Below are 114208 nucleotides of genomic sequence, written 5' to 3' on the forward strand. Positions count from 1 at the left end.
CCGTCAAGCTCGTCGACACCCTGATCGTCGGGGTGGCGATCAATCAGGAGAAGAGCCCGCTTTTCACCCTCGAAGAGCGCGTCGCGATGATCAAAGCGTCACTGGAGGGAATGGACCTTTCCATCCGAGGACAGATCGTTGTCGAGCCCTTCGACGACCTGTTGATGACCTACGCCGAAAAGCGAAAAGTCGATGTCATCATCCGTGGGTTGAGGGCTGTGTCCGACTTTGAGTATGAATTCCAGATGGTCGGGATGAACAGCTTCCTGAACGAGGATATCGAGACCGTCTTCCTGATGGCCGATGCGCGCTATCAGGCCATCGCGTCGCGACTGGTGAAGGAGATTGCTCAGCTCGGGGGCGACATCAATGCCTTCGTGCCGGCGACCGTGGTGCCGCAACTGCTCGCCAAGGTCGGGCGCCGATGACGGCGGTGCTGATGGGGCGGCCGCGCTCCATCAATGTCCGCAAGGCGCTCTGGGCACTGGATGAGGTGGGGGCGGATTATCGCCACGAACCCTGGGGCGAGGCGGGGCTCTCCCTCAATAGCGATGCATTCGTGGCCCTCAATCCCAATCGCCTCGTGCCGGTCTATCGGGAGGGAGAGATCGTCCTTTGGGAATCCAACAGCATCTGCCGCTTTGTGGCGCGCAAAGCCGCTCGGGAGGATCTCTTGCCCCAGGATTTTGTGGCGGCCGCGGCGGTCGAGATGTGGATGGATTGGAGCGCCACGACCCTCGCTGCGGCCTGGCGCTATGCCTTCATGGCGCTGATGAGAGACAAGCCTGGCTATGATGACCCCGGCGCCATCGCGCGGAGCGTGACGGAATGGAATGGGCGCCTTGCCTTGCTCGATGCGCATCTTGCGGCGGGCGGGCCCTATGCCTGCGGCGATCATTTCACCCTCGCCGATATTTGCCTCGGCCTTAATGTGCATCGTTGGCGCGCCACGCCCATCGATCATGCGGCGCTGCCGGCTCTACTGGCCTATGATGCCCGGTTGCGGGACAGGCAGGCCTATCGGCACTGGGCCGAGCCGGATCTGGCCTAGAGCCGGTGCGGGTCAACCCAAGTCGTAAAACGTCTCCAGCTCTTTGGTTTTGTCGCCTTTTTTCCTGCGCCCCGATGCTCACGTCGCTTGAAAATGCTCCGGCGCGCAGGATCGCCCTGACTGTCCAAGGGGGGCCACCTCACCTTGCCCATGGGCAGGTCGTGCCTCTCCGAGGATTAAGGGGGGCGGCCTTTCGGTTTCGGGCGGCATCGGGTATCGGTCCCCTTCTAGCTTTTTCGGTCAGGTAACGGATGACGATCTTTTCACCTTCGATCCTTGGCGGGGCCCTCGCCGCGGTGGGGTTGGCGATGGCGGCCCCCGCAGCCGCCGCGACGATGGCTGTGCAGTCAGCCGCCGAGCGGCTTTTGGAGAACGCGCCGGAGGAGGCGTGGAAGGCCGTGTCGCCTCAGAACCTTCTCGTGATGGAATTGCCCTCCGGGCCGATGATCATCGAAATGCGTCCGGACCTCGCGCCCAATCATGTCGCGCGCATCCAAACGCTGGCCCGTCGCCGCTTTTATGATGGAGCGCCTTTCCACCGAGTCATCGAAGGGTTCATGGCCCAGGGGGGCGACCCCACCGGGACCGGCGAAGGCGGGTCCTCCCTGCCGGATCTGCAGGGAGAATTTGCCCAACCCATCGAGGCGGTTGCCGACAAGGCCATTATCGGACGCGACAGTCGCGCCGCCCAAATCGGGTTTGTCGGGTCGGTTCCCGTGGGCACTCAACCGCCGACGCTCCCCAGCCTCCTTGTCGACGATACCGTCGCGCTGTGGGGCCTGCATTGTCAGGGGGTGATGTCGATGGCCCGAACCAACGATCCCAATAGCGCCAATAGCCAGTTTTTCGTGATGTTCGGTGACAATCGCGACAGCCTCGACCAGCGCTATACCGTTTGGGGAAGGGTCGTCGACGGCTATATCAATGCGCGCCGGATCAATCGCGGGGAGCCACCGACCAGGCCAACGCCAATCGTTCGTGCTCGGTTGATGAGCGATTTGCCCACCGATCAACGAAAGACGATCGAGGTCCTGGATCCCAGCACGGCCGTCTTCAAAGATTATCTCAGGGCGCGGGGCATTCTGTCGGCTGACGGATTTGTCGAGAATGCCTGCAATGTGTCCGTTCCCGTCCGTATCAATGGAGAAATTACCTCGTGACGAAACTGAAATTGGAACTGGAAACTGGGGATGTCGTCATCGAAACTTTCGAGGACAAAGCCCCCAAGCATGTTGAGCAAATCACCAGTCTGGCCGAGGATGGCTTCTATGACGGACTGACCTTTCACCGGGTCATCGAGGGGTTCATGGCCCAGGGCGGTTGTCCCGAGGGGACGGGAACCGGCGGGGCTGAGGAAAATATCCCTGCCGAATTCAACGACGTGAACCATATCGAAGGGGTCTGTTCCATGGCGCGGGCGAACGATCCGAACTCCGCGTCGAGCCAGTTCTTCATCTGTCTTGACGACGCATCTTTCCTCGATGGTCAATACACGGCCTGGGGACGGGTGGTCGAAGGCATGGAGGCGGTGCATGCGATCAATAAGGGGGAGCCGCCGCGCAATCCCACCAAGATCAAGTCCTTCCGCAAGGCATAGGGTCGGCGTCTACCGAGGGGCTTGGGGACGGCCGCGCTTTGGTCAGTCCTCGGCCTACCCGATCGGTGGCGGCGCTGGGTGCGCCGCCCCGGCAGCGGCGAGCCTCGCTGCTCTTTGTGTCAGGGCACGGGATGCGAAGGTCAGGGTGATGAGGCCAATACCGCAATATCCGCCAAGCGCGATCAATTGCGCGGGCAACCCAATGCCGAAATCGATCAAGGTGCCGGTCAGTCCCGGTCCGATGGCGGTCGCCACCACCATGAACGGCACGAGCGCGGACCTGATGGCGCCCAAATGCGCGGTGCCGTAGATTTCGGGCCAAAGACTGCCGAACAGGGTCGAGGAAAAGCCGTAGGAGACCCCCAGAAGCATCATGAAAAGATACAGGCTCCATGGCGCGCTCATCACGCCGGCGATGACGCAGGAACAGCCGAGGGGCGCCAAGAAGTAGGGCAGGATCCGGCAGGCGCCGAACCGATCGATCAGAGCGCCGCTGATCAGGGCGAACACCACGGTCGTCAGCGCCATCACGGTAAAACTACTGGCGAAGAGGGCCGGAGGCCACTCTCTGAGGGTGGTAAGGGTGTCCTGATGAAAGAACAGGGTGGTGCCCACCAGGGGGGGCGCCAGGACCCCAATCAGCAGCGCCCAGAAGAGGGGGTCCGCCATTACCTCCTGCCGCGTCCAGCTCGGCCCGCCCTGCATCACGTCCGCCTGTCCTTTGGGCTGTCGCTTTGTCGAGAAAGCCCAGACGCCCACGGGCAGGGCAAACAGCATCAAGCTCACCGCCCCGGCGATCCAGCCGCTTTGCCACCCAAAGCTCAACGCAAAAGCCGTGAAGGTGAGCGGTAGCAGGGCCTCTCCCGTTTGATGGCCAAGCACCACCAGGGAAATGGCGCGCCCCCGCTGTGCCGCATAGAACCGGCCAATAGTCGTCAGCGCGATATGGGTCATCATTCCTTGGCCGAACAGGCGAAGCAGATAGAGCGCAATGGCAAGGGCGGCCACGCTCGGCGCCCCGGCCGCCAACAGGGTCGCGAGGGCGAGGGTCGGGATGGTCAGGGCGATGACCCGAGGGATCGGCCATATATCCACGAGGCGCCCGACAAATGGCAGGCTGACCGCACTCGCCAAGGTCGCCACCATGTAAAGTTGACCGAAGCCCCCAGTAGAGAGACCCAACGATGCCTGCCACTCATTGGCCGATGCGGAGATAAAGAAGGTCTGACCGAAACTCGAAAAGAGGGTCAGGACAAAGCCCCCGCCGATCCAGCGAGCATTGCGTTTGAGAAAGTCGAGCATGGGGAGGCTTTGTCGCAAGCTCCCCCCTCTGACAAGCGTCGCGGCTTAGGGCAGCATGGAGAACCGATCCCGGACCGCGTTGATGAGGCGATCCTGAATAGGCATCGATTCAACAGAACCAACCACCCCCACCAGCAGGCTGGTCGTGTCCTCAGCCTTCTGATCCAGTCTCACGATCACCGGCATGGTCTGTCCGGGCGGCAGATAAGTGATTGTCGAGGCATACAACCGAAAGTCAGTGTCGACCACCACCCCCCCGGTCCCAGTCATCACCGACAGCACGGTGTCCCGCACGATGGGCTCGGGATAGGGAAAGCTCGATCCCTCCCACAGGCTCACATCGGCTACCTCAATATCGGTCGGCACTTTAGCCGAGCCGAAGGGAAAACCAAGGGCGATCAGACTAAGCAGCAAGAGCATGCGTACCGAACCCTCCTTTGATGCCGCCAAAGAGCATCACGGTTCGGTGGACCTTGTCCAGCGAAGGGTAAATGAGCGACTAATCCCTAGGGGCTGATTTAAATATTTTGTCTTTTTTAACGTAAAACGCGTCTCTTACCGTCGGAACCCGGACGGCAGGACCTCCATGCGCGGAATAAGAAGAACAATTCTCTTCAGCGTAGCCATGTCGGCGACGGTGAGTTATGCCCAAGCTGATGATCTTGAAGGGATGAGCCTTGAGGAGCTGCTCTCCGCTGAGGTCACCTCAGTTGCGAAAAAGCCCCAAAAAATCAACGAGACAGCCGCCGCCATCTTCGTGATCGACGAAGAGGATATCCGTACCAGTGGCGCGGACAGCATCCCTGAATTGCTGCGTCTGGTGCCCGGTGTTTTCGTCTCGGAGGTCAATGACTCCATCACCGGGGTCTCGGCACGGGGATACACCTGGCGGTATTCGAGCAAGATGTTGATTCTCGTCGATGGCCGCGAGGTCTACTTGCCGGTCATTTCAGGCGTGCTGTGGGATGCGCAATTGTTACCGGTTGAGGATATCGATCGGATCGAAGTCATCAGGGGCCCCGGCGCGACACTCTACGGGGCGAACGCCCTCAATGGGGTGATCAATATCGTCAGTAAGCACGCTGCCGGTACCCTCAATACCTACGCAACGGCGCGCGCGGGCGTCACGACGGAAAGCGGTAGCGAGTTTGGCCGCCTCTATGCTCGGCGCGGGTTACGCTTGGGCGAAAACGCGACGGCGCGGGTGTGGACGACCTGGCGGCGGGTTTCCTCCCAAGTCAGCGATGAGGGGGAGACCTTCCATGCGCCCTCCGATCGATTACAGATCGGGTTCAGAGGGGATTGGGAACCCAATGATGCCGATGCCTTCACGGTCCAAGGCAGTTATGTCCATAATAAGTTTGATACGACCTTCTTCAATCGGTTCGAACAACCGATCACTCAGGAATTCGTGACGATTCCTGATAATAAGCACAATGAGTATAATATTCTTTCCCGCTGGACCCGGACATTCGAGCAGGGAAATTCAATGACCCTGCAGAGTTATTTCACGTCGATCGAACGCGAGGATAATGGATCCTTGCTGATGAGCGACATTCTCGACATCGACTTTTCCCACGCCCTGACACTGAGCGATCGCGCAGAAGCCATGTGGGGCGTGAAATATCGCCATACCCGCGATGGCATCGAGGCAAAGGACCCTGACACCTTCGTTCGGTTGACATTGCCCAATGAAAATCGCGACCTGTTCGCCGGGTTCGTTCAGGGGGATGTGTTCGCCCTGGACCGCCGGCTGCGTGTTTCTGCGGGGACGAAACTGGAAAACAATGAATTTACTGGCACCGAAGTCCAGCCCAGTCTTCGCGCCATCTACTCACTGGATAAGGCCAGTTTCTGGGGAGCAGTATCGCGGGCTGTCCGCACGCCCTCGGCCATTGAGACCAATGGCAATATCGGCATCACCGTCGGGGCTGGCCTTCTCGAGCCGCCAAACCCTCTGCCGATCGAGCTCCTTATTTCGGGCACAACCAATGAAGGGGTGGCCGAGAAGTTGATCGCCTATGAGCTGGGCTGGCGCCAGCAATTTGGAAATCAGCTGACCCTCGATATGACGGCATATTACAATGCGTATGACGATATCGGCGGGATGTACGAGACGGGCGGGGGCTTTGTGCTCTTGCCGTTCGGCCCCGGGGGCTCACCCGTGCCGGTTCCGATCAGCGCCGAATATGGCTTTACCTATGATGAGGATGATGAGGGCAAAGGGATTGAGGTCCATGCCCTGTGGGAACCCCATCGCGACCTCCGTCTTAATTTCATCGGCAATGTCTATGAGCGTAATCTCGAATTCCGTGAAGGCGTGTTCGAGACGCCGACCTATTCCTTTGATCGAGGTCGCGACCCGGCTCTGCAATTATCGGTGAAGGCGGACTATCATTTCTCTGATCGTACCGATGCGTCGATTTGGTCCCGCTATGTCGGGCAGCTCGAAGACGATGTCGTGCCTGCTTATCAGGATCTTGATATCCGTTTGAGCCACAGATTGACCCCAAGCTTGAATTTAACGCTTCTTGGCGAGAATCTCCTTGAGCCCAGTCGGGCCGAAGGGACCCCGATCCTCTACCCAACGGCCGCCGGTGAGGTCGAGCGGAGGGTTTCCATTTCTGTCGCGGTAAAGAATTAGGTGCGGTCATGATCAGGCGATGGTTCTTCGGAACGTTCGCACTGTCCGCGGTGATAATCACACTGGCGGCGGGCGCCCCCGCCTGGGCAAGCGTTCAGCCATCGCGCCAACTCGAATACGAGGCGGCGATATTGGTCAATATACTCCGTTTCGCGACTCTGCCGGCTTCGGCTTTTACCTCCCCCGGACAGCCGTTTTCCATCTGTGTGCCGTTAGACGCCCCGATCGGTCTTGCGCTCGCCCCTTATGAGAGCAAAACGATCAGTGAGCGTTCGATCGAGATCAGGCGGTATGGCGTAGGGGAAATGCCGTCTTCCTGTCACGCCCTTCTCCTCGAAGAGACAGTTCAGACCGAGACGCTGCCGCCTCACTATTTCCCAATTGCGATGACTAGCGAGGTCGAGCCCGGCCTTGCCTGTGTTCAGTTGGTCAGAGTGGGGCGCCAGGTCCGGTTCAGCGTCGATCTGGGGGTCGCGCAACGCCACGACGTCAGTCTAAGCTCGCGCCTTCTAAACTTGGCCCTCCACGTTCGATAGGAGCAGCCTGCATCAATCTTTGCCGGCGCTGTTAGTCGTTTTCTTGGTCGCTTTTTTAGCGGCTTTTTTTGTCGTTTTTTTCTTGGCGGGTTTCTTGGCCGATTTCTTTTTCGCGGTCTTTTTCTTCTTCGTCGGCTTCTTCGCTTCGCGCGCCGAGATCAGTTCCAGCGCCTGCTCGAGGGTGATCTCCGCCGGATCAACGCCTTGCGGGATCGTCGCATTGGTTTTTTGATGTTTTACATAAGGGCCGTATCGACCGTCATAGACAGCCACTAATTCATCTGTATCGGGATGATTTCCAAGCTCCCTTTGAGGTTTCGCGGCACTTCGGCCGCGACCTCGCGGATTGGCTTTCTTATCCTCAAGGACGGCGACCGCGCGATTGATCCCGATGTCGAACACGTCGTCGATCGACTCAAGGTTAGCATAGAGCTTACCATGCTTCACATAAGGCCCGTAGCGGCCCAGGGACGCTTCGATCATCTCACCGTCTTCTGGATGGGGCCCGACATCGCGGGGAAGGGCGAGGAGTTTCATCGCCTTGTCGAAATCGAGGCTGGCGGCGTCCCAGCTCTTGGGAATCGAGGAGCGTTTCGGCTTTTCTTTCGTGTCCGGATCCGGCTCACCAAGTTGGACATAGGGCCCGAACCGGCCTGATTTTAGCCACACAGCCTGGGACGTATCGGGGTCAACGCCCAATTGACGATCTTCCGCCGGCGCGTTTCCCTGCTCTGACTGTCCGAGGGGGCGGGTATGCTTGCATTCAGGGTAGCGGGAGCAGCCGATAAAGGCGCCGTAGCGACCCACCTTCAAGGACAGCTCGCCTTCGCCACAGGTCGGACATTCCCTGGGAGGACGCCCGTCCTCTCGCTGAGGGAAAATATGGGGCCCGAGGGCTTCGTTCAACGCGTCGAGGACTTCGGAGATACGAAGGTCCGACATATCCTCTACTCGGGCGTGAAATTCGTCCCAGAACCGTCGGAGAAACGCTTTCCAGGCCATCTCGCCATTGGAAATGTCGTCGAGCGTCTCCTCCAGCTTGGCGGTGAAGTCGTACTCGACATATCGCCCAAAGAAATTCTCTAAAAACGCCGTGACGATCCGGCCCTTGTCATCGGGGATGAACCGGTTCTTGTCCATCGTGACATAGGACCTGTCCTGTAGTGTACTGATGATCGATGCATAGGTCGAGGGGCGGCCGATCCCGAGCTCTTCCAGTCGCTTGACAAGGCTTGCTTCGGTGAACCGGGGAGGCGGTTGGGTGAAATGTTGCTCCGGCGTCGGATCGGTGACCTGCGCATCGGAGCCTTCGGACACTTTGGGAAGGCTGCGATCCTTCTCGTCCTCAGTGTCGTCCCGCCCTTCGGCATAGAGCTTCAAAAAGCCATCGAACACCACAACCGAGCCTGTCGCCCTAAGACCGGTCTTTCCATCCCGGCTTTCAATGTCGATGGTCGTCTGTTCCAGCCGCGCCGTTTCCATCTGGCACGCCATGGCCCGTTTCCAGATCAGGTCATAGAGCCGGTACTGGTCCTGATCCAATTGCTTTAGCGCATCGGGATGTCGAGCGAAATTGGTCGGCCGAATACATTCATGCGCCTCCTGAGCATTTTTTTGCTTGGATTTGTACATTCGGGGAGAGGAGGGAAGGTAGTCGGCGCCGAAGGTCGATTTGATCTCGTCGCGCACGGCCATCACAGCCTCGGGGGCCATGTCGATCCCGTCGGTCCGCATATAGGTGATAAGCCCGGTGGTCTCGCCTCCAATCGTGATCCCCTCATACAGACGCTGAGCGGTCTGCATGGTCCGACGGGCATTGAAGCCGAGCTTGCGGGACGCTTCTTGCTGTAGGGTCGAGGTCGTGAATGGCGCGGCGGGATTTCGCCGAGTGGGTTTCGCCTCGACACTCTTTATAAGGAATTGTGCGTCTTCTACCGCTTTTTTCGCCCTGGAACCGTCCTCCTCGGTAGTCAGTGTAAACTTCTCAACTTTGGTGCCGTCGAGCTTGACAAGACGCGCTGCAAACTGAGGAGAGTCGTCGGCGGAAACATTCGCTTCGAGAGTCCAGAACTCCTCCGCGATAAATTTTTCTATTTCGAGTTCGCGTTCGCAAATCAGTCTGAGGGCAACCGACTGCACCCTGCCCGCAGATCGGGCGCCGGGTAATTTTCGCCACAGAACAGGGGAGAGCGTGAAGCCAACAAGATAGTCGAGAGCCCGTCGGGCCAAGTAGGCATCGACAAGATCTTGATCAATCGTACGCGGATTGGCAATCGCTTCCTCTACCGCCCTCTTTGTGATAGCGTTGAACGCAACACGTTGAATGGATTTATCTTTAAGGGCTTTTTTCTTATCGAGGACTTCAAGCAAGTGCCAACTAATGGCCTCGCCCTCGCGATCAGGGTCGGTTGCCAAGATGACGCCATCGGCGGCTTTCACGGCATCGACAATGTCCGATACGTGTTTTTTGGAGCGGGCGTCACTCTCCCAGATCATGGAGAAATCCGCCTCCGGATCAACTGAGCCATTCTTTGACGGGAGGTCACGGATATGACCGTAAGATGCAAGGACCTTATAGTCAGAACCAAGATATTTGTTGATCGTCTTCGCCTTGGACGGCGACTCAACTATAACGACCTGCATCGATGGTTTACCCTTAGCGGAAATCTAGGGGGAAACTGTCGATGCCCCGGTAAGCTGTCAATGCTCACACAGAAAGCGTTTGTGAATTAGGGAAAAATCCCTTCGTTGACGATGCAACCAAAGGTCGCAAAAAATTGACAACAACTAAATTTGGGGGGCAAGCGTGGCCAGCACTACCATGCGAGGAACGAAAACGAACCATACAGAGATTGCTGACGACCACATTCGATATTTCGTGCCTCGGCTCGTCTCGCTCGAGGCGTGTGCGCGCATTCACGGCCTTCATGAGGTTGCCACCCATCTGGACAGGGCGCTGATCTGTTTTGAGCAGGCGAAGATCAGAACGGAGGCCGGCGACGGCCCTTGATCGATGGACCCCGTGATGAATTGGGCCCACGATCAAGGGGCGATGGTCAATTGGCGATGGTCAAGGGGAGATGGTCACAAGGCCGCTGTCCGTCTCATGGGGCGCTCGCGGCACGCTGACCCCAGACCTCCTCAACCCGCTGATCTCTTCCGCACCGGGTTCGATAGAATTTATAGCGCAGAGGATTTTGGTCGGCATAGTCCTGGTGATAGCCTTCGGCCTCGACGACAAAGGAAATGGGCTCCACCGGGGTGACGATCTCGCGGCTGAGCGCCTTTTCGGCCGCCGCGATCGCCGCCTCTGCCGCGCGGCGCTCGGCGTCGGTGCGATAATGAATCGCCGTGGTATAGCTGTATCCCCGGTCGCAGAACTGCCCGCCATCATCCAGGGGATCGATGGTGCGAAGGAAGATATGGACCAATTCGGCATACGTCGTTTCGCGGGGGTCGTAGTAGATCTCAACGACTTCTCGGTGCCCTTCATGGTCACGATAGGTCGCCTCTCGTTTTTCCCCGCCGCCATAGCCGGAGACGGCCTCGTAAACACCTGGCACGGCCTCCATGTCATGTTCCACGCACCAAAAGCAGCCCCCCGCGACGACCAGGCTCTCGGCGGTTCCGGGAATGGTCTCAGCCGACGGCCCTCCGGTGGATGTGCTCGGGGCGTCGGTATTGGAACATGCCCCTAAGAGGAAAAGGGAGGACACAAGAAGGGGGCGAAAAGACAGAATAGACATAGCGGGTCTCCGGACGTCGAGGCGAGGGCAGGGCAGGTTCGCTGCCTGATCGTTCTTCGATTGGGGGGGCGAAAAGGTTTCAGGCATCCCCATTCTTCGCCCCATCCCCCATGGGCATTGGCTGTGACGCCAAAGGAAGAAAGGGCCGGGAGCGCTGCTTGACGGGAGACTGCCTGCCGACGCCCATAATGGGGCCTGCGCTGGTCGTCTTCGCCCTCTTGGGCATTTTCTGAACCCCAATTGCTCAATATCGCAATATCTTGGGGATAAAAGGGCTCTTTCCCCTGCGCATACTCTACATATAGAGAAGAGGCGGGGCGAATCGGCTCAAGCTAGGCCTCATGATCCGCCGGTGCTGTGCGGTATCCGTGCCGGTGTGTCTTTTCGAGAGAAGGTAATGAGACAAATGTTCGACGATATCCCTGCCGCCCCCGGTCTTCTCACTGCCTCGAAGGCGTATAAGCCGTTTCGTTATCCTTGGGCCTATGACTATTGGAAAAAGCAGCAACAGGTTCACTGGATGCCTGAAGAAGTCCCCCTTGGGGAGGACTGTAAGGACTGGGCTAATAAGCTGACCGACAAGGAGCGGAACCTGCTGACGCAGATTTTCCGCTTCTTCACCCAGTCGGATGTCGAGGTCGGCGCCAATTATATGGAAAACTACATGCCGCTCTTCAAACCGGTTGAGGTGCGGATGATGTTGGCCGCCTTCTCCAACATGGAGACAATCCATATCGCGGCCTATGCCCTCTTGCTTGAGACGATCGGGATGCCGGAAGTCGAATTCTCCGCCTTTATGGATTATGAGGCGATGGCGGCGAAACACGATTATCTTGGCCGCTTCGGCGTCGAGAATGAGCGGGATATCCTGACCTCAATGGCGGTTTTCGGGGGCTTTACCGAGGGGCTTCAGCTCTTTGCGTCCTTCGCCATGCTGATGAACTTTCCGCGGTTCAACAAAATGAAGGGGATGGGGCAGATCGTCACCTGGTCGATTCGCGATGAGAGCTTGCATTGCGAGGGGATGGTGCGGCTGTTCCACGAATTCGCCCGCGAAACCGGTGCGCTGACCCCAGCGGTGGCCGACGATATCGTTGATTGCTGCAAGACTGTGGTCGACCTCGAGGACAAATTCATCGAGCTCGCCTTCGAGGCTGGAGAGGTCGAGGGCATGACGCCGGACGATATCAAAGCCTATATCCGGCACATTGCCGACTGGCGGTTGAGCCAGCTTGGCTTGCCGCCGGTCTTTGCGGCGGACAACCATCCTTTGCCCTGGTTGCGCGAAATTCTGAATGGGGTGGAGCACGCCAATTTCTTCGAAGCCCGCGCGACGGAATATTCCAAAGGCGCGACCCGCGGGGAATGGCATGGGGCGGAGGGGGTGTGGTCCCAATTCGACCAATGGCGCGCTCGGCGTATCGGTTGAGATTTTCCGCTTCCGGGAGCCGGGAGCCGGGAGCCGAGCCGGGGGCGGGGGGGGGGGAACGAGCGGCGCCATGTCGCTCAACCTGCCTTGGCCTCTGGTGTCGTGGGGTTGTGGGCTCGCGGCCAAGGAAGTATCTGTTCGGGTAGAACGGCACGGAACTGACCAGCCGAGTGATGCGCCACTGGCAGAGTGAGCGTGGCCTCGCCTCGCCTACATTCAGCCCGGCAAGCCAACTCAGAACGCCCTTACTCGTCGATCGGTGGCCTCACTCCATCAACCGCGCGCCGTGCGAGTCATTGTTGACGACCAACGATCAATGGGCTGATCTGGTTTGGCGCCTAGCGCGACGCTTTTTCCCTTACCTCGCGGCTAACGCACTGCGCCGTTTGCGGCTGCACCACGGCGGCTGCAATGCGTTGCGGGGTTGTGAGATCACCTGCCAGCGCGTCCTCAATCGATCGGTACTCCGCTACAGCATTGGGCGTCTGATTGATATTGTCGAACGCCTTCCACTTGTACCAAAGAAATGCACGTTCTGTGTCGCTGAGATTGGCCGCTGATTTCTTGGCCTCACCACAGCATGTCTTCACGACCTCACGTTTTGTCCGCTCAGGCAAGCCCCCAAGGTTTGAAACGCCAATGTCGAGTGCCAGCATTTCTCGACACACCTCTTGCACATCCGCTGCCGATTTGGCGGTGTATGAGACGCCGTCTTCCGTTTTCGGCCCACCGCATGCTGGGATCAAAACCAACACAGACAACAACGCAAATCCGAACGAGAATTTCTTCATGAGTTCCTGAACCCCCCGATCACCAACCATGTCGCCAATAGCTATTATGGATACAAATCTATAAGGCAAGTCTGAGATGAGCCTGTCGTGATGGGCGCCCCCGGTCGTCTTGAAAGCCCTGCTGCTCATGGTCAACACGCCGCATAGCCCCACCTGGCAGCGGAGTTTTGCGGGTCAATAAGGGGAGCGGGCTGGTTTCGCCGCTCTCCCATCGGCAGGCCCCGGGGCGTGCCGTTTACTCGGTGATGTGCAAGGCGATACATTCCTCGCCGGCGGCTTTGAGACGCTCACAGCTTTCCTGCGCCTCGTCCTCGGTCAGACGCGTAAAGCGAGCGCGGTAAACGGATCGGACGCCCTGATCGGCGATATTCACTTCTCGCCCAATATGGGAACTGACGGAGCGGATCAGGTCCTGCGTTTCGATGATCTGGCGCACGGCCAGGGGTTGGCTATTGAAGGCCCCGACCTGAATGGCCCAATCCCGCGCATAGGCATAGTCGATATCGCCTTCTCCCTCCGGCGCGGCATCTAAGGGCAGGGCATTGAGGGCGGCTTCCAGTTCAGCCAGCTCCCCATCGTCGTCGAGCATAGAGAGAAGAACCGGCCCGCCTTCCGAGGGGGGCAAACGGCGGTCAGGCCGAAGGTCCGGCACGGGTTTGACGTGCAAAATCGATTTGACGAGGGAGGGCCGAGCGGAAATATCGGCATAGGCTTTGTTCATGATCTCGATCATATGGGCATTTCGCGTCCGCCCGCTGCGTCCGCCAAGCACGATGCCGATCAGCCGATGGTCACCGCGACGAACGGTGGTGGCGAGATTATAGCCCGATGCCCGGGTGTAGCCGGTTTTAAGACCGTCGGCCCCCTTCAGATCTTGAGTCACTTTGTTGTGAGATTTGTAGGTGCGACCGCCCCACTGAAATGAGTCATCGTCGAAATAGTGGAAAAAATCCGGGAAGTCCTGCACCAGGCGCTGGGAAAGAATGGCCATATCCCGCGCGGTCGTCACCTGGCGGTCGTCGGGCAACCCCGATGCATTCCGAAAGACCGTTTGACGCATCCCGAGGTCGCGCGCCTTCTGGGTCATCAGGCGCGCAAATTTGGCTTCGCTTCCGGCCAGATGTTCGGCGGTCACAGTGGCCACATCATTCGCGGATTTGATCACAAGAGCGCGGATGGCGGTGTCGACGTCGATGGTCGTCCCGCTCTTCACCCCCAGTTTCGAGGCCGGTTGCAGGGACGCGCGCTTGGAGACCTTCATATCCGTCGTGCGCGATACCCGGCCTTCTTCGATCGCCTCGAACAGAAGGTAGAGGGTCATCATTTTAGTGAGGGAGGCAGGGTAGCGCGGTTCCGTTGAATATCGGTCAAACAGGACATCGCCGGTGTCCGCATGAATGATATAGGCAGCATATTTCGGGTTGGCGTGCGCCGCCAGCGGGCTAAGGACCGTCGCAAATATAATCGTGATCAGCAGTGACTTTACCGACTTCACCCTGGTTCCCATGCGCCTCTTACACCAATCCCATTAGGCTAAAGTGTTTGTTACGAAATATCACCTTCAAATTCGGTCACAGTAAATACTGATACACCACCATCATACTCATCTTATTAAGATTCCGTTCATCGGACAGCTGCGAAGGTCATTCCGCCTTGGCCGCGGGATAAAAAAGAAAAGAAGATGTATTGTGCATCGCACAATCGCCTTGACGGAGGGGGTGGCGATCTTTATGTTGCGGCGCAACAACGATAAGCCGGTCGCGTTTGGTGGCGTTGCGTGAACATCCAAATCCCAAAAATGGCGTGCATCGCTTATCGGCGCCAATAATTAGGAGAAGCAGAGATTATGAGTACGACCCGCAAAACCAGCACGAAATCGGCGGACTCGGTGAACGAAGCTGCGTCGACCGCCCAAAACTTCATGAATGACGGACTTGAGCGGATGACCCAAGGCATGTCGAATGTCGGCGCATTCGGTCAGGAAAATGTCGAGGCGATGATCGAAAGCGCGACCACCATGGCGAAGGGTTTCGAGAAGATCGCGAACGAAAACGTCGAATATGCGAAAAAGCAGATGGAAACCGGTTCCGACCGTTTTCAGTCGCTGACAAAGGCACGGACTCCGCAAGAGTTTTTCGAAGCCCAGTCCGAACTGCTGCGGAATTCGATGGAAACCCAAATCGGTCAGGTCAACAAAATGTCCGACATGATGATCGCCACCGCCCGTGACGCGGCGCAACCGCTTTCCAAGCGGTACACAGCTTTCATCGAGATGGTTCAGCAATCTCGCTAAGCTTTTTGCTCTCCGCGTGAGGGCGACGTCTTTGAGATGAATGACTGGAATGCTGACCCCCGGGGACCTCAGGTGCCTGGGGGTTTTCGATTCTTTGAGCGGGGAGGGACGGTTAAGGGGCGGCCCGCCATCCGTTGTCCATCCCTCCGGTGCCTCCGCAGCGCAGCGTCAATGAGGACGCGGCGTCGATGACATGCCGGTCTCGCCTGCAGGCATCGCTCCATGGGGGTCTCCCTGGAGGGAAGGAGGGAAAAGGAGGGAAGGAGGAGGCATCTGCCATGATCCGACGACATATAAGGCGTAAGGCGGGAGAGCTGTGCGCGTCTTCCCCGCGCGCGCCCTGGAGAATGATGGCTTGCGGGTACCCGGAAAAATCCCAAATACTACGAATGGCGACGATGCGAATTTTCAAAGGCCCATGCGATCCATCAATATGAGTGAAGACGGTGACGAAAAACCGGGCGGCAATGTTGCCACCATCGTCAAAGAGAAACCGAAGGCCAAGCGTCCCTCGCTCTATAAGGTCTTATTGCTGAACGACGATTACACGCCCCAAGAATTCGTGGTCTGGTTGCTCGAAGCAGTCTTCCACAAAGGACACGATGAAGCGCTGCGCATCATGCTCCACGTCCACAACCATGGCGTCGGTATTTGCGGTGTGTACACCTATGAGGTGGCAGAAACGAAAGTTGCGCAGGTGCTGGAGCTTGCACGACGCAACGAACATCCCCTTCAATGTACGATGGAGCGTGAATAATGGCGACATTTTCTGATAATCTCGAACAATCGATCCATCGTGCAATCGGTCTTGCCACCCGCCACAAGCAGGAATTGGCAACCCTTGAGCACCTCCTTTACGCCCTGACAGAAGACGAGGATGCCCGGGCGGTAATGCTCGCCTGCGATGTCGATCTCGATGAGCTGCGCGAGCATCTTATGGATTACATCGAGGATGATCTCGATAAATTGCGCGTTGAGGACGCTGACGAAGCAAAGCCAACGGCTGGCTTTCATCGCGTTGTACAGCGGGCCCTGATCCATGTGGAAACCTCGGGCCGATCGGAGGTCACCGGGGCCAATATCCTCGTGGCGATCTTTGCCGAGCGGGAAAGCCATGCGAGCTATTTCCTCAATGCCCAGGGCATGACCCGCTATGATGCGGTCAATTACATCTCCCACGGATTGTCGAAGACGGGCCAATCGCCGACGGAGCCGCGGACCCCTTCAGGGGCGCAGGAGGAGGAGGAAGAGACCCAGGCAAAACAGGGGGCCCAAGCCCTCGAGGCCTATACCACCAACCTCAACGAAAAAGCACGGCGCGGCAAAATCGATATCCTGATTGGTCGGGAAAAAGAGGTGGAGCGCGCGATCCAGGTCCTATGTCGTCGACGCAAGAACAATCCTCTTCTTGTCGGTGACCCCGGTGTCGGGAAAACCGCCATTGCCGAGGGATTGGCCCGCCGTATCGTTGATGAGCAGGTGCCGGAGGTGCTGGCCGAAGCGACGATCTTCTCCCTAGACATGGGGGCGCTGCTCGCGGGTACCCGTTATCGTGGCGATTTCGAAGAACGTCTGAAGGCGGTTCTCAAGGAGCTTGAGGCCACCCCTGGCGCGGTTCTCTTTATCGATGAGATCCATACGATCATCGGCGCCGGCGCGACGAGCGGCGGGGCGATGGATGCGTCCAACCTGCTCAAACCCGCCTTGCAGAACGGCAGCCTCAAATGCATGGGCTCGACCACTTTTAAGGAATACAAGCAACATTTCGAGAAGGACAGGGCGCTGTCCCGACGCTTTCAAAAAATCGACGTGGCGGAACCCTCGATCGCGGATACCATTGAAATTCTCCGTGGTCTGAAACCAGCTTTCGAGGAACATCACGGGCTGAACTATAATGACGAAGCGATCGTCAGCGCGGTGGAATTGGCCTCCAAATATATGACCGATCGTCGCTTGCCCGATAAAGCGATCGACGTCATCGACGAGGCTGGGGCGCGGCAGATGCTGTTTCCCGCCGCCGATCGCGTCACGGAAATCGGGGTGCCCCAGGTTGAGGAAGTCGTGGCGCAAATGGCGCGGATTCCCCCCAAGACTGTGTCGAAATCCGATACGGAGCGCCTCCGCAATATGGGCGGCGATCTCAAACGCGTGGTCTACGGACAGGATAAGGCGATTGATGCGCTGACGGCGGCAATCAAGCTGGCCCGCGCGGGCCTGCGTGAGCCTGATAAGCCGATCGGGTCCTATCTCTTTGCGGGCCCGACGGGGGTTGGGAAGACCGAAGTCGCCAAGCAGCTTGCGAAGATGATGGGCGTCGAACTGCTACGGTTCGACATGTCAGAATATATGGAGCGCCATACCGTCAGCCGTCTGATCGGGGCGCCGCCGGGCTATGTTGGGTTCGACCAGGGCGGCGGTTTACTGACCGATCAGGTCGACCAAAACCCGCATGCGGTCGTATTGCTCGACGAAATCGAAAAAGCGCATCCGGAGATCTTCAATATCCTGCTGCAAGTCATGGATAATGGTCAGTTGACCGACAGCCATGGGAAGAAGATCGATTTCCGCAATGTCATCATTATCATGACGACCAATGCGGGGGCGGCGGACGCCTCGAAAAATGAGATCGGCTTCGGTCGCGGTCGTGCCACCGATCAGCAACAGCAGGCGATTGAGAAATTGTTCACGCCGGAATTCCGCAATCGGCTCGACGCGATCATTTCCTTCGCGGGCCTTTCGAAGCCGATCGTCGACCGGATTGTGGCGAAATTCGTCCTCCAGCTCGAAGCGCAGCTGGCCGACCGGAATGTCACCTTCGAAGTTACCGAGGCGGCGACCCGCTGGCTCACGGAACGTGGGTTTGATGAGGATATGGGCGCGCGTCCATTGGCCAGGACGATTCAGGAACATATCAAAAAGCCGATTGCGGACGAAATCCTCTTCGGCTCCCTCAAGGAAGGCGGGATCGTCCGGGTCACGGTGAAGAAGACAGCGGACGATACTGAGGGGCTGAGCTTTGAGTTCCTGGCCGAAGGGCCGCGAAGGGAACCCGGCGCCGGGGGCCCCGGCGATGGCGAACGGGCCGAAGAGGAGCGCGTTCGCTAGTGGCCGTGCCGTGCGACGCCTAGGTTGCGTCGCATACGGAAAAGACGGGCGAGGCTTTCAGCCTCGTCCGCCGAACCAATCCGGCGTCACCCTCAGGGCCTCTCTCGTTTTCTCCGAGCGAAGGATTTGTCGAGCGGTCTCGAGGCGATCGCGAAATTCCTTGTGCCAAAATGCCGGGGGCGAGGACATCACCTCTTCGTGGAGATAGTGCAGGCGGCGCTCGACGGCGTCTCGGCGATGACCGGGAGGCAGGGCGTCGGCCGTTTCGGTCAGGATATCGATGGCATGGAGTGCGACATTTCGATCCTTAGCGACATAGGGACGGGTACGGTCGAAGGAGCGGCCGAGAAATTGCTCAAAGCTGATCGGGTGAGTGACTACCCGCCCATCTTCGAATTGATCCTTTGACGTCTCCTTTATCGCCAATCGCTGAGTCGCCTGACGCAGCCAGTGATAGCACTCGATGGCGGTATAGGGATCATTGACCCCAGGCGAGAGGGCACGGATTGCAATATCGGCGAGCTGGTCCACGAGGTAGAATAGACTTTGTTCCGGGCTTCGTTGACGACCCAAGGCATATTGCCCGGCCAGATCGTGCAGGAGGGCCTCATCCATGCGGCCTTTCGCCGACCAGACATCCAACAGGATGTCACCCTCGCAGACGAACTCGCCTGGCCGATATTGTAACCGGAGCCATAAATCATGCGTACACGCCTGATGATGAAGCGCCGCAAGGTCTATGGCCCGGATAAACCCCGCGTCGGGGGAGCGAACGAAATGGGGCTGAAGGCCGCCGACATCGCCGCGCCAGACGGCGGGAGCGTCCTTCTCCTCTTGAAAATCCTGTAGCCGGTCAGGATAGAGATGATCGAGATGCTTATCGATCGACATCCCGACGCGCGCCGCCAAATTTCCCACATTCAACGTGTCGGGGACGTGGTGAATGAAATAGATCAATACGCCGATAGAGGTCGCTGTCAGGCCTAGGGCCACGAGGACCGAGAAGGCGGGGATGAAGCTGTCGGTGGAGAGGCTGTCACCGTCGGGTCCGTCCCTCACCGAGCCGAGGATGAGGAGGCAATAGACGAAGGTCGCGATGAAGACGCCGAGCGTCGCCTGGTTGCCGCGGTCACGCATCAGACTTCCCACCAACCGGGGGCCGTAATTGCTGCTGGCGAAGGAAACGGCGACGATGGTCATCGAAAAGGTCACCCCGGCCACGCCCATCATCGACCCCGCGATTGTCGAAAGTAACGATCGTGCGCCCTCAACACCGGTCACCGACAAGAGCCCCCAACCGGCCAGGGCCTTGAGAGAGAGGTGGCTATCGAGCTTTAGGGTGACATAGGCCAGCAGCACCGCCGCCAGGGCCATGAGGCTGGGCAAAAACCAATAGCTGGCTCTCAGATCCTGCAGATATTTCGATAACGCGCTTCGCATTCGGTCTCCGTCCCCTTGGGTTTAGAGGATGTGGCGCCTCGCGCGCAGTCGTCACCTCGACAAAGGGGGCTCGGACCTGCGCGTGTCGCTAGACGTTGGGATCGGCACCCCATAGCCTGACGGGCGGAACCAGAGGGAGAAACCCTATGACATCGTTTGTTCGCCGCATGATCGCTGCCGGAATGGCGCTCGGCCTTGCCCTGGGCATGGCCGTCGCGTTCGAGGCGGCCCCGCAATCCCGCACGGTGCGGGAAGCGCCAACCGCGACGGTGAAGCCGATGACGGCACAGATCAGCCCCTCCATGATGAAGAAAGCCGAGCCCGTCTATAAAATCTTCGAGGCGGGCCCCAGTCAGCCCGTCGTCGCTGGAACCCAATTAATGCCGCGTCCGACGACACCGCCGAAATATACTTGCACCTCCACAAGCTGTAGCTGCGCGGGCTCCTATGATTGCGTGAAAATGATCGCCGCTGACGAGAAATGCGACGAATCGACGGTGGGGTGTAACGATAGCGGGTGCACCTGCTCCCCCGCCAATTAGCGCCTTTGCGCCTTAACGCCTTTGCGCCAAGGGCGGCTGGTCCAAGGGCGCCTGATCCAAAGTCCTATGGGCGACGGGTCGGTTCACCGGCCAGGGGAACGCGTCGGTGCCAACCGGAGGAGAGGGGGCCTTATCACGGCCCCCCTCTGCCGATATATGCCCTTGATGATAAAGACACCGCTCACTGACCTCACTGCCAGCCAGCTCGATCTGGGCCTGCCGAAAGGGGCCCGGATTGTGGTGGCGATGTCAGGGGGGGTCGACAGTTCCGTCACCGCGGCGCTGGTCCATCGGGCCGGCTATGACGTCGTGGGGATAACCCTTCAACTCTACGATCACGGTGTGGCGATCGCCAAGAAGGGGGCCTGCTGCGCGGGACAGGACATCGCCGATGCGCGGGCAGTGGCCGACCGGTTGGGGATCCCGCACTATGTCCTCGATTATGAGGACCGGTTTGGGGACAGCGTCATGCAGGATTTCGCTGATACCTATTTGGCCGGCGCCACGCCGATCCCATGCGTGCGGTGCAATCAGCGGGTGAAATTTCGCGATCTTCTCCACACCGCCCGGGACCTCGGCGCGGCGGCCATGGCCACCGGCCATTATATTCGCCGCACCGACGATGATCGGGGCCTGGCCCTGCGCCGTGCCGAAGATGCAGGGAAGGATCAAAGCTATTTCTTGTTCGCGACAACCCGTGAGCAGCTGTCGTTTTTGCGCTTCCCCTTGGGCGACTTGCCGAAGGAGACGACCCGACAAATTGCGGCCGAGCTTGGGCTTGGGGTCGCGGACAAGCCGGACAGCCAGGACATTTGTTTTGTTCCCGAGGGGCGCTATGCCAGTGTCGTAGAACGCTTGCGGCCCGGGGCGGCGACGCCGGGCGCGATCGTCGATCTGAATGGACAGGTCCTCGGTCAGCATCAAGGGATCATCCACTACACCGTTGGTCAACGCCGGGGGCTGGCTCTTGGGGGCCTGGTCGAGCCGCTATACGTGATCCGTCTCGATGCGGATCGGGCGGAGGTGGTTGTCGGGCCCAAGGCGGCGCTCGGCGTCAGGGCGATCCGGCTGGACGAGATGAACTGGCTCGGCACCGAGGAGGCCGCGACCCACCGGGTCGCAGTGAAGGTCCGGTCGACCAAACCGCCGGTTCTGGCCGTTCTGAAGCGCTCGGGCGCTGAGGCGGAGGTCATGTTCGACGAGCCGCAGGAAGGGGTCGCGCCGGGCCAGGCCGGCGTCTTCTATGCGCTTAAGGATGATCAGGTGCTCGGGGGCGGCTGGATAAGAAGCACAGTGCCGGTGGATGTGTCGGTCGTCACCGATATCCGCGAAGAAGGGGCGCCCAATGAAGAGGGCCGCCTCCTTCACAGGACGCGGCCCTTTTAGGCGATTGGTTGAAGGAAAGGGCCATTCGGGCCGGTCTCCCTCAAGAGACGGTCATAGGGCGCGTTAGGCCTTAGGACTTGGAGGCAGCGGGGCTGTCCGATGTCGATGATTTGGTCGCGCCGGTGCGGGGGGCGCTCCGGGGAGAGCTAGCCGCATTGCCGCTGCTGCGCGCCGCCGTCCGGCTTTCCGCCGCGTCCTGAAGATCGCTCTTAGGCGTATCGGTTTTGGCGGCGGCTTCCTCGAGTTTCTTGCTCGCGGCACTATCGATGGCGGCAGCGGTTTCCTGGCCCTCCGCGATAGCGGTATTGGCAGCCGATGTGGCCTGTTCCACGACCGCCGTTGCGGCGACGCGGCTCGTATTCACCAAGCTTTCGGCTTTCTGGGTCGCATCGACCGCTCGCTCGATATTTTCGAGATTTGCCTTGGTCATCGCGTCGACCATGCTGAGGGAGAGGACGCAGCTGGACTCGATCATCCGGCCAAGCATTTCCAGTCCATTCTCATACATCACAAACGGCATACGTGGTTGATCAGTGGACTGGTTTTTTGAGTCGGCCATCATTTTCCTCCATAAAATATATGCAACCCACTTGGGCATTGTGCGGGGTCTCGCTCCTGAACGCGAGCGGAAATATCAACTTAACTGCAATGATCGTGGAGAGGTTTTCAACAGGCGCTTGCCGCTGGACGCCACGACCGATCTCCGTCATGACGAGATGCGGCCGATAGGGAAAGGACCTTGAAGATGAACATTCATGAATATCAGGCAAAGGACCTTTTAAAGAGCTATGGGGCACCGGTTGCGGCGGGCGCCATCGTCCTCGATGCCGACGATGCCGCGACAGCCGCCCAAGGGCTGCCCGGACCTCTTTATGTGGTCAAAGCGCAGATCCATGCGGGTGGTCGGGGCAAGGGCCATTTCAAGGAGGCCGAGGCCGGTGAAAAGGGCGGCGTGCGCCTTGCCAAAACCGTTGATGATGCCGCCGCGCAGGTCAAAGCGATGTTGGGGCATACGCTGGTCACCAAGCAGACCGGCGATGAGGGCAAGGTCGTCGGGCGGGTCTACATCGAAGATGGCGCCGATATCGATCGCGAACTCTATCTTTCCCTGCTTGTCGACCGCGGCACCGGCAAGGTCGCGTTCATCGCCTCCACCGAGGGCGGGATGGATATCGAAGAAGTCGCCGCCAGCACGCCGGAGAAGATCCTGACGCTGCCCATCGACCCCGCCGGTATGACGGCGGAGGATGCGATCAAGCTTGTCGAGGCGCTGAAGCTTGAGGGCGCGGCGCGGGAGGATGGCCTGAAGCTGATGCCGATCCTCTACACAGCCTTTGTCGAGAAAGACATGTCGATGCTGGAGATCAACCCGCTGATCGTGATGACGGACGGTCACTTGCGGGTGCTGGACGCAAAAGTCGGCTTTGATCCCAACGCCTCGTTCCGTCACCCTGATATCGAGCAATTGCGGGACGAAAGCGAAGAAGACCCGCTGGAGCGTCGGGCGAGTGAGTTCGACCTGTCCTATATCAAACTCGACGGCAATATCGGCTGCATGGTCAACGGGGCGGGTCTCGCCATGGCCACCATGGATATCGTCAAGCACTATGGCGCTGAACCCGCGAACTTCCTCGATGTCGGCGGCGGCGCGACCAAGGAAAAAGTGACCGAAGCCTTCAAGATCATCACCTCGGATCCGGGGGTTGAGGGCATTCTTGTGAATATCTTCGGGGGCATCATGAAATGTGACGTCATCGCCGAAGGCGTAATTGCCGCGGTCAAGGAGACGGGCCTGAAAGTCCCGCTCGTGGTTCGCCTCGAAGGCACCAATGTCGATGCGGGCAAGAAGATCATCAATGAGAGTGGGCTTGACGTCATCGCCGCTGACGATTTGGACGACGCCGCGAAAAAGATCGTCGCCGCCGTCTCTAAATAGCCGTCTCGAAATAAGAGACCTCGCCTTAGCGGTTGCCGCCTTCCCGTCTTCGGGTCTATAGGCGCGCCCTCACTCACAGCTGCCCTCGTCGGACCATCAGGTCGTGCCGAGACGGAGGTTTTATGTTTTTGATTTCGTCTGCTGCCGCCCAAACCGCTGCGGCCGAGCCGCCTTCGCCGCTCCTCCAATTGATCCCCTTCGTGGTGATCCTGGTGATCTTCTATTTCCTCCTGATCCGTCCCCAACAACAGGCACGGAAGAAGCATGAGGAGATGGTCAACGCCGTCCGCCGCGGCGACGAAGTGGTGACCGCCGGCGGGCTCGTTGGGAAAGTGACCAAGGTGCCGGGCGGGGATGAGATCACTGTGCAGGTGGGCGACGGGGTCGAGGTCACGGTTGTCAAGGCCACCCTCAGTGCGGTGCGGTCACGGACCGAGCCCGATGAGAAGAAAAAGTAAGCCCAGCCAATGCTGCAATTCAACCGCTGGCAAATTGGCTCGGTCATCGCCCTCATCGTGCTGGGGGTCTATTTCTCCCTTCCCAATTTTTTTGCAGAGGACGAGCGTCCCGGTTTCCTGCCCGAGACCACGGTAACCCTCGGTCTCGATCTTCAAGGGGGGACCTATCTTCTCCTCGGGGTCGATACCGACGGCGTGCTTGTCGACCGGATTACCTCGATACAGTCAGATGTCGCCGGTCGCCTCCGCAATGCCCCGGGGGGGCGTATTCGGTTTGGCCGCATCAGCGTGGACCGCGAAAATCTCAGCCTGTCGGTTCCGATTACCGATCCGGCGGACGTGGATCGCGCAATGGACAGCTTACGCCGCCTCTCGGGCACGCTCGGCGGTGGGGTCGCGGGGATTGCCGGTGCCGGGCGCGAATTGCGGATCAGCCGGGGGGAGGGGACGGTGATCCTCGTCGCGCTGACCGACGAGGCCCAGTCTTTTTACGCCGACGAAGCCGTTTCCGACTCGATTGAGGTGATCCGGCGGCGGATCGACAGCTTGGGGACGACGGAACCGTCGATTCAGCGCCAGGGCGCTGACCGCTTGGTGGTTCAGGTGCCGGGCAATTCCGACAGCGAGGGTATTCGTCGCGTGCTCGATGCCCAAGGACAGCTCTCTTTCCATATGGTGGACGGGACCGCCGATCCCACGGCCCCGACGCCGCCCCGTCGGTTAACCCTGCCCCTGGCGGAGTTCCCGGGACAAAGCATTGTCATCTTCGAAAACCCCGATGTCACCGGCGATATGGTGACCAGTGCCAGCGCGTCGCCGAATGCCGATGGCCCGGGCTTCCAGGTCAATTTCGGTTTCGATAATCGCGGGGCCCGGCGCTTTGGCAATGTCACCCGAGAGAATATCGGCCGCCAATTCGCCATTGTGCTCGATGATACGGTGATTTCTGCGCCTCGGATCCAGTCGGCGATTACCGGGGGCTCGGGACGGATTACAGGAAGTTTCTCACCTGAAGAAGCGCAAGAGCTGGCGGTGCTGATCCGATCCGGCGCCCTCCCTGCCGAACTCACCACGATCGAGCAGCGAACCGTCGGGGCCGACCTCGGGGCGGATTCGGTTCGGGCGGGGACGATCGCCCTCATCCTGGGCTTCATAGGCGTCGTGATCTTCATCGTGCTCGTCTATTTGCGGATGGGAATCTACGCCGACATTGCATTGTTCGCGAACGTCCTTTTGATGGCCGGGGCGTTGTCCCTTCTGGGGGCGACCCTCACCTTGCCGGGCATTGCCGGGATCGTTCTGACCATCGGCATGGCGGTTGACGCGAATGTGCTGATCTTTGAGCGGATCAAAGAAGAAATCAGCAGTGGTAAGGGGGCTGTGGCCGCCGTTGAGGCGGGGTATCGTAATGCCTGGTCCGCGATCTTTGATGCGAATTTGACGACCCTCATCGCTGCCTTTTTGATGTTCATGCTGGGGGCGGGGCCGGTGCGGGGCTTTGCCGTCACGCTTGGGATCGGGGTGGTGACGTCCGTGTTCACGGCCTTTGTCCTGACACGCCTCTTCATCGGCGCCCATGTGCTCGGCCAGCGTCGCCGCAAAGGAAAGGCGAGCTCGACCAGATTTGGCGGCGGGCTGAAACTGATCCCCGACGATACCCACATCCATTTCGCCAGCATGAGGAACATCGCCGCGATTCTGTCGGCCGTCGCCATTGTCGTCTCGATCGGCGCTGTCATGACCAAGGGTCTCAATTTCGGTGTCGATTTCCGCGGCGGCGTGACGGTGGAGGTGGGGCCAGCGGAAGGGCAGACTTTTGCCAATGAGGATCTGACGCAGGTCAGGGCCGCCGTGGGGACCCTGGATCTTGGGGACGTGCAAGCCAAGACCATTGGCGGCGTCGCCGGGGCCCCCGACGGCATTGCCGTTACAGTGCCCCTGCAGGATGCCGAGACGGGGGGGGAGATCGATCCTGAGGCCGAAGCCAGACAGGTCGAGGTCGCCAACCAGCTTCGTCAAACCTTGACCGAGGTCTTAGGCGCGGAGATCAGTTTCCGCCGAACCGACATTGTCGGCCCGACCGTGTCGGGAGAATTGATCCAGCGAGGGGCGGGGGCGCTGCTGCTCGCGATCGGTCTGATGCTCGTCTATATTTGGTTCAGGTTCGAATGGCAGTTCTCCCTCGGTGCTATTATCGCCCTCGTTCATGACGTGATCCTGACCATCGGTATTTTCTCGATCACGCAGTTCGACTTCACCCTGTCGGTGATCGCGGCCTTGTTGACGATTATCGGCTATTCCATGAACGATACCGTCGTGGTGTTCGACCGGATCCGCGAAAATCTGCGCAAATTCAAATCGAAACCGCTGACGGAGGTGGTCGATCTGTCGATCAATCAAACCCTTTCGCGGACGATCATGACATCGGTCACGACATTGGTCGCCTTAGTCTCGCTCTTTCTTTTCGGCGGCGAGGTGCTGCGCGGGTTCAGCTTTGCGTTGATCTGGGGGATTCTTGTCGGCACCTATTCGTCGGTCTTCATCGCCTCGCCCACCTTGTTGCGGACAGGGGTCAAGCGTGACTGGTCCGCCAACGCGGCGGCGGAGGCCCCGTCCGCGCCGCCCGCCACGACCTAAAGGCGCTTAATGGCGATCGGATCCCGCCCAGCGTCGCCTGCCGGGGGACCGGGGGGGAGCGCGCTCTATGGCGATTATCGCCTTGCGCTCCCCTATTGGCCCGAGGCACGACGCGCCCAAGCGGCGGCATTCATCGATTTGGCCGAAGAGCTGTCGCTGATCCCGGTCAAGGCCAGTGATCCCATGGTGGCGCGCATCAGGCTGCAATGGTGGGTCGAGACGATCGAGGGGATGCACCACGGCACCCAACGGCCTGGCCAGCCGGTGCTCGACGCCCTGACCGCCAGTGCGGCCCCGTTATCGCCGCTGGTCAGCTTGGTGGACGAGGCGGTACGCCTGATGGAGGAAGACAGCCGTGCCGACCGTTGCCCCCTTTCTCTGAGTGCGGCATTGATCGAGGCGTTGATCGCCCTCACGCCGCAAGGACAGGCGGCGATCGGCGAACGCCGACAGGCCATGACGACCCTGGCGCGCCGCTATGATGCCTCAAGGCTCGCCGCTCCTCCCGCGGCGCCGGTCTTATCGGGACCTCACGCCTCATCCCCGCAGGAGGCATCGGCGTCGCTGGAGTCGGTCTCGACACGGGCACTCTGGTCCTGTTTGACTCCCGTGCCTCAGGATCTCGCGCCGGTGCTGGCACCTCTGGCGCTGACCGGACGCTATGGTCCGGGTGGACCGCCCTCGCTTTTTGTCCGGCGCACGCGACTTTTTTGGGTGATCCTGCGTGGCCGATAGGCGCAATCGCTCGTGAACAGGTTGACCTGCCGAGCGGAGGACCCTAATCCGCTCGACCTGGTCGGGCCCTTAGCTCAGTTGGTTAGAGCAACTGACTTTTAATCAGTAGGTCCTGAGTTCGAATCTCAGAGGGCTCACCATTTCCTCCCGCCTTTTTCCCTGTGGGAGGGGGAAGACGATCCTGGCGGGCGCTTGTCCACGGCGCCGGTGTCGGGCACATCAACTGGATGCAAGACCTTACCCCCACAGGTTCGGCGTCGGATCTTGGATTTGATCCCGATCGCCTCGACGCCATCCCCGCTTTTTTCGACGCCTATCTCTCGTCGGGACGGTTACCCAATCTGTCCTTGCTGATCGCACGGCACGGCGAAATTGCCCATTTCTCGGCCCAGGGCCACCAGGCCATGACGGACGGGTCTCCGCCGATCGACCAACGGACGATCTATCGCATCTATTCGATGACGAAGCCGGTGACCTCGGTGGCTGTGATGATGCTGGCGGAGGAGGGGCGGCTCCATCTGGGGGATCCGTTGTTCAAATATCTGCCGGCCTTCAAGAAGATGACGGTTTGGGACGAACAGGGCGATCACCAGCCGGCGAAGCGGCCCATCACGCTGCGCGATCTGATGACCCACCAGGCCGGCTTCACCTATTCCTTCCTGATGCAACATCGATTGGATGCGCTTTATCGAGAGCGGGATCTCGACCCGATTGCGGGACCGCTAGACCTTGAGACCTTTTGCGACCGGCTGGCGGAGTTGCCACTATTATTCTCGCCGGGGGAGAGATGGAATTATTCCGTCGCGACAGATGTTCTCGGCCGGGTCGTGGAGGTCGTCAGTGGACAGAGCCTTCCAAGCTTCTTTTCCGAGCGCATTTTCGGCCCTCTTGGGATGGTGGACACGGGCTTTCACGTGGCCGACTCCGAGCTCTCGCGGTTATCGGCGCTGTATCAACGGGACCCGGTCACAAAGGACATCTCGCTCTATGATGGGGGTGGGGCTGCCTCCGCCACAGCGGCGAAAGCGCCCAGCCTGCCTTCGGGCGGCGGGGGGCTTTATTCAACCATGGCGGATTATTACCGGTTCTGTCGGTTCCTGCTGGGCAAGGGATCCCTCGGCGGCATACGATTGCTCAGCCCCAAGACGATGGATTTCATGAGCCTCAATCATCTTCCCGGCGGGAAGACCATGGGGCAGATGGGCGACAAAACCTTCTCAGAAGCGCGGATGGAAGGGTCGGGCTTTGGCCTCGGATTCGCCGTCGTCACCGATATGGCCGCTCAGCAACAGCCGAGCAGCCTGGGGACGTTTTCCTGGGGGGGGCTCGCCTCGACATATTTTTGGATCGACCCGACCGAGGAGTTGATCGGTTTGATGATGACCCAATTGATCCCATCTTCCGCCTATCCGATCAGACCCCAGCTTCAGGCCCTGACCTATGCCGCGATAACCGGTCCTTGAGGTGACGGAGATCCGGACGATATATCAACCAAGGATCCTTGCCCTATGACCTATGTCGACTTTGCCACCCTCGACCGTTCGAAAAAGCGCGGAAACAGTTATCTCATCGCGCCCGAGGACATGCCCCTCGGCGCAACGAAGGACGCCGTCGCGCCGAAATTTCGGGGGACGGCCGAGGCGTTGTTTCACAACCTTGTCGCGCTGCTCAACTCCGATGACCAATTCGTCGAGGTGAAGGAGGACCCCGTTCATTCGCGGGTCTACGCCGTGGCGCAAACTAAATTGCTGAAATTCAAGGACGATATCGACATTCAGATCATCCCCACCGAAGCGGGGGGCTCGACCCTCGCCATTTACTCCCGCTCGCGCCTCGGGAAATCTGATTTCGGTGTGAACAAAAAGCGAATTGAAGCGCTATTATCAAAGCTCCACAAAGAAGATGTCGTCGCCGAAGGCGAAGGGGGGCTCACAATGAAGGCGCCGGGTCACAGCGCAGTCTAGGACTTCCTTAGAGGGCCGCGCGGCGGGGCGCCGAGGTCGGGCCTTGAACGGGGAACGGTTCTGGGCCTGTCGGCATGGTTCTTGCGTCTCATGCGTCGGGAGAAAACTATGAGCCGGTTTCACTATATTGGCTGCGGGGTTCTGACCCTCTTGGCAGCCTGTGCCACCGATCAGGGGTCGGCCACGCCGGCCGTCACAGAGGTGCGAGCGCCCAAGGCAATGGAGCCAGGCGAAGGGCAGCAGGATTCCCCTGCGGCAGAGGCAAAGGCGCCGACCGATAAGTCTCAGCCCACGGCAGCGGTCACCGGTCTTGCCCCAGACGACGGACACACTGACGATACCCAGACTGACGATACGCAGATTGACGATGCACAGACTGGCGACGAAGAGAGTGTCGTCTCGCCAGAGCGGGCAGCGGCCAACGCGGCCATTGCGGAGGTCAACCAATTGCGGGCGGCAACCGGCGCGCAGCCCCTGGTCTATGATCCTGATCTGACGGCCGTCGCTCGCCGCCATGTCGCCGATATGGCGGACCGGGAAGTTGTCACGACGGAGGATGCCGAGGGACGGGGCCTCGACGGCCGCCTGACCGCAGCGGATGCACCGCGCGCCTATTCGGCGAGCCTCGTCGCCGGGGGCTATACGACCATTACGGCCGCCCTGAAGGCGTGGCAAGACAATCCGGCCCAGATCACACGGCTGCTCGATCCGAAATTCGATCAAATCGGCTTTGCGGTGATCGAAGATCGGCAGTCACGTTATGGATTTTATATCGAAGCCATCGTCGCGTCGTCGGACTGAGCTTACGCGTCCAGCGCCGCCGCTCTGAACGCCGCCCCGCGCGCGACATAGTCTGCATAGGGCGGCTCCGACGCGGCCGACGGGGAAAACAGGATTGTGGCGCCCTTGGGCGCGCTGCTCGTGACCCAGGCAAGGGCGCTCTCAAAGGTCCCCAAGGGCGTGAAGGCGACCCCTGCCGCGCGAAGACGAGGGGCCAGACGGTCTGCGATGCCCCCAAATATCCCTGTCGTGACACAATCATAATCCGCGAGGCTTGTCGCCAAGGGCGCAAAATCCTGTCCCCGATCCTGTCCCCCGACCAACAGGACGACCCGCCCCAGCACAGCGAACCGATCGATCGCATGGACCGTCGCCTCGGGGATCGTGGCAAGGGCATCGTTGACCCATATCCGTCCATCGTGACTGGCGACGATTTCCTGCCGGGCCGGCAACCCGCGATAGCGGCGAACGGTGTCGATGAGAGCGTCGGTGAGGGGACGATCGGGCCATCGGCGTCGCGCCCATGCCGCCGCCGCCCTTAAGGCAAGGCGCAAGGGGTGGCTGGTAAAGGCCGAATTAATCTGTTGAGGGATCAAAAGCGCTTCTCCCCGCACGCTGAGCCCCTCTCCTTCCAGGGCGGCGTAGTGCTCAAAGGCGCCGACCGATAAGGGCAGGGCCGCTTCTTCGATAACAGCCTTTGGGGCCAGTCCTGGAATCGGCGGCCGGAGGCCGAAGGGGCGGAGCTTTGCTGCACGATAGGCGGCCTCGCTTCCGTGCCAGGGGGTGTGATCGCGAAACAGGGAGGTCACCATGTGAGTGTAGGGCCCCGCCGGGACATCGTGCAGCATATAGGAGCTGACCTCCACCACGGGATAATCGAGGGCGATGGCGGTCTCGCTCAGAACCGGGGTCCCAATATTGCCGAAGGCGCCAGCCTTTTCCCCCAAGGCGGTGAGGAGATCCGTCAAAAGGGCGGTGGTCGTACTTTTCCCTTTCGTCCCGGTGATCGTCACCGTGCCCTCGGGGGCTTCGCTTGCAAGCCAATAGCCGGTCGGCGTCGTGATCAATCGGTCCGCCGCCAAGCCGCGCTCCACCAGGGGATGGGTCGGGGGGACGCCCGGCGATCTGAGAATGAGGTCGGCCTTCTCCAGCCATTTGGCGGCCTCGCTCTCCCCGACCCAGTGGGCCTTGGGGGAATGGGCGATCTCGGCGGGTGGCGGGGTGCCCGGCGCGCGCTGGTCGACGACAACAATTTCACGCCCTTGACCAAGAAAGTGCCGCGCCGCCGCCTTCCCCTCGACGCCAAGCCCAATCAGCAGGACCGGACCGCTCACAACGCGCCTCCTTCGGCGGTGGGGCGATAGGTCCGCGGCAGGGTCGGGCTCGCAACGGGCCGAAGACACGCGTCGACCAGGGCGTCGAGCTCGGCGGGGTCTTGAAGACCGGTAAGGCGCGGCGCGAAGTGCTGCACCGCCATCGTCCGCGAGAGATCCTCCCGTCGCGCGGCCAGACCAAGGGCAGCACGACATTCGGCGATGGTCCCCACACATTCCCAAGGTTTATGGTCGCTCAGCCCAAGGAGCTGGGCGTAGAACGGCTGGAGGGCGTCAAGGTCGAGAAACTGGCGTCCAAAGGCGATCCGGTTTTCCGTTTCGGACAGAAAGGGGGCGAGAATGAGCGAGGTGAAGGCGCATTTCGGGCACGCTCCACACCAGCGCTGGGTGGCGTCCCCCGCCATGCGAAAATTGCGATTGCAACTTGTGAAGCGGGGAAACGCCTCGGTCTCGGCGGCAAAAGCGCGCCCGATCCAAAGCTCCGAATAGGGACGGAGGATCGAGAAGACCGCCGGCGCTGCGGCCCCGGCCTCCGCGATGGCTTCTTGCAAGATGAGTTCGAAGGCGGAGGATTTGGAATATTGGTGATTGGCGGTGATCCCGTCCTCAAGCACCATGGTTGGCTCATCCGCCGAGCGTTCATTGGCAAAGATGACTTCACGATTGCCGTCAAGCACGGCCTGGAGGGCAAGACAGAGGGCATTGATCGCGGTGATCGGAATATGCCCGTTAAACCCTAGGGGGGTTCGTGCCGAGAGACGCGGATCGAGCCGCCGCCAGATGAAGATGGGGGCCGTGGGGGCCGTGGCGATTAACACATCGCGTACCGCCGGGGACAGCACCACCGAGGCCAGTCGGCAGGGCACTCCATGCTTGGCCATCAGCCGCCGGGCAACATAGGAATCTTTTCCGCCACCAAAGGCGACCAGGGCGCTCGACCTTGCGCGCTGGTCTTTCGACGGGGCCGCTATCTGGGGAGGGCGGGGCCCTGTGTCCTCAACCAAGGTGAGGTCGTCGGGGAAGGGAAGCCCTGCCCTGACGCGGAACTCCGCCAATCCTTCACCATATAGCGCGGCGGCGAGGCGGGACGCCGCGGGGCCGCCGGGCGGGAGGCTCAATTGAGGACTGGCCGCGAGCTTATAATAGCTCGCCCCAAGGGCGATGGTGAGCAGGGTCAGGAGGGCAGGGGCCTCCGCCGCTGCGGCGGCGACAGGGCGGGTCGCTTCGGGAAACCGTACGCCCTCGGTAAAGTGTCCATGCCGGTCGCAATAAAAATCCGCCAGCACTTGTCGGTCGTCAGTGGGGTCGAGCCGCCACCCAAGGATATCAAATCGGGCGCCGCGCAGCGGGGATGAGGTCATGCCGCCGCTTAGCCCGAACTGTGCCGATGACAAACGGTCGGAGAGGATGGCTGTGCGCTCAGCCATTGGCGGCAAGGTTTAACTGGGGCGGCAGGGTTTAACTGGGATCAGACGCAAAGCGACGATCAGGCGTTCGGTGCCGCTGCCATATTGATAGGCATTGCCGCTAGGATCGCGCAGCTCTTGCCGAAGTTCGACAGCGCCGGGCCTGGATGAGCGGCAAGGGCGGGGACATCCCGTGACAATGACCCGATGCCATCAGTCGCGGTCGCCGTTGAACCAACGGACAGCATCAGCGTAATCGAACGCCAGCGAGAGGCTATTGGTCGCCGCAAGGACCCAAAGATATACGCCATAGGTCGTCGAAAGGTCCGGCGTCATCCACAGGATCAAAACCACCAATGGGGTCCAAAATGGCAAATGCGGTAGGGCCATTGTGCGACTGATCCGCCGCTCATACGCCATGACTGGCAGATTGAGCAGCATGGCAATGTTTGCGAGCAGAGCGACCCAAAGCCCATTTTCCTCCTGCCAAAACAGCAGGCTGGCTGCATTGATCGGGACCAGCCAGAACACCATCCAAAGCTGCACCCAAAGCGGGATGTTGCGAAATGAGGTCCAGACCTCAACGAACAGGTTTTTTTGAGCGGTGTCGTCCATCGGCTTTTCGCTCCGAGTCCGTACGATAGCCATGTGTCAGCCCGAACTTCCAGCTCGTGTCGTGGCTCTGATAGGGTACCTGACAATGGAACGGCCCTTTCATCCATGCAAGGGATTAAGCGCTCCATCTGGGGTCACTTTGGGGCCATTGGCGCTACTCGCCGTGGTCGGGAAAGGCAAAACACGGATCGGAGTGCCGCAAGGTCGACCAAGGAATGAGGCCGCGACTTGATCCTTCAATGATAAAGTCCCCTTGTGCCTAGCACGAAGGGTAGGTCTTCACGCCGAGCAGCGGCGATGTTCATGATGCGCATGCAGCAGGATTTACGCCGTTTGCGCCTGCAGCGAGTAGGTTGGCTTCGCAGAATGGGCTCTCCACGGACTTTCGTGGCGCTGTTCGAATGGCTGCTCCTCGTTTAGCGTGGAATTTCATACCCTCCGGCAAACGACCCCAGGGTGACGCTCATCAGGAGCGCCCCCAGGATGATGTCGTCTTTCATCGGGCGAGGGTGCAGCGTGAGCCCCTCAGGCCCGCTCACGACCAGCAGGTCCTCGCTTCTCCTCTCGTCCTCGGACCCCTTCTGCTTATCGGGATCGAGCGGGGGCGCCGGATCAATGACGAAGATATGCCGACCGGGGGGGACGATGCCGAGCGGCGCCTCCATGCCGATGAGGGCGACAAGGCCATCGGCCTCGCTTGAGACCGGCAGGAATTCGATGGGGTCAAATGTCGCCTCGAGATTGACGAGGCTCTGAAGGCCCGCCAGCGGCCGGGCATTATAGATGGGGACATGCCGTAAGGGGCGACGGAGATACGATGCCATCGGATGGTCGACCGAAACGCTGCCGCCCTCATCGCCGCCGGCGAGCCAGCCGACGGTAACCTCCAGGCGATCGGCAAGCTTGCCGAGCATGAAGGGGCGCGGCTGATGTATGTCCGCCTCCCAATTGGCGACGGTGGGCTGGCTGACCCCTAATTCCCGACCGAGATTTTCCTGGTTCAGCCGACATCTCTTTCGCGCCGCCTTGATCCGTTGGCCGATCGTGTCGATCGGCTCGTCGTCGAGGGGGGCGGCGAAGGGGAAGGAAGAGGCCATGAGGATCCGCGCGTTATAAGGTGATATTATATCATCTCAGGTGCAGTGAAGAGGAAGGGCTGGAAAGGGCGCATTCTGCGGCAATTTTCTTTCGGGTTTTTTAATATTTCAAAAGTCTATCCTATAGACAACTTCTAGGCGCAATGCTTAGCTCGACCCGCCACACGGAGGGTCTCATGTCTGATTTCTGTTCCAATGATGGTGCGTCCCGGCTTCAAGCGCTGATCCAGGATTACTGGCGGAAGAAGGGATATGACGTGCATGTCGAGCTCGTGCATCAGGGCTTCGTGTCGACGATGCGCTCCTCACGGTTCGATATTCGGAGCGACATGGTCAACGGTATGCCAAACCGGATCGACGGCGACAAACCCGCCGCCCCGTAGGCCCGCCGCCCCGTAGGCCCGCCGCCCCGTAAGTCGATTGCCCTAGGCCTCGCCCCTTACGAACGGGAAGGCGGCGAGAACGGCGGGCAGCGTGTCGAAATGATCGAAGGCGTCCTCCCTCGGCGTCTCAAGGGGAGGATCGGCTTCTCCGTATCCGAACAGGGCGAAGGCGAGATAGTGGTCGGCGCGACGGGCGGCCTCGCGGTCCGTCTCCGTATCACCGACCATGATGGCTCTTCGACATCCCATTTCAGCCTGGAGTGACAGCAGCGGCAGCGCGGAGGGCTTTGGTTCGGCATAGGTTTCGCGCGCGGCAATCCGGACAAAAAAGTCGGTGAGTCCGAAGGCCTCGATCACGCGTCCGGCAAAAGCCTCCGGCTTATTGGTGCAAACGGCCAATCGGGCGCCCTCGGCCTGCAACCGGGTCAGGCATGATGTGACACCCTCAAAGGGCTTTGATTGATCGGCGTAATGGCCATCGTAATAGGCGAGAAATCGCTGCTGGCGTTCAGCAATCTCAGCCTCATCCTCAAGAGGTCGGCCCCGCTCAGTGAAGCCGCGCTTTAACAGCGCCCGGGCGCCTTGCCCCACAAGGGAGCGGACCGATTGGGGATCGACCGGCGCCAACCCATCGGCCTTCAGGGTATGATTGAGGGCGGCCGCGAGATCGGGGGCGCTGTCCACGAGGGTGCCATCTAAATCGAATATGATCAGCGTATCGTCGAACTGTGCGGCCACCGGAAGCTCCTCTTCCGTTCCGTATCGGCCCGCTCTTTACGAATGACAACAAATCGTGTGTTTCCTCGACCGGCGGATCGGCAACAATGGTCCCATCGAGGAGGTCGGTATGGGCGCGCTTGCCTGCATTATTTTGGCCGCGGGCCACGGAACGCGGATGAAATCCGCCCGACCGAAGGTGCTGCATACTATCGGCCACCGGCCCATGCTTCACCATGTCATGGCCCTGGGGCAGGCCTTGGGGGCGGATCGCCAGACCGTTGTCGTCGGCAGTGGCGCCGAGGCCGTGGCCGATGCGGCACGGGCATTCGATAGTGAGGCCGCCATCGCCGTTCAGGATCCGCCGCAAGGCACCGGGCATGCCGTACAGATGGCCTTGCCGAGTCTTGAAGGCTTTGAGGGGACGGTGCTCGTGCTTTATGCGGATACCCCCCTTTTGACCCCTCAAACCCTGTCGAGGCTGATTGCCGAGATCGAGGGGGGGGCGGCGGTCAGTGTACTGGGGTTCGAGCCCGCCGATCCGGGCGCTTATGGCCGGTTGATCCGGCGACCCAATGGGGATCTCGACCGGATTGTCGAGTATAAGGACGCCACTGAGACGGAGCGGGCGAGCCGCCTCTGCAATGCCGGTCTGATGGCCGTGAACGCTGTAAGCCTCAGGCACCATCTCCCCTCGCTGTCGAACGATAATGCGCAGAAGGAGTATTATCTGACGGACCTTCCCCAGATGGCCGTGGCTGCGGGAGGGCGGGCCGCCATCGTGCTTGCCGCATCCGAGGAAACCCAAGGGGTGAATAACCGGGCGGAGCTTGCCGCCGCCGAGGCCACGTTTCAGCGGCGCCTTCGGCTGGAGATGATGCTGGCGGGCGTGACCCTTGAAGACCCGGACAGTACCTATTTCGCCTTCGACACGCAGATTGCCGAAGACGTCACGGTGGCGCCGCATGTTGTCTTCGGTCCCGGGGTGCGCATCGCCGCGAATGTACGGATCGAAGCGTTCAGCCATATCGAAGGGGCGGTGATCGAGGAGGGGGCGGTGGTCGGTCCCTTTGCGCGGTTGCGTCCGGGCACCTCGGTCGGCGCCGCAGCGCGGGTCGGCAATTTCGTCGAGACCAAGAACACAAGCCTCGGGCGCGGGGCCAAAGCAAGCCACCTGACCTATCTCGGCGATGCGGAGATTGGGGCGGGAAGCAATATCGGTGCGGGGACGATTACCTGTAATTACGATGGCTACGAAAAGCATCGTACTCTGATCGGCGAGAATTGCTTTGTGGGATCGAATTCTTCTTTGGTCGCGCCGGTGACGATTGGGGCGGGGGCCTATATCGGTTCCGGCTCCGTCATTACAAAGACGGTCGAGCCGGACAGTCTTGCCGTGGCGAGGGGGCGCCAGCTGAGCAAGGCAGGGTGGGCGGCCTCCTACAAAGGGCGCATGGAAACGAAAAAGCGAGAAAGCTGAGGCGATATGTGCGGGATTGTCGGCGTCATTGGGCTCGAAGATGCAGCAGGGGCCTTGCTTGAAGGATTGGCGCGTCTTGAATATCGCGGCTACGACTCGGCGGGGGTTGCTGTCCTCAATGACGACGGGATCATCCATCGGCGGCGCGCGACCGGCAAGCTTGCCGCCCTGCGGGAAAAGATGGCCGCAGGGCCATTGGAGGGCGATCGTGGGATCGGCCATACCCGATGGGCAACCCATGGACGCCCCTCAGAGGAGAATGCCCACCCCCATTTCGGCCAGGGCGTAGCAGTGGTGCATAATGGCATCATCGAGAATTTCGCGACTTTACGTCGTGAGCTGATCGAGAAGGGGGAGACATTCCAGTCCGATACCGACACCGAAGTGATCGCCAAATGGATTGGTCATGATATTGCCGCGGGAAAGGACCCCAAGACGAGCTTTGCCGATGCCGTCAGTCGTCTCCAGGGCGCCTATGCCCTGGCCGTGATGGTCGAGGCCGACCCCGACCACCTCTATTTTGCCCGGCGCGGCTCCCCCCTCGCCATAGGACGCACCGAAGAGGCGATGTTTATCGGCTCTGACTCGCAGGCATTGGCGCCGTTTACCCGCTATGTCACGTATCTCGCCGATGGTGATTGGGGATGGATCGACCGGGGACGGATGACCGTGTTCGGTGCCGATGGCGCTCCGGTTCAGCGGGAGGAGAAGATCTCCTCCGCAAGTGCCGCGATCGTCGAAAAGGGCGAATATCGGCATTTCATGGCGAAGGAGATCCATCAGCAGCCGGAAGTCGTCGGTCGGGCCCTTACAGGCTATATCGACGCCGTTGAAGGGCGGACGGTACCGATCGAAGACGAAATCGATTTTGCCGCCATCGACCGTCTCCTGATCTCTGCCTGCGGCACCGCCTATTATGCCGGCTTAGTGGCAAAATATTGGTTTGAGACCTATGCGCGCCTTCCGGTCGAGACCGACATCGCCTCGGAATTGCGCTATCGCGATGTGGTCTATCCTGAGAAGGGCGCCGCGCTGTTCATTTCCCAGTCGGGGGAAACGGCCGATACCCTCGCCGCCTTACGCGAAGCGAAAGCCAAAGGCTGCCATATCGGCGGGGTCGTCAATGTCCCGGAAAGCACCATCGCGCGGGAAGCCGATTGTCTTTATCCAATTCAGGCCGGGCCCGAGATTGGCGTTGCCTCCACCAAGGCCTTTACCTGCCAATTGGCCAGCCTCGCATCGATTGTCGTCCGGGCCGGGGTGGCACGCGGGGTGATCGCCCCTGACGAAGAGGTGCGCCTGTGCCGGGTGCTGCTCGAAGCGCCGCGTCAGCTCGCCGCGATTTTGACGCAAGAGGCGTCGATTGCGGCGGTGGCCGATCACGTCGCGGGGGCGCGGGATGTCCTCTATCTTGGCCGTGGCACCTCCTATCCCATCGCCTTGGAAGGAGCGTTAAAGTTGAAGGAAATCAGCTACATTCACGCGGAAGGCTATGCCGCGGGTGAGCTGAAACACGGTCCGATCGCGCTGATTGACGAGCGGGTGCCGGTGATCGTCATTGCGCCGGAGGATCGGCATTTCGAGAAGACCCTGTCCAATATGCAGGAGGTGTTGGCCCGGGGCGGGCGGTGCATCCTGTTATCGACGGCGGCGGGGGTCGCAAGGGCCCAGGAAGGGGGAGATCTGACCGCAGCCATCACCTTGCCGGCGATCGATCCACTGATCGCCCCGATCCTTTACGCCGTCCCCATTCAGCTCATGGCCTATCACGCCGCCGTGATCAAAGGCACCGATGTTGACCAACCCCGCAATCTCGCAAAGTCCGTTACTGTAGAATAGATCAATAATTTCAATAACATATAGCGTGGTTACAGGCCGTAACATAGCGTTATTTCAAGGTCTGGCGAGTCATCCCCATAACAATATCAAGATGGTTGTCGGCGATGGGCTTCGGCCTTTTCGCGCGAATTGTTTTGGCGGTGATGGCCGTTGGAAATCAGTGCCTGTGTCAAGGCACCCCTGCGGGGACGGGAGGCAGTGATGGCCAAGAATGGCGATTTTATCGGGATGGCGAGAACCCTGAAAGGGCGTCTCGTGCTCACTGGCATCGGGCTTCATTCCGGGCAGTCGGTGACCATGACCCTGTGGCCGGCCCCCCTCGCCACGGGGCTGCTGTTTCGCCGTCGTGATTTGATGGAAGGCGTCAGCGCCGAAAGCCAGGCGGCGACCCTCGACCGTGTCACGATCAAAGCGCATCCTGCATCGGTCAGTGCGACGACCCTTGGGACTGTGATTTCCAATCGCTTTGGGGTCAGTGTCTCAACGGTGGAGCATATTCTCGCAGCCCTTTCCGGTGCTGGCATCGATCACGCGCTCATCGATGTCGATGGCCCCGAAGTGCCGATCATGGATGGCAGCGCGGCGCCCTTTTCCCAGGCGATCGCCCAGACCGGGACGCGGTCTCTCGGCGCCGCTCGGGATTATTGGCGGCTCAATCGCCCCTTGATGGTCAAAAAGGGCGGTAGCCTGATTGCGGCGATGCCTCTCGATCCCGAAGAGACACCTCGCCTCGCGCTCGATGTGACGGTCGACTATGCCGATGCCGCGATCGGACGGCAGAGCCTCTCCCTCGATCCAGCTCACGGCTTGTTCAACGATGAACTCGCCAATGCACGGACCTTTTGTCATTTCAAGGATGTCGAAGCGATGCGCGCTCAGGGGTTGGCCCTTGGCGGCTCCCTCGATAATGCCATCGTGGTCGACAATGGCTCGATCCTGAATGAGGGGGGGGTGCGACGGGATCGGGAGTTCGTTCGCCATAAGGCGCTCGACCTCATCGGCGACTTGCACCTTCTCGGCGCGCCGCTGGCGGCGCGCTTGGTGGCGATGAAGCCGGGGCATGACATCAATACGCAATTCGCCAAGCAGGTGCTCGATGAGGGCGCTGTGACCTTGGCACAGGCCCACGACACCGCCGCGGTTTCGGCACGGGCGGTGGGCGCTTGAGGTCAGGGCAAAGCCTGCCGAATTGTAGGGTTCTTGACCCTCAAGGGATTTGACCGCCGGCTCGACCCTCACCTAAACACAGCGTCGGTCGAGAAAGGTTTCCGCATGTCCGGCAAAATTGCCCTTACCGCTCTGGGGTCCGTCCTATTGGCCCTTGGCGGCTGTTCGAATTTTGGCAATGCCCCGGATGACCGCCTCGCCTATGTCGAGGAGCCGGTGGAGATCCTCTATCGCAAGGCGGCGGATGCCCTCGAGCGGCGGCGCTATGAAGAAGCTGTCCTTCTGTTCGAAGAAGTGGAGCGTCAGCACCCCTATTCCAGTTGGGCTCGTCGCGCGATGTTGATGGTGGCGTATTCGGAATATCTCCAAAATAATTATGACGCCTCGATCGCCAGTATCGACCGCTTTCTCGCTGTCCATCCGGGCAACAAGGATGCGGCCTATGCCTATTATCTGCGGGCGATCAATTATTATGAGCGGATACGGGATGTGGGGCGGGATCAAGATATCACCGCCCAGGCGCTCTCGGCGCTTGAGGATGTCATTCGTCGATATCCGGATTCCGATTACGCCCGGGACGCTTCGTTAAAGCTTGACCTGACCCGCGATCACCTGGCGGGGAAAGAGATGGATATCGGGCGCTGGTATCTCAAGCGTAACGAACACATTGCGGCGATCAATCGCTTCAACGAAGTGCTGACGACCTATGAAACCACCAGCCATGTGCCGGAGGCGCTTCATCGATTGGTGGAGGCCTATCTGGAGATGGGGGTCGCTTTTGAGGCGCAGCGTCATGCCGCGATCCTGGCCCATAATTATCCGGACTCAAATTGGTATCGGGATTCCTATCGGATGCTGGATCGCCGGGGACTGACCGATACCACGGCGCTCAATAGCTGGGTTGCCCCAACGGCGGCTGAGCCCGCCCTGACGGCCACAGCTTCGAGTGCCTCCCCCCCCGACGGGCGACTCGGCGCCAGAACTGCGGCCAGCGAAGCGTTGCTCGGGGCGATTACCGAAGCTGATCAGTAGACGGCGCAAGCCGTAACCGACGAAGCACGCGATAGAGCCCTGCCTGCCACGGTCGGGGGCGATAGACTGTATCCCTTTGTCCAAGCAACGAGCGAAACGCCCGCGCATCGGCGGCGTCTTTGAGGGCCGGGGTCATCCAGGGCAATTCCAGCCGAAAGGTCGGTCCAGCGCCGTGTTTGGCCTTGAAGGCGGTTCCGGCGGGGAGGAAAACCCCACCATTGGCGGTGAGATCGAGGCTCACCTCTCCGTCCTCGCCCCTCACCAGACAATGGGCATCGCCCCGCAATTGGAGCAATAGCCGATGGGTAGGAAGCGGGTCGGCCGCTTCTTCCGTTGCCGGCCCAAACCCAGTGATCGTAACCTCGCCGAACTCGGCCGACCGACCAAGTCCACCGAGGAGAGGGCCGAGCATAGAGGTGAGCCCCCCGGTAATGGCGCAAAAGCGCGGCACATTCTCCAATTTCCGAAAGGTGATGGCGGATTGCGCCCCGGTGGCGAGGGATTGGACGGCGATCGCGCCGGGCAGCTTTTCGTCATCGGCGCCCACCACGGCATTTGCCGGTAATTCGCAGGCCAGAATCTGCAAACTCGCGGCGGACAAATCCGGATGACCACCGAGCCGATGGCTCAGTAGACAGACCTTGTCAGGATAGGCGCCGGCGAAGCCAGCGAGAGAGGCAAGATCGATCAACGGTGCGCCCTCCGGTCTAGTCAGGGATGAGGTCGATTCGATATCTCTCCATGACGGGATTCGCGAGGAGTTTCTCGCACATCGCCTCGGCCTGGTGACGGGCCTCTTCCTCGCTCTCGACGGCGAGGGACAGCTCGATCACCTTGCCCTGCCGTATCTCTGTGACCGCATCGAAGCCAAGCGCCCCCAATGCCCGCCCGACCGCCTTGGCTTCTGGATCGAGAACACCGGCCTTATAGAAAACTTCGATTCTCGCCTTCACGTCGTCGGCTCTCCGTTGGAGGCCACAAGAACCGGCCCACTTGTGTCCGATCGTTCAGTGTCATCGCGGATGATCCCGAGGCGCCGGGCCACTTCGCGGTATCCTTCGACGACCCCGCCAAGATCCTTACGGAAACGATCCTTGTCCATGGATTCCTTTGTCTGCACATCCCACAGCCGGCAGCTATCGGGACTGATCTCGTCGGCCAGGATGACACGCATCATGTCCCCTTCATATTGGCGGCCGAACTCAAGCTTGAAGTCGATCAGCCGGATGCCGACGGCGGCGAACAAGCCGGAGAGGAAATCGTTCACCCGCAGGGCATAGGCCATCATGTCGTCGATTTCCTGGGGTGAGGCCCAGTTGAAGGCGGTGATATGATCCTCCGCGACCAGAGGATCCCCCAGCGCATCGTCCTTGTAGTAGAACTCGACGATGGAGCGGGGGAGGGCATCCCCCTCACTGATGCCGAGGCGCTTGGCAATCGAGCCGGCGGCCACGTTTCGGACAACGACTTCCAGAGGAATGATCTCGACATGCCGAATCAATTGCTCGCGCATATTGAGACGCCGAATGAAATGCGTGGGAACGCCCACGCGCTCCAATTCCTGCATGACGAATTCGGAGATACGGTTATTGAGAACGCCTTTCCCCTCAAGGACGGCGTGCTTTTGATTATTGAAGGCGGTCGCATCATCCTTGAAAAACTGGATGAGCGTTCCGGGTTCCGGGCCCTCATAGAGGATCTTCGCTTTGCCTTCGTAGATAGGTTTTCCGCGAGCCATGAGTGTCCTTCGCGTGTAAGAGACGGTCCCGCCCTATCGCCCCTCGAAATGATCGAAACGCAAATCCTGTGGCGGGAGTTGGGGGTAGCACGCTGCACCCCGCGCGCAAAGACGTTTGCGTCGAGGCGTAAGCGGCCTAGAAGCGGCGGGAGTTGCCCATTCCGAGGAGATCCAAGACATGACCGGTTTCAATGATCGCGAGAAACGCTTTGAGTCCGAATTCGCTCACAATCAGGAACTGAAATTCAAGATCGAAGCCCGCCGCGACAAGCTTGTGGGCAAATGGGCTGCGGATCTGTTGGGGCTGTCGGGGGAAGATGCCGAAGCCTACGCCAAAGCCGTTGTGCGGGCGGATTTAGAGGAACCCGGCGACGATGACGTTTTTCGGAAATTGCGTGCCGACCTCGACGGCGCCAGCAAAAAGATCAGTGACGAAGAGATTCGGACCAAGATGGCCGAGTGCCTGGAAGCGGCAATCAATGAACTGAAATAGGGGCAGTGAACTGAACTAGGGGCAAGAAATTGAAGTTGGGGGGTCTTGGGGCGCCTCAAGCCTCAAGCCTCAAGCCTCAAGGGAAGCCAGAGGGCGGTGAGGGCGCAAACAATTTTTTACCACAACCTTAAATGAAACTTTTCCGATTACGCGAGTATCAAGAGTGCGTTCATCTCTGTTGCCCTCGCGTATAAGGAAGTCTGTCATGTTCAAGGATCGCGCCCGCCGTTTCGAAGCGGAGTACTCCTACCGGGAAGCGCTCAAATTTCGGATCGAGGCGATCCGAGATCGGCAATTCGGTCATTGGGCGGCGGCGCAGCTGGGCCTCACCAACCAGGCAGCCGATGCCTATGCCCAGACGATTATCCGTCACAATCTGGAATTTCCTCGCGCCGAAGCCGGATTGCGGAAAGTCATCCGTGATTTCGCCGCCGCAGGTCAAACGATGACAGAGGACGAGATTCGCGCAAAGATGATTGCCTATCACGAACAGGCAATTCATGACCTCTCAAAATCAGCCGCGGCTTGACGGCAAACGTGCACTCATCACCGGCGGGGCCCAGGGCCTTGGTTACGCCCTCGCAGAACGCTTTCTGAAAGAAGGGGCGCGGGTCGTCATCACCGATGTCCAAGGGGACAAGGTGTCAAAAGCGAGCCAGGATTTGGGCGCGGATGCGGGGCTTACCCACGATGTGTCCGATCCCGAGGCCTGGAAATCCGTTGTGGCGCGGGCCAATGCCACAATGAACGGGATCAACGTTCTCGTGCATAATGCCGGGGTCGCGTCCTTCGGCGACATCGAGCGAGAGAGCTTCGATACCTATCGTCGGGTCATGGCGATTGACTGTGACAGCATCTTTCTGGGGACCCAGGCGGCTCTCCCTTATCTGCGTGATAACGGGCCGTCATCCATCATCGTGATGTCGTCGGTGGCGGCGATGAAGGCCGACCGAAATCTCCTCGCCTATAATACCGCGAAGGCTGCCGCGACGATGATGACCAAATCCATCGCCCTCCATTGCGCAAAGTCAGGCTATGACATCACCTGCAATTCGGTGCATCCCGTCTTCATCAGAACACCAATCATCGAACCGATGATTGCGATGAAAGGGAATAGAGAAGAGGGGGAGAAGGCTCTCACTCGACAAATCCCGATGAAGCGTCTCGGTGAGCCCGATGAGGTGGCCTCGATGCTGGTCTATCTGGCGTCCGATGAAAGCCGATTTGTCACCGGCTCGGCATTCACTATCGACGGGGGGATCACCGCCACCTAAGACCCGTCCCGGGAAGAGGGGGCTTTTGCGATGTTTATCGGCCATTACGCCGTCGCGTTCGCGGCGAAAACAACGACACGATCCGTGCCGCTTTGGCATTTGATCGTGGCGACGCAGCTTGTCGATTTTGTGTGGTCAGTGCTTATCCTCGCGGGGATCGAGAAGGCGTCGATCGAGCCGGGGTTCATGGCCGCGTCGGACCTCAACCTTTATCACATGCCGTACACCCACGGATTGCTGGCGACGGTTCTCTGGACGGTGATTTCCGGCCTTCTCTACGGCCTCTTGATTGCACGATCCCATAAGATCGCGGCGGGCCTTCTCATCGGCGCCGCCGTCGGCTCCCATTGGGTGCTCGATTTGATCGTTCACGGCCCTGACCTGCCGCTGATTTCTGGCCCCCCGAAATTCGGCCTCGGCCTGTGGGACTATCTTTGGCCGTCCCAATTGCTTGAAACGGGCCTGTTGGTCGTCGCTGTGATCGCCTATTGGCGGGCGACGGCACCGCGCGGCAGGGTCGGGCGGGTCGCGCCCTTGGCGATGTTGAGCGTTCTTTTGGCGTCCCAGCTTGCCAACCTATTGCCGATGGTCCAGCCCGACCGAATAGAGCTCTTTGCCCTCATGGCGCTCGCCATCTACACCCTGCATGCCGCGGCCGCGGCAGTCGTCGATCGGGTGAGAACGGTGCGAGATGCAGACCACCGGGCGGGAGAGGGGGCGTCTGCCTCCGCCTGAAGGGTCGGGTACAGACGATCCGATCAATGCCGACCGAACACCCGGTCGAAAATCGTGTCGACATGCTTTGTGTGATAGCTGATATCGAACAGGGGCTCGAGAGCGTCACGGGACAGCGCCGCAGTCACCTGTGGATCCGTGCAAAGACAATCCAGAAGAGTGCCGCCGTCCTTCCAGACCTTCATGGCGTTACGCTGCACCATCTCATAGGCATCTTCGCGGCTGATTCCCGCCTGGGTAAGGGCGAGAAGGACGCGCTGCGAATGAACAAGCCCGCCAAGGCGCGCCAGATTGGCCGCCATGGCGTCGTCATAGACCACGAGGTTTTCAACGACGCCGGCGAGCCGATGCAACGCAAAATCAAGGTGAATGGTGGTATCGGGGGCAATCCCTCTCTCGACTGAGGAATGGCTGATATCCCGTTCATGCCAGAGTGCGACGTTTTCGAGAGCGGGGATCACCGCCATCCGAACCAATCGGGCCAGCCCCGTCAAATTTTCGGTCAGAACGGGGTTGCGTTTATGCGGCATCGCCGAGGAGCCTTTTTGACCGGCCGAGAAGAACTCCTCCGCCTCCCGCACCTCCGTCCGCTGAAGATGGCGAATCTCGGTGGCCAAGCGCTCGACCGAAGAGGCGATCACCGCAAGGGTGGCGAAATAGGCGGCATGACGATCGCGCGGAATGATCTGGGTCGAGACGGGTTCCGGTGCCAATCCCAGTTGCTCGGCGACATAGGCTTCGACCGAGGGGTCGACATTGGCAAAGGTCCCGACGGCACCGGACAGGGCGCAGACCGCAATTTCTTCCCTCGCCGCGGCAAGACGGTCTTTGGCGCGGCGAAACTCTGCAAAATAGCCGGCGAGTTTGATGCCAAAGGTCAGCGGCTCGGCGTGGATCCCGTGGCTACGCCCCACGGTTGGGGTCATTTTGTGCTCAAAGGCCCGCGCCTCGAGCGCGGTCAAGACCCGGTCGAGCCCTTTATCGAGGAGGTCCGTCGCCCGCACCAATTGGACGGATAAGGTCGTATCGAGAATATCGGAGGAGGTGAGTCCCTGATGGACAAATCGGGCTTCAGGGCCGATCAGCTCCGCCAGATGCGTCAGAAAGGCGATGACATCGTGCTTGGTGGTTCGCTCGATTTCGTCGATTCGGCGGGCGTCGAAGATGGCCCGGTCCCCTTCCTGCCGGATGGTCTTTGCCGCGTCTTCGGGCACGATTCCAAGCTTTGCCATGGCGGTGGCGGCGTGGGCTTCGATATCGAACCAGATTCTATACTTGGTATCCTGGCTCCAAATTTCCGCCATCTCGGCGCGGGCATATCGCGGGATCATACTATCTCTTGCCTTGCAAGTCTCACCGGACGCGGGCAAGACCGACCTTTCCTAGAAATCGAGAGGCCATGGCGGAAAAGACGAAGCCCCGCAAGCGCTATAATTGCCTTAAATGTCCGGCGTATTGCTGCTCCTACCAACACATCCCCGTCACCGACGACGATATTTCCCGCCTGGCAGAGCATTATAGTCTGACCTTTGAAGCGGCGCGGCGCAAATTCTCCAAACGTGGGGATGAGGACAGCCCAAGGGTGCTTCGTCACAAAGAGGATGAGCATTTCGGGTCGATCTGTCGGCTGATCGATACGGAAACCCGGAATTGTACGGTCTATGAGGCACGGCCCGCGATCTGTCGGGATTTCCCAAGTCAGAATCGTTGCGGCTATTATGATTTCTTGACCTTCGAGCGAGAAGTCCAGGAAGATGAGGAGTGGGTCGCGACCACCGGCAATTGGTGATCCGCCTCCGGATTAGCGCGTCGCCTTCCTCATCTGCGCCATTTCCGCCAGTCGTCGATACGCGCCCCGATCACATAGATGGCGGCAAGGACCGCAAGGATTCCGGCGGCGATGACGATCGCGTCGGTCAGATCGCTCTCGGTCACCGTATCGCTGAAGCTTGTCGTCGTTGTCTCTTCGGTGGCTTCCGTGGTGGCGTCCGCCGGGGGGGAGGCTGCCGGTGGGGGGCTCCCTTCGACATCTTCCCCGGCGGCGGTGCCGGTATCGTCGGACTGACCGGCCTCTTCTGCGGCGGGAGGGGCATCCTCGCCCCCCTGGTCAGCGGGCGCTGAGGCGGAACTGGCCTCATTGTCGTCCATTGGGTCGTCCATTGGCGCCGACGGCGTAGCGTCTTCGCTTTCGGTGGATGGCGGGGCAGGCGGCGTGGCCTCGTCGACGGGTTTTGTCGTGACGCCGTCGCCGGATGCCTTTTCCCGATCTTCGAGCAGCACTGTGCCTGCACCGGCGGCGCCGGCCGTGCCCGCGGCGGCGGCCCCCGCCGTCGTGCGGGTCGTGATGGGGTTGGAGCGCCGCGGGCTATTTTCCTCTATGGCTTCCTTGCCCGCAGAGCTTGTTACAGCACCGCCATCGAGCAATTCGTCGACATCGCGCAGATAAAGCGCCGCTTCGGCGCTGCGGCGGCGGACAAGGCCCGTGAGGACCTGGCCCCCCGCCTTGTTCCACCAGGTAATGGCCTCGGCGGCGCCTTCGAAATCGCGTTTATTGTGGCGCTTGACGGCGGTCGATTTCGAAAAGGCGCTGACGCCGATATTGAAGGCCAGGGAAACCAGGGCATCGAACATCGACTGGGTGGGGGTCACTTTGAGCGCCCGGTCGACCCCCGCGACGAAGACCTGAAGATCCTCCCGCAGCAGATCTTCGGCATAGGCCTCACTGATCGAAAAGGGACCAAGGTCGTCATAGGCCGCCGCGACACTGGAATAGCGTTTTCCGTCAACCTCGATCGCGCCGGTGTGCCCATAGCCGATCGTCCAGATTCCGACCCCATCGTCATAGACATCGAGGCGCAACCCCTCGAAGGCCTTGATGAGCTCAATGCCCTCGCCGCTGATGTGCATATGACCGTCCCCCGCCATTCCTTAACGATATACCACGAAAATGCGCTTGGGGAACCAATTCACCGCCCGCTCGCCGCGCTTGAGCATTAACAAGCGCAACTGGGACCCGGTTCGCGTGAAGACAATTCGATAAAACAAGCGCCTAGAGATGTTTCACGGCGCCGATACCCCTGAAACGGCCCTCACGGCGACAGGTCTTCGACACCCCCCGTTCACCTTGTCTTAAACGTCCCTTGTCCCCATCGCCGCACCCGGCTAGAGGCGGGGCGCAAGGGGGATGGGCGCTAGGCTCGGGGCTTCCGGACTGACGCGCCATTCGTTGGGAGATCGCGATGGAACAGGCGCTGGACGCTTATCGCCCGACTGATAACGAGCCGTTCATGAATGAGCGGCAGCAGGAATATTTTCGACAGAAATTGCTCGATTGGAAGGCGGAAATCCTCAATCAGAGCAAGGGAACGATCCAGCAGATGCAGACAGACAGTCTGCAGATGGCGGATCCCGCCGATCGTGCGTCAAGCGAGACGGACCATTCGCTGGAATTGCGGGCACGCGATCGGCAGCGAAAGTTGATTTCGAAAATCGATTCCGCGCTGCGTCGCCTCGACGATGGGTCCTACGGCTATTGTGAAGTGACGGGGGAGCCGATCTCTCTCAAGCGGCTTGAGGCGCGCCCCACCGCCACGATGAGCCTTGAGGCGCAGGAGATGCATGAGCGGCGCGAGAAAGTGCATCGCGACGACTGACACGGGGGCACGGGGGGAGGGCGATGGGCCGTCCCTTGAAGCGGGCTGCCCTCTCACAGTCCTTCGACCTATCCCACACTGTCCGCCGCCATTTTGGGCTGGCGATGCGACCATGCTGTGGCCACCCGCCGGTCCCTCTGGGCGGCGTGATCGAGATCGAGAAGATCCGTTGGGGTGGCGCCGAGCTTTTGGACTTCCATCAAAAAGTAGGTCAGCGTTTTGAGGAGGTTCCGTACCTCTTCTGGCGTGGCTGCATAATGGGTGGCGCCGGGAACCAGAGTGGAGAGGTGGAGAGTCGGCGTCAAAAGGCGATCTCCACCGGCCAGAAGCATGCGCGCCAAGCGCAGCATCGTGGCGATGTCATTGCCTTCAGGCGTGAGGCGCACCGGCGTGGTGATCGTGCGCGACAGGGCGGAGAAGGGGGCCTGACCGCCGCTGAAGATCTTGGGCAAGGGGACAGAGAGCTTGGGGAGCACCCGCGCGCCGGAAACGGGAATGACCCACTGGGTGTCTCTGCCGACACGGCGAAAGCGGGGTCCCGTGGGGAAATGGGCGTAATTCGGCCCCCCATCCCCGCGAAAATCGAACCCCGCCGAGGGGGAGAAATCGAGATAGATCCCCCGATCCATCAATTGGTCGAGAACCCAAGGGGCACAGCCATAACGGCCCGCACGATGGGCGATCGGTGGTTCGCCAAAGCGGAACTCAAAGGCTTCGATCAGCCGGTCCAGCTTGGCGCGGTGCTGATGGGGCGTCAGATTATGCTGATAGCTATGGAAATCGTCCGTAGGCCCCTGACCTGGCGGCGTCGCCCAACTGTGGAAGTGAATGCCGCAATAGGCACGACCTTCATGATGGAGACCGGCGAGGTAATGCCCGATGGCGTCATCCTCAAGCAGTGGGAATGTCACAAAGTAGAGCGGCTTGACCCCCGCCGTTTCGGCCGCCGCCTGAATAGCTTCCACCGCACTCACCGGCGGAAGGGTCCAGCTGCCGTAATCGCCATCCCAACTGAAACATTCCTCGGTATCGATGGTCAGGACGCATCTCGCTTTGCCGTCGACGAAGAGGGGGGAGGGAAGACCCCATCCCCCATGGCGGACCGCTCCCCTGGCTTCTTGCCACACCGTTTCGACGCGGCGCGCAACGCTGCGCCAGTCAAACCCCTCGGCGTAAAGGCGGGTTTCGCTCCTCGCGGGGCCCGAAGCCAGAACATCCGCGATGGCGTCGGCAAAGGCGTCGGGCGTCCGCTCCTTGACGATACGACCCGCGGCGGCACTGGCGATGACTTCGGCATTCCCCCCGACATCGCTCGCCACACAAGGGGCCCCACACGCCATCGCCTCGAGGAGAACATTCGGCCACCCCTCCCGGGTAGAGGCCAGAATCAACACATCCGCGCCGCGATAGAAAAGGGGGAGACGGCTGTGGGGCTGTTGCCCGCGGAAGAAAACACGGTGGGCCACCCCAAGACGGGCGGCGAGGTCCTTGAGGGCTTTTTCTTCGGGCCCAGTCCCGACGATCACGAGCACCGCTTGGGGCAGACGGGCGAGGGCCCCGATGGCGATGTCATGCCCTTTACGCGGGATGAGGTGACCAACGGAGAGGAGGACCGGCGCGGTCGTCCGATCTATCATTAAACCATCGGGTGAAAATCGCTCCAGGTCGACGCCGTTGCGGATCGGGTGAATGCTGGCGGGGGCCGCTCCGAGCCGTGTCAAATCCGTCCGCAAGGCTTCTGAGACGGTGATCGTCGCTGCCGCTTTGGTCGAGGCGTCGAGAATGGCGCGGCGCACTTTTTTATAGCGCGGCAACAAGGTCACATCGGAACCGCGGGCCGTGATAACGACGGGGATGTCCACTTTCTCCGCGGCGGCGGCGGCGGCCACCCCATCGGGAAAATAGTAATGCGCATCGATCAGGTCCGGCAGGAAACCGTCCGCAATCTGGTCGGCGATCGCCCGGCTGAACGCCATTTCGAGGGTCTTCGCCGCGAGGGTCATCCCGACCTTTGGCAGGATCAAATAGCGAGGATGGTGAATATCGATGCCAAAACGGCTTTCCCGGTCGGGGGCATCGGCATAGCGCGCCCAATCCCCAAACCCTCTCCAACGTGAAGGAAACCAAGGAATAGGGGCAATGACCCGAATATTATGGCCAAGAGCAGCAAGGGCCTTGATCCGATTTTCCACGAATACGCCATGATTGGGGCGCCCTGGATAAGGATAAAGGGTCGTGAGAACGAGAACGCGCATGGGCGGCGACTTAACACAACAGACTTAATAGCTAATGGCGAAGACGCGGATCAGAAAAAGTCAGTTCTTCCGATAGCCTTCGGGCATTTTTCTTGCGTATGTTCGACTATGATTGGGGACATCTTCAAGATGTGGCCCTTAATCGCGGCGCATTTCCCGTCTGTCGTTGCGGCGTTGGCGGTGCCGAGGGGGCCTTGGCGGCACGGGATGCCACAAAGAAGCGACTTTGTAACTTTGATCGGCTAAGGGGCCCAAGTCGCAAAGACAGTGGTTGGTGGGTGTGTGAGTAAAACGGGGACAAATCTGGGAGGCGCGCCGGATCTGGGCGGGCAAAGCTGTGCTACGGCCTGTCTACACACCGGAAGCGCCGATTCCATAGAACAGATGGGCACTGGCCTGAGCGGGGAATGGGCCAAGCGTGCCCTTGATCTCGCATGTAGTGCCGTTCTCATGGTCTTTACGCTGCCGCTTTGGGTGGCGGTCGCTGTGGCGATCAAATCAGGGGATGGCGGCCCTATCTTCTATCGTCAGACACGGCTTGGGCGCTACAGGCAGCCTTTCACGGTGCTCAAATTCCGCACCATGGTCGTCGATGCGGAGCGCGAGGGGGCGCAATTCGCCCAAACCGACGATCCTCGGATCACCGCGGTGGGGCGTTTCTTGCGGAAAACCCGGCTCGATGAATTGCCGCAGCTCATCCTGGTGCTGAGGGGAGAGATGAGCTTGGTCGGTCCGCGGCCTGAACGTCCCGAATTCGTTCCCAGTCTGGAGGCCGTTTTGACGACCTATGGGGAGCGGTTCGCCGTGAAGCCGGGCATTACGGGACTTGCGCAGATCAGCTGTCGGTATGCCGCCGAAATCGAAGAGCACCGAGAAAAGTTGAAATGGGACCTCGATTACATTGCGCATCGCAGCCTCGCTCTTGATATCATTATCCTCTTGAAAACATTTCGCATCGCGTTTTTCTCGGACCTTGCGCGCTGACGAATAAAGCGAAAGCGAGCGGCATGCGTTTTCTCTGGATCTTTCTTGTGGTTGGCCTTTCGGCGCCGACCCCAAGCCTTGCGGATATATCGGCCCCGCAGACGCGGCCTGCCGTCGAAACGCCGCGCGAGACCATGTTACGCTGGGAATTGACGGTTCGGGCCGAGCCGGACAATACCGATGCCCGGATCGAGCTGGCACGGGCCCATCTCGCCCTTGGTGATGCCGACCGGGCCGAAAAAATGGCGGCGGCGGTATTGCTGCGGGAGGATCGCCCGGCGGCGCGGTTGATACTCGCAGAAGCGCAATTTCGCCAAGGACGCAGCGAAGAAGCCCTGACAACGCTCGACGGTGGCCAACGCCTCTCCGGCGGATCGGCGGATCTTGCTCAGCCCTCCCTACGCACCGTGATCGAGGCGGAGAAGGCCGTCACGGACGGCAAGCCGCAATTGGCTTTGGAAAAGCTGGAAGCTCTTCCGCAGAAGGGCGCTTACGCCTCCATGGGCAAGATGATTGCCGCGCGGGCGCATTATGCCCTCGGTGATCTGTTGGCGGCCCGTAGCGCGATCGACACGATTATTGGCGGCGACGGGGAGAGCATGACCGCCCTTCTTTTCAAGGCCCAAATTGCGCTGAGATCGGGTGATTACGGGGCCGCGCTGCGCCTGGCGCGGGGGATCGACGCGATCGATCCCGGCAATGTCACGGCGGGGGTCATCGCCGTCGAAGCCCTCTTGCGGATTGGTGATGAGGCCACAGCCCAAACAACCATTACCGATCTTGCCGCAGCGAACCCGGACGATCCGCGTCCGACCTATCTCAAGGCTCTGCTGCTGGCGGAGCAGGGCCAAATGAAACAGGCCGCCGACACCGTATCGAGCATCGAGCCCTGGCTTGAGCGGAGAGAAGGGGGGGCGGTCTTTCTCGCGCGGCTGAAATTGGCGGAGCAACGTCCCGCCCAGGCCGAGCAATTGCTGCGGGCCCGCCTGCGGGAGCAGGCCACCGATATCGCGGCTCGCCAATTGCTTGTGTCTATACTGGATGAGCGCGGCGAAGAGGCAGAGGCGGCGCGCGTCCTGGAACGCGGTTTGGCCTTTGCCCCCCGACACCCTGTGCTCCTCCGCCTCAAAGCCGACCGGCTGATCGACGCCGGAGAGATCGATGCGGCCGCGGCGGTGCTTGCGCCGCTCGGGGGGGCGGCTAACCAATGGCTGGCGCTACTCGACCGGGACGGCGACCCCGACCTCTTCACTCAGGTGCTGACCGCTATCAGGGCGGGCGAGGACGAGGAAGTCCTTCGTCTGGCTGCTGAAAATACGGCGCAGATTCCGACAGATCCCGTGACCGGCAATCTGCTCGCGGGCGCATTGGCGCAGACCGGCGAGGTCGAGGCGGCCCGTCAGTTGCTCGATCGGATTATCGCCGCCCATCCGGACGAGCTGGTGCTGATCGCCAATCGGGCGCAGCTCGACCCTGACGCCGACGCCCTCGTGACAGCGCTGGAAAGGGCCGTTGAGGCGGGGGCGCGGGACCCCGATATTTATGAGGCTCTTGGCCGTGAGCGATACGTTCTCGGTGAGATCGACCAGGCGCTTGAAGCGGCGCAGCGTGCCGCCGAGGCCAAAGAGGCGCGATTGGCGCAGCGCACGCTGCCCGGTCGGCTTTTATTGGCGGCCGGTCGCGCGGACGCGGCGCAAAAGGCGTTGCGCGCCGTCGATCTGCGGGAGACGGATTCAGCGGCCGAGCGGGCAAGCCTTGCCAAGCTCCTCCTCGCCGACGCCCCCGATTCGGCCGCCATTGCCGCCGCGGACCTTGACGGGCCGGGGGCTGTCATCCTCCGGGCCCAGATCGAGAAGGCGCGAGGCAGGTCCGACAGCGCCCGTACGCTATTGGTCCAGGGGATGGCCACCTATCCCCTGGACGCCCCTCTTGCCGAAGCCGCGCTGATCGACCTTGCGACAACCGATCTCAGCGCTGCGATGACGGCTTTGGAGGAGACGCGCGCGATCCCCACATCCCTGAAAGAAAGCTTGGCGCTCAAATTGTTCTGGGAGGCGAAGGACCGCGTTGCCTTTGCCGAAGCTCTGGCGAGCGCGACCCCTAGCCTGCCGCTTTTCACCGTCCGCGCGCGCCTGGCCGAGGCGAATGATCGTCTCTCGCTCTTGGGCGATCTTGAGGCCTATGTCTTGGCCACCCCCAATGATCGCGGCGCGCGGCTTCTCCTGGGCGCCCTCGCATTGGAGATGGATCGGGACGGATTGGCGGAAAAGGCCCTGACCACCGCCCTTGCTGATACGCCGGGGGACCCCTTGCTCCTCAACAATCTCGCCCTCGCCCGTGCGGACCGGGCGCCTCAAGATGCGCTAAGGCTCGCAAAAGAAGCGTATATGGCAGCGCCGACATCGGCGGATATTGCCAGTACCTATGCACAAATGCTGACGGCGACCGGCGATGCGGCGCGGGCGGGCCGGGTCGCGCGGCGGGCGCTCATCCTGCATCCAGAGCGTCGCGACCTCGATGCGTATGCTGCACGGATTGGTGCCCCAGGGTCTGAGGCTATTGGGGCTGAGGAGGGCGATCAGCCATGATTTCATCATTCTTGCACCTGATTGTCCGAAGATACGGGCAGGTGGGCAAAAGGGAGACAAAGGCCATGACCGTTCGGACCGTCTGGTGCGGGTGCCGGTGGATGATACTGGGCGCTCTGTTTGCGCTTTCCGCTTGTGCCGGCACATCGCCCCAACCCCTGGGCGGGACCGGGACAGGGGCTGAGGACTTTGCCGCGACCCCGCAATATCTCATCGGCCCCTATGATGAGCTTGAGGTCTTTGTCTGGCGGGCGGAGGAATTGTCCACCGAAGTGACTGTCCGTCCCGATGGACGGATTTCGACCCCATTGGTCTCAGACATGCTCGCGGCGGGCAAAACCCCCAGCCAATTGTCGGACGATATTGCCAAGGTGCTGTCGAAATATGTGAAAACCCCCGAGGTGACGGTTATCGTGGCGCGGTTTTCCTCGACCTTCGATCAACAGATTAGGGTGATCGGTGAAGCCCAGACCCCTCGGGCCCTGCCCTATCAGGCGGGGATGACCGTGCTTGACGTGATGCTGAGTGTCGGGGGATTGACTGAATTTGCCGCCGGAAACCGCGCAAAACTGATCCGCGGCCGGGCTGAGCAGCAAAAGGCCTATCAAGTGCGACTCGATGATCTCCTTCGCCAGGGCGATGTCTCCGCGAATGTCCCGGTCCTGCCGGGGGACGTCCTTCTCATTCCCGTCTCGCGGTTCTGATCATGCCGGGCGCCGATCTCCTCTCCAGTCTGCCGCGGCCGATCATCACTATCGTGATTGGCCTGTGGCGTCGGCGGTGGCTCATTGCCGGGATTGCGTGGCTTGCGGCCCTTCTGGGCTGGTCGGCGGTCGCGTTGCTCCCCGATCTTTATGAGAGCCGTGCGCAGGTCTACATCAATACGGACACGGCCCTCGACGCCACGATCAGCGATGTGGCGGTGAGGCCGAACCGCGAAAAGGGCGTTCAGGTCATCAGGACCCAGCTTCTGTCGAGCGACAATCTCGAAAAGGTGATCTATGCCACCGGCCTCGATGCCGAGGTGGAAGGGCCCGTGGACCTCCAGCGAAAGGTGGCAAGCCTTGCTGAAGCGATCCGGATCGAACAAACCCAAGAGAACTATTTCACCTTCAAATATGCGGACAAAGATCCGCAGACCGCACAACGGGTCGTGGCAACGCTCGTGGATCTGTTCATCGAACAGAATTTGAGCAACGCGACCACCGATGTGGGCCGGGCTGTCCAGAATCTTGACCGCGAATTGGCGCTGAAAGAGAGTGAGCTCAAGGCCCTGGACGATGAGATCGCGGTCTTCAAAAGTGTGAATGCTGACATTCTGGCAGCTGAAGAACGCAAGGTACGCCGGCGGGACAGTCGTGAGGGCGAATTGGCCCGCGTTTCGGACCTTCTCTCCTTGGCCCGCGCACGGGAGAGCCGTCTGGCCACAGCCCTGCGCGAAACCCCCCGCTATGCCCCCGGGGATGACCTCGACGCCCTAAAATTGCGCCTTGCGACCCTACAAAGCCAGTTTACCGATAATTATCCCGACATCGTGCGGCTCAAGGCGCAGATTGCCGAGCTGGAGCGCAATTCCTCCGCGCTGCCGGAGAACCCTGTTTATGCCGAAACGGCGAGAAGTCTGGCGGCGATCCGGGACGAGATCGCCGGGTTGATGGCGCAACGTGACCGGATCGAGGAGGAAATCGTCCATCTGGGCCGACAAGCGGCTGAAACCCCCGAAGCGGAGGCGGAATTGCAGGCCCTGGTTCGGCGGCGGGAGCAATTGGCCCGAACCGTCGACAACCTCGCCGAACAGCAGTCGCGGATCAGGATTTCATCGAATGTCAGCCGCGGTGGCGGGGCGATCAATTATCAGCGTTTTGAGGCGCCGAAGGTCGCGGCGGAGCCGACCTGGCCGCCGCGCGGTCTTTTCGTTCTCGCGGTGTTTGTCCTGGCGTTGGGGGCGGGGGGCGCTGCTGCGTTTCTTCTGACCCAGATCGACCGCACCTACACCCATGTCGGGCAGATCGAGAAAGCCTTTGGGTTGCCGGTTCTCGGTGCGGTCAGCCCATCAATCCCGGACGGCAGCCGCACCAAGCGTCTCATTCTGCTGCGCCATACCGGGCTTGCCGGCGCTTTTGGCGCGCTGCTTATCGCCTGCGGCAGCCTCTTTTGGTGGTACGAAATCTATGCGCCAGCGGCGCCGGATCCCACCGCCTTGGCGACCAATGCCGAGCCAGGGAGACTGCGATAATGGCTTCCGCAACCGTTTATGAAATGCCCAATGATCCGGATAAGGATAACAATTCTTCCGGCGGGACGCTGACACCTGGCCAAGGTCGCATCGCGCTCGACTTTGATCGTCTGCGTCGTGAGGGATTTTATGCTCCTTCGGCGAGTGCGACCCGCCTTTCCCTCGAATTGCGGGCGATCAAGCGCCGCCTTTTGCGGCGGATCGGCTATCGGAAACGATCGACCGGCAAACTGGATGTCGAGCGTTGCCGCAATGTGATCCTGATGACCTCGACCCGCCCCGCTGAGGGAAAGACGTTCACCTCGGTCAATCTTGCCCTCAGCCTGGCAAACGAAGACGGGATCAAAACCCTCCTCATTGACGGCGATATTCCCCGACCAAGGGCTCTCGCATCGTTGGGCGTCTCCTACGATCGGCCCGGCTTTTCCGATTTGATCGCTGATTATCCCCGCCACCGAGCGGAGGAGATGATGATGGCTGTTGAGGGGCTGCCCCTGACCCTTATGGGCCAGGGAGGTTGGTCCGAGCGATCCGACTCCCTCTTTGCCGCGGAGGAAACCGAGGCGGTCATCCGTGATCTCTCGCGCCAATTCCCCGAGCATTTGATCATTATCGACGCGCCGCCCGTGCTGGCGATGCCCGATGCCGTCCTGCTCGCGCGGGCCTGTGACGAAGTCCTCTTCGTGATCGAAGCGAACGCGACCCCGGAAACCGCCGTCGCCTCCGCCCTCGAAGAGGTGCTGGAAGTGAACGAAAATGTCTCCGTCGTTCTCAATCGCTGCCTGCTGGCCGAGCGAACGATCGAATATGGCTCCTATGACGAATATTATCGCCGCAGCGACCGGAGGAAGGGCTGATGGGGGGGAGGGGCTCACTCATCGGGATCGGCTGCGCCGTCGCGGCCTTAGGGCTTGCTTTCGCCCAGACAGCGCCCGTTCCGGCCACGCCGCCGCAGTCCATTACAGCATACGATATGACGGCCGGTCTGACCTGGTCTGACAATTATCGTCGCTTGCCGGAAAGGCGGTTGCGGACCGATATCGACCCCACCGTGCCCAGCGTGGCCCAAGTCACGGCAGATATCGATCCACCGAGCAATACGATCGCGACGGTGACGCTTTCGGGGACAACACTGGTCCGCCGTCCGGGTATTGAGGGGTATCTTGGCGGTGATCTGCTGATTGGCGGATATCTTGAAGGAACGGATCTCGAAGCGGATCTCGTGGGAACATCTTCCCCGGCGGCGCCCTTTGGTGCCACCCCCGATGCCCAAGGGCGGGTGTCGAGCTTTGGCTTCGGCGATCCGGACGAGGTTTTTATCGAGCCCAATCTGGCCGGCGCGGCCACGCTACGGCTCAAGGATAATCGCCTCTACGTAGACGGATCGGTCCTTGCCACCCAACAGAGCCTTAATCAGAGCTCCCTTCTGGCCCAGGAGAGCATTGGCGGCACGGGGGATGAGGTCACGCTTCTCGGCGCGTCGATCAGCCCTTACCTCGTATGGCGCGGCGATCAGGATATTCGCGGTGAGTTTAGGGTGACCGGATCGAGCGTTGTCACCCTGGACGATCAACTCACCAGCGCTGAATTCGAGGGGGTCGATAAGTATACAAACGATAGCCATGCCATTGTCGTGACCAGCGCTATTGATAGTGGCAATCGCTTTGGCAAGCTCCGGGTCGGGGCGCAATCACGCTATCGGGCGATTGACGAGCAGGGGAGCGATGTCCTTGCCGAGGTCGAAACCCGGGAGTTCAGTACCGAGCTGAATTGGGCGATCCAATTCAGCCAAAAGGTCGAAGCGATCTTTGCGGTCGGGTACGATGACATCACTCTGACGGCTTCCGACACCGCGGGCGCGGCGGACCAAGCTGTCTTTGCGGATGAGGAGGATCGGCTGACCGGCGGCTTTTACCGGGCCGGATTTGCCTATCGTCCCAGCGAGCGTACGCGGGTTTCCTTTGCCATTGGGGAGCGATTTGGCGAAACCGATATCCGCAGCGAGTGGGAATGGCGCCCGACGGCGCGGATGACGCTGAGCGGGCGCGCCTCGCGGCAATTCGATACCGGCGCCCAGAATTCCGTTGGGGCGTTGAGCGGGATTGGGCTCACCAATGAAGCCACCCTCGCGCAAATCCGCAGCCTGCGGTCTGCCTTTGCGTCGAGCTTGATCGATCAGGCTATCGTGATCGGAGAGGCGGTCTCCTCCCTGTCCGATCGTTTCGCGACGGGCCCGTTTACGATTGACGAGGTTGTCTTCAATCTCAGCGGAGATTTTCGCCGTACCGACCTGCTCTTCGGCATGAGTTTTATTCGCCGCACCTTTGGAGAGGATGTGGAACAGGCGCTCAGTGCGCGATTTGAGGCCGAACGGGCCTTGTCCCGAAAGCTGACAATGTCGGCGGAGGCTGCTGTGACGCGGACAGAGGGCGGGGAGGTGGTGGTTCTTTCCGATCCGTTGACGGTGGCGGCACGAGAAGATGAATTGGCCCAATATTATCGTCTCGGGGTCAATTCCCGCTTGGGCCGATCCTTATCTGCTCAACTCGATGTCGCCCATACGGTGAACGATGTCGAAGGGGCACCTGTGACTGGCACATCTTTTGATTACCAAGAAACAGCCATCACTGCCGCGATGCGTTGGTCATTCTAAGCAAGACTGGAATTCGCGGACGATAGGAGGAAGCGTCGATGTCGTCGTTGCTGTTTTCTGGTCAACCGGGCGAAGTCGGTTTCATTCAAACCGAACCGCACCGCCGGGCCGTCGCGCATGTCCTACAAGGGATCCACCAGGGGGCGGGGGCCGTCCTGCTGACCGGTGAAAAACAGGTCGGGAAAAGCGCTGTCTTTGTCTCCGCCATGGCCCAGGCCCAGGCGGCCAATCCCTCAATCATTGCCATCATTCTGAGCGCCTATGACATTGAGCGGAAGGGCGTGATGCCGGTCGTTCGCACAGCGCTCGAAGGCCGAGGGGTGTCGATGTCCGATGGCCTTGAGGGCGCCCTTGCGTCGCTGCGCGCCTCCGGACGCCTCCTCCGGCTTCTCATCGATAATGCCGATGCGCTCAGCGAAGGGTCGCTCGAAGATCTCTACGACATGATGAAGGCGGAAGAGGGGGCCGTTGGCGCGGCCCTGCAAGTGACTTTCGCCGGATCGGCTTCCTTGCGCCGCTTGCTCTACAAGAATGAGTTCGAGCCGATGCGGCGGGTGATCTCGTCCTCCTTCCATATGTCACCGCTTACGGAAAAAGAGATGCTTCTCTGGCTGCAGGACAGCCTGGGCGAAGCGGGCCTCGGCACGATTGCGATCGAGCAAGAGGGGCTTGAGCGCTTGATGGCAACGACCCACGGCTTTCCCGGCGCTGCTATTCCGGCTTTCCGCCTGGCGGTCGCCAAGGTCAGGCGCGAAGACCGCTCGGTGATCATGGCCGACGATATGCCCGACCCCTTAGCGGAGGAGAGCGGCGCGGTTGTGACGGCGCAAGAGACCGCGGCTGAGCCCGAGGCTGAAATACAGGCCTTTGATTCGGCGGTGCCGGACGATACGCCCGCTGAAACGGTCGCCCCGGCGGCCCCTGATGCCGCGTTCCCCTCAGAGGGGGAAACCACCGAAGATGATGAGGAAACGACTTTTATGAGTCTCAATTCCCGCCTCGAACAGCTTTCCCAGCCGGGTGAAGAGGCGCAGCAGGCGGGGACCGATGAGGAGGCGACCGAGACGGAGACCCCTCTCGAAAAGGCGCAAGCGGCGAGCCCGGCGGTAGAGACCGCCGAACCGGCCGCGCTGGAGACGGAAGATACCACGCCCCTGCCTCTGCCTGAGACCGGTGCGCAGGAAACATCCATGCCTGAAACGGCCGCCCCCGTTCGTGATCGTGCCGCAGATATGGCCGCCATCGACGCCTATGTCACAGATGCGGTCGAGCGGATTGCCGCCCTTAAGACGTCCTTGACCCAATTGCGCGACAAAGCAGAACAACTCGAGGAGAAGCATTTTGCATCCCGCGAACGGTTCACGGCGCGGTTGAGGGGCCTTCATGACAAGATCGAGCAGGTCGCCAGCGGAGATTGATCGCCGTCCTCTCCACGCTCTCTCCGTGGATGTCGAAGATTGGTTCCAGGTCTGGGCGTTGAGCGGCGCTATTGACCGGGACACTTGGGACGAAAGAGACCTGCGGGTCGACGCCAATATCGACCGAATTCTGGCGCTGTTCGACCGCCACCAGGTCAAGGCCACCTTCTTTGTCCTGGGATGGATCGCTGAGCGCTGCCCCGACATGATAAGGCGCCTGGCCACCGAAGGGCACGAAGTGGCCAGCCATGGCTGGGATCACCAAAAGGTTTTCGATCAGACCGAAACGGCCTTCTACGAAGATATCCTCAAAACACGGATCGTTTTACAGGAGTTGAGCGGGCAATCCGTTGACGGTTTTCGGGCCGCCGGGTTTTCCATCGATCGCCGGACGCCTTTCGCCTATGACGCACTTGCCAAGGCGGGGTATGGGTATTCTTCTTCCTCCCATCCGATTGCGCACGATCATTATGGGGATCCGTCTGCGCCCATGGAGCCTTATCACGTTTCGTCGGGGCTGGTCGAAATACCTGTTGCGGTGACGACGTTACTGGGCCGTCGGCAGACCTGCGCCGGAGGGGGATGGTTCCGCGCTATGCCTTATCTGTTGACCCGGCGATTGTGGCGCGGTCTTGAGGACAAGGGGCGCAGCGGTGTTTTCTATTTTCATCCGTGGGAGGTCGACCCAGACCAGCCAAGCGTCCCGGGCCTCCCCCTGAAAGCCCGCTTGCGGCATCGGTTGAACCTCCATTCTACCGAGAAAAAGCTTGATCGCCTGTTGGGGGAGTTTAACTGGACACGGATCGATAAAGTCTTTGCGTCTTCCCTCGCCGACAATACTCAATCAGCCGCATGACGAATGGGCTGACTATTCGCCGGGCTGGGCCAGAGGATGCGCAGCGATGGGATGACTATGTCGCGACCTCGGGCAGTTTCTTTCACCGCTGGGGATGGGGGGCGGCGGCGCAGTCAGTCTATGGCCATGAAGCTGTTTATCTCCTCGCCGAGCGGGGCGGACGGATTGTGGGCGGCCTGCCTCTGATCGACAGGCGCTCCTGCCTCCTCGGACGGGCGCTGATTTCGGTGGGCTTTACCACCGGGGGCGGCGTCCTTGCGGAACGGCAGTCAGATGGCCTTGCGCTTCTCGAGGCGGCGGAGGGGGAGGCGCGGGATCGCGGCGCAGGCTATATCGAATTGCGATCCCCCTTCGGGACCGCCGATCTGTGGGCGGAGAAAACCGATATCTATGAGGGATTTGAGACGGCCATCATCAGCGACGAAGCCGATCGCCTCAAATCCATTCCCCGAAAAAAGCGCGCCGACATTCGCAAGGCGATCGCGGCCGCAAAGAATGGCGATCTGACGCTCTCTCACAATGAGGATCTAGGCCTGTTCTGGCAGCATTTTGCCATAGCGCAGCGCGATCTTGGGACCCCTGTGTTCCCCGCCAGGTGGCTGACAAGCTTGAAAGCCGCGTTCGGCGAAGACATGTCGTGTACGATTATTCGGTCCAATGACGCGCCGCTGGCGGGGGTTGTGACCTATCGACATCGGCGGACCTATCATCTCTATCACGCTTTTGTTTCCCCCGCGGCAAGGCGTACCCATGCGGGGGATTATCTTTATTGGTCCATGATGGGGAAGGCCGCGTCGGAGGGAATTGAGACATTTGACTTGGGCCGGTCGAAACGGGGGACAGGGTCCCATGCTTACAAGACCTATTGGGGGTTTGTCCCGCAGCCCCTGATTTATCAGTACAGGATGATGAACGGCGGCCCCCTGCCTAACGTCAATCCACATAATCCGAAATTTGCGTTGTTTGCGGCAGGCTGGAAGCATCTGCCTCTGCCCGTTGCCCGGCATTTGGGACCGGTTCTCGCCGGCCATCTGGCGTGACCGCCATGTCCGAGAAGCCGCGCCTCCTCTATTTAACGCCGCGTCTGCCCTTCCCCCCGGATAAGGGGGACAAGATCCGGTCGTTCCATGTATTGCGCCATCTGTGCACGAAATATCGCGTCAGCCTTGGGGCCTTTGTCGACGATAAGGAAGATTATCCGCTGTGCTCTCAGATCGCCGGCATGTGCGAGCGGTCGTTCTTTCGCCGCCGTCCCAAGGGGATACCCCCGCTCCAGGCGCTCAAGGGGGCGGCACGCGGTCAGGCCTTGTCTATCGCTTGGTACGAAGATCGGCAGATGCGGCGCTGGGTGGCCGCTCAGCGGGGGGAGGGCCTGGCGGCGGAGGTGATCTTTTCGAGTGCCCTTGTGCCCTATGCCGAGGGGGCCCGCGCCCCGGTGCTGATCGATCTCGTTGACGCCGATAGCGCCAAATGGGCGGCCTATGGCCGGGAGGGGGCGTGGTGGCGGCGGCCGATCTATTGGCACGAAGCGCACCGGGTCGCCGCCATGGAAGCGCGCTCTCTCTCCCTTGCGGCAAAGGTCTTCGCCATTTCCCCGAACGAAGCCGCGGTCATCACAGCGGGGGCGGGGCGACCGGAGGGGAGCGCTGATTGGTTCGGGAACGGGATAGATCCTGATGAATGGTCGGTCGAAGCCCTCGGCGCCGCGCCCTCGGCGCCCGCCGTCGAGTTGATCTTCACCGGGCGGATGAACTACCCCCCTAATGTCGAGGCCGTGACGCAGTTCGCGACCAAAGTCTGGCCCGATCTACGGCGGGCGCATCCTAATCTCACCTGGGGGATCGTCGGGGCGGATCCGGCCCCGGCCGTCACGGCCCTCGCAAGGATGCCGGGCATCACCGTGACGGGGCGCGTGGCCGATATGCGCCCCTATTTGGCCGCAGCAACGATCGCGATAGCGCCTCTCGCTATTGCGCGAGGGGTACAAAATAAGGTGCTGGAGGCGATGGCGATGGAGCGACCGGTCGTGGCAAGCTCTGGGGCTGCTGCGGGATTACCGGTGAGGGCAGGGCGGGACCTCTTGCTCGCCGACAGCCCCGATGAATGGGGGTCGGTGCTGTCGCGTCTCCTCCGCCATCCGGAAGAGCGCGCGAGTCTTGCGCAATCGGGACGGCGTTTCGTGGAGACGTCGGCAGGGTGGCCCGACCAACTGGCGCGGCTCGACCGGCGGCTGGAAGAGGTCATCAAATAGGCACAGCGCTTTCCTCTGCAGTGCAAAAAGTTTATGGTTAAAGGTGAGGGCATAGCGAGGGCTTTATCATGATCCGCATTCTTCTGGCGTTGGCGATTGCCGCGACCGCCTATCTTGGGCCTTGGGTCTGGGACCGTTCCGGGGCGCTTTTTGAGGGCGGGTTCTCTCAAGAAGCAGCTGTGTCCGGGGCGGTCTTCATTGCGGATACGGTGGAATGCGCTCGGCAAGGCACGTTCAGTGTCGCCGGGGCCTGTGCGCCCGAGCAGGAGATCTTCGGCAAACTGATCGTCGGGACGATTGCCCTGGCTCTTCTTTCGGCGGTGATCAGCCTTTTGGGTCTGCTGCCATTAGTGGGGCGGCTGACCAGTATCATCACCATATTCTCAGGACTGGTCGCGCTGATCACATTCGCCTTTTTCGGCAAAGAACTGATCGTCGCCGAGACGGCCTCGCTCGCCTATTTTGGGTGGGGTGCCTATGCCACCGCCGTTTTTGGATTTCTCACAATCCTTGCGGGCATTGCCGGTCTTGGCGGGGATGGGGACTGACCCCTCCCGCCTTCCGCCCCCTGGGGTATTGCCTCACGGCCACGCTGTCAGGGGCGGCAAGCTCGACAATATCGATTCCACATTGCCGCCGGTCTTCAATCCGAAGGTCGTCCCCCGGTCGTAGAGCAAGTTGAATTCGGCATAGCGTCCGCGCTGACGCAGCTGTAATTGTCGGTCTTCTTCGGACCAAGGGGTCTCCAGCCGCCGGTGGACAAGCGCGGGATAGCTGTCGAGAAAAGCCAGACCGACATCCTTGGTGAAGGCGAAATCATCCTCCCAATCCCCTGAATTGTGGTGATCGTAGAAGATCCCCCCTACGCCGCGCGGCTCCCCCCGATGGGGCAGGAAGAAATACGTGTCGCACGCTTCTTTGAACCGGGCGAAGTAATGTGGATCGCGACGGTCGCAGGCGCCTCGCATGGCGTCGAGGAAGAACCGCGCGTCCTCATGGTCCTCATCGCGATAGGCCGGATGCATGGGGTTCAGATCGCCGCCCCCCCCGAACCAGCATTTCGTGGTCACGATCATGCGGGTGTTCATGTGGGCCGCTGGGACATGGGGGTTGAGGGGATGGGCGATCAAGCTGATGCCCGACGCCCAGAACCGCGGATCCTCTTCGGCGCCGGGGATCTGACTGCGGAACTCAGGGGAAAATTCTCCGAAAACGGTCGATACATGGATGCCCGCTTTCTCAAAGACCCGACCATGCAGCATGCCCATGACACCGCCGCCTTGATCCTCCGTCCCGTCACCGCGGCGCCAAGGGGTAAGGGTGAAACGACCCGCCGGCTGATCGCCGTATAAGGCCTCGCTCCCTTTATCTTCGATGGCCTCGAAGGCAGCGACGATTTTATCGCGGAGGGTTTCGAACCAGGCTTTCGCCTTGGCTTGCCGTGGGGGCAGGTCGGGGTCGCTCATCGTTATTCCTTTGGGCCGGACGTAAGGTCCCTTTTAACGACACGTCTCTAAGGTGCGCAGAGGGGAAATTCATTGCGCACTATCAAGGTCCTCATTCTGGCGTCCATGGCCACTCTGTTCGCCGCCGCCGGCGACAATGCGGAGGCGCAATCGGCTGTGGCTGTCGTGCCCTCGGCCGCCGACGATCACCCAACGCCCCTTCCTGGGGTGCGCCGTCATCGGGGCCAGACCCGCGCCATGGTCGATTTCCAAGAGGGGCTGACGGATGATGCGGTGAATTTACTGACCGCCTATCAACGGGGAGGGCTGAGGCCGAACCGTCTCTATGTCGGCGGCTATTTGCGGGGCGGACTTTATAGCGAGCGCACGAACACCGCGGGCAAGTTTCCCATCCTTTCTCGTTTTCCCACGCAACATGATGCGGATAAGGACAACACGGACGCCATCACCCAGAATGCCGTCCTGACGGCGACAGCGAATTGGCAGCGTTGGCTGAGCGCATATGGCCAGGTTGAGTATTCGGAAGTCTTTTTCAATCCTGATCGAGACGACATTCAGCTTCGTGAAGCCTATGTCGTCGTTGGGGATCTCAACCGCTTTCCGGTCTATGCGGCGGTGGGGCGGAAGACGATCGATTTCGGCGAGTTCGATACGTTCACCCCTTTCACGCACTCAGTAAACCAACATTATTTCTGGGCGCTATCCGAGACCCCCGTTCTTGAACTCGGCTATGTTCACCGCGGCTTCCGAGCTTCTGCGTCCGTGTTTTCCGGTGAACGGCAGATCCGTGTGGCCTATGCCGCCGACGGCGATGATTTCGGGGACAATTTCGCGCTGAAAGCGTCTCAAATTCTCAGCCTTGAGCGGTTGAGGGGCACGGTCCAGCTCTCTGCGAGTTACCTTCACGATTCGATTTATAACAATAATTTCACGGCCCATACGCGTCAGGCCATTGCCCGCGGCGGGCCGCCCAATGCGCCCCTGTTCCCGACGATTTTCGAGCAGGAGCGCCTCGGCCTGGCGAGCCTTTCTTCAGTGTTCCGGGGGGAAATAATCGATTTCGGCGTGGAGTGGACCCGGGCGATGGGTACCTGGCCGGCAACCTCCTTCGATGCCCGCACCGGCGAGCAATATGAGGATGTCCCCCCCCTCCAGGCCATCACTGTCCAGAGCCGGGTTCGCTTCCCCCTTGCCGGTCGTGAAGCGCGCCTGGCGACTGTATTCAGCCAAGGCATCTTTGGCCCTGAAGAAACCGCGTTCGACCATGCCGAACAGCATTCCGCTGCCGCGGAATGGCAGGTGACGCCCTGGGCGCGCATGGGGGTCGAATATATCTACAATAATGGGTTTCAACCCTTTGTCGGCATTCAGGATGTCTCGGACACGAGCGTAGAAAGCCACACCGTGATCCTGGGCGGGAACGCAGTTTTCTAGCATTTCGGGGTCGCAAGGCCTGACACCGGGGGCGGCTTAAGGCTAAAAGCCTCGCATGACCCTTTCTTCGATGTCGACGAGCGGCGCGGCGCGGCTCAAATTTCTCGATGGTGATTTCGAGATCGTGGTGCCCGGCGCCTTCGTCCTTTGCGCCGTTACCCAAAAGCAGATCCCTCTCGATGATTTGAGATACTGGAGTGTCGATCGGCAGGAGGCCTATTTCGATGCCGCCGCTGCGAACCAAGCTTATCTTGAGGCTTTGGCAAAAGGAGAGCCGTTTTGATGCGTGTCGCCCTCGCTTTGTTCTTAACGCCCGTCGCCTGTGCCGCATCGTCGGCGCCCCCGGTGCCCAATCTGTCGCCGGAGAGGCGGGCAACGACCGACGAGGTGTCCGTCCCCACCGCCCTTGCGGCGCTGGCGGCGCCGACACAAACCGCCGATAGTTCCCCCCGCCCGACCTCTCTTCAACGCGATCAGAGTGAGACGGTCCTTGAGGGCAATCTCGTCCAGGGGGGGGTGATTTTCGGCCGTACACCGCAGGGCAGCCAGATCATTCTCGATGATCGCCCCATACCCGTTGATGAGAACGGCAATTTCGTCTTCGGGTTCGGCCGCGATCATGGCGACACGGCCGAATTGGTCCTGGTTCGGCCGGATGGGACTAAGGAGCCGCCGCGCACCCTTGAGATCGCTCCTCAACAATGGCTCGAAAGTTCGATTCAGGTCGCGGAGAATAAGGCCAATCCCTTCACTCAAGAAGATCTCAGCAAGATTGCGGCGGATCGCAGCCTTAAGGATGAGGCGCGCGCCCGCCTGGGGGAGACGGTCCATTGGACGTCTGGGTTCGTCTGGCCGGCCGAGGGGTGCATCTCAAGCCCGTTCGGCTATCGCCGGATCGTGAACGGGACGCCTCGGCGGTATCATTCGGGAACGGATGTGGCGGCCCCGGATGGGATGAGCCCCCTTGATTATGTGGGAGCGGAAATCATCGCGCCGGCGGATGGAACCGTCACTCTCGCTTCTGACGATATGTTTTTCGAAGGGGGCCTGGTTTTCATCGACCACGGACAAAAGCTGGAATCGGCGCTGATGCATATGTCGGAAGTCTTGGTTGAGACGGGTGATTTCGTGCGCCAGGGGGATATCATCGGTCGCGTGGGAAGCACGGGGCGGGTCACCGGACCCCATTTGCACTGGTCGCTCAAATGGCAGGAGCGGCTTCTCGATCCGGAACTCCTGGTCGAGGATCGTCCTCGCTGTACGCCGGGGTTGTGACGATGGCGCGCTTCGATCTTGTCCTCCGTGGAGGAACAATCGTCAATCATGATGGGCGTGCTGTCGGCGATGTGGGGATATCGGGGGGCAAAATCGCCCATATCGGCGAGGTCTCATCCGTCGAGGCGGCTGAGACCATAGATTGCCGCGGCCTCCATATCCTTCCGGGGGTGATCGATACGCAGGTTCATTTTCGGGAACCCGGTGCCACGCATAAGGAAGATTTGGCGGCGGGGTCGAAGGGGGCGGTTCTTGGTGGGGTGACGGCGGTCTTTGAGATGCCCAACACCAAGCCCCTGACGGTTACCAAAGCGGCGATCCAGGACAAATTGGACCGTGCCAAAGGCCGAATGTGGTGCGATCACGCCTTTTATGTCGGCGCGACGGCGGACAATGCCGAAGACTTGCCGACCCTCGAACGCCTGCCCGGTGTCTGCGGCGTCAAGATTTTCATGGGTGCCTCCACCGGCGATCTACTCGTGCCCGATGATGACGGCGTGAGGCGGGTCCTTCAGCACGGCATGCGACGGGTCGCGATCCATTCAGAAGACGAAGAGTTACTCCGGGCCAATAAGGATAAGGCGCGGGAAGGGGACTGGACATCCCATCCCGATGCGCGCAGCGCCGCCGCCGCCCTGCGGTGTACCGAGCGGTTGCTGAGAATCGCGCGGGAGACGGGCCGCCGCATCCACGTCTTGCATATTTCCACGGCCGAGGAGGTCCCGCTTCTCGCCGCTAACAAAGATATTGCGACGGCGGAGGTAACGCCGCAGCATTTAACGCTGGAGGCGCCTGGCGCCTACGAGACCTTACGGGGACGGGCGCAGATGAATCCGCCGATCCGTGATGCCCATCACCGTCGTGGGTTGTGGGCAGGCCTCGCCCAGGGTGTGTTCGATGTGGTGGGGTCGGACCATGCGCCCCATACCCTTGAAGAAAAAGCCAAGCCCTATCCGGCTTCCCCCTCGGGCATGCCGGGGGTCCAGACCCTATTGCCCATCATGCTCACCCATGTGGCCGAGGGGCGGCTGAGCCTTGAGCGGCTTGTCGATTTGACCTCCGCCGGCGCCAACCGGGTGTTCGGCATTGCGGGAAAGGGGCGGCTCGCCCTCGGCTACGATGCCGATGTGACCGTCATTGACCTCGGCGCAACCCGCACCCTCACCGATGACGAGATGGCCAATCTCTCAGGCTGGACCCCCTTTGCCGGGATGACGGTCAAAGGGGTGCCCGTCGGCACGATCATCCGGGGTCAGAAGGTCATGTGGGATGGCACGGTCTTGGGAACGCCGGTGGGGGAACCGGTACGGTTTCAGGAAACGCTGCCCAGGGCGCTCTCTTGAGCTGTGCCTTACTCCTGCCGCTGCCGCTGGAAAGGCCGGGCGAGACGGTCGACCACTGACAGGCTCTCCCGCGCCTCGCTTTCATAGGCGGCGGCGGCTTCGGCGCTACAGGAAAGATAGACCCGGCTCATATTGCGATAGCCGGTGTTGAATGCCTCCACCATATCGAGGCGGGTGGCCCCCATGGGCACCTCTAGGGGGACGATTTCTCGCATCCGCTTGCGGAATCGGTCGTCTTCGTAGCCTCTGCCGCAAAGCTGATCGAGGCGGTGGAGGGCGCCGAAATGCCCCGCCAGACGAACCAGCAGGTCCTGCCGCTCCATAAAAGCCTCCCGCGCTTCGATCTGCGCTGCCGCGGGGGGGGCGAGCCCACCGATAAGCCCGGCGGCGAGGAGCCAGAGAATCCCCGTCCGTCTCATGACATCTGCCGCCGAAAGGGAAGGGCGCCTTGAATGGCGAGGCGGGTCTTATCCCAGGAGAGCCGCGAAAGCGCCTCGTTCAAGGGGACAAACTCGGCGTCGGCGGCATCGTCGGCCGCCCGCACCGTCCCGCCAATGTAGCGGCAGGCATAATCGACCAGCAGAAAATGCCGGTCGCTCGCCTCTTCGGGAAGGGCCTCAAAGACATTGATGAGACCCAAGACCTGCACATCGACCCCAGTTTCCTCGGCGATTTCCCGTTTGAGGGCCGTCTCCATTGCTTCGCCATAGGCAATTTTGCCGCCGGGAATACTCCAATGGCCGACAAAGGGGGGCCGCGCCCGCTGGATCAGCAGGATATCATCGCCCTTGAAAACGACACCGCCCACCGCGGCAATGGGCCCTTGCTCCCTCGTCACGCGTCTTCACCCCTTCAGATTTCGGCTCCAATAGGCCCATTTCTGGCCCCTGGATATGGCAAGACCGTGACCGCCCCTCGCTTATTGCGCCTTGAGGATTGTTTCGCCGTCCAGGAAATCCCCGTGCAGATCCACGGTACTTCGCTTGCCGATAGCCTCTCCATGGGTATCGATCCAGGCGTCGGCCTCTTCGATCCCGCGTTGCTTGAGGTCGGTGAGGAAGGACCAAGCGGTATCGTATTTCGAGGCGAGGCTCATGTCGCGGAAGGTGGTCTCCGCCCGGATTGAATGCACGTGGATGTTCGACAATCGATCCTTGAAGTCATCTTTGAGCCAGTCATCCCGGAGCAGTTTCTGGACGAAGGCGATGGCCCGTAATTCCTTGAGGAGCGAGGAATTAAAGGAGATCTCATTCATACGGTTCGCGATCTCACCGCTCAGCTTCGGAATGTCTTTTCTGACGATTGGATTGAGATGAACGATCAATAGGTCCTGGACCTCGGTCTGATAGAACAGCGGCCAAAGGCTCGGATTGCCCATATAGCCACCGTCCCAATAGGCTTCGCCGTCGATTTCGACCGCTTGGTAGAGATTGGGCAGAGCCGCCGAGGCCATGATGTGCTCCGCACAGATTTCCTCGGTCCGAAAGACCCTGGCCGTCCCGCTGCGCACATTGGTGGCCGTGATGAACAGTTTTGTGGCCTCGCATTTCTTCAACTCTTCGAAATCGACCACATCGGTAAGAACATCCTTCAACGGATTATAATCGAAGGGATTGACCTGATAGGGTGACAGGCTGTGCTGGAGGGTTTGGAGAAAGAAATAGTTGAGGGTTTGAGAGGCTCGGCGAAAGCCGGGGATGGCCTCAAGCAAATTCGCCGGGGTCCAACCGAAATCGGCCCGCACTTCGCTGACCTTTTTCCAGAACTCCTCAAGCTTTTCCCGAGCCGCCTCATGGCCGCCCAGGTGAAGACCATAGGCGAGGACCGCCGCGTTCATCGCCCCCGCCGAGGTGGCGGTGACGGCGTTAATGGTGACCTCGTCCTTGGCTAAGAGGCGGTCGAGGACCCCCCACGCAAAGGCGCCATGGCTACCCCCGCCCTGGAGGGCGAGGTTTATCGGTTTGGGGTGCGCTTTCGCCATGGGTTATTTCGCGGTCCAGCCACCGTCGATTTGATACGCCGTGCCCGTACATCCCCCCCCGACATCGGAGCAGAGATAGGCGAGGAGTCCGTTTAACTGCTCATAGGTCACGAATTCTTTCGTCGGCTGCGCTTCGAGCATGACCTTCTTCTTGACTTCCTCCTCGGTCATGCCGCGCGCCTTGGCGGTATCGGCGATTTGATCCTCGACGAGGGGAGTTTTCACATAGCCCGGACAAATCGCATTGCAGGTGATGCCGTTCTCCGCGACCTCAAGGGCAACGGTCTTGGTGAGTCCCATAATGCCGTGCTTGGCGGCGACATAGGCCGCCTTGAAAGGACTGGCGACAAGGGCATGGGCGGACGCGGTGTTGACGATCCGGCCGAAATTCTGCGCCTTCATGATTGGGACGGTGTGCTTGATCGTGTGAAAGGCTGAGGACAGATTGATCGCGATGATCTGGTCCCATTTTTCATCCGGGAAATCTTCAATGGGGGAGACCTTTTGCACCCCGGCATTGTTGATCAGAATATCGATCCGTCCGAAGGCGTCCTTTGCCTCGGCGATCAACCCGGCGATTTCCTTGGGCTTGGTCATGTCCGCCCCATTATAGAGGCTCGTGACGCCATAGGTGTCGGCAATGTCCTTTCGGGTCTCTTCGATTTTCGCCTCGTCGCCGAAACCGTTGAGCATGACATTGACCCCCAGCGCGGCCAGCCCTTGGGCGTAGTGCAGGCCAATGCCGGAGGTGGAGCCAGTGATGACCGCATTGCGGCCCTTGAGATCGTCGAACATGATCGCCTCTTCGAAGTAGAATAGGATAATGATCAGATAAGCCGTGTTGGCCGAAAGACAGAGGGGCAGGTGCAGTATTGCCCCTTTCTAAGGTTGATTGAGGCCTATCGATAGGATTCGGGGAACGACCAATACCGGCCGAGGGCCGCATCCAGTTCGTCCCAGAGCGAGGACCGCGGGGCACGCCGACCGGTCTGCATCAGGTCGCTCATGTCGCGCAAGACGACAATGTCGCCGCCGTAATAATCATGCTCATCAAGGGGCAGGAATCCCCGATTGGGCAGATTGGAAACGTCGATCGTATCAAGGGCCGGTTCGGTCATGACGATGGGCCCCTGATCGGGGATATCCCCTGCCCGCGGCGGGCACCGATCGCCGTTTTCAAGGCGACAAAGCTGCCTCGCGATCTCCATCGAGACATCCCGGGAGGAGGCGTAGAGCGTGAGGCCCGTCCCGAGCCCATCGATCTGCTCGACAAGGTCGATAAACCGATCCCGGTCGACATCGGGGGCGGCGAAGACGATTTCACCGAAGGTCGGCGGCGCCTCGCTGCCCATCTCTTCCTCGATTTCCGCCCTGATGGCCGCCAGAACCTCCATCATCATGTAATTGCCCATGGAATGGGCCACGATATGAATTTTGCGCGCATCCGTTTCGGCACGGATCAAGTCCAGGAACTGGCGAAAATGCGGTCGCGCCGCCGCTGCCGCCTGGCGTGACTGGCGGTAGGGTTCCTGAGGGAAGGGGCCGGTCGTGTGCTGGGTGGGCCAGGAATAGATGATCGCCCGGCCATTGAATTTGCCGTCGACCTTTAACTGGGCGGCCCGCATGGCCGCGCTTTTGAAGGCGACGTTGAACCCGTGAATGAACACAAAGGCGGTGTCGTCATCGGCCAAGGCGGACGCAAACCCGTCCTCCGTCAGGGGTTGATAGTCGACAAAGACGAAATGCTTCTCAGGGTCGAGACGAAAGCCGATCCTCCGCCCCATGACTTCGCGGGGTCGGGTGATCGCCCCCGCCGCCCGCTGCTGGGGGACGGTCACGGTCAATTCGCCCAGCCAGAGATGGCCGGCATCCGTGGGTTTGAAGGGGGTTTGGGGCGTCGTGCCAAATCGGTTGAAGCTCTCGGTCGGCTTGTTCCAGGCCACATCACGATTGGTGCCGAAAAGGACATCGACGGCCACGCATGTCCCCGTGCTGAGACAGCCTTCTACAGCGGCCGCCGTCTCCGCGAAGGGCTCATCCGCCATGTCCATCATGTCCATGTCCATCATGTCCATGTCCGGCTCGGCCGGCATCTCGGCTTCGGGCATGGACAAGGCTTCTGTCCCCGTTCCTTCGGTGTCGTCGCCGGCGAAGAGGTCAGGAAAATCCGCCGCCCCAGTCGCCGCCCCAGTCCCCGCCTCCGCGTCATCCTCGGTCAATTCGGAGGGGGATTCCAAGACGTACTCATATTCGCTTGAGCGACGCTCCATTTGATACCCGTAGGGCGCGAGCTCTCCCAAGGCGTCATCTGAGGGGACACTATCCGGGAGGGGGGCTGTCGGCACCGACGGGGGCGGCGGTGGGGGAAGGGGCATCGTGCCTGTGGGCGCCACGATCACCGGCGCCGGGGCGGGGGCCGCCGCCTCTTCAACGGTCGCGCAGGCAGCGAGAACGCCTGAAAAGACGATAAGACCCGACACCGTCAAAGAGGACCGCATTCTGCGTGATCGCCCTCTGCGTGGCAGCATCAAGCGTGATCGTTTCATGGTGAGCTCCCCTCTCGGGAGAGAAAGTACCAGTCTGTCCAGGTTTGTCACGGCGGAAAAGCGGCTCTCAGTCCGCCCTTTCTTCCGGCGGCCGGTCTCTCTAAACGGCGGGAATGTCAAAGAAGCAAAAAGTCTTTCGGCCCAAGGCGCGAAAGCCGAAGGGGTTTCGGGATCGCGCCGGTCGCGAGCTCCTGTCGGAAACCAGGATGTTGGCGCGAATCTGCGAGGTCTATGCCGCCTACGGGTTCACGCCCCTTGAAACGCCGGCATTCGAATATACCGATGCCTTGGGCAAATTCCTGCCGGACACGGATCGCCCCAATCAGGGTGTCTTCAGCATCGAGGACGATGACAAACAATGGATGAGCCTGCGGTATGATCTCACCGCGCCGTTGGCTCGGCATGTCGCAGAATATTACGACCAATCGCCAAAACCGTTTCGCCGCTATCAGGTCGGGACAGTCTGGCGGAACGAAAAGCCCGGGCCCGGACGGTTTCGGGAGTTCACCCAATGCGATGCCGATACGGTGGGGGCGTCGGGACCGCATGCCGATGCCGAGGCGATCATGATGCTCACCGACGCGGTGTTGGCGGCTGGTATCGACGCGAAAGACTTCGTGGTGCGGGTCTCCTCTCGTCAGATCATGTCAGGGCTGTTGCGTCATATCGGCATTGATCCAGACGATGCCGAGCGGGCTGCGGGGGTTCTCCGGGCGATGGACAAATATGATCGTTTGGGGGCGGAGGGCGTGGCGCTCCTGCTCGGACCGGGGCGCAAGGACGCCAGCGGCGACTTTACCGAAGGGGCGCAGCTCGCCGGCGATCAAATCGAGGCGGTTCTGGCCTTCATGGCGTGCGGCCAGGTCGATACCCAAGCGACGCTCAAAGCAATGGCAAGCCTGATCGGGGATGACGAGACCGGGCGGGAAGGCTTGGCGGACCTCACCTCCATTGCCGACACATTGGCGGCATTGGGCTATGCGCCGCATGTTCGTATCGACCCTTCAGTGGTCAGAGGGCTCGATTATTACACCGGGCCTGTGTTCGAAGCCGAACTCACCTTTCCGGTGAAGAATGACAAAGGAGAGGTCGTACAGTTCGGCTCCGTCGGGTCGGGAGGGCGGTATGACGGCCTGGTCGAGCGGTTCAAAGGGGTCCGTGTGCCGGCGGTGGGATGCTCGATCGGCGTCTCACGGCTCCTCGCGGCCTTGACCGACCGGGGCGGGGAAGAGGACGAGGCCCCATTGGTCGTGGTGCTCGCCCTCGAGCCGACACAGATGATCGACTATCACCTGATGGCGCGGGAAATCAGGGCGCAGGGCATGCGGGCTGAGGTTTATCTCGGCGGGTCGGGCATGCGGGCCCAATTGAAATATGCCGATAAACGCGGTGCCGCCGCCGTGGTCATCCAGGGCGACGATGAGCGATCCGCCGGTCAGGTGACGGTGAAGGACCTCATTCTCGGCGCAAAACTCTCCGAAGAGATCGAGAGCAACGCAGAATGGCGGGCGGGACAGCCTGCCCAGGTCACCGTTCCCCGAACGGATCTCGTGACGGCTGTTCGCGGCACCTTGGCCTTTCGATCGTTGGTGTGAACTCCCTCGCAGATTAGGCGTTATGCCTCGATAGGAGGAAGCTTGCCGTGCGAACCGTTCTTGGATTGACCGTTATTCTGGCTCTTGCCATCGCCGTTTACGTGCTTGTGCGCGAGGCGCCGACCGCGACCGATATCGAAGGCGAGGCCTCCTCATCGGTGCGCATCGCTGAGCGCCACGAAGAAGCCATGGCGGCCTTGGAAACGGCTTTGGATCAAGCCCGCAGCCATGCGGCGCGCGCCGACAAATTGGAGGCGCAGCTGAACCAGGCGATCTCTTCGGTTCGGGTGAGTGCCGATAATCTTGCCGATCTTGCGCCGAATAACCAGGCGGCTTTAGCCTCGGCTGACGCGGCGATCGTGACGGTGGAGGAGGCGCAGCAGGCGGCCGATGCCCTCCGCCGCTATGCCGATACGGCGGCTCAGCAACTTCAGGCCATTGAAAAAGTCGCCGACGATGCAAACGACGTCGCCGCCGCCGTCACGGAGGTCGAGCGGAGCGAGGCCCGCGCCCAGGAGGCCCTTGCAGAGGCCGAGAATGCGCAAAGCGAATTATCCTCGATCCGGGAGTCGGTGGGCACGCCCACCACGACGACCAATCGTCCGTCCCCCCCTACAAGCACGGGCTCTGTAACCACGGGGTCTGTAACCACGAGAGGGGAGATGGGGCCTCAAGCCGTCAGTAAAGAGACGACCGCTCCAGTCGAGGGCGTCACCATTATCACGACGGACTGAGAAGGCAGGAGGAGAGGGGGGAGGGCGCTGCCCCTCACCCCGCCGATTTTGCGTGCCGTTTGCGCTCGTGAGGGTCAAGATAGCGCTTCCGCAGGCGAACGGATTGCGGCGTCACCTCCACCAGCTCGTCGTCCATAATATAGGAAATCGCCTGTTCGAGGCTCATTTTCCGGGGGGGCGTCAAGCGGACGGCGTCATCTTTCCCCGCCGCTCGGACATTGGTGAGCTGTTTGCCCTTGAGAGGATTGACTTCAAGGTCCTGCGGCTTGGCGTTCTCGCCGATGATCATCCCCTCATAAACCTTCGTTCCCGGATCGATGAACAAGGTCCCTCGATCTTCGAGGTTCCACAGGGCATAGGCCACCGCGTCACCGGACCCATTGGCGATCAGGGTGCCGGTCCGACGGCTCTCCAGCGCCCCGCGATGGGGACCATGTTCGAGATAGGACCGGTTGATGACCCCGGTTCCCCGTGTGTCCGTCAGGAATTGACCGTGATAGCCGATCAGGGCCCGGGCGGGACCGTGGAGAACCAGACGGGTTTTCCCCCCACCGGCGGGCTTCATTTCTCGAAGCTCACATTTCCGCTGGGTCAGCGTGTCGATGACCGCGCCTGAATATTCCTCATCCACATCGATGACGATCTCTTCGATCGGCTCCAGGACCTGGCCATCCTCCTCCCGCAACAGGACCCGAGGACGGGAAACGGAGAGCTCAAAGCCCTCCCGGCGCATGTTTTCGATCAGGACACCAAGTTGAAGCTCTCCGCGTCCGGCGACTTCGAAGGCATCCTTGTCGGCGGTCTCGGTAACGCGGATGGCGACATCGCCTTCGGCTTGGCGGAACAGGCGTTCACGGATGACCCTCGACTGGACCTTGTCCCCCTCCCGGCCGGCAAGGGGGGAGTCATTCGGCGCAAGGGTCACCGACAGCGTTGGGGGATCGATTGGTCGGGCGGGCAGGGGGGTCGAAATCTCCGGGGCACAGAGCGTATTTGACACCGATGCCTTTGAGAATCCGGCAATCGAAACGATGTCCCCCGGTTCGGCGGTATCGACGGGTTGGCGCTTGAGACCGCGAAAGGCCAGGACCTTGGAGATGCGGGCCTGCTCCACCAGGGTGCCCTCGATGTCGAGGGCCTTCATTTGCTGTCCGACCTCGGGGCGACCGCTGACGATCCGCCCCGTGAGGATGCGCCCCAGGAACGGGTCGGCTTCAAGGGTCGTGGCCAACATCCGGAATGGTTGGGTCGCGGCATCCTCGTCGAGGGCGGGGGCCGGCACCCGGTCGAGGATCGTTTCGAACAAGGCGGAGAGATCCTTTTTCGGTCCGTCGAGGGATAGATCGGCCCATCCCTCCTTACCCGATGCATAGAGGCTCGGAAAATCCAACTGCTCCTCATCGGCGCCGAGGGCAGCGAACAGATCAAAGGCCTCGTCAAGGACCCGGTCGGGATCCGCCGTCGGTCGATCCACCTTGTTGAGAACCACAATCGGCTGGAGCCCGAGCCCGAGCGCCTTGGACAGAACGAATTTGGTTTGCGGCATTGGGCCTTCATCGGCGTCCACCAACAGCACGCATCCATCGACCATGGATAGAATGCGTTCGACCTCGCCGCCGAAATCGGCGTGTCCCGGCGTATCGACAATATTGATACGCGTCTCGCCCCTTTTGGGGGAGGTCCACTCCACACTCGTCGCTTTGGCGAGAATCGTGATGCCGCGCTCCCGCTCGATATCGTTCGAATCCATGGCCCGTTCGGCCATTTCCGCATTGTCGCGGACGGCCCCCGATTGGCGCAGAAGAGCGTCGACGAGGGTGGTTTTCCCGTGGTCGACATGGGCGATGATGGCAATATTGCGAAGAACACTCATGCCGCGGCCCCTAGGGCCTTTGCGGCCCGGCGGATAGAGGGAAGTTGGTGTGCCCCGCGACCGGAGGCGACCGCTCCCCCTTTTCGGCCTCTCCTTGCCGCCAGCGGCCTATGGTCAGCCTTGTCTGGCAAAATGTTCCTGTTATGTTCGCATTGTCTGATGTTCACGACATCTGGTCGATGTGGGAGGCGATTTGGCGATGACGGGATCCTATCGGCCCGCCGACGGGCTGCGATATCTCTATATCGATTTCAATGCGTTCTTTGCGGCGGCGGCCCAGCATGATGAGCCGGCATTGGCGGGGCGTCCCGTCGTCATCACCCCGCACCGGTCGGAATATTCAAGCGCGATCGCCGTCAGTTACGAGGCGCGACCCTTTGGGATCCGCCGGGGGACGAAAATTCGGGAGGCGCGGCATCTCTGCCCGGCGGTGGCGGTGAGGCCTGCCCGACACGATCGGTATATTCGCCTCCACAAGGAATTAATCGGCGCCATTGAGACGGTCTTGCCGCTGGGAAAGGTCTATTCCATCGACGAGGCGACGTTCCGCCTCGATCGGACCCAAGCCTCCCCCGATCGCGCGCGGATTCAGGCGGAGGCGGTCAAATCGGTCATTGCCGACCGTATAGGTCCGTCGTTTCGGAATTCGATTGGCATTGCGCAAACGCCGCTCCTGGCAAAACTCGCCGCGGGACTGCAAAAACCTGACGGTCTTACAGTGCTGATGATGGAGGATCTTCCAGGGCGGTTGTCTTCATTGGCTTTAAGCGACCTTCCGGGGATCGGCCCTAATATGGCGCAGCGTCTTGAGCGCAGTGGCGTGACCAATATCGACGCTCTTTGGGCCCTGGCGCCAAAACAGGCGCGAGCGATTTGGCGATCCGTTCAGGGGGAGCGATTTTGGTATGCGTTTCACGGCTATGAGGTGCCTGAGCCTGCCACCAAGAAGGGCATGGTGGGCCATTCGCGCGTTCTGACCTCGGGCTTGAGGACGGCCAAGGGCGCCCGTCCGGTTGCCCGGGCCTTGCTTCTTAAAGCGGCGGCGCGGCTCAGAGCGATGGATCGGCTGGCGACGCGGTTGACCTTGACCTTGAAGGATGAGCAGGGCCGCAAAATCGCTTTCGAGGAGCGCTTTGATCTCAGTACCGACAGCACGACCTTCTTGCGGGCCCTCGACCGGCTGTGGGAGCGGGCCCTTGAACAGGTTCCTGAGCTGCGGCGGGGCGCGCGCTTGGGGAGTGTCAGCATTTTTCTGCACGGGCTGGTGGGGGAAGGGGATGCCGAAGCGCGCCAGGGGTCGCTGTTCGATGGGCCGATCGAAGCCGACCCCGAGGAGGCCGACCCCAAGAGGGCCCGCCTATGGGCAGCGATCGACCGCCTCAATGCCGATGAGGAAGGGCGCCTTGCGCGATGGGCTTTGCCGGACCGGCAACCGGACCGACCCGGCCAAACGCGTCCCCGGCATGTGATGTTGGCCGATCAACGCGACCTCGATCTTGACTATCTGGGGACGAAAATTGCGTTCTCCCGGGTGCCCGAGGAGCGAGAGTTTCACTATTGATATCAAGGGAATTAGAAGACGCGACCACCCGCCGCGCGGCGATTGCCGAGGAATGCGGCTTTGCGGCTGGACCTGAGCGGCGACGGGTGGCACATGGCTTTGATACATTCGTCCTGCGGTGAGCGGGACCTTTCAACGGAAGAGTTGATGAGTTCGACAGACAATACCGCCGAAGTAAGCGATACCCCCGATGAGGGGCGCCGCGATTTCATTCACCTGCTTGCCAGCGGGACAGCGGCGGCGGCCGTGGTGGGCATCGCCATCCCCGTCGTCCATCAGATGAACCCTGCCGCCGATGTGCGGGCCCTTGCGACGAAGGAAGTGTCCCTTGCCGGGGTCGAGATCGGCCAGGCCATCAAAGTGATGTGGCAGGGCAAGCCTGTCTTCATTCGCCGCCTGACCGACGCTGAGATTGCCCGCGCCGAAGCGCTGAGCGGCCAGCTCAAGGACGATGCAAGCCGGAACGACAATGTGCCGGATATGCCGGCCGATGCCGCCGGTCGCCTGGTCGGCCCCGATGGGCAGGCGCAGGATTTTGTGATGGTTCTTGGGGTCTGCACCCATTTGGGTTGCGTGCCCTTGGGGACCGAGCCGGGGGAGAATAAAGGCGATTATGGCGGCTGGTTCTGCCCGTGCCATGGCAGCCATTACGATCCCTTCGGCCGTATTATCAAAGGCCCCGCGCCGGAGAATTTGGCCGTGCCACCGCTGCAATTTGTGACCGAGACGACCGTCAGACTGGGATAACACCATCATGGCCCACGAAAGTACCTACGACCCCAAAACCGGCATCGAAAAGTGGATCGACAAGCGTCTTCCGGTGGTCCGGATGGGCTACGATTCCTTTGTCGATTTCCCGACACCGAAGAACTTGAATTATTGGTACACGTTTGGCGGTATCCTGGCTGTGTGCCTGATGGTGCAGATCGTCACCGGTGTCGTTCTTGCCATGCACTACACCGCCCATGTCGATTACGCCTTTGAATCCGTTGAGCATATTATGCGCGACGTGAATTACGGGTGGCTCTTGCGGTATGCGCACGCCAACGGCGCGTCGATGTTCTTCATCGCGGTCTATTTGCACATTGCCCGGGGGCTCTATTACGGCTCCTACAAGGAACCGCGCGAGATCCTCTGGGGCCTCGGCGTTGCCATCTTCCTGTTGATGATGGGCACGGCTTTCATGGGATATGTGCTGCCCTGGGGGCAAATGTCCTATTGGGGCGCAACGGTGATTACGTCTCTGGCGTCGGCGGTGCCGATTATCGGGGATCCGATCAAGACGCTGCTTTGGGGGGGATTCTCCGTCGATAATCCGACGCTCAATCGGTTCTATGCCCTCCATTACTTGATGCCGTTTTTGATTGCGGGGCTCGTGATCCTGCATATCTGGGCATTGCATGTTCCGGGGAACAATAACCCATCGGGAATTGATATTAAGGACGTCAAGAAAGACGCCGTGCCTTTCCATCCCTATTATACGGTGAAGGATGGCTTCGCGATCATTGTCTTCCTTATTCTCTTCGCCTCCTTTGTCTATTTTATGCCAAATAGTTTGGGGCACCCTGACAATTATATCGAGGCCAATCCCCTTGTGACTCCGGCGCATATTGTGCCTGAGTGGTACTTCCTCCCCTTCTACGCCATGTTGCGCGCGATCACCTTCGACGTCTTTTTCATTACGTCGAAACTGGGCGGGGTGTTGGTGATGTTGGGGTCAATCTTGATCCTCTTCGTCCTGCCCTGGCTTGATCGGTCGAAGGTTCGGTCGATGCGGTATCGGCCGATCGCCCGGTTGTGGTTCTTCATTTTCGTTTTGGATGTGTGCTTTCTGGGGTGGCTCGGCGCACAAGTGGCGGAGCAGCCCTTTATCCTGTTGAGCCAATTGGGGACGGCTTATTACTTCGCGTATTTCCTCATTATTCTGCCGGTCTTGTCGGTGACGGAAACGCCGAAGGAGATGCCCAAATCGATTGCGGAGGCGGTGATCAAGGACAAAAAGAAAAGTCCTGATATCGTTCCTGGCCCCACCGACATCCCCAACCCAGCGCCGGCGGAGTGATATTATGCGGTTCGGTTTCTTGAAATCTTCCTTTGTGGGTCTGATGGGAGCGCTGTCGCTTGGGGCCAACGCCATGGCGGCCGAAGGGGCGGTGAAGGAATATCTCCATCCCCATTGGCATTCCGATGGGATCTTCGGCTCCTATGACCAAGCGCAGCTCCAGCGCGGCTTTCAGGTCTATCAGCAAGTGTGCTCAAGCTGCCATTCAATGCGCCTCGTGGCGTTCCGGCATTTGGCGGAGAGGGGCGCACCTTATTATCTCGATCGCTGCCCGGAGGGGTTGGGGATCCCTGAGACCACCGATTGCTCTCTTCCGACCCAGAACCCTGTCGTGAAATCGTTGGCGGCGTCGTTCCAGGTGACGGATGGGCCGGACGATGCCGGGGACATGTTCCAACGAGCGGGGCTGGTGGCGGATTATCTGCCCTCGCCCTACGCCAATCGCCAGCAGGCGATGGCCGCCAATGGCGGTGCCTATCCGCCGGATATGAGCCTTCTGGTCAAAGCCCGGCACCATGGCGCCAGTTATATCTACAGCTTGTTGCAGGGATATGCGGAGCCGCCCGCGGCGATCGATGTGCCGGCAGGTCAGTATTACAATGTCTATTATGCGGGCGATACGACGGCATTGGTGCGGGATGAATATATCGATGATGAAGGGCATATCCTCAAGGATCGTCTGAAAGCTGACGTCGATGAATATTACCTCAGTGAAGATGGGGTGATTTATGGCGGCGTGTTCAAGATGGCCGCGCCGCTCTCCGAGGGGGTCGTGACCTATGAGGATGGCTCTCCCGAGACCGTTGAGCAGTATGCGAAGGATATTACGGCGTTTCTTACCTGGGCCTCGGAACCTAAGCTCGAACAGCGCAAGGCGCAGGGGCGCTTCGTGATCCTTTATTTGGTGATTTTCGCCACCATCGTTTATCTGAGTTATCGCCAAATTTGGCGTAACGTACACTGATGACGGCAAGCCACGGGGTCACTCTGGCCATTATCGGCGGCAGTGGCCTCTATCAAATTGATGGTTTTGAAGCGGTTTCAAGCCACAGGATCGAGACCCCTTGGGGGCGGCCCTCCGACGACATCGTTGAAGGGCAGCTCGAAGGGATTAAGGTGCTCTTCCTGCCGCGCCATGGGCGAGGGCACCACATCGCGCCTTCGGACATTAATTACCGCGCGAATATTGCCGCGCTCAAGATGCTCGGGGCGACCGACCTGGTTTCTCTTTCCGCGTGCGGATCTTTCCGGGAAGAGATGGCGCCTGGGCATTTCGTTCTTGTGGATCAATTTATTGATCGGACAAAGTCGCGGCCTTCGTCGTTTTTCGGCTCAGGTCTCGTGGCCCATGTCTCGATGGCCCATCCAGTTTGTGCCGGCCTTACGGGACGTGTTCGAGACGCCGCTGAGGAGGATGGCCTCACCGTTCATGCCCGCGGAACCTATCTGGCGATTGAGGGACCGCAATTCAGCTCCCTCGCGGAAAGCCAGCTCTATAGGTCTTGGGGCTGCGATGTGATCGGGATGACGGCGATGCCGGAGGCGCGACTCGCGCGGGAGGCGGAGCTCCCTTATGCGTTAGTGGGCATGGTCACTGACTATGATTGTTGGCATGCGGAAGAAGAGGCGGTGTCGGTGACGAACGTCCTTGAGGTCCTGTCCGGCAACGCCGAAAAGGCCCGTCATCTCGTTAAAACATTGGCGACGCGTCTTGCCGGGCCTCGCCATCCGTCTCCAGACGGTATCGAGACAGTGCTTGATTACGCCCTGGTGACGGCCGACGACAAGCGTGACCCGGCGATGGTCGAAAAATGCCGTGTGATTGCCCGTCGGGTGCTTGGCTGACGGGGCGGTTCCCCCATGGCTGGTGAGGTCAAACCGCGCAGGGCCCTTGAACGCTTCAGAAACTGTTGTCGCTTGATTGGAACCTTCCCTCTTAGCAGTCGTTGATTGGCTGAATTATGGGAGTTCTACAAATGGGTAAAGTTATTGCCGGCATTGTTGTGTTGGTCATCATTATTTTCGGTGGTCTCTATCTCTTCGACGTGGATCAAGAAGAAGAGGGAAGCCTGCCATCCGTTGAGGTCGACGTCGAAGGGGATGCGGGAAGCCTGCCTGAATACGAAGTGCGTGGGCCTGAGGTTGAAACGCGTGAAGTGACCGTTGAGGTCCCCGTGGTCGATGCCCCCGAAGATGACGCCGATGGCGAAGAGACCGAACTCGTCGATGACGAGGGGATCAATGCGGATGTAGATGCCGAGGTTGATGTCGACGAAAACAATAACCGCTAAACGCAGCTGATATTGCTTATTGGATGTGGCGCATGGCCATCATGTGCCACATCTTTCTCATATGTGCGAATTGTTCCTCGTCCGCCCAAGGCTGAGATCGATCTCACCCCGTAAGGGCGAATTTCGTCATGCGTTTGAGAGCAGTTTCTCGATCCGAAGGTTTGAGGGCGGCGCGGAGGATTAGATCCATGGCCCTCGCCTCCGAAATATCCCGCGCAATGCCGTTTAGCAATTCAAATCCATAGCCGAGTGTGTGGGTTCGCTTGACCCGCAAAGTCAGCCCGCCAATGGTCACAATCGATGTGGGGCTCAATACCGCCGGCATAGAGACGCCAAGTCCGCTGCGCGACACATCCGTCAACTGACCGGTGACCTCGTCCCCATTTTTTAGAAGAACCGTGACCTCTTTCGGTTCGATGCGCACCCGGTTCTCCACCGGTTCGTCACCGATGCGGTTGGCTACCCGTGGCGGCGCTGTCCCCTCATACAGGTCCATGCATTCGATCGCACGCGCCCGCTGTTGATCAGAGATGCTCAGTGTGGCGAAGTATTTTGCCGCTTGTCGAAGAATGCCGACAAATCGTTCGTTTGCGTTGAGATAGAGGACAGCTCGGGTGCCTTCATCTGGTTGACCTTGCACCCCCTGAATCAAGAACCCCTTTGCCGAGATCCGACGAACACGGCATTCCCATTCCTCGTCGGCGCCGATCAGGACCGTCGCGTGAAGATTGGTGTGAACGCTCTTGAAATCAATCATGCTTCTGTCCGGCTTACGCAGACCAAGCTCTCACTTTAATCTATCAAAGTGGATAAAATCTTGCGCGGATCGCGAACGCCTGTTCGGCGGAAAAAGGCGCTTGAACATACGCGTTCTAATCGGTATTGGACCTCTCCCCGGTGAAGAGATGGGCGTATAGCTCAGCGGTAGAGCACTACGTTGACATCGTAGGGGTCCCAAGTTCGAACCTTGGTACGCCCACCATCTCTCTTCAGGGATCGATCAATTTTCCTGCATAATCATAGCATTGGCCCGATTGATCGGGGCGGAGTCCATCCAGAACCTCAAGCAAATGGGCGGCGGAATAGCGGGGCGAGAAAAGCTTCTTCTCGGGCACTCTCGTTTGGAAAGGGGCCGAAAGTTCGGTGTCAACGGTCCCCGGATGCAAGCCCACCACGACCGCTTCGTCGTTACGACGCTGGGTCTCGATGGACATGGTTCTTAAGCCCATATTCAGCGCCGCCTTGGAGATCCGATAGCTATACCATCCGCCAAGGCGATTATCGCTAATGCTGCCAACACGGGCGGAGAGGGCACCGAACAGGGTTCGACCGTGCCGGGGCATCAGCGGTGCAACGGCTTGCCCGATCAGCATCGGCAGCAGCGTATTGGTGCGCATCACCCGCAGAAACCAAGCGTCGTCGATATCCTTAAGGGCTTTTTCCGGGCCGTTCTCCCCCTCATGGAGCACGCCGACGGTCACCACGCACAGACGCAGATTGTCGAAGGCGACCGCTTTGAGTTGGTCGGGTAGCGACCCTTGGGGATCATAGGCGTGGGTCTCGACGCCCTCAACGGGATGGGCGCTGCGCGAGAAGCCATGCACTTTCGAGATCATCGGGTCGGCCGCTAGTTCGGTCGCCATGGCGCGCCCGATGCCCCCCATGCCAAAGATCGCCGCCTCAATGGGCGCATGGTCGTGAAAACTGTCCATTGTCATGGCAGAAAGGTGGGTCATCCGGACCGAAGGGCGAGGGCGCTGCCGGTTATCGCGCCGATCGGTCGCGCTTTGCCGCATCGGCGCGGCATCGCGCGGAGCAATAAAGCACGTTTGACCAATCGCGCTCCCATTTCTTCCGCCAAGAGAAGGGCCGAGCACATTGCGCACAGATCTTGGTGGGCAAATCCCCCTTGGCGACGGTTTTCCCCTTTTGCTTCATCCCCATCCCTTAGAAAGCGCGGCCGATCCCGCCAAGCGGCTTGCTGTGTATCTTTGGCGTTGTTATGCGCCGCAGGCTTTTCCACTGAATTGAAGGAGTTCATCATGGCGCTCGAAAGAACGTTTTCGATTATTAAACCCGACGCGACCCGGCGGAATTTGACCGGCCAAATCATTGCCAAGCTCGAAGATGGCGGTCTGCGCGTGGTGGCGCAAAAGCGCATTCGCCTGTCCGAAGATCAGGCGAAGAGCTTCTATGCGGTCCACAAAGAGCGCCCCTTCTACAGCGACCTTGTCTCGTTCATGACGTCGGGCCCGGTGGTCGTTCAGGTTCTCGAAGGGGAAAACGCGATCAGCCGAAATCGTGAGATTATGGGCGCCACCAATCCTTCAGAGGCGGCACCGGGAACGATCCGGGCGGAATTCGCTGAGAATATCGAAGCCAATTCCGTCCACGGATCGGATGGCCCTGATACGGCGGCCGAGGAGATCAAATTCTTCTTCACGGATGATGAGATCGTCGGCTGATGTCGGCTCTCCATCGGGGTGCTGAGGCGCCGGATGGAACGGATGAAGAACACAAAAAGGCGCCATAAAGGGCGCCTTTTTCACGACAAGACCACATTCGGCCTAAGGGCGGCCACACAATGGGCGCAGGCGCCGCTCAGGGGAGGGGGGAAGCCAAAAGGAGCGTCCCCATGCACCCTCTTATCTCCGCCGGGCTTGCCGGTGTCTGCTTGTTGATCGGGGCGGCAACGACAGCGGCTCCATTGCGCAGCGGGTCCTTCGATGATCAAGCGAGGGAGGTGCCGATTTCATTGCCGGCGATCGCCGAGGAGGCACAAGGGCTGTTCCAGCGCATCGACCAGGATGGGTCGGGCATTCTCGATCGGGACGAGTTTGCCAGCCACTATCTGGTGATGTCGGAACTCATCCGACTTCGCGGAGAAGTCGATCTCCCCCTTATCGTCCCAATCACCGTCGCCCTCCCGCAAGGACCGCTTCCGCCCCTCTCAATCGCCGAGCGTGGGGCGATCGATCTCTCGGCACGGGAGGTGTTTTCGATTTTCGCCGAAGACAATGCGATGCGTCCCCAAGAGTTCGCCGCCTATCGCATCTCCGTCTATCGCTCGGCCGACAGCAATTTAGACGGCACTTTGAGCGAGGGGGAGTTGAGGCAATTAGGGGTGCGATTGGCGGGAGAGGCCGCCCTTGGCAGCTAAGGGGCCAATCGGATCATCCCTCCCGTCCGAGATGGTAGAGGGAGATCGCGGCGGCGGTCGCCACATTGAGGCTTTCAATCTGTGGATCGATAGGGATCGCCACAAGCTGATCGCAAACGGCGCGGACGCCTGGGCGCAGCCCCTTACCCTCTGCGCCGAGGACAAGGGCACAAGTCCGCGTTGGGGCGGTGTCCCGCAGAGACAGTGCGCCTTCGCCGGCAAGTCCGAATATGGGGATATGCTTTTCCCTGATCGCCTCCAGGGCACGACTGATATTCACGACCGGGATGAACGGCACACACTCCACCGCGCCCGTCGCGGCTTTTGCCAGGGGGCCGCCAAGGGGGGGTGTTCGGCGGTCCTGCGCGATCACCGCCTTGGCGCTAAAGGCGGCGGCCAAACGAAACAGCGCGCCGATATTTTGCGGGTCGGTGATCTGGTCAAGGACGAGAAGGGGACCGGTCTCACCGTTCTCCAGGATCTCCGCCAATGAGGGGGAGGGCAAGGGATTGGCCAGCATGGCCAGCCCCTGATGGACCGCCCCCGGCGGCAGGGCCTTGTCGATATCCTTCGGCGTCACGGGGTCGATGGTAATCGTCCGGCCCCGCTCTTTCAGCCACCCCAAGGCATTCCGTGTGGCGAGCAATTTCACCTGATGACGCTGGGGGTTGCCGAGGGCGGCCTCCACGGTATGGCGACCGTAAAGCCAAAGCGGCTCGATGGGGGGGGCACGGCGTTGGCTCACATCATCCTCCGTAAAGCTGGGTCGGCAGCCAGGTGGCAAGACCCGGGACCATCGCCAAAATCAGGAGTAACACCGCCTGGATGGCAATAAAGGGCAGGACCCCTCGGTAAATGTCGGCGGTCTTAAGGCTCGGCGGTGCCACGCCGCGAAGATAGAACAGGGCAAAGCCGAAGGGGGGCGTCAGGAAACTGGTCTGCAAATTGACCGCCAGCATCACCCCAAGCCAGATGGGATCAAGGCCCATGGTTAACAGAACCGGCGCCACCAGGGGAATGGCGACCAGGGTAATCTCGATAAAATCAAGGAAAAAGCCGAGAACGAACAAGACGATCATGACGGCGATCATGGCGCCAACGACACCGCCGGGGATCGCCCCGAGGGCATTGGCAATGGTTTCGTCACCGCCAAGCCCCTTGAAGACCAGACTGAACAGGGCCGCGCCGATCAGGATCATGAACACCATGCCGTTGGTGGTGGCTGTCGCGCGCAAAATCGGCCGCATCAGACCTGCGCGGCTGATGCCCCACAGCGCGGCGAGGAGGCCGGCGGCAAGGGCGAGGCAAGCGATCAGCGCAAGACCGATCCCCGTCATCTCAAAGGGAGAGATCGCCGCACGGCCCAGCCGAAGGTCGAGCGCTCCATCGAGCAAGAGTAAGCCAACGATTGCAATAACGCCGCCTGTGCTCAGCCGCCGACTGACAATGGTCCCCATATCTGGCCGTCCCCCGGCGATGAGCAATGCCCCGATGGCGCCGAGGGAGGCGGCCTCGGTGGCCGTGGCCTTGCCGGAGAGGATCGAGCCCAGGACGGCGCCGATCAACAAAAGCGGGGGGAGGAGGGCGTTGCCGATCCGGCTCAGGCTCGCCCGGCTGGCCTGCCGATCCGCCAGCGGCACGGCGGGCATGGCCTCCGCCCGAAACAGCGCGACAGCGCCGAGATAGAGCCCATAGAGAGAGACGAGGAGGAGGCTTGGCAGCAGCGCCCCGGCAAAGAGATCGCCGACCGAGACCGCCCGCGGGGCAAAGAGCCCCTGGGCCAGTTGGCTCTCTTGGTACGCATTCGAGATCACTTCGCCGAGTAGAATGAGAACAATCGACGGCGGGATGATCTGACCCAGCGTGCCTGAGGCCGCGATCGTTCCGGCGGCGAGGGAGGGGGAATAGCCTCTGCGCAACATGGTCGGCAGGCTGAGAAGACCCATTGTCACGACCGTGGCGCCGACGATGCCGGTACTGGCGGCCAGCACCGCGCCTACGGCGAGGACCGACAGACCAAGTCCGCCCCTCGCCCCGCCGAACAGGGCCGCCATGGTCTCAAGAAGGTCTTCGGCAATCTTGGCCCGCTCAAGGATGACCCCCATCAGGACGAACATCGGCACGGCGAGAAGGACGTTGTTATTGACGATCCCGAAAATGCGGATCGGGAATGGCGCGGCGATGAAACTGGCATCGAAGGCACCGATCATCAGGCCAAAGGCGCCAAAGGCAAGGGCCGTCCCCGCCAGGGTGAGGGCGGCGGGAAAGCCCAGCAGCAGGGCCGCGCACAACGTCACGACCATCGCGATGTCGAGCCAGGTCGCGCAGGCGCAGAGGCAGAGCACGATTTGATCGATCATATCGTCTCCCGCGCGGCGGTTGACCGCCCCTTCCCGGTCAGGAGGTCATGACTTCTGACCCCAACCGCCAGGGCGAGCAGGACGCCAAAGGTCGGCACGAGGGTCTTGAGCAGGAAGACGGCGGGAAGACCGCTTGGCTCTGGTGACCCCTCAAGCACTTGCCACGCTTTCAGCGCGTAGGGGGTGCCGCTGCTCACGATCAAGAGCGCCACCGGCAGAACGAAGAGGTGGAGTCCAACAAGGTCGATGATCCGTTTACGGCGCTCAGACCAATCGGTGTAGAAAATATCCACTCGCACATGACTATTGGCGACGATCATGGCCGCCGGTGCCAAGAGCACCATCAGCCCAAAGAAATAGACGGCACTTTCCTGCAGCCAGATGAAATTGATCCCGAATATGTTGCGGGTCACAACGGCGCCGAGTTGCGCCATGGCGATGAAGAGCGCCGCAGCGGCCGCAAGACCGAATCCGATCTTCAAGAGCCACCGGGAAAGGGTCATGGCCGTAGCGAGCCCAGGCAGGCGCAGTGAGACAAGAAGGGTCAGTGGGGCCAGGGCGACAAGGCCGAGGATCGCCGCAAGGGCAAATGTCATTCCATCGCCCCCAGAAGAAAGGGGAGGAGGATCGCCACGGTATTGTTGCCGGCGTGAAGAGCGCTTGTCACGCCGATTGCCGCGCCAAGACCTTTGGATCGCCAAGTAAGGAAGCACACGGAGAAGATAAAGAACGCCCAGGCGACGGTAAGTCCCCATCCGGCGATCGCGAGGGAATGAAGTCCCACCCAAAAGAGAACTTGGCCGAGGATCAGTCCGCGCTGTCCGGCGCCGAGACGGCCGAGGCCCCAAAAGACCATAGCCATGATCAGGGTTTCGACAATCGGGGCAATCACGATATAGGTCAGAAGGCTGAGGGAATAGACCCCCCAGCCCTGGTCGGGATCGAGCGCCCCGCTGATCGCTGACTGATCGGGAAGGCTCCCCCCCAAGAGCGGGATCAATAGGAAAAAAAGCCGCGCGATGATGAGCCCGGGGATCACAACCAAGGGCAAGACCTTCGCCAGATATAGGATCGCCCCCTGATCGGTGCGCGTGAGTGTTCGCCAGACCCAGTCCATCAGTCGCCCAATAATTCACGCCGAACGGCCAGATAGGCCGCGTCGGAAATCGCATTCCACCGCAAAGACTGGGTCAGGCTCTCGCGGAAACTGTCATAGATCCGGCGCTCCAACGGCCCCGCCGCAGCGATTTCCTCAAGCACATCGCGGGTGGCGGCGGCTAGCGCGGCGAGAACATCGTCCGGCATACGTCGGAGTTGGACGCCATGCTCTTTGACCAGGATGTCGAGAGCCTTGGCGTTGAGGGCCTGGAATTTACCGATGGAGAGGTTGTTCGCCGCCCGGGCAGCGTTCTGGATCAGGAGCTTTTCAGCGGCGGTCATATCCTCCCACACCTCAAGATTGAGCCCGATCGAGAGCTGCGCGCCGGGTTCGTGGAAACCGGGCCAGTAGTAATATTTCGCCTCCCGATAAAAGCCCGAGGCGAGGTCGTTCCAGGGGCCGACCCATTCGGCGGCATCGATCGCCCCGGATTGCAGGGATTGATAAAGTTCGCCGCCAGGGATCGTGACCGCCGTCGCCCCCGCTCGTCGCATCACTTCGCCGCCGATCCCCGGCATCCGGATCTTCAAGCCGATCAGATCGTCCAGCGTATTGACCTCGCGACGGAACCAGCCCCCCATTTGGTGGCCGGTATTGCCCGCGGGAAAGGGCTTGATCCCGAACCCTGCGGCAAGTTCGTCCCATAAATCTTGGCCGTCGGCCCCTTCGATCCAGGCCAGTTGCTCGGTGGCCGTCATCCCGAACGGAACGGCTGTGAAGAAAGGATAGGCGCGAGACTTCGCCGTCCAGTAATAATCAGCCCCGTGATAAAGATCGGCGCTTCCGCTCGATACCGCGTCGAAACTATCAAAAGCGCCGACCAATTCGCCGGCGGCATAGACATCGACGGTGATCGCGCCGCCCGACATCATCGAAATAAAAGAGGCGGTATCCTTTGCCGCTTGGCCAAGGCCGGGGAAATCCTTCGGCCAGGTGGTCACCATCTTCAACGCGCGAGAGCGGATACGCTCCTCGCCGCCGGGGATCGTCCCCGGGGCGGCGCATCGATCGGCGCAATCACAGCCGGCCAGGGCCGCAGTGCTGCCGAGGGCTCCAGTCGTCAAAAAGCGTCGACGGCTCCACATGCCGGTTTCCTCATTGGTTTCCCGGTCTCTCCGCCGGATTGGGATCTGCCTTTTGGCGACATTGGCGGTGGCGGTCTAGGTCGTGAGGGGCAGGTCCCGTGGGCTAGGAGCGGGGCGGCTTCGCGGACCGTCTGGGCCCCGCTTTTTTGGGGCGGCGCCTGATCTTGGGGCCGTTGTTCTCGGCATGATCGCCCGGGGAAGGGGCCTTGCCGGGCGATGGGGGACCGGCCGCTGGTTTTGTGGACTTGGTTGCTTTTCGGGGGGGGGTCGCTGGCGCTCTCTTGGCCGATGAGGCAGGCTTGTCCTGCGCGGCGGATTTGGGGGGACGGTCTTCGGCCCCCCGTTTTCCCCGTTTGGCCCCTCGCGGCTTTTGGCCGGGACGCCCCCGCGCGCCATCTGTTGCTCCCCGTTTTTTGGCGGCTTTCTCAGCTGACGAGGCGGCGGGCGCCGTCTCGACCGCTTCGGGCGAGGAGAGCATTTCGAAACGGAGCCCCCCCTGGAGCGGCGTGACCTCAAGTAAGCGGACCTCGACCCGCTGGCCGAGATGATAATGCCCCCCGCTCCGTTGCCCAATCAGCGCGTTTCGTTCCTCATCATGCTGATAATAGTCGGTGTGGAGGCTCCGCATCGGGATGAAGCCATCGGCGCCCGTTTCATCCAGCGTAACGAAAAGGCCGGCCCTGGTGACCCCAGAGATCCGTCCGTGGAAATCGTTCCCCTCCCGATCTTCGAGGAAGGAGGCGAGATAGCGGTCCTGGGTCGCCCGTTCGGCCGCCACCGCGCGCCGTTCGGTGACGGAGATATGCTCCGCGACATCGGCCAAATGGGCCTCATCCTCAGCTCTCATCCCGCCCGGACCGAGGCGCCGTGCCGAGACGAGGGCCCGGTGAATCGTCAAATCGGCATAGCGCCGGATCGGCGAGGTGAAATGCGCGTACCGACGCAGGCTCAAGCCGAAATGGCCAAGATTTTCCGTCGAGTAGATGGCTTGCATTTGGGTACGGAGGACAGCCAGGGCGACCAGATCGGTCTCGTCTTTGTCTCTTGCCGCGCGAAGGATGTGGTTGAACTTAGCGGGCTTCAGGACCTGCCCCTTGGGAAGGGAATAGCCCATCGAGGAGAGATAGACCCGCAAGCCGTCGATCCGTTCCTCGTCGGGGACATCGTGCACGCGATAAATCAAAGCGCGATTGGCGGATTCGAGGGTCTCCGCCGCACAGACATTGGCGGTGACCATATAGGCCTCGATCAGACGATGGGCATCGAGCCGCTGTTTACGGACGATCCGGTCGACGGCGCCGTCCTCCGCCAACAGAATTTGCCGTTCGGGCATATCGAGATCGAGGGAGGGCGATTTTCGTCGCGCGGTCTCAAGCGCCTGCCACGCGGCCCAGAGGGGATCGATGACGCTGTCCTTGAGATCACGGGTTCGGTCGGTCAGGCGTCCGTCGGCGGCGGCCTGGGCTTCTTCATAGGCGAGGCCGCGATGGCAATTGATCAAGGCCCGGAAAAACCGGTGACGTTTCCTGCCGCCATTGGGGCCGATAATCAGCTCGCAGCACAGGGCGGTGCGATCCTCCCCCGCCTTGAGGGAGCAAAGACCGTTGGAGAGGGCCTCGGGGAGCATCGGGACGACCCGATCGATCAGGTAGACGGAATTTCCCCGCCTCTTCGCCTCCTGGTCGAGGGGCGAGCCGGGGCGGACATATTGCGCCACATCGGCGATGGCCACCACGATGCGGAACCCCTCGTCGATGGGTTCGGCGAATACCGCATCGTCGTGGTCCTTCGCCTCCTTGGGGTCGATGGTGATGAGGGGGAGGGCCCGCAGATCCTCATAGGGGCTGAGGTCGCTCGGCAGCGTCAGCGCCTCTGCCGCCTCGACAACCTCCGGCGGGAAATGGATCGGAATATCCTGCTCGGCGAGGGCAATGAGCGACCAATTGGTCCGGTCGTCGACATGTCCCTCAATCGACACGATGCGCCCCTTGCGGGGGCCATAGCCGCGGGCATTCAACGGTTCGGCCCAGACCAGGTCGCCTTCTTCGGCATTGTTCGCATCGCGGCTGTCGATGTCGAGACTTTGCGCTTTTCGGCTCACGGGATCGACATGCCCGCCGCGTCGATGGGGACGATAGACCCCGAGCGTCCGGGTCGCGCCGCGACCGATCCGCTTGATCGGGGCCGCATGATAGTGAAAATCCTCAAGGGCGGTGAGACGACCTAGAAAGCGGTCGCCGGTCCCGATGGGCGGCTTGACCTTCCCCGCCTGTGTGGACGGCAAGACGACGCTGGTGCCGGCCGGCGCTTCGGCGCTGATCACCTCACAAATAAGGTCACCGTCGGAATCGGTGTCGATCACATCGAGCACGACGACAGGCGGGAGAGGCCCCCCCTTTAGCAAGATGCGGCGGTTCTCAACGGCGATACGCCCTTCATCGCGCAAATCGGCGAGAGTCGCGCGAAACTGGCGCCGCCCGGCATTCTTCACGGAGAAGACATCGGCAAGATCGCGCTGGGTGGGGGCTTCCTCTCCCTGTTCCTCCCGCTTTCGCAGATAGGAGAGGATATCGGAGTCGGAGGGATATTGAGTCATGTCTTGCTCTCTCACCACCAATTGCTTTTTTTGTCATGCGTGGTGATCCAGAATTCTCGAATTAGGACAATCTTAAGAGCAGCAGCGGATTCTTAATCAAAGTTGATCGACGCCGGAGAGTTCCATGCGCAACACATTGCTATCCCATACGGCCCTTGGCCTTGTCGTGACGGCCGCGGCGGTGATGCTGGGGGAGGCCCGGGCACAGATGGTCCCCGTGAAATATGGAACCGATCCCACATTGATGCCGAGCGCTGTCATGGGCACTCCAGCCGACGAAAATCTGAACCGGACCGTTCAGTACCGTCAGCCGGTCACAACACAATCGCCGATGCCGCAGCTCCAGCAAGTGTCGACGCAACAGCCATCGCCGCAAATGCAGCCCGTCGCGGCGCCGGTGCCGCAGCCTGTGCGTTATGCTCCTGTCCAATCGCAAATGCCGTCTGCCGCCGGGGGAACCGTCAGCGTGTCGGCGGGCGACACCGTTTACGCGCTTGCCCGTCGCTATAATGTGGCGCCGGGAGAGATCATCGCAGCCAATAATCTGACGCCGCCTTATCGTCTCGATATCGGCCAGCAATTAAGAGTGCCGGGCGCGCCGGTGCAGATGGCGCCCCCGCCCCAGCAGATGCAGGCAGCCGTCAGCGCGCCGCAGCCGCAGGCACCACAGGCGCCGCGCTATGTCACTGTCTCGGCGCCGACCGCGACGATGGCGCCTCAGGCGCTGCAATATGGCCAGCCCTCCTATCAATCCGCGCCCGTCGTCGAGCGTCTCGACACCGCCTATCGCGTACAGCAGGGCGATACGCTCTATAGTCTTTCGCAACGGTTTTCCGTTCCCGTCCAAACTTTGGCCAATGCGAACGGGTTGATGCCGCCATATCCGTTGTCGATCGATCAGCGATTGGTCATCCCCGGCACGGGGCCCATGCCGCAATCGCAAATGTCGGCGGCGCCGAGCTACGCGCCGCAAGCAGGGTATTCCGCCTCTTCGGATGCGCGCCTTGCCGCCAGAGAATTGGGGGTTCAGGCGGCGCCGACCCCCCTGCCAAGTCGCCAAGGGCAACAAATTCTCGTGAGCAAGACCGCCGAGTCCCGCTTTGCCTGGCCCCTGCAGGGCTCGGTCATCAAGACTTTTGGGACGAGTGCGGACGGTCTTCGGAATGACGGGATCAATATTGCCGCTCCGGTTGGTGCACCGATCCGTGCCGCCGCCGATGGTGAGGTGATCTATACCGGCTCAGAGCTGGAGGGCTATGGCAATCTGTTGTTGATCAGGCACGCCGATGGGTGGGTTTCGGCCTATGCCCATGCCGATTCGATCCTGGTCCAAAAGGGTGAGCAGGTCCGCCAGGGCGAAATCGTCGCGAAGGTCGGCAAGAGCGGCAGCGTCGGGCAACCCCAGCTGCATTTCGAGCTGCGGCACGAACTCCAGCCCCGCGATCCCCTTGCCGCCCTCGATGGTCGCGACATGAAGGCCGCTGCCCTGGTGCAATAGCATTTGCCGCACAAGGGATGGCGCATTGTCTTGCGCTGACGTTGCCTTATTGCAGGGTGCCGAGATTGATGGTTTTGCCGTCCGGCGACGTAATGGTGGGGTTCTCGCCTTCCAGCCAGGCTGTAAAGATCCCCTGCTTGCCTTTGATCATCACGGGGACATAGGCAAAGGTCGGTGTTCTGAACGGATCGGGCACATCGGCCAGATAGACCCATAGATCGCCATTGACGTCACCAAGATCCTTTTCCCGGTATCCGGCGATTTTCTCTTGATGGAGGCGGCACTTATAGGCTGATCCATTATAGAGATTATTGCCTCGGCGATTGAGGTTTTCCGTCCCCTCGTCCCGCATTTCGAGGGTAAAGAGGCGCCGACCATCGAACACGTCGATCTCCCGGTCGCATGGGGATTTCCCTTCCGGCACCGCGGTGAAACTGAGGCCGATAAGCGCCGACATTGGATCGACCGCGTCCGCTGCCTGTCCCTCTGAGACGGGCTCCCGGAAGGAATAGGTTGGACTTGTCCAAAGATGCATCCGCCGTTGACCATAGGGGCGATAGATCTCGACATATTGCTGGTCGTCTTCCGCCTCGTAATCGTGATTGAAGTAATAATGCTCGGTAATGCGATTTTGGTCGCCGAAATGGCCGCGGGCCCGGCTGGTCGCTTCGGCATCGGAGAACCAGCGCGCAATTCCATTCTGCCGCATCCGATAATCGACGGCGTAGCGCTCCGGCGAGGTCTCGATATCGAGATAGATCCGGCCAATATCGAAACCGGCGATTTCGCCCTTGAACTCAGCGGTGTAGCGAGTGGCCTCGGTTTTTTCCGGGGCGGGGGGCGCAAAGGCGAGGGCCTCGGGGGAGGGGTCGACCGCGAATAAATGGCGCCAGGCCGATGTCCCCTCCGGCGGGTAATCGCGATCCTCAACGGCATAGCCCGTCGCCATGATGAGGACAGCTATCGCGCTGAGCGATGCGGTCACCTTTTTACTCTTCACAGGGCACTCCTCCATCAAACGCCTATTTCTAACGTTATTCATCCCCAATGGCTCCTTACCGTCCCGCGAAGAAGGAAAATCCGGGCGATCTCCCACCGAGTGGGGGCGTTCGGCCTTGACGGAAAGAGCGGGGAGGTATAGCCGATCGCGCTTAAACAAGTTTGTCCGACTTCGTGTCAAACCGTTCATGCTCCGATATTGAGGCCTTATCATGTCGCGCGTCTGCGAATTTACAGGAAAACGTCCAATCACCGGACATAATGTTTCCCACGCGAACAACAAAACCAAACGTCGCTTCGAACCCAATCTGTGCAAGGTGACCCTTGAGAGTGAGCGGTTGTCGCGTCGGTTCAAGTTTCGCATTACCGCTCACGCCTTGCGCTCGGTGGATCACGTCGGGGGTCTCGACGCGTTTCTCCTGAAAGCGAAGGATGAGCGTCTTTCGGACCGGGCGCGCCGGCTGAAGCGCGAAATCGTCGCTGCCGCGTCAGCCTGATCTCAGTTCCATGACCGAGCGGCACGATCTGGATCGGCGCCGTCAATCTCACGCGGGCGCTCGCCTCGATGCGATTGAGGACCAATATTGGTCCGAGCGGCTGATGGGACCCGAGGTCGGGTCTATCCGCCGGGCCGGGGACTGGGTGGCCCGCAACCTTCTGCGCGGTGCCAGGGCCGGGGCCTGGGCTTTCGCCCTGTTCATCTTGATCAGCATGGCCTCGCTGAGCCCGGATCTGGCGTTCCGTGGTTTTGACGCCTTGGTCCCGGCGCCGAGTTTGAGGCCGAGCCAATGGCTATCAATTGGCGACCTCTATTTTGCCGGGGCCCTCTTCGTTGTGATGCTGTCGAGTCGACGCCAGGGGGCCGGGATGGCGATCCGGGCGTGGTGTTGGGCCTGGGGGATGACGGTCGTGTTGGCGGCGATCTTGGTCGCGGCGCTGTTGTCCGATATTGAACCCGGCGACTGGCCGAGCCTGCGCTTCGTCCTCGCCTATTTTGGCTCGTGGTTCATGGCGGGGGGGGTGGTCGCCGCCACCTATCACGCCCTCAGGGGCATGATGTGGTGGAAGCCGGCCTTCATAGGTCTGGCGATCGGTCTTAGCCTTCAGGCCATAATGTTCCACCTGATCCTGTTCACAGGGACCCGCGTGCCGTGGGGCTTGTGGATGCTGGCTCAGACCGGGCTCTGGCTGATGCTCTCCCTACTGGCGCTATTGCCCTATCTTTGGCTGCGCCCAAGGGTCATTCCCCTCAGCGGACTTGGCGGCCGCTAGTGCAGCGCGGCGTCGGCATTGTCCTCGGTATCAGGGGCGGTGAGACAGCCAGGGTCAATATGCAAGCCGACAATCACGGTTCGCTGCAAAGGGTTGAAATTGTGGTCCGACACTAGATGCACGCGCAACGTGCCATCTTCGAGTGGCTCCACGACAAGACCTTCCATATTGTCGACGCCATGAAGGATCGTCAGGCGCGCCAGTTCGAGCCCGTCAAGAATGGGAGGCGACGGCGGGGTTTCCTCCAGGCGAAGGGCCTCAGGCGACAGCTGCACCAAGCGGGCCCTTGGGCCGGACAGCGCGCTGAAGGCGCGCTCCAGGACATAGACGCTTCCATCGGCAGTAGTCGTCAGCCCCGTGGGCGAAAAGTCCCCCGCCGGACGATATCTCCAGCGCCCCAACACCTCGCCCCCGCGGGAGAGATAGGTCAGCGCTGCTGTCCCATCCGAAGGGCGCGTATGCTCCGTGATCGCCAGATATCCGTCAGCCCAGGCGGTGACGCCTTCAAACCCCGCATTATTGGGCAGGGCGTTCCGACCGACGGCGTAGAACGGGGGCTCTTCCTCGAGATAGAGATCACCGTCTTCGGTGAACCATGAGAGACGATGATCTCCCTCAATACCGATCAAAAGGCGCTGCCCTTCGATGACCAGACTTTCGGCATCGCCGCGACGCTTGCCGAGAAAACGCCCTTGAGCGTCGGCAAGGGGGTGGGGGGTAAGGGAGATCACCTCGGTAATATAGCCGTTCTGATCCCGGCCGACGGTTCCCGTCCATAAAAGACCCCGGTCCGACAGGAGAACGATCTCGTCCTTGGAGAGGTTGAGGGCGGAGAACCCGCCGAACCGGGCATCGGCGGCGGTCAGCGTGATGCCGGAGACCATCTGGGTCGCGCAATTGATGTGAATGGGACGATTGTTGAACCCTGGAAAGGGCTGCGACAGGGGAGTGACCTGCTGTGCCGCTGCGCTGGTCATCACCACGAGCAGCGCGCCCAATCCGCAAAGACCGTATCGCCCGCTCATCGGCTACGTCGCCGGGGGCGCCGGCGCCCATCGCTTTGATCGGCGAACAGGTCAGCCAATTGCTCCGTCATGGCCCCGCCAAGCTGATCGACATCCTGAATGGTCAGGGCACGGTCATAAAACCGCGTCACATCGTGACCGATACCGATGGCGATCAACTGGATCGGTGAGGCGTTTTCGATGAAGGCAATGGTCTCACGCAGATGCCGTTCGAGATATCCGCCGCCATTTACCGACGAGGTGGTATCGTCCACCGGCGCCCCGTCGGAAATCACCATCAGGATCCGCCGCGCCTCGGGCCGCTGGATCAGGCGATCATGCGCCCATTGCAGGGCCTCTCCATCGATATTTTCCTTCAGCAATCCCTCCTTGAGCATCAGGGCCAGATTGTCCTTGGCCCGACGCCAGGGCACGCTTGCGGGCTTGTAGATGATGTGACGGAGATCATTCAGCCGACCGGGGTTTTTCGGGCGATCCTCGGCCACCCATTTCTCCCGCGACTGCCCCCCCTTCCAGGCGCGTGTCGTGAACCCAAGGATCTCGACCTTCACCCCACAGCGCTCAAGAGTACGGGCGAGGATATCCCCGCAAAGGGCGGCGACCATAATGGGACGGCCGCGCATGGATCCTGAATTATCAATCAGCAGCGTGACCGCCGTATCGCGGAACGCTTGATCCTGTTCCTGCTTGAAGGACAGGGGTTGGGTCGGGTCGATCACCACCCGGGAAAGGCGCGACGCATCGAGAATACCCTCGTCGAGATCGAACCGCCAATCGCGATTTTGCTGGGCGAGTAGCTGACGGTGGAGCCGGTTTGCCAAGCGGGCCACCAATTGGTGCAGGCTTTCGAGTTGCCCGTCGAGGGTTTGCCGAAGTCGCGCCAGCTCGGCGGCGTCGACCAGATCGAGGGGGTGAACGACTTCGTCGAAGTCCTTGGTATAGATCCCATAGGAGGCATTACTGTCGGCCAGCGGTTCGTTACGACGCTGCATTTCGGCGTTCGCCTGGGCGTCGGCGTCATCGTCCGTAGGCTCCCAATCAAGGGGCTGCGTCTCAACCTCCGCTTCTCCGTCCCGAGCCTCGCCAAATTCCGGCATCGCCGGCTCTTTGGCGCTGTCTTCCTGACTTTCATCCTCGCCGTCTTCGCCTTCTGTGTCGGCGTCGTCCTCACCGCCTGTCTCGGTGTCTTTGGGCTGTTCGTCGTCGTCGCCCTCTGTCTCATCATCTTCGCTGTCTTCGTGATCTGTGGTCGGATCGCCGATATCCAGATCCCGGAGCAGAGAGTGCACCGCCTCGGAAAACGCGGTTTGGTCCCGAAAAAGGGTGCGATCGGCGAGCCGCTCTAGGCTATCCCCGGCCCGCTCTTCGATCTCGCGCCGCCATTGGTCGACCAAGGCCCGCGCTGCGTCCGGCGTCGGGCGTCCGGTGATGCGCTCGCGCGCCATGAGGCCGAGAATATCGGAGAGGGGGATATCCTGGCGATCCTCCATCCGGCGATACCCACGGTCCTCAAGCCGCTGACTGAGGGAGGCATGAAGATTGTCCCCGACCCCGTCCAGCGCCGTGGCCCCAAGGGCCTCGACACGCACGGTCTCAAGTGCCGTATGGGCCGCCGCCCCGTCAGCGTTTTGCGGGGCAAGGCGCGCATGGAGCGCGGGATCGTGGTGGGCAAGGCGCAAAGCCGCTTCATCGGCATGGCCGCGCGCCACGGCCAGCTGCGCTTCGTCCATTCGGCGGGGGGGAAGGGGCAGGCGCACATCCGTCCCGGCAACTTGAGGTTTATCGCCGACGAATTTCACCGTCACATCCGGCTCGGCCGCGAGGGCCTTGGTCGTCTGCGCGAGCAATTGCTTCAGCTGTTCTGCGGGCGAAGGGGATGAGGCCATAAATCATGATTTAGGCCCCAAGGGCCTCCGGGCCTAGGCGTTTTGGGGTCTCGGTCACCAAAAAAAGACGCAAAGGGTTTATGAAAGAAAAGGGCCTTTTCGATAAAGGGGTGGGGAGTGTTCGGGCAGCGAAGGGCCTTTTCGTGCAGCAGATTACGGTGCGTCTTTTCGATCTTGATGAGAGCCCCCAACCCAGTGGAGGTCCCGGGGAAAGGGGAACGAGACCTCAATGTCGGCAACGATCGGGCCGCGCCCTTCGGCAATATGAGCTGGCCTGCGCCTATGGCTGCCGGCCGGAGGCGGTCGAGCTGAAGGGCGGGCGTGCCCTGCTGCCGGGGGGAGGGTCCCCAGCGGTGAGCTACACCCGATCGGGCCGCTTTGCGCTGTTCGCCTTCGCCGATCACGGCCCCCTAGGAATCGACCTCGAAGCCTTCGATGGCGTACCGGATGAAGAGATTCCCTCTCTTGCGAGAGATCATCTCGCCCCCGCCGCGGCTGCCGAGATCGAGGCCGCCGGATCGCAGGGCGCCAAACGATCCTTTCTTTTCCATTGGACGGCGATGGAGGCTGTTGGAAAAGCGGCCCGTACAGGTCTGGCGATCGCCCATCGAAGCGGGGCGCTTTCGGCGACCGCCCGTGGTCTTGCGGTTTGGCATCGCGTGCCGCGTATCGGCTATATGGCGGCTCTTGCCGCCGCGCCGGGGGCAAGGGTCACTTGGAGAGGGGCGGCATCCTTGCCGGTGACGGTATGAGCCCCCTGACCGACCCCGTTTGGGACCGCCTCAATGCCACTGAGGTCAAATGGCCGCCCGGAGATGTGGTGGCGCTGTTCGATGCACAGGCCGCGGCCCATCCAACCCACACCGCTATTCGGTTCATGGGAACCGATGTCAGCTATGGCGAGGTGCAGCGCCGGAGTTGTCAAATCGCCCTTGAATTACAGCCCCGCCTCTCCCCCATGGAGGCTGACACGCCGCCGGTGGTGGGATTGGCGGGACCCCGCAATCCCGATTTGGTCGCCGCGCTGATCGGCATATGGCGGGCGGGGGCCGTGGCGTTGCCCATCGATCTCGATCATCCCGAGGCTCGGCGCGCTTATCTGGTGGAGAACAGCGGCGCTGCTTTCGTTGTTGGGCCCGCGGATCTTTCCCCGAAGGAATCGGACACCGCCGCATCTGTGGATGGCGGCCTGTCGTCACACAGGCCCGATTTTGCCTATTTGCAATATACGTCCGGCTCCACAGGTAAACCCAAAGGTGTGAAGGGCGGACATCCGCAATTAGCGAACTTCCTCCATGCCATGGCATCGCTTCTGTCATTCGGGGCGGACGATCGTCTCTTGGCGGTGACGACGCTCTCCTTCGACATTGCGCTGCTCGAATGGTTCCTGCCCCTGATCTGTGGCGGGTCGATCATTCTACCGAGCGATGATCAGGCGGCGGACGGGGAGGCGATGGTCACCTTGTTGCGTGAGGAGGCAGCATCGTTTTTTCAGGGCACCCCCGCAACTTGGCGGTTGTTACTTGATGCCGGTCTTGGCCCCCATAGTGGGCTCACCGCGCTTTGCGGGGGGGAGCCTTTGCCATCGGCGCTCGCCGCGACACTCCTGCCGAAGGTCGGATCGCTTTGGAACGTCTACGGACCGACGGAGACGACGGTGTGGTCGACGGCGGGGCGAATCGATACGCCTGAGGCGATCCATGTCGGTCGGCCCCTCGCCAATACCGTTCTCAGCATTCTCGATGAGCATGACCGGCGGGTGCCGCCGGATACGCCAGGCGAATTAATCATTGGCGGGGAGGGGGTGGCCCTCGGCTATCATGCGCGGCCTGAGGAGACCGCCGCCCGGTTTACCGAGGCGCCGCCGGACTCCGGCCTTGAGGGGAAAGTCTACCTCACCGGGGATCGGGCTGTGTTGACCTCGGACGGGGTCATCCGGCTATTGGGCCGGGCCGATGCCCAAGTCAAAATCAGGGGGTTTCGCATCGAACTCGGCGAAGTGGAAAACGCCCTCGGACAGGTCACGGCAGGGGGCGCCGCCGCCGCCACGGTGCACACGGATGGCGCCGGTGAGGCCATGCTGGTGGGGTATGTGAGTGCCGCTTCTGGCCGTCGCAAGCCCACAGCCAGCACCCTAAGGCGGGGTCTAAGGGCCCTTCTGCCGGACTATATGATCCCCCAACGCTTTGTGGTGCTCGACAGTCTTCCGCTGACGCCGAACGGCAAAATTGATCGCAAGGCGCTGCCCGCGCCGGGGCGCCAGATAAGCCAGAGCCGAGGGCGCCCGCCGCAAACAGCGGATGAGCAGGCCCTTGCCGCTGCCTTTCAGGCGGTTCTGGGGGTCGAAACCGTCTCGACGACGGACAATTTCGTCACCCTCGGCGGGCAATCGTTGCAAGCCGCACGGGTTGCCACACGCTTTCGCGAAGCCACGGGGAAGGTCATCACGCCGCGGGCGCTGTTATTTGAAACCCTCGAGCAGGCCGCCGCCGGGGCCACGACGCCGGGGCAGGGATGATGGCGCCCTTGTCCGAAAGGGCGGCCACGCCGCCGCCGGAGAGCCCCCCGATGGAGCCGATGATGTTCGGCACCAGTGAGGCCCCCCTTTACGGTGTCTATCACGATACAGCAGTGCCCGCGCGGCGAGCGGCGTTGCTCGTGCCCCCCTTCGGTGAGGAAACGATCCGTGCCCATCGCCCATTTCTCGCTCTCGCTACGGCGCTGAGCGCCGCCGGCGTCGCCGTCCTTCGCTATGATGCGTTCGGGACTGGAAATTCGGCAGGGGACGATCGCGACGTGACAAAACAGACCATGATCGACAGCCTCCTCGCCGCGGATGATGAATTGCGGGCGATGAGCCAAGCTCAAAAGATTGTCTGGATCGGCCTCCGATTTGGATCGCTGGTCGCCATGGCCGCCGCGGAGATGCGCCCGCCGACGAGGATCGTGGGGTGGGACGCGCCCGCCCATGCGGCGGACCATCTGGCCGATCTGATCCGCCGCGATCCCTCAGCGATGAGGGGCGATGGCGCCTATCCCGACGAGCTTCTCGGCCATCCCTTACCGCCGAGCCTTGCCGCGCAAATGACCGCGGACTGGCGGGGACCGAGCGATGAGACGGCGCGCGTGACCACCGCAGCTGAGGAGGATTGGAATGCAGACGGCGCGCTCTCGACGTTCCGTGTCCCTGTGCGAACGATTAGTCGGCTGACGGCGCTGATGGCCGCACGATGACCGAGGAGGAATTGATCTTCTTTGGACCGGAGGAGGGACTGGTCGGCACGTTGACCTCCCCCGGCGGCCCTTCCAAGGGGAGGATTGTCATTCCCAATGCCGGGATTGTCGGACGGGCCGGGCCCCATCGGCTCCATACCCGGCTTGCGAGATCCCTGGCGGATGAGGGCTATGACGTTCTGCGGATTGACCTGCACGGGCTTGGGGACAGTGCCCCACCGCCTGGCGATCTCGGTCACGAGGCCCAGGCTGTGGCGGATATCAAAGCTGCAATCGATGCCCTGGGCTCGGGGAGAGGGCGAATAATCCTGATGGGATTATGTTCGGGGGCGGATAATGCGCAAGCGACGGCGCTGATCGATGACCGGGTCACGGACCTTATATTACTCGATCCACACGCCTTCGCTCACCCGCGCCGGGTCGCCCTGACCCTCATGCAAAAGGCCGCCTCACCTGCGCGATGGGCAGCCCTGATCTCGAGAGCAGCTCAACGACAAGCGAATACTGCTTCCCCCGCCCCGTCCGACCGTCCGGTGCCTGACAGGCGAGATTTTGCCGACCAATGGCAGGCCCTGGCGCGCCGCGGTGTCGGCATCTATGCGCGCTATACAAATCATGTGAGCCATATCGTGGCCTCCGCCGAGGAGGCACGCCTTGGTCTCGGTCTACCAAAAGACAGGCAAGACCCCAGGCTCTGCATCGAAATGGATAAGGACGCCAATCATACTTATACGGACCTTAAAGCTCAAGGGCGCCTCGACTTGGCCATCAAGAGCTGGCTGAGAGCGTCAGGGGGAGCGGCGTGACGATGGAGCCACAAGCCGACGCGGTCCCAAGCCCGGCGATCTCAAGCAGGTCTTTGGGCGGACGGGTGGCCAAGGGCGCCGCTCTGTTGACGGGCGCCAACATGATTGCGCGCGGCATCGGCCTCATCAATACACTCATCCTCTCCCGCTTGCTGATTCCAGAGGATTTCGGGCTGATCGCCATCGGCATGACGGTCATGCAGCTTCTCCAGAATTTCTCCGATATCGGCGTTTCCCAGGCGGTGGTGAAATATCGCGATGCCGATCGGCGGTTTCTCGATACACTCTTCACGCTCTCGATCCTTCGGGGGGCGCTGGTGGGCGGGCTTCTCATGGCAGGGGCGCCCCTTGCCGCGACATTCTACGGCGATGATCGCATCCTCTTTGTCTTTTGCGCTTTTGGCGGGCTGGCTTTCATCAATGCGCTCATCAACCCTCAATTCTACGAATTTGAACGGAATCTGGATTTTCGCCGGGAAGTGCTGGTCAGTCTTTCGGTGAAGCTTGCCGCGGTGCTCATCTCGGTTCTGATTGCCTTGATCTATAAGAGCTATTGGGCCCTGATTTGCGGCTATGGGGCGGGGGTCCTGCTTGAGGTCGTGCTCTCTCATCTGCTGATCCGCGAGGGCCGCCGGCGCCTCGATCTGTCGGCGATGAAAGAATTACTTGGCTTCACCGGCTGGCTCACCGCCACAAGTGCCGTCGTTGCTGCGAATAATAAACTCGAACCCTTGATCCTTGGCCGGATCATCGGCTTTGGGGGGACAGGCCATTATTATCTCGGCGAACAATTTGCCTTCCTACCGGCTTATGAGCTTGCAACCCCGATTGCCCGCGCGCTCTATCCGGGGTTTTCCTCCGTTCAGAGTGATAAAAAAGAGGCGCGGCGGGTATTTCTCCGCGGTGTAGAGGCTCTTGCGGCGATCTCTCTACCGGCATCGGTGGGACTTGCCTTCTTGGCGCATGACTTTGTGATGACAGTATTGGGCGCAAAATGGGCGCCGGTGATTCCCGTTCTGCAAATCCTTGCGCCGGCTTTTGGCTTTACCACGATCTATTGGGCCACCGAAGGACTTGCGCTTGCCCTTGGCCGAGTAAAGCTGGTCTTTTGGCGGGCTCTTATCTATTTTATTATTCGTACCCCGCTATTCATCGCGGCGGCGATCAGCTTTGGATTGACCGGGGCCGTTGTTGCCGCCGCGTTGGCGAGCGTGATTTATGTCGGATTACAGGGCCAGCTCTATAGTCATGTGACCGGGGATCACCCTTTGCGTCCGCTGATGTCCGCGCGCCGAAGCCTTGGCGCCGTAGGCGGGATGAGCCTTTGGTTCCTCTGGGGCCAACCGGTATTCAGTGGGGCCCCGGTCCTTATCGATCTTGTCCTCGGGACTCTGATTGGGGGGCTCATCTATACAGGGTGCCATTTCGGGCTATGGGTGCTGAGCGGACGCTCCAACGGCATTGAGCGTGTAATCCTCAATTTCGGTCGACGCGTGGTGCAGCGGTGAAGCGAGTCCTCCACCTCATCCCCAGCTTTGAGCTCGGGGGCGTCCAGCGTCGTTTGGTGCAGTGCGTTCGGGGTCTGACCGGGTGGGAGCACATCATCATCAGTCTCAGCCCCCATCTTGAGGCAGAGCGGCTCCTCCCTGAGCGGACCAATGTGATGTCTCTTTGCCTTGCCCCCTCAAAAGGGCTTGGCATGGGGAATGTTCTGAGCCTCAGAAAGCAGATGAGGGCGATCGCCCCGCATCTTTATTGCACCTATAATTGGGGCAGCATGGAGGCGGTGGCGGCGATCCGCAGTCTCGGTCACGGCCCGTATCATCTGCACCATGAGGATGGATTTGGCGCGGAGGAGGCCGTTAAACGCTCGCCTGTCAGGAATGCCCTACGGCGTGGCCTCCTGGGATTTGGCCCAGCCCAGATGATCGTGCCGTCCCAGACCTTGCAAACAATTGCGGTACAGGAATGGGGGCTGCCCCGCGACCGCTGTCATTTTGTGGCGAACGGGATCGATATCGACCATTTTGCGCCGCCCCCTGACGAGGCATCGCGGGCGGGGGTGGGAATCGTGGCGGCCCTTCGGCCGGAAAAGAATATTGGCCGGTTCCTGCGTTTGGCAGCGGCTTTCCCCGACACGGCGTTCGACATTGTCGGGGCCGGTCCGCTGAAAACTGATCTCGAAAAAGCCGCTCCGGCCAATGTCCGTTTCCATGGCGCTGTCGCCAATCCGGCCGCTCACTATCGTCGATGGCGTTGTTTCGTTTTAACATCCTCTACGGAGCAAATGCCCCTCACCGTACTTGAAGCGATGGCCAGTGGCCTTCCCGTTGTTGCGACGGCGGTCGGTGACATTGCCCAAATGGTGGCGCCTCAAAATCGGCCCTTCATCGTTCCTTGTGAGGATGAAGAAGGATTGGACACAAAACTCAGAGAAATTCTCACCGATGGGAAGGCGGCCGATGCACTGGGCAATGCCAATCGGCAGCACACCGTTGAGCGGTATAGTCTCGACAATATGCTTGCCACCTACCAGGCGCTTTATGATCGCTTCGGACGTGCCGAGAGCCATATTGAGTTCTCTCGGAATCCAGAACGTCTGTAGGTCTTTGTTTCGGCAAATTTTATTGCGCGAACTTTTTCCTTTGTCGGCTGAAAAGGCTCTAGCGGCGGAGTTCGGCGATGGCCCGATCAAGACCGCCAAGGGTCAAAGGGTACATTCGCCCTTCGATGAGCTGTTGGGTAATTCCCACTGAGGGCGAGTAGGTCCATCGCGCTTCGGGGAGGGGGTTCAGCCAGGCCATTTTCGGGAAATGATCCGTCAATCGCTGCATCCAAAGCGCCCCTGGCTCCTCGTTGAAATACTCAACCGACCCCCCCGGCATTGTGATTTCATAAGGGCTCATCGTCGCGTCGCCGACGAACAAAGCCACATAATCCTTGCCATAGGTCCGAAGCACTTCGTCCGTTCGAACACGATCGGACCACCGACGGGAATTATCCTTCCACATGAAATCATATGTAAAATTGTGAAAGTAGAAATACTCAAGATGTTTGAACTCAGCCCGCGCGGCGGAGAATAATTCCTCACAAATACGGATATAAGGATCCATCGATCCACCGATATCAAAAAAGAGAAGGACACGGACGGTATTGCGCCGCTCGGGCCGCATTTGCACGTCGAGATATCCACTTCGAGCCGTGTGATCGATTGTTCCATCGAGATCGAATTCGTCCGCCGCCCCTTGCCGCGCGAATTTCCGCAGCTTGCGGAGGGCCACCTTGATGTTCCGTGTCCCCAATTGGACATCGTCCTGAAGATTTCGAAATTCCCGCTTTTCCCATACTTTCACGGCACGCTTGTGGCGCGATTGCCCCCCAATGCGGATGCCTTCCGGATGATAGCCGGAATGGCCGAAAGGGGAGGTGCCGCCGGTCCCGATCCATTTCGAGCCGCCTTCGTGGCGCTCGGTCTGCTCCTTGAGGCGCTCCTCAAGCTGCCGCATCAGTTCGTCCCACCCGCCCATTTTCTCGATCGCGGCTTTCTCTTCATCGGTCAGATATTTCTCGGTGACGGCACGCAGCCAATCCTCCGGGATTTCCTGCGGCGCCGGGCCGTCGATTGAGAGGCTCTCAATCCCTTTGAAGACCTCACCGAACACCCGGTCGAAACGATCGAGGTGCCGTTCATCCTTCACCAACACGGCGCGGCTGAAATAATAGAATTGCTCGACGGATCGTTCCGGCAATTCTGCCTGCATGCCTTCGAGCAAGGTGAGATATTCCCGAAGCGACACGGGAACCCCAGCCTGTTTGAGGTCAAAGAAGAATTGCACGAACATGAGGGGAGCTTAGGCGCTCATTGCCCGCTGCCAAGGGATAGGACGGCAAAAAAAGACGCCGTCGCTCAAGCCAAGATCACCTGGGGGCAATGCGTATTGATGCTGGCGGCGCTATTGAGCGGCTTTGAGGCCGCATCGAGCAGGGACGAAACGCCTTTAGGGGGGAACGCAACCACGGCTTGAGGCGGCAGCGAGAGTTCGGTCACGGTCCCTTCGTCAGTCTCCCGCACCGAGAGGCGGGCGCCCAAGGTGCTCGCCATACGGTCTGCAAGGGCGAGGGAGAGGCGCAAGCCCTCCGTCCGACGGGTGAGATAATTCTTATAGCCGGTGAAGGGGCGCAGCGCCCCGCGGCCCCGGCCACTATCGACGAACTGAAGCGTTAGCCCATTTGTGGATCGACGTTGCGCCCGCACAGTCACGGTCGTGCCGCGGTGGCTCTCGGCAATAGCAAGATGCAAGAGGGCCTCAAAAATTTGCTCCACCAACCCGCGATCAGCATGCAAACAAACGTCGAGATCACCTTGCAAACGGATAGGGCATCCCCGTTCAAGGGCTGTTCGTCGTAAGGTGGCAATGCGCCGCTGAACGACGGTTTTCAGCGGAAATGTCGTCCTGACGGTCTCGCCATTACCAAATTCTGCATCCGCGAATCGAAGAGAGGCATCAATGAGCCCCTGTAGCCGTTTGATCGATGTCATCATCTCGGCGACATAGCTGCGCGCCGTTTCCTGATCCGTCGGTTCTGACATCAAAAGGTCAGTGAACCCGGTCAGCGCGTGGAGGGGCGTCCTAAGCTCGTGACTGAGAAGGGCGATGAATTCGGTGCGATCTTTCTCGCACTGTCCCGTCACATGCTGGGTCACGGCAAGCTCTTCGTCGATATCCCGTTCCAATGTGGTCGTCATTTCCCGGGCAGTGATCAGTCGGACCGCATAATCCGCATAGGTGGTCAGCGCCTGAACCTCCTTGGGGCCAAACGTGCTGAGCGGTTGGTCGTGGAGGAGGAGCACCGCCCCGAGGACCTGTCCGTAGACGACGATCTTGGCCCCGGCCAGGAAGCGAAGCGGCCGGGCGATCAGCCCCCCCTCGCCAACGCTTTCGACGTCGTCGCTGGCCAGGGAGGCGGAGCCTGCCGTCATGACCTCTCGCACGAAACTCTTCGCCAAGGGATAGCGTTGCGCGATCACATCGCCAAAAGAGGCAATCGCGGACAAATTGTCGTCATCGGCAATGACGAGAAGGGCGTGCGAGACCCCAAATCGCGTGGCCGCGTGCTGGAGCAATCGAAGATCTTCCTCCCGCTCAACACCATTCAAAAGGCACGCCCGCCGCAGGATTTGATCACGATCAATCATGGGGGGCGAATGTGAATGGGCAGATGAGGAAATGACACCCATGCCAGCGGGTCCCTTATTATGAATATTCTATAAACTCGGAACTACGCTGCTTCGGGGGGCTGGCAAAGGGTTTCTTCTGCACAAAAGCGCTAATTCGCCTTCTGCTTCGTCTCCCCCGCAAAGGGGACATCGAGGCAAATCGTGGTCCCCGTCGCGCCCCGAACGACCGCCAATGTCGCGCCAAGCCCATCTGACAGGGTGCGAACTATTGATGCCCCCATCGTGTTGCTGTCAGGCCAGCTAATGTTATCCGGCATCCCATTGCCGTCATCCATCACTTCAAGACGCATGGCGCCACGGGAGAGGTGACGCAAAGAGACTTCAATGAGTCCCGGCCCCCCCGTAACAAAGGCATGTTGGAACGCATTGGTGATAATTTCTGATGCGATCAGGCCGATACGCGCCGCCGTATCAATGGAGACATCGAATGATTCCGTGCGGATATTAAGACGAATATTTTCTCGGGCCTCAAGATGGCCAATGGCCGAGGCGATTCGCGAAACATACGCTCCCATGGGAATGGTTTGCGTCTCATCGTCTACCGCCTCGACCTGGCCGAGCTCTTGATAGAGTAATTGCAAGGTTTCGACCCTGTGGGCGAGGGCACGGTAGTTCATTTCAGACTTCGAATCGGTTTGTTCCGATTGCAAACGAATCATCGACACGACCAGTTGAAGATGGTTTTTGACCCGATGCTGTATCTCTTTCAGCTGAACAGAGATGGCATCAGGAGAGGTCGTCGCGTCGGAGACCCGCTGTTGAAGGCCCAGAAAGCAGGATAATTGACCTGAATCGTCGAAAATCGGTTCGATCCGAAGATAATTGCGGAAAGGTTTGCCATCGGAACGATAGTTGAGAAGAACGGTTTCGACCGGCGCCGCGCGTTGAAGATGCTCTCGCATCTTTTTCACGGCCTCTTTGTCGGTGTCTGGTCCTTGTAAGAACCGGCAATTACGCCCGAGGGACACCTCAGCCGCATAGCCAGTGAGATTTTCGAACGCCCGGTTCACATAGACGATGGGATTGTCCTCCAACCCCGGATTGGTCAGGACAAAAGCGATCGGAAACCGTTCAAATGCCCGGAGCCGCAATTCGGTTTCGGGGATAGATCCGCTGCCGGTACCGACCAACTGCGCCGTCGCATTTTTGGAGGCATTATTTTCCTGGGTTGTCACAATTTAGCTCCCCGATCGATCGCTCTTAGACGAGCGCAGCCGTCCGGGTCTGAAGCCATCGCGCCGTTGCCTCGGGAAGATCGGGGCAGAGCGTGTCGCAGACTGTTTGATGATAGGTATCAACCCATGCGATCTCCTGCGGTGACAGCAGGGACACATCGATCAACTCACGTTCGAGCGGCGCCAGGGTAATGGTTTCAAACCCATGCATGGGACGATCCCCGCCTTCAATCGGGGTGGCCTCGGTTACGATAACCAGATTTTCGATCCGTATGCCGAATTCTCCCGAGCGATAATAGCCAGGCTCGTTCGAGCAAATCATCCCGGCAAGGAGAGGCTGCGCGATAGCGCGCTTTGAGATATTCTGTGGACCTTCATGCACGCCAAGATAACTCCCAACGCCGTGTCCTGTTCCGTGGTCGTAATCAAACCCTGCTTCCCATAGAGGCAAGCGGGCCAGGCTATCGAGTTGATGCCCTGTCGTGCCGGCGGGGAAGCGGGCCGTGGCCAAAGCGATATGGCCCTTCAACACCAGGGTATAACAGCGCCGCATGGCCTCACTGGGTGTCCCAACGGCCAGCGTGCGCGTGATATCCGTGGTGCCGTCCCGATATTGTCCCCCTGAGTCCACCAGGTAGAGGGAGCCTTGGGTTATCCGTGCATCACTGTCTCGATTGACACGGTAATGCGGCAGGGCGCCGTGGGCACCGGCACCTGAAATCGTGTCGAAGCTGATATCCAGAAGGGCCCCGGTCTCGACGCGAAAGCGCTCAAGCTTTGTCGCCGCCTCGATTTCCGTGAGGCCCCCTGAGGGGGCGGTTTCGGCAAACCAGTGGAGAAACCGTGTCACGGCCGCCCCGTCACGACGGTGGGCGGCGCGAGACCCTTCGAGCTCAGCCATTGTTTTCCGCGCCCGGGGAAGCGAACAGGGGTCGGGGGCTTCGATAATCCGTCCCCCCGCCGCGGTAATCGACTGCGTGAAAATCACCGGCGTGTGATCCGGATCGATGGCAATCGCTTTCCTCTCGCGCCCCATCGCCTCAAGATCGTCGATGAGCTGGGATTCATCGGCGAGGGTCACGGCGCCGCCGAGATGGTCGCGTACTTGTCCGGACATCTTGCGATGGTCGATATACAGGATCGCCCCTCCATTGGCGAAAACCAGGGCCCGTCCCAGGGCGAGGGGGCTCGCATGGACGTCGCCGCCCCGGATATTGAAGATCCAGGCCAGTGAAGGCGGGAACGACAATAGCGCCGCATCGGCGTTGACCGAAGAAATCGCCTCAGCCACGAGCTGTCGCTTCGTCTCATGGCTACGCCCACTGAACGCCTCGGGATGGATCACGACCGGGGCACAAGGGGCGGGGGGTTGGTCGCGCCAAGCCTGATCGATGGGGTTATGGTCCAGGGGACGAAGCTCAAACCCGCCCCGCTCGGCCGCAGCCAAGAAGGGGGCCAGGGTCTTTTTTGAGAAATGGTGGGGATCGTACCCGATCACCGCGCCTTGGGGGGTTGTGTCGACGAGCCAGTCTGCGGGGGAGGTCTCGCCTGAATTGTGCAGCTCAAAAAAGGCGGTATCGACCTGTTCTTTCAATTGGAGCGTGTATCGACCGTCCGAGAAGACAGCCCCCCGCTCTTTGAGGAGGATCGCAAAGCCCGCAGATCCCGAAAAGCCGCTGAGCCACATCAGTCGCTCAGCGTTATCCGGCAGATATTCATTGAAATAGCTGTCGTCGTGGGGAACGAGCAGCCCGTCGAGAGCCAGCTCTCCCATCGCCTCCCGCACTAACGGTACGTGAGCGGCGGCGAACCCCCGATCCGACGAGGGGTCGAAATTTTGAAACATGACGGCCTTTCACTCCACGAAGGGCTGTCCAGGGGGCGGGGGAACTTCCCCCGCCGGATATGCCCTATTTCGCCTCGACCTTTTCCTTACGGTCGAGGTGGATATGGATCTCGTCGATCGCCTTTTCGAGG

The 114208-nt window shown here is 60.6% G+C and carries 108 protein-coding genes and 2 tRNA genes (2 of these 110 running past the window's edge); 67 read left to right on the top strand and 43 right to left on the bottom strand.

Annotated elements, in window-relative coordinates:
• The 4 genes from coaD to PB2503_RS09690 all read left to right on the top strand — a co-directional run.
• On the top strand, window positions 1-428 hold the 3' portion of the coding sequence (gene coaD, locus PB2503_RS09675) for a pantetheine-phosphate adenylyltransferase (protein WP_013301073.1). 76 nt of this gene lie to the left of the window's left edge; 428 of the gene's 504 nt are visible here — the last part of the coding sequence; the start codon falls outside the window, past its left edge; its stop codon occupies window positions 426-428.
• The gene (locus tag PB2503_RS09680; protein ID WP_013301074.1) at window positions 425-1051 is read left to right on the top strand and encodes a glutathione S-transferase family protein; all 627 of its coding nucleotides are present in this window, start codon (window positions 425-427) and stop codon (window positions 1049-1051) included. The genes coaD and PB2503_RS09680 overlap by 4 nt, the downstream gene beginning before the upstream one ends.
• A 422-nt stretch (window positions 1052-1473) precedes the next feature.
• Entirely contained in the window at window positions 1474-2211 is a 738-nt protein-coding gene (locus PB2503_RS09685; RefSeq protein WP_274377719.1) for a peptidylprolyl isomerase, read from the top strand.
• The gene (locus tag PB2503_RS09690) at window positions 2208-2648 is read left to right on the top strand and encodes a peptidylprolyl isomerase (RefSeq protein ID WP_013301076.1); all 441 of its coding nucleotides are present in this window, start codon (window positions 2208-2210) and stop codon (window positions 2646-2648) included. Before PB2503_RS09685 ends, PB2503_RS09690 begins: the two co-directional genes overlap by 4 nt.
• A gap of 54 nt (window positions 2649-2702) precedes the next feature.
• Here PB2503_RS09690 and PB2503_RS09695 read toward each other — a convergent pair whose 3' ends face one another.
• Window positions 2703-3950 carry an MFS transporter gene (locus tag PB2503_RS09695; protein WP_013301077.1) on the bottom strand — a complete coding sequence of 416 codons (1248 nt, stop codon included), beginning with the start codon at window positions 3948-3950 and terminating at the stop codon, window positions 2703-2705.
• Window positions 3951-3995: 45 nt separating this feature from the next.
• On the bottom strand, window positions 3996-4370 hold the full coding sequence (locus PB2503_RS09700; RefSeq protein WP_013301078.1) for a hypothetical protein: 375 nt from the start codon (window positions 4368-4370) through the stop codon (window positions 3996-3998).
• Between the two features lie 205 nt (window positions 4371-4575).
• Between PB2503_RS09700 and PB2503_RS09705 the strand changes: the two genes are divergently transcribed.
• Both PB2503_RS09705 and PB2503_RS09710 read left to right on the top strand, forming a co-directional pair.
• Complete coding sequence (locus tag PB2503_RS09705) at window positions 4576-6594, top strand: TonB-dependent receptor plug domain-containing protein (protein ID WP_013301079.1); 2019 nt, start codon at window positions 4576-4578, stop codon at window positions 6592-6594.
• 8 nt (window positions 6595-6602) lie between these two features.
• On the top strand, window positions 6603-7130 hold the full coding sequence (locus PB2503_RS09710; RefSeq protein WP_013301080.1) for a YfiR family protein: 528 nt from the start codon (window positions 6603-6605) through the stop codon (window positions 7128-7130).
• Between the two features lie 12 nt (window positions 7131-7142).
• Here PB2503_RS09710 and topA read toward each other — a convergent pair whose 3' ends face one another.
• Entirely contained in the window at window positions 7143-9773 is a 2631-nt protein-coding gene (gene topA, locus PB2503_RS09715; protein WP_013301081.1) for a type I DNA topoisomerase, read from the bottom strand.
• A 163-nt stretch (window positions 9774-9936) separates the two neighbouring features.
• On the opposite strand from topA, the gene PB2503_RS09720 reads away from it, so the two are divergent.
• Complete coding sequence (locus PB2503_RS09720; protein WP_148235251.1) at window positions 9937-10140, top strand: hypothetical protein; 204 nt, start codon at window positions 9937-9939, stop codon at window positions 10138-10140.
• A gap of 94 nt (window positions 10141-10234) precedes the next feature.
• On the opposite strand, the gene msrA is transcribed toward PB2503_RS09720, so the two are convergent.
• Entirely contained in the window at window positions 10235-10876 is a 642-nt protein-coding gene (gene msrA / locus PB2503_RS09725; RefSeq protein ID WP_041535561.1) for a peptide-methionine (S)-S-oxide reductase MsrA, read from the bottom strand.
• 406 nt (window positions 10877-11282) lie between these two features.
• Between msrA and PB2503_RS09730 the strand changes: the two genes are divergently transcribed.
• On the top strand, window positions 11283-12305 hold the full coding sequence (locus PB2503_RS09730; RefSeq protein ID WP_013301085.1) for a ribonucleotide-diphosphate reductase subunit beta: 1023 nt from the start codon (window positions 11283-11285) through the stop codon (window positions 12303-12305).
• Between the two features lie 338 nt (window positions 12306-12643).
• Here PB2503_RS09730 and PB2503_RS09735 read toward each other — a convergent pair whose 3' ends face one another.
• Window positions 12644-13096 (bottom strand): hypothetical protein, encoded by a 453-nt coding sequence (locus PB2503_RS09735; RefSeq protein ID WP_148235252.1) that lies wholly within the window; start codon window positions 13094-13096, stop codon window positions 12644-12646.
• A 235-nt stretch (window positions 13097-13331) separates the two neighbouring features.
• Window positions 13332-14603 (bottom strand): D-alanyl-D-alanine carboxypeptidase, encoded by a 1272-nt coding sequence (locus tag PB2503_RS09740; RefSeq protein ID WP_013301087.1) that lies wholly within the window; start codon window positions 14601-14603, stop codon window positions 13332-13334.
• A 339-nt stretch (window positions 14604-14942) separates the two neighbouring features.
• Here PB2503_RS09740 and PB2503_RS09745 point away from each other — a divergent pair, with 339 nt between their 5' ends.
• The 3 genes from PB2503_RS09745 (at window position 14943) to clpA (ending at window position 18494) form a co-directional block, all read left to right on the top strand.
• Window positions 14943-15389: a phasin family protein gene (locus PB2503_RS09745; protein ID WP_013301089.1), complete on the top strand. Its 447-nt coding sequence runs from the start codon at window positions 14943-14945 to the stop codon at window positions 15387-15389.
• Window positions 15390-15822: 433 nt separating this feature from the next.
• Window positions 15823-16146, top strand: a complete 324-nt coding sequence (clpS, locus tag PB2503_RS09750; protein WP_041535563.1) for an ATP-dependent Clp protease adapter ClpS — start codon at window positions 15823-15825, stop codon at window positions 16144-16146.
• The gene (gene clpA / locus PB2503_RS09755; protein ID WP_013301091.1) at window positions 16146-18494 is read left to right on the top strand and encodes an ATP-dependent Clp protease ATP-binding subunit ClpA; all 2349 of its coding nucleotides are present in this window, start codon (window positions 16146-16148) and stop codon (window positions 18492-18494) included. The genes clpS and clpA overlap by 1 nt, the downstream gene beginning before the upstream one ends.
• 57 nt (window positions 18495-18551) lie before the next feature.
• Here clpA and PB2503_RS09760 read toward each other — a convergent pair whose 3' ends face one another.
• Entirely contained in the window at window positions 18552-19934 is a 1383-nt protein-coding gene (locus PB2503_RS09760; RefSeq protein ID WP_013301092.1) for a DUF2254 domain-containing protein, read from the bottom strand.
• A 146-nt stretch (window positions 19935-20080) separates the two neighbouring features.
• Between PB2503_RS09760 and PB2503_RS09765 the strand changes: the two genes are divergently transcribed.
• Both PB2503_RS09765 and mnmA read left to right on the top strand, forming a co-directional pair.
• A complete protein-coding gene (locus tag PB2503_RS09765; protein WP_013301093.1) occupies window positions 20081-20476 on the top strand; it encodes a hypothetical protein in 396 nt (131 codons plus the stop codon).
• Window positions 20477-20632: 156 nt separating this feature from the next.
• The gene (mnmA, locus tag PB2503_RS09770) at window positions 20633-21862 is read left to right on the top strand and encodes a tRNA 2-thiouridine(34) synthase MnmA (RefSeq protein WP_013301094.1); all 1230 of its coding nucleotides are present in this window, start codon (window positions 20633-20635) and stop codon (window positions 21860-21862) included.
• Window positions 21863-21932: 70 nt separating this feature from the next.
• Here the strand turns inward: mnmA and PB2503_RS09775 are convergent, their stop codons facing one another.
• Window positions 21933-22424: a hypothetical protein gene (locus PB2503_RS09775; protein ID WP_148235253.1), complete on the bottom strand. Its 492-nt coding sequence runs from the start codon at window positions 22422-22424 to the stop codon at window positions 21933-21935.
• A gap of 183 nt (window positions 22425-22607) precedes the next feature.
• Here PB2503_RS09775 and sucC point away from each other — a divergent pair, with 183 nt between their 5' ends.
• From sucC to PB2503_RS09815, 8 genes are all read left to right on the top strand, one after another.
• Window positions 22608-23798 carry an ADP-forming succinate--CoA ligase subunit beta gene (sucC, locus tag PB2503_RS09780; protein ID WP_013301096.1) on the top strand — a complete coding sequence of 397 codons (1191 nt, stop codon included), beginning with the start codon at window positions 22608-22610 and terminating at the stop codon, window positions 23796-23798.
• A gap of 122 nt (window positions 23799-23920) precedes the next feature.
• The gene (yajC, locus tag PB2503_RS09785) at window positions 23921-24256 is read left to right on the top strand and encodes a preprotein translocase subunit YajC (RefSeq protein WP_013301097.1); all 336 of its coding nucleotides are present in this window, start codon (window positions 23921-23923) and stop codon (window positions 24254-24256) included.
• Window positions 24257-24265: 9 nt separating this feature from the next.
• Window positions 24266-26893, top strand: coding sequence for a protein translocase subunit SecD (gene secD / locus PB2503_RS09790; protein ID WP_013301098.1), 2628 nt, complete (start codon window positions 24266-24268; stop codon window positions 26891-26893).
• Window positions 26894-26902: 9 nt separating this feature from the next.
• Window positions 26903-27628, top strand: a complete 726-nt coding sequence (locus PB2503_RS09795; RefSeq protein WP_013301099.1) for a squalene/phytoene synthase family protein — start codon at window positions 26903-26905, stop codon at window positions 27626-27628.
• Window positions 27629-27691: 63 nt separating this feature from the next.
• A tRNA-Lys gene (locus tag PB2503_RS09800) sits at window positions 27692-27768 on the top strand.
• 87 nt (window positions 27769-27855) lie between these two features.
• Window positions 27856-29091, top strand: a complete 1236-nt coding sequence (locus PB2503_RS09805; RefSeq protein WP_013301100.1) for a serine hydrolase domain-containing protein — start codon at window positions 27856-27858, stop codon at window positions 29089-29091.
• A 45-nt stretch (window positions 29092-29136) separates the two neighbouring features.
• Entirely contained in the window at window positions 29137-29592 is a 456-nt protein-coding gene (locus PB2503_RS09810) for a DUF1499 domain-containing protein (RefSeq protein WP_013301101.1), read from the top strand.
• Window positions 29593-29700: 108 nt separating this feature from the next.
• Window positions 29701-30393, top strand: a complete 693-nt coding sequence (locus PB2503_RS09815; protein ID WP_013301102.1) for a CAP domain-containing protein — start codon at window positions 29701-29703, stop codon at window positions 30391-30393.
• A gap of 2 nt (window positions 30394-30395) precedes the next feature.
• Here PB2503_RS09815 and murD read toward each other — a convergent pair whose 3' ends face one another.
• The 4 genes from murD to PB2503_RS14055 all read right to left on the bottom strand — a co-directional run bounded on the left by murD (window position 30396) and on the right by PB2503_RS14055 (window position 34824).
• A complete protein-coding gene (gene murD / locus PB2503_RS09820) occupies window positions 30396-31706 on the bottom strand; it encodes a UDP-N-acetylmuramoyl-L-alanine--D-glutamate ligase (RefSeq protein WP_013301103.1) in 1311 nt (436 codons plus the stop codon).
• Window positions 31703-33067, bottom strand: a complete 1365-nt coding sequence (locus PB2503_RS14715) for a MurL-like N-terminal domain-containing (protein ID WP_013301104.1) — start codon at window positions 33065-33067, stop codon at window positions 31703-31705. Before PB2503_RS14715 ends, murD begins: the two co-directional genes overlap by 4 nt.
• A 258-nt stretch (window positions 33068-33325) precedes the next feature.
• The gene (locus tag PB2503_RS09830; RefSeq protein WP_148235254.1) at window positions 33326-33760 is read right to left on the bottom strand and encodes a hypothetical protein; all 435 of its coding nucleotides are present in this window, start codon (window positions 33758-33760) and stop codon (window positions 33326-33328) included.
• Window positions 33761-34143: 383 nt separating this feature from the next.
• Entirely contained in the window at window positions 34144-34824 is a 681-nt protein-coding gene (locus PB2503_RS14055; RefSeq protein ID WP_013301106.1) for a helix-turn-helix transcriptional regulator, read from the bottom strand.
• Between the two features lie 176 nt (window positions 34825-35000).
• On the opposite strand from PB2503_RS14055, the gene PB2503_RS09840 reads away from it, so the two are divergent.
• Window positions 35001-35207, top strand: coding sequence for a hypothetical protein (locus PB2503_RS09840; RefSeq protein ID WP_041534975.1), 207 nt, complete (start codon window positions 35001-35003; stop codon window positions 35205-35207).
• A 42-nt stretch (window positions 35208-35249) separates the two neighbouring features.
• Here PB2503_RS09840 and PB2503_RS09845 read toward each other — a convergent pair whose 3' ends face one another.
• The gene (locus tag PB2503_RS09845) at window positions 35250-35945 is read right to left on the bottom strand and encodes an HAD-IA family hydrolase (protein ID WP_013301108.1); all 696 of its coding nucleotides are present in this window, start codon (window positions 35943-35945) and stop codon (window positions 35250-35252) included.
• Window positions 35946-36000: 55 nt separating this feature from the next.
• Here PB2503_RS09845 and glmU point away from each other — a divergent pair, with 55 nt between their 5' ends.
• The 4 genes from glmU to PB2503_RS09865 all read left to right on the top strand — a co-directional run bounded on the left by glmU (window position 36001) and on the right by PB2503_RS09865 (window position 41442).
• Window positions 36001-37404 (top strand): bifunctional UDP-N-acetylglucosamine diphosphorylase/glucosamine-1-phosphate N-acetyltransferase GlmU, encoded by a 1404-nt coding sequence (gene glmU, locus PB2503_RS09850; protein WP_013301109.1) that lies wholly within the window; start codon window positions 36001-36003, stop codon window positions 37402-37404.
• A 6-nt stretch (window positions 37405-37410) separates the two neighbouring features.
• Window positions 37411-39243 (top strand): glutamine--fructose-6-phosphate transaminase (isomerizing), encoded by a 1833-nt coding sequence (glmS, locus tag PB2503_RS09855; protein ID WP_013301110.1) that lies wholly within the window; start codon window positions 37411-37413, stop codon window positions 39241-39243.
• Window positions 39244-39444: 201 nt separating this feature from the next.
• Entirely contained in the window at window positions 39445-40410 is a 966-nt protein-coding gene (gene lpxC, locus PB2503_RS09860; RefSeq protein WP_013301111.1) for a UDP-3-O-acyl-N-acetylglucosamine deacetylase, read from the top strand.
• Window positions 40411-40515: 105 nt separating this feature from the next.
• Entirely contained in the window at window positions 40516-41442 is a 927-nt protein-coding gene (locus PB2503_RS09865; protein ID WP_013301112.1) for an outer membrane protein assembly factor BamD, read from the top strand.
• Here PB2503_RS09865 and PB2503_RS09870 read toward each other — a convergent pair.
• The 3 genes from PB2503_RS09870 to purC are packed head-to-tail and all read right to left on the bottom strand — an operon-like array spanning window position 41423 to window position 43180.
• The gene (locus PB2503_RS09870) at window positions 41423-42133 is read right to left on the bottom strand and encodes a hypothetical protein (protein ID WP_013301113.1); all 711 of its coding nucleotides are present in this window, start codon (window positions 42131-42133) and stop codon (window positions 41423-41425) included. The genes PB2503_RS09865 and PB2503_RS09870 overlap by 20 nt on opposite strands.
• Before the next feature lie 16 nt (window positions 42134-42149).
• Entirely contained in the window at window positions 42150-42395 is a 246-nt protein-coding gene (purS, locus tag PB2503_RS09875) for a phosphoribosylformylglycinamidine synthase subunit PurS (protein ID WP_013301114.1), read from the bottom strand.
• Window positions 42392-43180, bottom strand: coding sequence for a phosphoribosylaminoimidazolesuccinocarboxamide synthase (gene purC, locus PB2503_RS09880; protein ID WP_013301115.1), 789 nt, complete (start codon window positions 43178-43180; stop codon window positions 42392-42394). The genes purS and purC overlap by 4 nt, the downstream gene beginning before the upstream one ends.
• A 178-nt stretch (window positions 43181-43358) precedes the next feature.
• Here purC and PB2503_RS09885 point away from each other — a divergent pair, with 178 nt between their 5' ends.
• The 4 genes from PB2503_RS09885 to PB2503_RS09900 all read left to right on the top strand — a co-directional run bounded on the left by PB2503_RS09885 (window position 43359) and on the right by PB2503_RS09900 (window position 45682).
• The gene (locus PB2503_RS09885; RefSeq protein ID WP_013301116.1) at window positions 43359-43673 is read left to right on the top strand and encodes a DUF1476 domain-containing protein; all 315 of its coding nucleotides are present in this window, start codon (window positions 43359-43361) and stop codon (window positions 43671-43673) included.
• Window positions 43674-43878: 205 nt separating this feature from the next.
• On the top strand, window positions 43879-44202 hold the full coding sequence (locus PB2503_RS09890) for a DUF1476 domain-containing protein (RefSeq protein ID WP_013301117.1): 324 nt from the start codon (window positions 43879-43881) through the stop codon (window positions 44200-44202).
• A complete protein-coding gene (locus PB2503_RS09895) occupies window positions 44174-44947 on the top strand; it encodes an SDR family oxidoreductase (protein WP_013301118.1) in 774 nt (257 codons plus the stop codon). The genes PB2503_RS09890 and PB2503_RS09895 overlap by 29 nt, the downstream gene beginning before the upstream one ends.
• A 30-nt stretch (window positions 44948-44977) precedes the next feature.
• Complete coding sequence (locus PB2503_RS09900) at window positions 44978-45682, top strand: hypothetical protein (RefSeq protein WP_013301119.1); 705 nt, start codon at window positions 44978-44980, stop codon at window positions 45680-45682.
• 23 nt (window positions 45683-45705) lie between these two features.
• Here the strand turns inward: PB2503_RS09900 and purB are convergent, their stop codons facing one another.
• Window positions 45706-47013, bottom strand: coding sequence for an adenylosuccinate lyase (gene purB, locus PB2503_RS09905; RefSeq protein ID WP_013301120.1), 1308 nt, complete (start codon window positions 47011-47013; stop codon window positions 45706-45708).
• Between the two features lie 68 nt (window positions 47014-47081).
• On the opposite strand from purB, the gene PB2503_RS09910 reads away from it, so the two are divergent.
• Window positions 47082-47471, top strand: coding sequence for a YkgJ family cysteine cluster protein (locus PB2503_RS09910; protein ID WP_013301121.1), 390 nt, complete (start codon window positions 47082-47084; stop codon window positions 47469-47471).
• A gap of 29 nt (window positions 47472-47500) precedes the next feature.
• On the opposite strand, the gene PB2503_RS14365 is transcribed toward PB2503_RS09910, so the two are convergent.
• Entirely contained in the window at window positions 47501-48589 is a 1089-nt protein-coding gene (locus PB2503_RS14365) for a lysozyme (RefSeq protein WP_013301122.1), read from the bottom strand.
• A gap of 332 nt (window positions 48590-48921) precedes the next feature.
• Between PB2503_RS14365 and dksA the strand changes: the two genes are divergently transcribed.
• Window positions 48922-49335 (top strand): RNA polymerase-binding protein DksA, encoded by a 414-nt coding sequence (dksA, locus tag PB2503_RS09920; protein ID WP_013301123.1) that lies wholly within the window; start codon window positions 48922-48924, stop codon window positions 49333-49335.
• Window positions 49336-49403: 68 nt separating this feature from the next.
• On the opposite strand, the gene PB2503_RS14370 is transcribed toward dksA, so the two are convergent.
• Entirely contained in the window at window positions 49404-51590 is a 2187-nt protein-coding gene (locus tag PB2503_RS14370) for a glycosyltransferase (protein ID WP_013301124.1), read from the bottom strand.
• A 384-nt stretch (window positions 51591-51974) separates the two neighbouring features.
• On the opposite strand from PB2503_RS14370, the gene PB2503_RS09930 reads away from it, so the two are divergent.
• From PB2503_RS09930 to PB2503_RS09990, 11 genes are all read left to right on the top strand, one after another.
• Complete coding sequence (locus PB2503_RS09930; protein WP_013301125.1) at window positions 51975-52574, top strand: sugar transferase; 600 nt, start codon at window positions 51975-51977, stop codon at window positions 52572-52574.
• Window positions 52575-52597: 23 nt separating this feature from the next.
• The gene (locus PB2503_RS09935) at window positions 52598-55162 is read left to right on the top strand and encodes a tetratricopeptide repeat protein (RefSeq protein WP_013301126.1); all 2565 of its coding nucleotides are present in this window, start codon (window positions 52598-52600) and stop codon (window positions 55160-55162) included.
• A gap of 65 nt (window positions 55163-55227) precedes the next feature.
• Window positions 55228-55866 (top strand): XrtA/PEP-CTERM system exopolysaccharide export protein, encoded by a 639-nt coding sequence (locus PB2503_RS09940; RefSeq protein WP_041535575.1) that lies wholly within the window; start codon window positions 55228-55230, stop codon window positions 55864-55866.
• 2 nt (window positions 55867-55868) lie between these two features.
• Window positions 55869-57398: an XrtA system polysaccharide chain length determinant gene (locus PB2503_RS09945; RefSeq protein WP_013301128.1), complete on the top strand. Its 1530-nt coding sequence runs from the start codon at window positions 55869-55871 to the stop codon at window positions 57396-57398.
• Window positions 57398-58255 carry an AAA family ATPase gene (locus PB2503_RS09950; RefSeq protein ID WP_013301129.1) on the top strand — a complete coding sequence of 286 codons (858 nt, stop codon included), beginning with the start codon at window positions 57398-57400 and terminating at the stop codon, window positions 58253-58255. Before PB2503_RS09945 ends, PB2503_RS09950 begins: the two co-directional genes overlap by 1 nt.
• Window positions 58255-60051 (top strand): porin family protein, encoded by a 1797-nt coding sequence (locus PB2503_RS09955; protein ID WP_013301130.1) that lies wholly within the window; start codon window positions 58255-58257, stop codon window positions 60049-60051. Before PB2503_RS09950 ends, PB2503_RS09955 begins: the two co-directional genes overlap by 1 nt.
• Window positions 60052-60089: 38 nt before the next feature.
• The gene (locus PB2503_RS14060; RefSeq protein WP_013301131.1) at window positions 60090-61469 is read left to right on the top strand and encodes an ATP-binding protein; all 1380 of its coding nucleotides are present in this window, start codon (window positions 60090-60092) and stop codon (window positions 61467-61469) included.
• Window positions 61435-62325: an XrtA system polysaccharide deacetylase gene (locus PB2503_RS09975; RefSeq protein ID WP_049782002.1), complete on the top strand. Its 891-nt coding sequence runs from the start codon at window positions 61435-61437 to the stop codon at window positions 62323-62325. The genes PB2503_RS14060 and PB2503_RS09975 overlap by 35 nt, the downstream gene beginning before the upstream one ends.
• On the top strand, window positions 62322-63365 hold the full coding sequence (locus tag PB2503_RS09980) for a FemAB family XrtA/PEP-CTERM system-associated protein (RefSeq protein ID WP_013301133.1): 1044 nt from the start codon (window positions 62322-62324) through the stop codon (window positions 63363-63365). Before PB2503_RS09975 ends, PB2503_RS09980 begins: the two co-directional genes overlap by 4 nt.
• Window positions 63366-63370: 5 nt before the next feature.
• Window positions 63371-64576 carry a TIGR03087 family PEP-CTERM/XrtA system glycosyltransferase gene (locus PB2503_RS09985; RefSeq protein WP_013301134.1) on the top strand — a complete coding sequence of 402 codons (1206 nt, stop codon included), beginning with the start codon at window positions 63371-63373 and terminating at the stop codon, window positions 64574-64576.
• A gap of 68 nt (window positions 64577-64644) precedes the next feature.
• The gene (locus PB2503_RS09990; protein WP_013301135.1) at window positions 64645-65124 is read left to right on the top strand and encodes a hypothetical protein; all 480 of its coding nucleotides are present in this window, start codon (window positions 64645-64647) and stop codon (window positions 65122-65124) included.
• Window positions 65125-65157: 33 nt separating this feature from the next.
• Here the strand turns inward: PB2503_RS09990 and hemF are convergent, their stop codons facing one another.
• Window positions 65158-66042 carry an oxygen-dependent coproporphyrinogen oxidase gene (hemF, locus tag PB2503_RS09995; RefSeq protein ID WP_013301136.1) on the bottom strand — a complete coding sequence of 295 codons (885 nt, stop codon included), beginning with the start codon at window positions 66040-66042 and terminating at the stop codon, window positions 65158-65160.
• Window positions 66043-66114: 72 nt separating this feature from the next.
• On the opposite strand from hemF, the gene PB2503_RS10000 reads away from it, so the two are divergent.
• From PB2503_RS10000 to PB2503_RS10015, 4 genes are read left to right on the top strand one after another with little or no spacing between them, the layout of a single operon-like run.
• Complete coding sequence (locus PB2503_RS10000; protein ID WP_013301137.1) at window positions 66115-67476, top strand: LbtU family siderophore porin; 1362 nt, start codon at window positions 66115-66117, stop codon at window positions 67474-67476.
• Window positions 67477-67531: 55 nt separating this feature from the next.
• Entirely contained in the window at window positions 67532-67759 is a 228-nt protein-coding gene (locus PB2503_RS10005) for a DUF2093 domain-containing protein (protein ID WP_013301138.1), read from the top strand.
• Window positions 67759-68751 (top strand): M23 family metallopeptidase, encoded by a 993-nt coding sequence (locus PB2503_RS15055; protein ID WP_013301139.1) that lies wholly within the window; start codon window positions 67759-67761, stop codon window positions 68749-68751. Before PB2503_RS10005 ends, PB2503_RS15055 begins: the two co-directional genes overlap by 1 nt.
• Before the next feature lie 2 nt (window positions 68752-68753).
• Complete coding sequence (locus PB2503_RS10015; RefSeq protein ID WP_013301140.1) at window positions 68754-70094, top strand: dihydroorotase; 1341 nt, start codon at window positions 68754-68756, stop codon at window positions 70092-70094.
• Window positions 70095-70102: 8 nt separating this feature from the next.
• On the opposite strand, the gene PB2503_RS14065 is transcribed toward PB2503_RS10015, so the two are convergent.
• The 5 genes from PB2503_RS14065 to PB2503_RS10040 form a co-directional block, all read right to left on the bottom strand.
• Window positions 70103-70513, bottom strand: coding sequence for a TIGR02301 family protein (locus PB2503_RS14065; protein WP_013301141.1), 411 nt, complete (start codon window positions 70511-70513; stop codon window positions 70103-70105).
• The gene (locus tag PB2503_RS10025) at window positions 70510-70932 is read right to left on the bottom strand and encodes an NUDIX hydrolase (protein ID WP_013301142.1); all 423 of its coding nucleotides are present in this window, start codon (window positions 70930-70932) and stop codon (window positions 70510-70512) included. The genes PB2503_RS14065 and PB2503_RS10025 overlap by 4 nt, the downstream gene beginning before the upstream one ends.
• A gap of 81 nt (window positions 70933-71013) precedes the next feature.
• On the bottom strand, window positions 71014-72075 hold the full coding sequence (locus tag PB2503_RS10030) for a patatin-like phospholipase family protein (protein WP_013301143.1): 1062 nt from the start codon (window positions 72073-72075) through the stop codon (window positions 71014-71016).
• 3 nt (window positions 72076-72078) lie between these two features.
• Window positions 72079-72870 (bottom strand): 3-hydroxybutyrate dehydrogenase, encoded by a 792-nt coding sequence (locus tag PB2503_RS10035; protein ID WP_013301144.1) that lies wholly within the window; start codon window positions 72868-72870, stop codon window positions 72079-72081.
• Window positions 72871-72974: 104 nt separating this feature from the next.
• Window positions 72975-74573 (bottom strand): alpha/beta hydrolase, encoded by a 1599-nt coding sequence (locus PB2503_RS10040; RefSeq protein ID WP_013301145.1) that lies wholly within the window; start codon window positions 74571-74573, stop codon window positions 72975-72977.
• A gap of 161 nt (window positions 74574-74734) precedes the next feature.
• Between PB2503_RS10040 and hisS the strand changes: the two genes are divergently transcribed.
• The gene (gene hisS / locus PB2503_RS10045; protein WP_013301146.1) at window positions 74735-76216 is read left to right on the top strand and encodes a histidine--tRNA ligase; all 1482 of its coding nucleotides are present in this window, start codon (window positions 74735-74737) and stop codon (window positions 76214-76216) included.
• Window positions 76217-76263: 47 nt separating this feature from the next.
• Complete coding sequence (locus tag PB2503_RS10050; RefSeq protein WP_013301147.1) at window positions 76264-76950, top strand: hypothetical protein; 687 nt, start codon at window positions 76264-76266, stop codon at window positions 76948-76950.
• 34 nt (window positions 76951-76984) lie between these two features.
• Here the strand turns inward: PB2503_RS10050 and typA are convergent, their stop codons facing one another.
• Complete coding sequence (gene typA, locus PB2503_RS10055) at window positions 76985-78823, bottom strand: translational GTPase TypA (RefSeq protein WP_013301148.1); 1839 nt, start codon at window positions 78821-78823, stop codon at window positions 76985-76987.
• Window positions 78824-79022: 199 nt separating this feature from the next.
• On the opposite strand from typA, the gene PB2503_RS10060 reads away from it, so the two are divergent.
• The 6 genes from PB2503_RS10060 (at window position 79023) to PB2503_RS10085 (ending at window position 84737) form a co-directional block, all read left to right on the top strand.
• Window positions 79023-80384: a Y-family DNA polymerase gene (locus tag PB2503_RS10060; RefSeq protein WP_013301149.1), complete on the top strand. Its 1362-nt coding sequence runs from the start codon at window positions 79023-79025 to the stop codon at window positions 80382-80384.
• A 147-nt stretch (window positions 80385-80531) separates the two neighbouring features.
• Window positions 80532-81131, top strand: a complete 600-nt coding sequence (gene petA / locus PB2503_RS10065; RefSeq protein ID WP_041534980.1) for a ubiquinol-cytochrome c reductase iron-sulfur subunit — start codon at window positions 80532-80534, stop codon at window positions 81129-81131.
• 7 nt (window positions 81132-81138) lie between these two features.
• Window positions 81139-82446, top strand: a complete 1308-nt coding sequence (locus PB2503_RS10070; RefSeq protein WP_013301151.1) for a cytochrome b — start codon at window positions 81139-81141, stop codon at window positions 82444-82446.
• Window positions 82447-82450: 4 nt separating this feature from the next.
• Window positions 82451-83410, top strand: coding sequence for a cytochrome c1 (locus tag PB2503_RS10075; RefSeq protein ID WP_013301152.1), 960 nt, complete (start codon window positions 82451-82453; stop codon window positions 83408-83410).
• Window positions 83410-84291: an S-methyl-5'-thioadenosine phosphorylase gene (locus PB2503_RS10080; RefSeq protein WP_013301153.1), complete on the top strand. Its 882-nt coding sequence runs from the start codon at window positions 83410-83412 to the stop codon at window positions 84289-84291. The genes PB2503_RS10075 and PB2503_RS10080 overlap by 1 nt, the downstream gene beginning before the upstream one ends.
• Before the next feature lie 131 nt (window positions 84292-84422).
• Entirely contained in the window at window positions 84423-84737 is a 315-nt protein-coding gene (locus PB2503_RS10085) for a hypothetical protein (protein WP_013301154.1), read from the top strand.
• A 103-nt stretch (window positions 84738-84840) separates the two neighbouring features.
• Here PB2503_RS10085 and PB2503_RS10090 read toward each other — a convergent pair whose 3' ends face one another.
• Window positions 84841-85494: a hypothetical protein gene (locus PB2503_RS10090; RefSeq protein WP_013301155.1), complete on the bottom strand. Its 654-nt coding sequence runs from the start codon at window positions 85492-85494 to the stop codon at window positions 84841-84843.
• A gap of 150 nt (window positions 85495-85644) precedes the next feature.
• Between PB2503_RS10090 and PB2503_RS10095 the strand changes: the two genes are divergently transcribed.
• Window positions 85645-85719: transfer RNA gene (locus PB2503_RS10095), tRNA-Val, on the top strand.
• A 7-nt stretch (window positions 85720-85726) separates the two neighbouring features.
• On the opposite strand, the gene PB2503_RS10100 is transcribed toward PB2503_RS10095, so the two are convergent.
• Together PB2503_RS10100 and PB2503_RS14375 are read right to left on the bottom strand one after the other, a co-directional pair.
• The gene (locus PB2503_RS10100) at window positions 85727-86455 is read right to left on the bottom strand and encodes an SDR family NAD(P)-dependent oxidoreductase (protein WP_148235347.1); all 729 of its coding nucleotides are present in this window, start codon (window positions 86453-86455) and stop codon (window positions 85727-85729) included.
• Window positions 86456-86501: 46 nt separating this feature from the next.
• Window positions 86502-86675, bottom strand: coding sequence for a DUF2256 domain-containing protein (locus tag PB2503_RS14375; protein ID WP_083811053.1), 174 nt, complete (start codon window positions 86673-86675; stop codon window positions 86502-86504).
• 104 nt (window positions 86676-86779) lie between these two features.
• On the opposite strand from PB2503_RS14375, the gene ndk reads away from it, so the two are divergent.
• Complete coding sequence (gene ndk / locus PB2503_RS10110; RefSeq protein WP_013301158.1) at window positions 86780-87202, top strand: nucleoside-diphosphate kinase; 423 nt, start codon at window positions 86780-86782, stop codon at window positions 87200-87202.
• A 170-nt stretch (window positions 87203-87372) separates the two neighbouring features.
• Window positions 87373-87897 carry an EF-hand domain-containing protein gene (locus PB2503_RS10115; protein WP_013301159.1) on the top strand — a complete coding sequence of 175 codons (525 nt, stop codon included), beginning with the start codon at window positions 87373-87375 and terminating at the stop codon, window positions 87895-87897.
• 13 nt (window positions 87898-87910) lie between these two features.
• On the opposite strand, the gene PB2503_RS10120 is transcribed toward PB2503_RS10115, so the two are convergent.
• The 6 genes from PB2503_RS10120 to rnr form a co-directional block, all read right to left on the bottom strand.
• Entirely contained in the window at window positions 87911-88642 is a 732-nt protein-coding gene (locus PB2503_RS10120; protein ID WP_013301160.1) for a TrmH family RNA methyltransferase, read from the bottom strand.
• 1 nt (window position 88643) lies between these two features.
• On the bottom strand, window positions 88644-90257 hold the full coding sequence (locus tag PB2503_RS10125; RefSeq protein ID WP_013301161.1) for a TRAP transporter large permease: 1614 nt from the start codon (window positions 90255-90257) through the stop codon (window positions 88644-88646).
• The gene (locus PB2503_RS14720) at window positions 90254-90853 is read right to left on the bottom strand and encodes a TRAP transporter small permease subunit (RefSeq protein WP_013301162.1); all 600 of its coding nucleotides are present in this window, start codon (window positions 90851-90853) and stop codon (window positions 90254-90256) included. Before PB2503_RS14720 ends, PB2503_RS10125 begins: the two co-directional genes overlap by 4 nt.
• Window positions 90850-91374, bottom strand: a complete 525-nt coding sequence (locus PB2503_RS14725; protein ID WP_013301163.1) for a hypothetical protein — start codon at window positions 91372-91374, stop codon at window positions 90850-90852. The genes PB2503_RS14720 and PB2503_RS14725 overlap by 4 nt, the downstream gene beginning before the upstream one ends.
• Entirely contained in the window at window positions 91374-92501 is a 1128-nt protein-coding gene (locus PB2503_RS10140; RefSeq protein WP_013301164.1) for a TRAP transporter substrate-binding protein, read from the bottom strand. The genes PB2503_RS14725 and PB2503_RS10140 overlap by 1 nt, the downstream gene beginning before the upstream one ends.
• 103 nt (window positions 92502-92604) lie before the next feature.
• A complete protein-coding gene (gene rnr / locus PB2503_RS10145) occupies window positions 92605-95097 on the bottom strand; it encodes a ribonuclease R (protein WP_013301165.1) in 2493 nt (830 codons plus the stop codon).
• Between the two features lie 124 nt (window positions 95098-95221).
• Here rnr and PB2503_RS14070 point away from each other — a divergent pair, with 124 nt between their 5' ends.
• Entirely contained in the window at window positions 95222-96595 is a 1374-nt protein-coding gene (locus tag PB2503_RS14070) for a peptidoglycan DD-metalloendopeptidase family protein (protein WP_013301166.1), read from the top strand.
• 46 nt (window positions 96596-96641) lie between these two features.
• On the opposite strand, the gene PB2503_RS10155 is transcribed toward PB2503_RS14070, so the two are convergent.
• Entirely contained in the window at window positions 96642-97595 is a 954-nt protein-coding gene (locus tag PB2503_RS10155) for a DUF3108 domain-containing protein (RefSeq protein ID WP_041534982.1), read from the bottom strand.
• 211 nt (window positions 97596-97806) lie between these two features.
• Here PB2503_RS10155 and rpmB point away from each other — a divergent pair, with 211 nt between their 5' ends.
• Together rpmB and PB2503_RS10165 are read left to right on the top strand one after the other, a co-directional pair.
• Entirely contained in the window at window positions 97807-98091 is a 285-nt protein-coding gene (gene rpmB / locus PB2503_RS10160) for a 50S ribosomal protein L28 (protein WP_013301168.1), read from the top strand.
• A 10-nt stretch (window positions 98092-98101) separates the two neighbouring features.
• On the top strand, window positions 98102-98866 hold the full coding sequence (locus tag PB2503_RS10165) for a hypothetical protein (protein ID WP_013301169.1): 765 nt from the start codon (window positions 98102-98104) through the stop codon (window positions 98864-98866).
• On the opposite strand, the gene PB2503_RS10170 is transcribed toward PB2503_RS10165, so the two are convergent.
• On the bottom strand, window positions 98863-99891 hold the full coding sequence (locus PB2503_RS10170; protein WP_013301170.1) for an esterase-like activity of phytase family protein: 1029 nt from the start codon (window positions 99889-99891) through the stop codon (window positions 98863-98865). The two genes, PB2503_RS10165 and PB2503_RS10170, sit on opposite strands and share 4 nt — an antisense overlap.
• Complete coding sequence (gene cobT, locus PB2503_RS10175; protein ID WP_013301171.1) at window positions 99888-101777, bottom strand: cobaltochelatase subunit CobT; 1890 nt, start codon at window positions 101775-101777, stop codon at window positions 99888-99890. Before cobT ends, PB2503_RS10170 begins: the two co-directional genes overlap by 4 nt.
• Window positions 101778-101857: 80 nt before the next feature.
• On the opposite strand from cobT, the gene PB2503_RS10180 reads away from it, so the two are divergent.
• Genes PB2503_RS10180 through PB2503_RS14080 form a run of 6 tightly spaced genes read left to right on the top strand, consistent with a single transcriptional unit; the run spans window position 101858 to window position 108422 of the window.
• Window positions 101858-102529 (top strand): 4'-phosphopantetheinyl transferase family protein, encoded by a 672-nt coding sequence (locus tag PB2503_RS10180; protein WP_013301172.1) that lies wholly within the window; start codon window positions 101858-101860, stop codon window positions 102527-102529.
• Complete coding sequence (locus PB2503_RS10185) at window positions 102526-104295, top strand: non-ribosomal peptide synthetase (protein WP_013301173.1); 1770 nt, start codon at window positions 102526-102528, stop codon at window positions 104293-104295. Before PB2503_RS10180 ends, PB2503_RS10185 begins: the two co-directional genes overlap by 4 nt.
• Complete coding sequence (locus PB2503_RS14075) at window positions 104292-105011, top strand: serine aminopeptidase domain-containing protein (RefSeq protein ID WP_083811058.1); 720 nt, start codon at window positions 104292-104294, stop codon at window positions 105009-105011. Before PB2503_RS10185 ends, PB2503_RS14075 begins: the two co-directional genes overlap by 4 nt.
• A complete protein-coding gene (locus PB2503_RS10195) occupies window positions 105008-105817 on the top strand; it encodes an alpha/beta hydrolase (RefSeq protein WP_013301175.1) in 810 nt (269 codons plus the stop codon). Before PB2503_RS14075 ends, PB2503_RS10195 begins: the two co-directional genes overlap by 4 nt.
• A 2-nt stretch (window positions 105818-105819) precedes the next feature.
• Window positions 105820-107325: a lipopolysaccharide biosynthesis protein gene (locus PB2503_RS10200; protein ID WP_041534983.1), complete on the top strand. Its 1506-nt coding sequence runs from the start codon at window positions 105820-105822 to the stop codon at window positions 107323-107325.
• Window positions 107322-108422 carry a glycosyltransferase gene (locus PB2503_RS14080; protein WP_013301177.1) on the top strand — a complete coding sequence of 367 codons (1101 nt, stop codon included), beginning with the start codon at window positions 107322-107324 and terminating at the stop codon, window positions 108420-108422. The genes PB2503_RS10200 and PB2503_RS14080 overlap by 4 nt, the downstream gene beginning before the upstream one ends.
• Before the next feature lie 58 nt (window positions 108423-108480).
• Here the strand turns inward: PB2503_RS14080 and PB2503_RS10210 are convergent, their stop codons facing one another.
• From PB2503_RS10210 to PB2503_RS14385, 5 genes are all read right to left on the bottom strand, one after another.
• A complete protein-coding gene (locus tag PB2503_RS10210; RefSeq protein WP_013301178.1) occupies window positions 108481-109659 on the bottom strand; it encodes a vWA domain-containing protein in 1179 nt (392 codons plus the stop codon).
• Between the two features lie 65 nt (window positions 109660-109724).
• Window positions 109725-111014 (bottom strand): sensor histidine kinase, encoded by a 1290-nt coding sequence (locus tag PB2503_RS10215; RefSeq protein ID WP_158305845.1) that lies wholly within the window; start codon window positions 111012-111014, stop codon window positions 109725-109727.
• 131 nt (window positions 111015-111145) lie between these two features.
• Complete coding sequence (locus tag PB2503_RS10220) at window positions 111146-112231, bottom strand: sensor histidine kinase (protein ID WP_013301180.1); 1086 nt, start codon at window positions 112229-112231, stop codon at window positions 111146-111148.
• A gap of 25 nt (window positions 112232-112256) precedes the next feature.
• The gene (locus PB2503_RS10225) at window positions 112257-114077 is read right to left on the bottom strand and encodes an aminopeptidase P family protein (RefSeq protein WP_013301181.1); all 1821 of its coding nucleotides are present in this window, start codon (window positions 114075-114077) and stop codon (window positions 112257-112259) included.
• A gap of 64 nt (window positions 114078-114141) precedes the next feature.
• On the bottom strand, window positions 114142-114208 hold the final stretch of the coding sequence (locus tag PB2503_RS14385) for a CarD family transcriptional regulator (RefSeq protein ID WP_013301182.1). Its footprint extends 860 nt past the window's final position; the window shows 67 of its 927 coding nt (coding positions 861-927); its start codon lies off the right edge, out of view; it ends in the stop codon at window positions 114142-114144.

The organism is Parvularcula bermudensis HTCC2503, from assembly GCF_000152825.2.
Lineage (GTDB): Bacteria > Pseudomonadota > Alphaproteobacteria > Caulobacterales > Parvularculaceae > Parvularcula > Parvularcula bermudensis.

Excerpts from the sequence above, each read along its gene's own strand:
- PB2503_RS09680 (WP_013301074.1), top strand. The coding sequence starts at position 425 with ATGACGGCGGTGCTGATGGGGCGGCCGCGCTCCATCAATGTCCGCAAG.
- PB2503_RS09685 (WP_274377719.1), top strand. The coding sequence starts at position 1,474 with ATGGAATTGCCCTCCGGGCCGATGATCATCGAAATGCGTCCGGACCTC.
- PB2503_RS09695 (WP_013301077.1), bottom strand. The coding sequence starts at position 3,950 with ATGCTCGACTTTCTCAAACGCAATGCTCGCTGGATCGGCGGGGGCTTT.
- PB2503_RS09700 (WP_013301078.1), bottom strand. The coding sequence starts at position 4,370 with ATGCTCTTGCTGCTTAGTCTGATCGCCCTTGGTTTTCCCTTCGGCTCG.
- PB2503_RS09705 (WP_013301079.1), top strand. The coding sequence starts at position 4,576 with ATGTCGGCGACGGTGAGTTATGCCCAAGCTGATGATCTTGAAGGGATG.
- PB2503_RS09710 (WP_013301080.1), top strand. The coding sequence starts at position 6,603 with ATGATCAGGCGATGGTTCTTCGGAACGTTCGCACTGTCCGCGGTGATA.
- topA (WP_013301081.1), bottom strand. The coding sequence starts at position 9,773 with ATGCAGGTCGTTATAGTTGAGTCGCCGTCCAAGGCGAAGACGATCAAC.
- msrA (WP_041535561.1), bottom strand. The coding sequence starts at position 10,876 with ATGTCTATTCTGTCTTTTCGCCCCCTTCTTGTGTCCTCCCTTTTCCTC.
- PB2503_RS09730 (WP_013301085.1), top strand. The coding sequence starts at position 11,283 with ATGTTCGACGATATCCCTGCCGCCCCCGGTCTTCTCACTGCCTCGAAG.
- PB2503_RS09735 (WP_148235252.1), bottom strand. The coding sequence starts at position 13,096 with ATGAAGAAATTCTCGTTCGGATTTGCGTTGTTGTCTGTGTTGGTTTTG.
- PB2503_RS09740 (WP_013301087.1), bottom strand. The coding sequence starts at position 14,603 with ATGGGAACCAGGGTGAAGTCGGTAAAGTCACTGCTGATCACGATTATA.
- PB2503_RS09745 (WP_013301089.1), top strand. The coding sequence starts at position 14,943 with ATGAGTACGACCCGCAAAACCAGCACGAAATCGGCGGACTCGGTGAAC.
- clpS (WP_041535563.1), top strand. The coding sequence starts at position 15,823 with ATGAGTGAAGACGGTGACGAAAAACCGGGCGGCAATGTTGCCACCATC.
- clpA (WP_013301091.1), top strand. The coding sequence starts at position 16,146 with ATGGCGACATTTTCTGATAATCTCGAACAATCGATCCATCGTGCAATC.
- PB2503_RS09760 (WP_013301092.1), bottom strand. The coding sequence starts at position 19,934 with ATGCGAAGCGCGTTATCGAAATATCTGCAGGATCTGAGAGCCAGCTAT.
- PB2503_RS09765 (WP_013301093.1), top strand. The coding sequence starts at position 20,081 with ATGACATCGTTTGTTCGCCGCATGATCGCTGCCGGAATGGCGCTCGGC.
- mnmA (WP_013301094.1), top strand. The coding sequence starts at position 20,633 with ATGCCCTTGATGATAAAGACACCGCTCACTGACCTCACTGCCAGCCAG.
- PB2503_RS09775 (WP_148235253.1), bottom strand. The coding sequence starts at position 22,424 with ATGATGGCCGACTCAAAAAACCAGTCCACTGATCAACCACGTATGCCG.
- sucC (WP_013301096.1), top strand. The coding sequence starts at position 22,608 with ATGAACATTCATGAATATCAGGCAAAGGACCTTTTAAAGAGCTATGGG.
- yajC (WP_013301097.1), top strand. The coding sequence starts at position 23,921 with ATGTTTTTGATTTCGTCTGCTGCCGCCCAAACCGCTGCGGCCGAGCCG.
- secD (WP_013301098.1), top strand. The coding sequence starts at position 24,266 with ATGCTGCAATTCAACCGCTGGCAAATTGGCTCGGTCATCGCCCTCATC.
- PB2503_RS09795 (WP_013301099.1), top strand. The coding sequence starts at position 26,903 with ATGGCGATCGGATCCCGCCCAGCGTCGCCTGCCGGGGGACCGGGGGGG.
- PB2503_RS09805 (WP_013301100.1), top strand. The coding sequence starts at position 27,856 with ATGCAAGACCTTACCCCCACAGGTTCGGCGTCGGATCTTGGATTTGAT.
- PB2503_RS09810 (WP_013301101.1), top strand. The coding sequence starts at position 29,137 with ATGACCTATGTCGACTTTGCCACCCTCGACCGTTCGAAAAAGCGCGGA.
- PB2503_RS09815 (WP_013301102.1), top strand. The coding sequence starts at position 29,701 with ATGAGCCGGTTTCACTATATTGGCTGCGGGGTTCTGACCCTCTTGGCA.
- PB2503_RS14715 (WP_013301104.1), bottom strand. The coding sequence starts at position 33,067 with ATGACCTCATCCCCGCTGCGCGGCGCCCGATTTGATATCCTTGGGTGG.
- PB2503_RS09830 (WP_148235254.1), bottom strand. The coding sequence starts at position 33,760 with ATGGCTATCGTACGGACTCGGAGCGAAAAGCCGATGGACGACACCGCT.
- PB2503_RS14055 (WP_013301106.1), bottom strand. The coding sequence starts at position 34,824 with ATGGCCTCTTCCTTCCCCTTCGCCGCCCCCCTCGACGACGAGCCGATC.
- PB2503_RS09840 (WP_041534975.1), top strand. The coding sequence starts at position 35,001 with ATGTCTGATTTCTGTTCCAATGATGGTGCGTCCCGGCTTCAAGCGCTG.
- glmS (WP_013301110.1), top strand. The coding sequence starts at position 37,411 with ATGTGCGGGATTGTCGGCGTCATTGGGCTCGAAGATGCAGCAGGGGCC.
- lpxC (WP_013301111.1), top strand. The coding sequence starts at position 39,445 with ATGGCCAAGAATGGCGATTTTATCGGGATGGCGAGAACCCTGAAAGGG.
- PB2503_RS09865 (WP_013301112.1), top strand. The coding sequence starts at position 40,516 with ATGTCCGGCAAAATTGCCCTTACCGCTCTGGGGTCCGTCCTATTGGCC.
- purC (WP_013301115.1), bottom strand. The coding sequence starts at position 43,180 with ATGGCTCGCGGAAAACCTATCTACGAAGGCAAAGCGAAGATCCTCTAT.
- PB2503_RS09885 (WP_013301116.1), top strand. The coding sequence starts at position 43,359 with ATGACCGGTTTCAATGATCGCGAGAAACGCTTTGAGTCCGAATTCGCT.
- PB2503_RS09890 (WP_013301117.1), top strand. The coding sequence starts at position 43,879 with ATGTTCAAGGATCGCGCCCGCCGTTTCGAAGCGGAGTACTCCTACCGG.
- PB2503_RS09895 (WP_013301118.1), top strand. The coding sequence starts at position 44,174 with ATGACCTCTCAAAATCAGCCGCGGCTTGACGGCAAACGTGCACTCATC.
- PB2503_RS09900 (WP_013301119.1), top strand. The coding sequence starts at position 44,978 with ATGTTTATCGGCCATTACGCCGTCGCGTTCGCGGCGAAAACAACGACA.
- purB (WP_013301120.1), bottom strand. The coding sequence starts at position 47,013 with ATGATCCCGCGATATGCCCGCGCCGAGATGGCGGAAATTTGGAGCCAG.
- PB2503_RS09910 (WP_013301121.1), top strand. The coding sequence starts at position 47,082 with ATGGCGGAAAAGACGAAGCCCCGCAAGCGCTATAATTGCCTTAAATGT.
- PB2503_RS14365 (WP_013301122.1), bottom strand. The coding sequence starts at position 48,589 with ATGCACATCAGCGGCGAGGGCATTGAGCTCATCAAGGCCTTCGAGGGG.
- dksA (WP_013301123.1), top strand. The coding sequence starts at position 48,922 with ATGGAACAGGCGCTGGACGCTTATCGCCCGACTGATAACGAGCCGTTC.
- PB2503_RS14370 (WP_013301124.1), bottom strand. The coding sequence starts at position 51,590 with ATGCGCGTTCTCGTTCTCACGACCCTTTATCCTTATCCAGGGCGCCCC.
- PB2503_RS09930 (WP_013301125.1), top strand. The coding sequence starts at position 51,975 with ATGGGCACTGGCCTGAGCGGGGAATGGGCCAAGCGTGCCCTTGATCTC.
- PB2503_RS09935 (WP_013301126.1), top strand. The coding sequence starts at position 52,598 with ATGCGTTTTCTCTGGATCTTTCTTGTGGTTGGCCTTTCGGCGCCGACC.
- PB2503_RS09940 (WP_041535575.1), top strand. The coding sequence starts at position 55,228 with ATGACCGTTCGGACCGTCTGGTGCGGGTGCCGGTGGATGATACTGGGC.
- PB2503_RS09945 (WP_013301128.1), top strand. The coding sequence starts at position 55,869 with ATGCCGGGCGCCGATCTCCTCTCCAGTCTGCCGCGGCCGATCATCACT.
- PB2503_RS09950 (WP_013301129.1), top strand. The coding sequence starts at position 57,398 with ATGGCTTCCGCAACCGTTTATGAAATGCCCAATGATCCGGATAAGGAT.
- PB2503_RS09955 (WP_013301130.1), top strand. The coding sequence starts at position 58,255 with ATGGGGGGGAGGGGCTCACTCATCGGGATCGGCTGCGCCGTCGCGGCC.
- PB2503_RS14060 (WP_013301131.1), top strand. The coding sequence starts at position 60,090 with ATGTCGTCGTTGCTGTTTTCTGGTCAACCGGGCGAAGTCGGTTTCATT.
- PB2503_RS09975 (WP_049782002.1), top strand. The coding sequence starts at position 61,435 with ATGACAAGATCGAGCAGGTCGCCAGCGGAGATTGATCGCCGTCCTCTC.
- PB2503_RS09980 (WP_013301133.1), top strand. The coding sequence starts at position 62,322 with ATGACGAATGGGCTGACTATTCGCCGGGCTGGGCCAGAGGATGCGCAG.
- PB2503_RS09985 (WP_013301134.1), top strand. The coding sequence starts at position 63,371 with ATGTCCGAGAAGCCGCGCCTCCTCTATTTAACGCCGCGTCTGCCCTTC.
- PB2503_RS09990 (WP_013301135.1), top strand. The coding sequence starts at position 64,645 with ATGATCCGCATTCTTCTGGCGTTGGCGATTGCCGCGACCGCCTATCTT.
- hemF (WP_013301136.1), bottom strand. The coding sequence starts at position 66,042 with ATGAGCGACCCCGACCTGCCCCCACGGCAAGCCAAGGCGAAAGCCTGG.
- PB2503_RS10005 (WP_013301138.1), top strand. The coding sequence starts at position 67,532 with ATGACCCTTTCTTCGATGTCGACGAGCGGCGCGGCGCGGCTCAAATTT.
- PB2503_RS15055 (WP_013301139.1), top strand. The coding sequence starts at position 67,759 with ATGCGTGTCGCCCTCGCTTTGTTCTTAACGCCCGTCGCCTGTGCCGCA.
- PB2503_RS10015 (WP_013301140.1), top strand. The coding sequence starts at position 68,754 with ATGGCGCGCTTCGATCTTGTCCTCCGTGGAGGAACAATCGTCAATCAT.
- PB2503_RS14065 (WP_013301141.1), bottom strand. The coding sequence starts at position 70,513 with ATGAGACGGACGGGGATTCTCTGGCTCCTCGCCGCCGGGCTTATCGGT.
- PB2503_RS10030 (WP_013301143.1), bottom strand. The coding sequence starts at position 72,075 with ATGGCGAAAGCGCACCCCAAACCGATAAACCTCGCCCTCCAGGGCGGG.
- PB2503_RS10035 (WP_013301144.1), bottom strand. The coding sequence starts at position 72,870 with ATGTTCGACGATCTCAAGGGCCGCAATGCGGTCATCACTGGCTCCACC.
- PB2503_RS10040 (WP_013301145.1), bottom strand. The coding sequence starts at position 74,573 with ATGCGGTCCTCTTTGACGGTGTCGGGTCTTATCGTCTTTTCAGGCGTT.
- hisS (WP_013301146.1), top strand. The coding sequence starts at position 74,735 with ATGTCAAAGAAGCAAAAAGTCTTTCGGCCCAAGGCGCGAAAGCCGAAG.
- typA (WP_013301148.1), bottom strand. The coding sequence starts at position 78,823 with ATGAGTGTTCTTCGCAATATTGCCATCATCGCCCATGTCGACCACGGG.
- PB2503_RS10060 (WP_013301149.1), top strand. The coding sequence starts at position 79,023 with ATGACGGGATCCTATCGGCCCGCCGACGGGCTGCGATATCTCTATATC.
- petA (WP_041534980.1), top strand. The coding sequence starts at position 80,532 with ATGAGTTCGACAGACAATACCGCCGAAGTAAGCGATACCCCCGATGAG.
- PB2503_RS10070 (WP_013301151.1), top strand. The coding sequence starts at position 81,139 with ATGGCCCACGAAAGTACCTACGACCCCAAAACCGGCATCGAAAAGTGG.
- PB2503_RS10075 (WP_013301152.1), top strand. The coding sequence starts at position 82,451 with ATGCGGTTCGGTTTCTTGAAATCTTCCTTTGTGGGTCTGATGGGAGCG.
- PB2503_RS10080 (WP_013301153.1), top strand. The coding sequence starts at position 83,410 with ATGACGGCAAGCCACGGGGTCACTCTGGCCATTATCGGCGGCAGTGGC.
- PB2503_RS10085 (WP_013301154.1), top strand. The coding sequence starts at position 84,423 with ATGGGTAAAGTTATTGCCGGCATTGTTGTGTTGGTCATCATTATTTTC.
- PB2503_RS10090 (WP_013301155.1), bottom strand. The coding sequence starts at position 85,494 with ATGATTGATTTCAAGAGCGTTCACACCAATCTTCACGCGACGGTCCTG.
- PB2503_RS10100 (WP_148235347.1), bottom strand. The coding sequence starts at position 86,455 with ATGACAATGGACAGTTTTCACGACCATGCGCCCATTGAGGCGGCGATC.
- PB2503_RS14375 (WP_083811053.1), bottom strand. The coding sequence starts at position 86,675 with ATGAAGCAAAAGGGGAAAACCGTCGCCAAGGGGGATTTGCCCACCAAG.
- ndk (WP_013301158.1), top strand. The coding sequence starts at position 86,780 with ATGGCGCTCGAAAGAACGTTTTCGATTATTAAACCCGACGCGACCCGG.
- PB2503_RS10115 (WP_013301159.1), top strand. The coding sequence starts at position 87,373 with ATGCACCCTCTTATCTCCGCCGGGCTTGCCGGTGTCTGCTTGTTGATC.
- PB2503_RS10125 (WP_013301161.1), bottom strand. The coding sequence starts at position 90,257 with ATGATCGATCAAATCGTGCTCTGCCTCTGCGCCTGCGCGACCTGGCTC.
- PB2503_RS14720 (WP_013301162.1), bottom strand. The coding sequence starts at position 90,853 with ATGACATTTGCCCTTGCGGCGATCCTCGGCCTTGTCGCCCTGGCCCCA.
- PB2503_RS14725 (WP_013301163.1), bottom strand. The coding sequence starts at position 91,374 with ATGGACTGGGTCTGGCGAACACTCACGCGCACCGATCAGGGGGCGATC.
- PB2503_RS10140 (WP_013301164.1), bottom strand. The coding sequence starts at position 92,501 with ATGTGGAGCCGTCGACGCTTTTTGACGACTGGAGCCCTCGGCAGCACT.
- rnr (WP_013301165.1), bottom strand. The coding sequence starts at position 95,097 with ATGACTCAATATCCCTCCGACTCCGATATCCTCTCCTATCTGCGAAAG.
- PB2503_RS14070 (WP_013301166.1), top strand. The coding sequence starts at position 95,222 with ATGCGCAACACATTGCTATCCCATACGGCCCTTGGCCTTGTCGTGACG.
- rpmB (WP_013301168.1), top strand. The coding sequence starts at position 97,807 with ATGTCGCGCGTCTGCGAATTTACAGGAAAACGTCCAATCACCGGACAT.
- PB2503_RS10165 (WP_013301169.1), top strand. The coding sequence starts at position 98,102 with ATGACCGAGCGGCACGATCTGGATCGGCGCCGTCAATCTCACGCGGGC.
- PB2503_RS10170 (WP_013301170.1), bottom strand. The coding sequence starts at position 99,891 with ATGAGCGGGCGATACGGTCTTTGCGGATTGGGCGCGCTGCTCGTGGTG.
- cobT (WP_013301171.1), bottom strand. The coding sequence starts at position 101,777 with ATGGCCTCATCCCCTTCGCCCGCAGAACAGCTGAAGCAATTGCTCGCG.
- PB2503_RS10180 (WP_013301172.1), top strand. The coding sequence starts at position 101,858 with ATGAAAGAAAAGGGCCTTTTCGATAAAGGGGTGGGGAGTGTTCGGGCA.
- PB2503_RS10185 (WP_013301173.1), top strand. The coding sequence starts at position 102,526 with ATGAGCCCCCTGACCGACCCCGTTTGGGACCGCCTCAATGCCACTGAG.
- PB2503_RS14075 (WP_083811058.1), top strand. The coding sequence starts at position 104,292 with ATGATGGCGCCCTTGTCCGAAAGGGCGGCCACGCCGCCGCCGGAGAGC.
- PB2503_RS10195 (WP_013301175.1), top strand. The coding sequence starts at position 105,008 with ATGACCGAGGAGGAATTGATCTTCTTTGGACCGGAGGAGGGACTGGTC.
- PB2503_RS10200 (WP_041534983.1), top strand. The coding sequence starts at position 105,820 with ATGGAGCCACAAGCCGACGCGGTCCCAAGCCCGGCGATCTCAAGCAGG.
- PB2503_RS10210 (WP_013301178.1), bottom strand. The coding sequence starts at position 109,659 with ATGTTCGTGCAATTCTTCTTTGACCTCAAACAGGCTGGGGTTCCCGTG.
- PB2503_RS10215 (WP_158305845.1), bottom strand. The coding sequence starts at position 111,014 with ATGATTGATCGTGATCAAATCCTGCGGCGGGCGTGCCTTTTGAATGGT.
- PB2503_RS10225 (WP_013301181.1), bottom strand. The coding sequence starts at position 114,077 with ATGTTTCAAAATTTCGACCCCTCGTCGGATCGGGGGTTCGCCGCCGCT.